Genomic DNA, 115343 nt, shown 5'->3' with positions numbered 1-115343 from the left:
AAGATCAGACAAGGAAGGCGTTTCGCTAACAGCTTGATTAAGTTGTTGTCGTTCTTCTTTAAGTTCCGCTAGTTGAGCAAAAGGACTCGATAGAGGTTGAGGGGGTGTCGCTTCGGAAATGGTTGGCGTTTTCTCTGTCACCGAATAGGTTTCTGGAATGTCAATTTCTTCCTCTTCATCATCCCAAAGATCTTCGAGTTTCTCCGGCTCAGCTTCCTCTGTCAAGGGTTCACTGTCATCAAAAATGCTGCCTAGGGTACTGGCCGTAATAAAGAAATAGATTCTACCCTGTTCTGGTAATTCTTGATAATTAGCCCCGTATTCTTGAGCTTTTCTGGCGAGAAACCGCTTGGCACTCCCGGCACTTAAATCGGCTTTGAGGGATAAATCTAGGGGTGTGATACGTCCTTGATTCTGTTGTAGCAATTGATTGAAGATGGGATTCATCCTTGTACACCATTGCTGCCATTGATAATTGTCGATCAGTTTCCAGACAACAATTAAGGCAACAAATCCCAGTATCCACATCCAAGCTTTATAGAGTAGTACAATGACTCCTGCTAAGGGAAGGATGAAGATGAGAAAGGCGGCCGGATTACCATTGAATGCTTTTCCAGTCATAATTTCTGGTGTTCAATAGGATTGATTGGTAAAACTGATGTCATTATGCACCTAAGTTTCACCTATATAGAAATCGATTTTCAAAGAACTATATATTATCAGTATTTGAGCCACTTTCATCTTAAAAACGTCTGGTCATTTGCACCCCGTACAAAATTCCTAGGAAAACGGATATAATCATCAATACTAAAATCACCCCCCCAGGGATAAAGCCTAAGATGCCTAAACCTCTCAAAATATACAGGATGAGAGTGATGAGACAGGAAACAAGCAAGGCAAGGGTGACAGGCGATCTGGGGAAACGGGTTGATTTACTCATTTAACTCTCATTTATAATTCATTTCTCAACAATTCTAGGACTTTTTGCCAAGCATCTTTCGCTGCTTCTCCATGATAACTGGCCCGTTTATCGCAGAAAAATCCATGGCCTGCCCCTGGATATTTAAAAATACGATGGGGAATATTATTCTGTTTTAAAGCTGATTCAATCATGTTTACTTGTTCAACAGGAATACTCCTATCTTCCATGCCAAAAAAGCCATACAAAGTTCCTTTAATATCTGGGGTACAATCTACTGTTGCTTTTCCCTCTTCCCCTGGCATCCAATTAGCAATTCCTGCTCCATAAAATGAGGCTGTTGCTTTAATCTCTTTGAGAGTGGAAACAAGATAAACTACATGGCCCCCAAAGCAAAATCCGATTGTTCCTAGACCTGTTTTTTTCACTTGGGGTAAGGTGTAAAGATAGTCAATGGTTGCTTGAATATCGGATAATAATTCTGAGGCTTTGGTTTGATTTTTATAGACTCTGCCAATTTCAATTGATTCTGGGGTGTAACCTGTTTCAAAACCAGGGGCTTGACGCTGATAAATAGCGGGGGTAATGGCTACATATCCCTGCTTAGCTAATCGTCTCGTTATGTCTCGAATATGCTCGTTAACGCCAAAAATTTCTTGAATAACAATGACTCCAGGAAATAGTCCTTCTGCTTCTGGTATTGCTAAGTAACTATCAATTTCTAAGTGACCATTTTGAATAGAAACTTGTTGGGTTTTAATCTCTAATTCTGTCATATTTTCTACTTAATAGATAATCTTGATGTGCCAATTATTAACGTAAAATAAACAGATACATTTCAGGAAGACTAATTTGTTTAGAAACCAATTTCAGGACTTTAAATACTGATGAGCTTTTCATTGGTTTGCCCACTTTATCGGCAAAGATAAGCCCTGATCTTTTTTGATAATATCCATTAAGATAGACGGTTAAATAGGGCTTTAATGTAGACAGAATGGGAACACATTTCGGTTTACCAAATTCTGACTGATTAATGATAATTTGATCATCTTTGATGTCACTCACTTTGAGGGACAAAATATCACTAATTCTTGAAGATGTAAAATAGGCTAAGGCAACAATGGTTCGATACTTAAGGGGTAGGATGCCCAGAAATTCTTCTAAGAGGGAAAATTGATCTAAGGATTCTGGAGGGGTGTAAGTCAGGTTGAGCATAGTTATGGGTGTGGGATGAGGAGGAAGAATCTAAAAAAAATCTTAATATGCTTCCATCCTAACAAAGAATTCCTAAAAAATAACAAAATTGTATAGAAGACAACCAAACTTTGACCTAGACAGGAATCTAGGGGATCTGGTATCCTCTAGAGGAAGACTCAGGATTGTCTTAGGGAAGAATGGATTTACATTTATTGCTTAATTCTATCCATTGCTCAAGCTCAAGTTCTTCTGCACGGACTTGAGAGTTGAGGTTTAATTGTGTTAGTAAGTCTATCAAGTGATCCCCATCAATAAGACTTTTCAGATTATTGCGTAACATTTTTCTACGACTCGAAAATCCTACTTTAATTAGAGTTTCTAACTGTTTAGGATTAAGAGCAGGATTTTTGAGAATTCTGGGACGCAAAGCAATGACAGCAGAGTCCACTTTTGGGGGGGGAGAAAAAGCTTTACTGGGAACATCACAAATATAATTACATTGGGCTAAATACTGCATTCTGACTGATAATGCACCATAATCTTTGTTTGCTGGTGCTGCGATAATTCTTTGGGCAACTTCTTTTTGAACCAATAAAACAATTAATTCATAAGCTGGAATTTGGGGATGGGAAATTGTGCCTAATAATTTCTCTAAAATGGGGCTTGTAATATTGTAAGGTATATTGGCAACGACTTTATTAAGCGGTAAAAATTTAGGAAAATCTTGGGCTTGAGTTTCAATATCTAACTTCAGAATATCCCCCTGTAATAATAAAAAATTGTCAATGTTTCCCAAGCTTTTTACTAAACCTTTACATAAATCTCTATCTAGTTCAACCGCAATTAAAGATTGAACAATAGGTAAGAGACGACGGGTCAAAATACCTGTGCCTGGGCCAATTTCTAAGATGCGATCGCTCTCTTTTAGTTGGGCGGCCGTTATAATCTGTTCTAAGGCTTGTTCGCTGCGTAACCAATGTTGAGCAAAACGTTTACGAGGTTGAGGCATAATTGATAACTTAAAACTAATTTAAAATTCAAGCTCAAAACCATCTATAATACTTCTGAACAATCAGAATATTTTATTCCTCTACTAACTAACTTCTAATTTTATGATAACATCTCCTCAATCTGAGAAACTTAATTTTACCACAAAACTGGCTTATGGTGCTGGAGATTTTGGACCAGCAATTACGGCTAATATCCTAGTATTTTATTTACTTTTTTTCTTTACAGATGTAGCAGGTTTGCCTGCTGGTTTAGCGGGAAGTGTGCTGATGATTGGGAAAATTTCTGATGCGATTAATGATCCGATTATTGGCATTTTAAGTGATCGTACTCGTTCTCGTTGGGGTCGTCGTCTTCCTTGGATTTTAGCAGGAATAGTTCCCTTTGCTTTCTTGTATTGTTTACAATGGATAATCCCTCATTTTAGTGATGATATTAATACTAACCAATGGAGCTTATTTGCTTATTATGTATTGATTGGTATTTTATTTAATATTACCTATACTACGGTTAATTTACCTTATACAGCCTTAACCCCTGAATTGACTCAAGATTATAATGAGCGAACAAGTTTAAATAGTTTTCGGTTTTCGTTTTCTATTGGGGGAAGTATTTTATCGTTAATTCTCTATATCTTAGCGTCTATTGCCTATCCTAATGATGCTCAAACCAGATTCTTTGTGCTGGGATTAAGTTGCTCTATTTTGGCAATTATAGCCTTGTTATGGTGCAGCTTAAGAATTCAAGAAAGGGGAGCTAATCCTATTCTGAATTTAGCTAATAAAAAGCAATTAGGCAACATCTTAACCTTGCTTGGTATCTTAGGAATTATGTACGGAATTTTGAGAATTATCCCTGGCATTTCACCCCTAATTGGTGGTCACAGTAGGTTAGATTATCTCAGCTTTTTTGCCTTGTTAGCAAGTTTATTGATTTTGGGTTTTGGACTAAGTTTAGTATTTAGTAAAACAGAAGAACATTTAGTTAATAAAGAAGCACAACAAGAAAACAAAATAGCACAAACAATAACGTCTTTATCATTTCCTCAACAGCTAAAAATCGTTTTTAATAATCGTCCTTTTCTCTTTGTAATCGGTATTTATTTATGTTCTTGGTTAGCAGTTCAGTTAACAGCTTCGATTCTTGTTTACTTTGTGGTTAGTTATATGAGGTTAGGAGAAGATACATCAGGTTTTGTCGCTTTAGCTGTCCAAGGAACTGCTTTAGTAATGTTGTTTTTTTGGCAAGCAGTGAGTAAAAAACTCGATAAAAAAATTGTCTATTTTATGGGAATGGGAGTTTGGATAATTGCCCAAATTGGATTATTTAGTTTACAACCTGGACAAGTTACTTTAATGTTTATTTTAGCAATTATGGCAGGTTTTGGGGTATCGGTTGCTTATCTAATTCCTTGGTCAATGGTTCCCGATGTCATTGAATTAGATGAATTAGAAACGGGACAAAGAAGAGAAGGGGTTTTCTATGCGTTTATGGTGCTTTTACAAAAGTTTGGGTTAGCATTAGGATTATTCTTAGTAGGTGTGGTTTTAGAAGCAGCAGGATTTATTGCAAGAGTCCCTGGTGAAGATATTCCTATTCAACCGGAAAGTGCTTTATTAGCAATTCGGATTGCCGTAGCTCCCCTTCCTGCTATCATTTTAATTATCGGTTTAGTTTTGGCTTATTTTTACCCTATTACCCGCGAAGTTCATGCAGAAATTCGCTTAAAATTGAGAGAAAGACAGGAACAGAATAGTTAAAATTGGAGAGAATTCATTAGCCAAAGTTACTATAAACAGTAAAAAACCTCAGCATCACTGAGGTTCAATGGGAGAAATCCGATTTTATCAAGCAAGAGATGAAAATATTAGCTAATAACAGCAGAAACGATAACTAAGCTGGTAATGAAGAATGCAGCGATTGCTCCTTGGACTAAGTAACGACGTTGTTGGTAAGGAGCAGGATACTCAGCGTAGTAAGCTTTGGGTTCTACTGCGTAGGCGTTGGTGAGTCCGTTATCGATTTGGGTGGTGTACATCGGTTTTGACCTCCGGTGTGTCTCTATGTATATTAATGTAACAAATACATTTAGTTTTGTAAAGATGGCTTGACAAATTTATTTTTATACGATCCATTAAGTCCGCTTATCTTTAGTTCTCAGGGAAGACTCAGAGAGCATTAGGGGCAGTCTCAGGGGAGGTGATTATGTTATAGATGGGGAACAAGTTCCACTTATTTCCACTTCATCCCTGGAAAGGGAACGGTTAAAACCATGAATATACCTGAGTTTTGGGACTGACATCACCCCTGAAGACCCAATATAGTAAAGGTAACAAGAAGAACAGAGGTCACGAAAATGTTTAACACCACCACCACCAACAACACCACTATCGTCCGCAACTACATTATTCTTGCTGCTACCGTTATGTTTGCTTCCATGGGCTTAACCGACACATTTTTGGCCCCTACCCGTGCTGGACAACAAAACCGCCTCGATAACTATGGACAAGTTGTCAGTGCTGGAATCGTTGCTTATTCACAAAAGCTTGGTCGTTAAACTCTCTGGGTTCGGCCCTTTTCTCTTGTTCTTGCCCTGTCAAAAGACAGGGTTTTTTTTATGGGCTTTAAGGTTATATAAGTAGTCGGACATAAATAAACAGCCTCCTATGCTATGTTACTGTTTATAAATCAAACGTAAATACTATAGTTAATTCGTTAATCAAGAATGAACTGGACACCTGAAGCTGAAGCAAGACTCAAAGAAATTCCTTTTTTTGTCCGTCCCGCAGCCCGCAAGAAGATTGAAAAGTTTGCTGCGGAGGCAGGTCATAATCAAATTACCGTAGAAGTTCACGAACAAGCAAAAGCCAAGTTTGGCAGTAAGTAGAGACTGTGACAATTATTAAAGTGTCCTCTCTCCCTCCCATTAAACAATTATTGGTGTATAGTTGTATATAAGTTGATACCGAAAAGGTATCGTAATGGTGTGAGTGAGTAAGTAGAAAAGCATTTGGGGTCGAAACACGGCAAGACTCCCAGGTGCTTTTCTCATTGAAGAATGTTTTTCGTAAGCACTAGAGATATCAACAAAATGCTGAGGAAAATTAACCCAAATAAAATAAAGGTGGTTTTCTGCGATCGCTGCCATATTTCAGCATAACCCAATTGATGATTCTGAATCAAGATAAAAGCAGGTGGACTAAAAATAAATGGCAGAATACGATTCAATCCTAGTCTAATAAAAAAGTTGATATTCCACAATTGACGACGGAAAGGATCTTGATTATACTGCCAAGGAAAAGCTGTTTGACATAACCTTATTAAAGCAAAAATATCTGGCGATCGCTTAGACTCATACAAGGGTAATGCTTGGGTTAAGTCATCATTAGTTTGAGATAAGATATCATGGAAAATAAAAACATCTTCTAAAGCAGAATTAACCCCTTGTCCAATATCTGGGGGAAAACAATGTATAGCATCTCCTAATAAAATAATTCCGGTCTTATTTTCTTCATTTAACCAATAGCAACCCTCACAATATTGGGGAATGGGAAAACATCCCCCCTCACTTTTAGCAAATCTTTCTGCTTCTTGGGGATCAATAATTTTATTAATAGGTAACTGGGGAAATGCTTGCTCAAAAAATTGATAAAGTTGGTCACTATTTTTGATGTCCCAAAGTTGATGATGGGGACGAGTAATTAAATTAGCAGTGCGAGGTGTATCAGGATTTTTTAGGGGAAGTATCCCCAAGGAAATCGATTTATCTTGTCCTTTAAAGGTTCCCCGAATAACATAAGCTTGCTCACAAATTGCCCGATCTTCATTATCATCTGATAGGGGAAAATTTGGGGGTAAGGTCAACACTTTATATCTTAACCTTGAACTGGGAGAAGGAAATTCTTTCATCTTAAATCTATCAGATAGTGTTGAATTTTCTTGGTTTAAAGTCATTCTCACCATAGAATTAAATCCATCACAACCCACTAATAAAGATGGTTTAAATGTCAAGATTTTACCTTCTTGATCTTGAGCAATTATTTCTAAGTTCTCATCAATATTGTTTTTAATTTCAATACATTTTGTAGCAAATAATACGGTAATTTTATCTAACCAATGATGTTGAATTTCTTGATAAAGCAAATTAACAAAATCTCGTCTTTGCAACCAATAAGCTGTTTTTCGTTTCGGATCAACAATAGGCAATTTAACAGTTTTTCTTTTACTATTTGCTTCTATTTTTGTCAAGTAAAAATCCGTACTCGCAACACTAATTCTTGCTAATTTATCAGTAATTCCTAAAAGATCTGTGAACTTTTGACCTCTTCCATCGATCATATAATTAAAAGATTTATCGGGTTCATAATAGTCAGCACTGGGACGTTTTTCAATCACTGTAATGTTATCCCAACCTCGTTTCGCTAACATCAAAGCTGTGGAAAGTCCTGCGGGGCCACCTCCAATAATTACACTATCTTTAAATTTTGTTATTGCTTGGTTTGTTGTTGCTGATTTCATGATTTAACTAGCTAAAAATTGAGCAATTTTTTGGATAATAAATAAACTAGAGATTGAGTTCCCTTCTGCATCTAGGGCAGGACTATAACAAGCGATCGCCCCTTCTTCTGGTACTAAGGATAATATAGCACCACTGACCCCTGATTTGGTAGGAAATCCCACTTTTTTGGCAAAGGTGTCTGATGCTTCATAGAGTCCACAGGTAGTCATAATTTCCCTCACAATCAAACAATTTTCTTGAGAGAGAGAAGAGGGGCAATTTACTAATAATAAACCCAAACGAGCTAAATCAATAATGGTTCCCGAAAGACAACAAATGTGATTATAAGTATCTAAGGTAATTTCAGGCTCATTTATTTGGTTTTGTTTGACTAATTCTTGCAGAATTGATTGATTACGAATATTGGGTAAAGATTGAACAGAATTTAACATGAATTCATCTAAAAATAAATTACAATTAGCCTGTTTATTTAACCATTTTTGTAAATTTTGACAGCGAGTTTTACCATCTTTTCCAAGCAATAAAGAAGCTAGGGTGATGGCCCCACTATTAATCATCGGATTTCTAGGAAAACCTTGATCTATCTGTAATTGTTCAAGAGAATTAAAGGGATAATTAGAGGGGTCACGGCCAACCTTATTAAAAATAAATTCTTTTCCCAATTGGGAGAGTAAATAGAATAATAAAAAAGGCTTGATAATACTCATCAAAGGGAAAGTTTTATCAATGTCTCCCTGTGCATTAATTTGATGATTGATAGGGAGAATACAAACCGCTAATAAATTGGGAGGCGTTTGCTGCAATAAAGGGATATAATTAGGGAGTTTACCTTTATTTGCTGCTTGAGATGCTTCAGTTAACCAGTGTGATAATTGTTGAGAATTTAAGTTAGTTAGTAATTGGCCCATTCTCTTTTTTCAATAGGAATTCAACCTACAAAATACACCAAATCTTATAAAATAAAACTAGATCACTTATCTTTATAAACTATTGTGACTCAAGACTCTTCAAATCTTTGGCCCGAGGTACTACAACAACTGCTTAACCAACAGTCCTTATCCCAACCCCAAGCCTCTCAACTGATGCAAGGATGGTTAGAAGAAGCCATTCCTCCTGTGCTATCTGGGGCTATTTTAGCAGCAATTCAAGCCAAAGGAGTATCTGCTAACGAATTAGCGGGAATGGCTCAAGTCTTGCAAAAACAGTCTATACCAGAAACTCCTATTAATCATAGTCAACCCGTCATTGACACCTGTGGAACCGGAGGAGACGGAGCCTCTACCTTTAATATATCAACTGCCGTCGCCTTTGTCGCTGCTGCTGCCGGGGTAAAAGTCGCCAAACATGGCAACCGTTCCGCATCTAGTAAAGTTGGCTCAGCCGATGTGTTAGAATATTTAGGAGTCAAACTATCAGCAACTCCCGAAAAGGTAGCAGATGCTTTAAAAGAAGTTGGTATTACCTTTTTATTTGCTCCTGGTTGGCATCCGGCGATGAAGCACGTGGCCCCCTTAAGAAAAACCTTAAAAATTCGCACTATTTTTAATTTATTAGGCCCTTTAGTTAACCCATTGCGTCCCACTGGCCAAATTATTGGGGTTTATTCTCCTCAGTTTTTAAGTCCTATGGCCCAAGCTTTAAATCAATTAGGAATTCCCCAAGCAATGGTATTATATGGACGGGAAAAATTAGATGAAGCAGGGTTAGGAGATGCTACAGATTTAGCCTTATTAAAAGATGGCAAAGTGAGATTAGGTGAAATTAACCCTTCACTATTAGGATTAACTGCCGCACCTCTAACCGCTTTAAAAGGCGGAAATGTCGAAGAAAATGCCACAATTCTTACTAATGTTTTACAAGGAAAAGGCACTCAAGCACAAGAAGATGCAGTGGCTTTAAATGCGTCTTTGGCATTGCAAGTGGGAAATTATATCTCTTGGGAAGACCATAAAAAAGGTGTTGAAACTGCCAAGGAAATTCTCAAAAGTGGGGCAGCTTGGGCAAAATTAACCAGCTTAGTTAGATTTTTGAATGATTAATTTATCAAAAGATTGTAGGGAGATTTCGTAGGGATTTAACACTGTTAAATCCTTTTATTTACATCTCATTCAAGTCTATCATATCAAATATAATAATATCAGGACATAACACTGTTATGTCCCTAGGCAATGGGTAGATTCAGAATAATTCTAACAACTAAGGTTTAGTTTGTACCAATAAAGACCGTTTTTCACCCCGATAAACTGGAACAATATTGGCGATTAACCCTTGTTTTTGTAAAGCTTGAATCCGTTGTTGAGCTTGCTGAGAATTTTGGAACATTCCCGCATGAATAACCCCTTCACTTTGGCGAATAAATGCCATCGGTTCAATCACTTTAACTTGAGACAATAATAAGTCTTGATTACCGACAACTTCAACCCGATAAAAACTAGGTTTTTCATCAGATTGAGAAGTTTGGGGAACAGGTTGAATAGTAGTTGAAACAGGTTCCACATTTAAAACAGTAGGAAGGGTTTCAGTTTCAGTTTCAGAAATATTCTCAGCAGGAAGGGTTTGGGGTGCTTGAAAAGTATATTCTCGTATTGGTTGGGACGCTTTCGGCGCAACTGGAATGACTTCAACCGGCGTAATTACCTCATTTTTGGGCGCAACCGGAACTCTTTCAACCGAAGCAGGAGTAACATTTTTGGGCAGGGGAGGGGGAGGTAAAGGGCGGCCAGTCAAACTTTGGGCGTAACCAACAGAAGCAGAACCCATTATTAAAACCAAGCTAGACGCACAACCTAAACAAGTTGAAAATTTTCTTAAGCTTCCTGGGAACAAGGCTTGGCCACCAGGAGTCAAGTTAATTAAGGCACGGATTTGAGTAAGAATCATCACAATTAGACCTTTGTTAAACATCCTCACACCTTCGACATCAGGAATTTTCCCCTGAGTCGTCAGGTCGATTACACACTTACGCACTATTGTAATATTGAAAATGTTAGCCTAGGGAGAGTAAACGGTTAATTTTTTGCTTTTTAAGAAACCTTTAACAATGAACAAGGTCGTCGTTGGTTTGTCCGGTGGGGTTGATAGTTCCGTCGCTGCTGCGAGTTTACACCATCAAGGTTGTGAAGTAATTGGGTTAACCCTTTGGTTGATGAAAGGGAAAGGACAATGCTGCTCCGAGGGAATGGTAGATGCGGCGTTTATTTGCGAACAATTGGGCATTCCTCATCATATTGTGGATACTAGAGACTTATTTCAAGCCAATATTATTGATTATTTGGTGTCAGGGTATGAGTCGGGTATTACCCCCCTGCCTTGTTCTCAGTGTAATAGTGCGGTCAAATTCGGCCCCATGTTAGCTTATGCTAAACAAGAGTTAAACTGCGATCGCATTGCTACGGGTCATTATGCTCGTATTCGCTATGATGATCAGACACAACGTTATCAATTATTAAGGGCAGTTGATCGCAATAAAGATCAATCCTATTTTTTATACGATCTTTCTCAAGATATTTTAGCCGGAACGCTCTTTCCTTTAGGGGAACAAACCAAGGAAGAAACCCGACGCATTGCCGCAGAATTTGAGCTTAAAACTGCCAGTAAACCGGAAAGCCAAGATTTATGTCTCATTGAAGCTCACGGCTCTATGGCGGCGTTTCTTGACCAATATATTAACCAAAAAGAGGGGGATATTGTTGACCTTGATGGTAAAGTATTAGGGAAACACCAAGGCATTCATCATTACACCATTGGCCAACGGAAGGGGTTAGGAGTTGCGGCCCCAGAGCCTTTGTATGTGGTAAAACTAGATGCGGTGATGAATCGGGTTATTGTGGGAAACCGTGCTAATGCTGGTCGTTCTGATTGTACTGTAGGGCGAATGAATTGGGTGTCTATGGTTGAACCTGTTTCCCCTATTCAAGTACAGGTACAAGTGCGTTATCGTTCCCCTGCGGTTTCTGTAACAGTAATTCCCATTGAAGATCATCGCCTAAAATTAGTGTTTGATGAGCCTCAATTTGGTATTACTCCAGGCCAAGCAGCCGTATTATATGATGGGGAAATTGTACTTGGTGGCGGCATTATTGAACAAGTTAAAAATTAGAAATTGTTGGGGCAACATTAAATATTGTCGGGGCAACATTAAACATTTTCAGGACGCAAGCATTGCGCCCCTACTGCTTAACAGAAGGGGCAATAATCATCATTTGATCGCCGCTTCCGCTTTCATAAATGACTAAAATAGGGGAAAGTAAGCTGTAAGGTGGGCATTGCCCACCCTACGTTTAACATCCAAAATCGTTATATTCTCGCCATGCCCAACCTTTGAATATCCGATTCTGAAAAATGAAAATTTCCCTATTCTCTGTTAATGCTGAGGCTAAAGCTTGGTATGATGAATAAAACTGAGGCATTACGACAAGCAAAACTAAATTACAAAGATAATCATCCCGTTTTTTGGTCGCCTTTTATCTTAATCGGAAGCGGAAAATGAACGTAAATACTAATGAACCATTATTATTGGCACACAGTGAACATTTTCATCAGGAAAACAAGTCAAACCATACAGAGAGTCAAGAGTCTCACCAAGAAAAAATAAAGACAGTAAACCCTGGTCAAAATTTAACCAAACAGGCCCCATCTTCTCCCATTGTTATTAAAATGGACGCTCAAAGTCAAGCCCAAACTAATAATATTTGGGGAGTTGGGGAAGTTATTTTTGTCCTATTAGTAATCTCCCCCTTACTGTTATCTTCCTTGAAAAAAATCATTCATCGCTGAACAATTTTAGTCGGTGGCCCACTCTTGCGAAGGAATTAAATCACCAATACAATCTCTAAGTAAGAAATCATGTCTTTCTAACTCCATTTCAATGCAAGACCATTCCCCGGAAGGTAGGTATTGACAAAGGGTATAAATTCGCTGTTTGCGATCAACTTTCCCTTGTTGCACTAGCTGACGAGCCTCTTCTTGAATGTCTTCGATAGAATAGCGTGTCATTTGAAGCATGATTCAGTCTCTCCTTAGTCTAAACTCAATAACAGTAAAATCTTTTGGTTAAAATCTCGATTAAATTAGCTTTTCAAGGTGGTTAAGTTAATAAACATGAAAATCTAGTAGATTTGTTTAACCAACTCTAACTTAGGATTAAGTTTAGATTCCCCTATTTATATTGTAGCCATTGTAACATTTTTTTATTTCCAGAAAGATTAAAACTTAATAAAGAGTGGGTTAAATCAGCTTAATGTAAAGCTTCTCGAAAAATAATTAAATCTTATTACCCAAATTTATCAATAATTAGGCTAATTGGTTATAATCATAGTCTTCTTTGGAGAAAAATAAGATGACTTCCCTGCCTGAAGACGCGCTTGAGTATCATCGTTCGGGTCGCCCTGGTAAAATAGAAGTTAATGCGACAAAAGCATTCATTACCCAGCGTGATCTCTCCTTAGCTTATACCCCTGGAGTAGCAGAACCCTGTCGTCAAATTTATCAAGATCCAGAACGTGCCTATGATTATACCATAAAGGGAAATTTAGTGGCAGTTGCAACCAATGGAACGGCGGTTTTAGGGTTAGGAAATATTGGCCCCTTAGCTGGAAAACCCGTAATGGAGGGGAAAGCTGTCCTTTTTAAACGCTTTGCTGATATTGATGTTTTTGACTTAGAAATTAACGCAACTGATCCCGATCAATTTATTGCTACAATTAAAAGTTTAGAGCCAACTTTTGGTGGTATTAATTTAGAAGATATTAAAGCACCGGATAGCTTTTATATTGAAGAAACATTGAAAAAAAAGATGAAAATCCCGGTATTTCATGACGATCAACATGGAACCGCAATTATTACGGGTGCAGCGTTATTAAATGCCTTAAAAGTTGCTGAAAAACCGATTGAAACTGTTAAAATTGTCTACTGTGGGGCCGGTGCCGCTGCGATCGCCTGTGCCAAACTTCATGTCAGATTAGGAATTAATCCGAAAAATTTGATTATGTGTGACAGAAAAGGGGTAATTTATGAGGGTAGAAAAGAAGATATGAACCCCTATAAAGCCTTATTTGCCTCTCAAACTGAAGCCAGAACTCTTGAAGATGCACTAGAGGGAGCAGATGTGTTTATTGGACTCTCAGTAAAAGGTGCGTTATCAGTTTCCATGTTGCAGTCAATGGCTAAAAATCCCATTGTTTTCGCCTTAGCCAATCCCGATCCTGAAATTGAATATAATACAGCAATTAATGCTCGTCCTGATGTCATTTTAGCGACAGGAAGATCAGATTATCCTAACCAAGTTAATAATGTTTTAGGCTTTCCCTTTATCTTTCGGGGTGCTTTAGATGTACGGGCCACAGATATTAATGAAGCCATGAAAATTGCGGCAGTTAATGCTTTGGTTAAGCTATCTCAAGAGGAGATTCCCCATACAGTTTTACGCGCTTATGGACTAGAAACTATTTCTTTTGGACGACATTACTTAATTCCTAAACCCTTTGATCATCGGGTATTATTTTGGGTTGCTCCTGCGGTTGCACAAGCCGCAATAGAGACAGGAGTTGCAAAAAAAATGATTAACTTAAATACTTATCAAGAGTCCCTAGAGCAGCGAATGGGGATGTCAAGAGAAATTATTCGTCATAGTATTCAAAAGGCAAAAATAAACCCTAAACGTATTGTTTTTCCTGAAGGCGATCATCCTAAAATTTTGAGTGCTTGTCAAATTTTAATTGAAGAAGGTATTGCCCATCCCATTTTAATTGGTTCTCAAACAAAAATCCAGCAAACAATTGCGGAATTAGGCTTAAATTTACCAGATATCCTAATTATTGATCCGGCCACATCTCCCAACTTAGAAGCTTATACCCAAGAGTTATTTAAACTGCGTCAACGCAAAGGAATAACCCTAAACCAAGCGAAACAAAGCATTTTAAATCACAATATTTTTAGTTTATTAATGGTGCATTTAGGGGACGCAGATGGGTTTGTTGCGGGGGTGAGTCAAGCTTATCCTGACACCATTCGTTCCGCATTACAAATTATTGGCACAAAACCGGATGTAACTCACGCTTCTGGGGTGTATTTAATGTTATTTAAACATCATGTTTATTTCTTTGCAGATACAACCGTAAATATTGAACCTTCAGCCGAAATTCTAGCCGATATTGCCATTGAAAGTGCAACCTTAGCAAAAAGATTAGATATTATTCCTCGCATTGCCATGCTTTCTTTTGCTAACTTTGGCAGTGTGAAACATCCCCTTTGCGATCGCGTTAGAGAAGCAGTTAAATTAGTAAAAACGAGACAACCTGATTTAATAATTGATGGAGAAATGCAAGCAGATACGGCTGTTAATCCTATTTTAGTCAAAGAACATTATCCTTTTAGTGAAATTAAAGGAAATGCTAATATTCTCATTTTTCCTGATTTACAATCGGGAAATATTGCTTATAAATTACTCCATGAATTAGGAGGTGCAGAAGCCCTTGGTCCTATTTTAATGGGAATGAGAAAATCTGTCCATATTCTGCAAAGAGGGTGTCAAATTAATACCATTGTTAATATGGCAGCAATTGCTGTTTTAGATGCTCAAGAATTAAATACTTATTAAGTGATAAATTAACATGAAAATCAACAATCTGTAGGGGTAATTCATGAATTACCCCTAGACAAAAAACGATTCATAAATAGATTGCATAACCCCCAATTAATTGACAAATTTAGCTAATTTAAACAATGTTTCTGGACTATCATCATGAGACACTCCAATACGAGGAATTCTCATTTTATTAGGCATAAAAAGGAAGTTTCTTAGTTTACTATTATAACCATATCCTGATAAATAATATTTTGCTGTTTCGGTTTCCACTTGTTCATCTAACTGATTATAGGGGTAAGCAAAATGAATGGCAATTGTATCATTTTGGGGTAAATCTGCTGTACAATTTTGCAGGATTTTTTGTGACTCTATTAATTCTGTCGTTAATACTTTATTATCTAACCCTTTTAAAGTTCGATGGGTTAAACCATGAGATTGAATATCATAAAATCCTTGATTTATTCCTTCTCTAAGATCATCACAATTCAGATATTTAACTTTACCTCTTGATTCTGATTCTTCCATAAATTTAGGATTAATAAATAAGACAACTTTTAGAGAAACATTGTGTTTTTTTTCTAGCTTTTCTAATAAAGGAATGAGATAAACATTCAAACTTTTATAACCATCATCAAAAGTCAATAGAATTGGCTTATTATTCTGTTTTTCCGAGGGAATAGGTTGAGATTTTATGATAAAATAATCATAGAGTTCTTGGGAAGATAAAAACCAGTAATTATCTTGAATTAGCTTTTCTAAGAAAGTTTCGAGGTCTTGTATGGTATAATCTAAATAGTTAGCCCGTGAAGGCCATTTTTTAGGTTGTTCTCGATCAATTATTCCATGCAAAGCAAAGACAGGAACTTGAAAAGTTACTTGCTGAATAATAATCAAACTAATGAGAATAACAATTACTACTATTAAGACACCTTGAATAAGATACTTTCGACCGTTAAGTAACTTCATTTTATTTCCAATCAATTTTAGTATTTGGTCGTCATGAAATGTATACTAAGTTCTTAGTAAAGGCTTTAGCCTTTTATTTAATCCAACGATTAATAATAGGTTGTAATTTAATTTCTACCAAATAAGAAAGACCAAAAATCAAGATAATCTTTAAGAGATAATCTAGCCATATATTGGGAAGATAGGGAGATAAATTTAATTGAGTTAAGATAGGGTAATGGAAGATATACAGTCCATAGGAAATGGGGGCAACCTTAATGAATAATCCGAAAGTAGTATCAAAATAACGGAGTTTATATTGATACCAAATCAACCCAATTACTATCGCAATAAAGGCGATAAAAAAATGTCTAAAATTGAGAAAAGGATAATAACCAAGCCTAATTTGACTCACAAACATTACTGGAGTAAAACTAATAATAGACATCAAAAACAAACAAATTAGAATTGGTTTAATTGTCCGAAAAGTAAACCGTTTCGTTCTTATATAAACTTCTGCTGCCTCTAAACCACACCACCAAATAATAAAATAAGCTAAATATAAAGAAATGGGATTCGGATATATAATATAGATAAAATAGGAGATAAAAGAAACACCAAAAACCCAATAAATGCGATGGGGAAGTTTAAAAAAAGCCGTCTTAAACAAAATAAAAAATAACATATAAAACCACCACTCATAAGATAAACTCCAGAGGGGATAGTTAGCTAAAAATGGCTTAACAATAATTCCTGGTTTAGCAGAAAAATCCTGCAACATGAATAAATTTCCTAGGAGTTGATTCCAAGAAAACTCCCGCAAAAATTTTTGATTTAAAATTGCCAGGGTACAAGAGAGAATAAGGGCAACTAAAAAGGGAAAATAAATGCGTCGAAACCGTCTAATAAAATAGTAACTAAAACTCATATCTGGTTTTCGATAAACCGAGATATAAATGACAAAACCACTGAGGAGAAAAAACAAAATAACGGCTTCCTGTCCAAAGGAAAAAAAGAGAGTTTTAATCTTTTCTGGAATAAAGTTACTTGTATGAGAAATATGATATATAATTACATATATAGCAGCAAAACCACGAATATCGTCTAGTTTTTTAAGATGAGTTTTTGGGGTTGATATCGGTTGATTCACTTTTGTCTATGCTAAAAATAAATAATTTATAAAATAATTATAAACGATCTGGGGCAATAATTACTTGACTTAAGGTAAATAATTTTCATTCAGTAAATCTTCTAATTAATAATTATTAATTATTAATTAATAGGTGAAATTCATAATGAATCAGGTGGGCAATGCCCACCCTACGGATAATTATTGGTTAAGTGTGATCGGTGGTATTTCCGATTGAGAAATACGAGTATTGACAATTGATGATTGTAAAATCGGGGTACTTGTTACCGAATCATTCGCTAAAGTAAACAGAGGATTAGATAAAATTCCCGCTAAAGTTGTGGCAATAACTGACAAAACTAATCCTACTTGTAAAGGACGCATTCCGGGTAAATTCCAGCGAATTTCAGGATAGTTTTTCACAGCATCAGACATCTCATGAGGTTCTTTAACCACCATCATTTTTACCACCCGAATATAGTAGTAAATCGACACCACACTGGTGACTAAAGCTAATAAAACCAGCCCATAAAGTTCCGCTTGCCAACCGGCCCAAAATAGATAAATTTTACCGAAAAATCCAGCAAGGGGAGGGATACCACCCAAAGAAAGTAAACAGAGACTTAAACCCAAAGTTAACAGAGGATCTTTTTGATAAAGTCCTGCATACTCACTAATTTGATCCGTTCCTGTTCGTAAAGAAAAGAGAATAACTCCGGCAAATGCGCCCAAGTTCATGAACAGGTAAATTAACAAATAGAACACCATGCTAGAGTATCCCGCATCTGTTCCAGCCGTTAAGCCAATCATCACAAACCCTGCTTGGCCAATGGAAGAATAGGCCAACATCCGCTTCATACTGGTTTGGGCCAAAGCCACCACATTACCCAGTACCATACTCAGGATAGCCAAAGCAGTGAAGATCAGATGCCATTCATCCACAATAGACGCAAAGGCAGTCACTAACAAACGAATGGCCAGAGCAAACCCGGCTGCTTTTGATCCCACCGAAAGAAAGGCCACCACAGGGGTAGGGGAACCTTCATAGACATCCGGTGTCCATTGGTGGAAAGGAACCGCCGAAATTTTGAAAGCAATACCAGCAATGACAAATACTAAGGAGATCGCCAGCCCTAAAGATTTTACCCCGTCAGCAGTGACCAGGTTAGCAGAAATCTCACTCAGGATAGTTTCTCCTCCAGATAACCCATAAAGCAAAGAGGTTCCATAGAGGAAAATAGCGGAACTAGAAGCCCCAATTAAGAGATATTTTAAAGCCGCTTCATTGGAACGGGGGTCACGCTTCATATATCCTGTCATTAAGTATGAGGAGATACTTAACATTTCCAAGGAGATGAAGATCATCACTAATTCGTTGGCCCCACAGAGGAACATGGCCCCCAAGGTGGCCGTTAACAGAATGGCGATGAATTCTGCTAGAGATGTCCCCGTTTGTTCGACGTAACGGACAGACATCAAGATAGTGACAAGGGTAGATAAGGCCACAATGGCCCGAAAAACGATACTGAGGTTATCCCCATTAAAAGACCCTAGGAACCCGATAGTAGAAGGGGTGTCCCAAGCGGTGTAAAGGGCGAAAAGTGCAGCGAGTAAACCAGCGATCCCAGCATAGGGTAGCCAAGTTCTGGTATTTCGTCCCCCAATGAGATCGGCAATGAGAATGAACATTAGGGTGATGATAACAATTCCTTCGGGCAGAATTGTCCCTGCATTCAATTGACTGGCAATGTTACTAGAAAAATCCATAGAGTTTTAGAAACAGAGTTTTCGCAAAAAAGACACCATTACGTTAAGCATAAGAGACGGCATCTAGGTTTGATGCGATCAGCGTCCTCTTGAATGATAATAGACAGATGTAAATTCTCGCTAGTTTTTAAGATGGCGATCGCAGTTCAGTAGGGGCGAAGGGCCTTTGATCCCTACCCCCTTACAGATCAATAAATTAATTTACTCAGATAACACCACAATTTCCCCAATCATTCCCGCTTCTTTATGACCAGGAATTGAACAATGAAGTTCATATTTTCCTGGTTTCATAGGAACTAAATTCCATTGTGCTTCTGCTAATGGCTTTAATTCTAATTCATGAATTGCTCCTTTTATTTCCACATTTCCCGCTTTAACATTTTGTGTCCAACTCGCATCAGCAAAGTCTTTTGAAGTAAAATAATGTTTAGTAGGACTGGGATTATCTAACAAAATCCTATACTTTTTACCTGGGGCAAATTCTAAATGATTCGGCACAAAAATCAACTCTCCCGCCGTATTTCCTAAACTGACTTTTACTTCCCTTATATCCGTTGCTGCTAATGTATCAGAAACATTCATGAGACAACACATCAGCAAAATACTAAAGACAAAGCTACAAAATTGTTGAAAGTGTTTCAATATTTTCATGATTTTTTACCTAATTACAAATATTTTTCTAAAATCAGAGCTAATTTTTCTCTGGCTTCCGAAGGTATCTTATCTAAAGGAGTCAGAATGGCATATTTTAAAGCTGAATGAGCCTCGGAAATAGGCGATTTTTCCTTTAAGCGTTTGACTGTTTCTAAGATGACCTTTTGAGCATTAATAGCATTACAATGTAAATTATCAATAATCATTTCTACAGTGACATGATCATGATCCGGATGCCAACAATCATAATCCGTAACTAAGGCTAACGTTGCATAAGCAATTTCTGCTTCTCTGGCTAATTTTGCTTCTGGTAAATTGGTCATCCCAATAATTGAAGCATCCCAACTCCGATACAAATTAGACTCAGCAATAGTCGAAAAAGCTGGCCCTTCCATACAAACATAAGTTCCCCCTTTATGTAAAGCAATCTCTGGTAAATTCAAACTTTCCACTGCCTCAGCTAAAATGGCACTTAATTGGTGACAAACCGGATGACCAAAACTAATATGAGCGACAATTCCCTGCCCAAAAAAAGTCGAAATGCGCTGACGAGTGCGATCAATAAATTGATCAGGAATTACCATATCTAAGGGTTTAACTTCTGCTTTCAGAGAACCCACCGCAGAAGCAGAAATAATGTATTCAACCCCTAATTGTTTCATCCCGTAAATATTAGCCCGATAAGGCAATTCGGAGGGAATTAAATGATGATTACGGCCATGACGGGCCAAAAACGCCACCGGAACCCCGGCTAATTTACCTACAATATAAGCATCGGAAGGCTTACCAAAGGGAGTATCAACCTGAACTTCTTGGACATCTGTGAGAGCATCCATTTGATATAAACCACTGCCCCCAATAATGCCAATTTTTGCCTGAATCATAATTTTTGGAAAGTTTATGGTGTTAGTTACTATTTTGACACTTTTTGTCTAAGGACGTTCCAACGCTTCTGCTAAGGATTTTCCTTTTCTAAATTTTGATAACAAAATAGCAGCTTCTGCCCTAGTAACGGGGCGTTTTGGGCCATAAATTCGGGTACTACCATATACTCGTTCAAAATTTCTGCCCCCTGCGGCATTGCCCAAGTCAAAAGCGATATATTTTAAATACTGTTCACTCATTTGTTCCACATCAGTAAACCCTTTTGTTTTACTGATATATTGAAGCAGTGTATCAGCATCACGACGATCAAACCCTTTAGAATCTAATTGACTTTTGAGGGCAATCATTTGTTCTCTGGTTAATAACTCATTCGGTTTAAAGGTTCTATCGTCAAACCCCACGACAAACCCTGCCTCATAAGCCGATTGAATATAGATAAAATAGCGATTAGAAGGTGCAACATCAAGAAAAGCAGAGGGTGTGCCGCGACTGAGGCGAATGGGCGTTTTATGTAACTGATTATAAGCTTTGACTAGCCAAGCCACAAATTGACCACGAGTAATCGGTTCTAGAGGACGAAATGTGTTGCTATCCGTTTCAATCACGCTTAATTGCGCTAACTGTAGAATTTCTGTAGCCCCTTCAATTTCACCCACATCCGTAAACCCACTAAAAGCTAACCATAAATTAGCCTCATTAGGTTGGGATAAATGGAGTTTGAATGGAGGAGTTTGAGCAAAAATTTCCCTTGGTAAGTTAGGACTGATCACAATAGCCATTAAGCTTAAATAACAACAAGTTTGAGAAAGTTTTAAGGGTTTCATTAATCTAAAATTCAACTGGAACATCTATCGTTATAACTATATATAGCACGATGCTTTAAATGGTGTTTAGGTACTTATGAATACTAAATCTCAACTTAAGAGCGATCATTGTATGATTCCCGTCCTGAAATCCCCTAAAGATTATCAAGTCTTTCGCATTAGTCCCCAGGATACCAATCGTTTAGCCATTGTTTTTGATTCAACCATCGCCGATAATTCGTTAACTGTCTGTGTAGAAATTTTTGATCCAGGGGGAAGAACTCCTACCCATCGTCATCATTTTGCCGTAGAAATGTTTTTTATTCTCAAAGGAGAAGGATTAGCGGTTTGTGATGGTAAAGATATTCCCCTTCAGGCGGGAGATAGTCTTTTAGTGCGTCCCACAGGCATTCATGAAATTAGAAATATAGGAGACAGTCGTTTATATGCCCTTTGTTTTATGGTACCCAATGAAGATTTTTCCGAATTAATTTGCCGTGGACTAGCAGAAAAATTAGATGCTGAGGATTTAAGGGTTTTGCAAGGACTGAAGGAGTAAAGGGGTTAAGGTTTGCTAATATCAATACCAAGTTCCGTTTAAGATAAAAATGACCGGAAACAGGGAAGGTAGAACTTGAATGAGAAGGTAACAGCAATTCAATCCAATTCTCGCAGTGAGTTACGTCAATTGGTGCGTGACCAACTACACCTATTATTAGAACAGGGAAACCTAGAAGGGGCCAAAGCCCTTTTAGTGCCTGTGCAACCCGTAGACATCGCTGATGCCATCGAAAGACTACCCCAGTCCATGCAAGTCATCGCCTTTCGTCTGTTAATCAAAGAAGAAGCGATCGCCGTTTATGAATATTTAGAGTCTACGGTTCAACAAGCATTAATCGAACAGTTTAAACAACAAGAAGTGCGAGAAATCGTTGATCAGATGTCCCCTGATGATCGGGCCCGTCTGTTTGATGAATTACCCGCTAAGGTAGTGCGTCGTTTACTCGAACAACTCAGTCCTGAAGAACGGCAAACAACAGCCTTATTATTAGGCTATGAAGAGGATACGGCGGGGCGCATTATGACCCCAGAGTATATCTCCCTCAAAGAAACCTTTACCGTGGCCCAAACCTTAGAAAGAATTCGCACCTTATCCACCACCTCAGAAGTTATTTATTATCTCTATGTCACCGACAACTCTCGACATCTGAGTGGTATTGTCTCTTTGAAAGATTTGGTCTTATCTTCCCCAGAAACGACTTTAGGAGAGATTATGACCCGCGATCTCGTCTATGTCAATACCGACGACGATCAAGAAGAAGTAGCAAGAATTATTCAACGTTACGATTTATTAGCGGTTCCCGTCGTTGATCGGGAACAACGACTGGTGGGAGTAGTCACAGTGGATGATGTGATTGATATTTTGCAAGAAGAGGCCACTGAAGACATTTATGCCTTGGGAGGGGTACAGTCTGATGGGGATAACTACTTTCAAACCGATTTATTCACCGTAGCCCGTAAACGGGTCATGTGGTTATTAATTTTACTGCTCACCAATACCGTTACGGGAACTATTATTAAATCTCAAGTGGGTTTATTAGAGCAAATGGCCATTTTAACGGCGTTTATCCCTCTTCTAACAGGAACAGGAGGTAATGTGGGGGCCCAGTCTTCCACCGTCGTCATTCGGGGGCTAAATACGGATGATATGCGAGATCTCGGTGCGGGGCAAGTTGTCCTACGAGAACTGGGAGCAGGAGCCATATTAGGCTTAATTCTGGGGTCATTAGCGACAGTTTGGGCCTATGGTTTACAAGGTAATTGGTTAGTCTCCATTTCCGTAGGGATTAGTTTAGTGGCGATCGCTATTTTGGCCTCCGTGGCCGGCTCAGCTTTACCTTTCCTGTTTCGGGCTTTAGGCCTCGATCCGGCCCTGATGTCAGCCCCCTTTATTACCACCGCAGTCGATGTGATCGGTGTGTTAATTTATTTTTCCATCGCCAGATTTATGTTAGGGCTTTGAGATCATGAATGCTAAACAATTTCACTGGTTAGAGATTGCGGAATTTGTCGCCCTCGGTGCGTCAGTGATTAGTCTATTGGTGGCGATCGCTGTTGATAATTTCCTCTTTCCCCTAATCTTTGTCACCTTAGCCGTAATTTTGAACAGTTTCAACCGACTGCGATCGCAATATCTCAACCGCAAAGGACTGTCCTCCACTAAAAAACAACTACAACATCTATTTCAACAAATTCAAGAATTAATAACGGCCATTCCTCAACCTACTCCCCCCCCTCCACCAACCCCCACGAAAGATACGGATAGTCGAGCGATCGCCCGACTGAAAGATAACTTAATTAGTGTGGAACAATCTCTCAATGGTGTGGTTCAATATCTCAACAGCCAAGGACTACCAGAACGTATAGAACAACTGGAAAAATCCTACAATAAGTTAGCCCAAGAAATGCGGGATCTGCTCAATCAATTAGAAATTTCTCCCCAGGAAACCCCCATCATCCCTCCTGATGAGCCACCTCCACCCCCCCAAGAATCGGCTGCTAGTCTGGATTTTCTGCAACCTTCCACCAAATTACCCATTGTTGCCTCTACCCGCGAAGTTTCCCCCTCTCCAGTTATTCCAGAGTGGCACTGTCTTTACACCTTAACGGAGCATAGGGATGCTGTAGCCTCCCTTTCTATGAGTTCTGATGGGAAATGGTTGGCCAGTGGTAGCTGGGATCAAACCCTCCGCCTCTGGGATCTCAGTAAGGGAACTCTCAAAACTGAGGTTACAGCCCATTCTCAGGGATTACTCGCTGTCGTATTTATCGGCGATGAAGGGAACGGATATCATATTGCGACAGGAAGCTTTGATCAAACCATCAAATTCTGGTTATTCGATCAAGATGCTTTGACGCTGAACTTAGGGACGACCTTAACCCAGCATACGGGGTCAGTTCACTCTCTCGCTCTTTCTGATCAACCTTTGTTGTTAGTCAGTGGCAGTTATGACCAAACCGTTAAACAGTGGGAACTGCCTGGGGGCCAAATGCACTGTAGTTCCTATGATCCTTTGGGGGCCATTTATGCTTTGGCGGTTTATGGCCCCCAAAGCTTAATTGCTAGTGCGGGAGGAGATGGCCGAGTGACTCTCTGGCAATTAGAGAATGGGGAACAAATTGGCTTTTTGGCAGGAAATGTCTCTTCTGTGGAATCTTTGGCTATTAGTAAGGATGGCCAAACCTTAGCGGCCGGTTGTGTAGATGGCAGTATTAAAATTTGGCAACTTGACCCCTCCCGTTTTGGTGCGGGTCGTCCTTTGCAACCTGTACGGGTTCTCCATGGTCATAGTGGCCAAGTGAAGGCTTTATTGTTTAGTGAACAAGAACAGATTTTGTTTAGTGGTGGGGCCGATGGTTATTTAAAAATTTGGCATCCCTCCCGTCGAGAGGCGATCGCTTCTTTGACCATGGGTGATCCGTCCCAACCCCGTCACACAGCAATTCTTTCTTTGGCCTTTGACGAAGAACGTCAATTATTGGTGGCAGGCAGTGCTGATGGCATGATGAAATTTTGGCAGCAAGTTTCTGATTAATAAAAATCGATTTCTCAATTTTTTTGGGAACATAACCCTAAACCTTAACGACTAGGTGAGAAAGTTATCTAAAAACCGATACACTCCCTTTAACTTTCTGCTGAAAGTAATACAGTTCGAGTGTACCAAAAAAAACAGGGAAGAAAAAACAGCGAATCTCTGAGATATTTTTTCCCCTCAACCCCTTAAAATAAGAAGATAAAAATAGCCACAAGGCCTTTAACTTCTTTAATCAAAGAAAACGCTTTGCAAACCAGTGAGATTGTCAAGATGATTTTGAAAAAGCTGAGAGATTGGGTCGGTAGTGAAGACTTATTAGAAACAGAAGATGATTCTGACTATGATTCTCGCTATGAGGAGATTTATAGTAACTTAGAGTCCGACACAGAAGGACAAACCCCGATGCCAATGCCTGAAGAAGCTGAACAGCGTCCTTGGCGTAAACCAATGGGATCAAATTTCGGTACAGAACCAACGATGGGAACTAATAAAAATAATGTGATTAGTATGCACGGCATCGCCAATAGTATTGCAGAAGTCGTCGTGGTGGAACCCCACTCCTTTGACGAAATGCCTCAAGTTATTCAAACTCTACGGGAACGCAAATCAGTGGTTCTCAACCTCAATGTGATGGAACCTGATGAAGCACAACGAGCCGTCGATTTCGTCGCCGGTGGAACCTACGCCATCGATGGTCATCAAGAACGCATTGGAGAAAGCATCTTCCTCTTTACTCCCAACTGTGTCAAGGTGAGTACCCTTTCCGGTATTGTTCATGATGTTCCTGATGTTTCTCCTACTCATTCCCGTTCCTCAACTCCTACTCCTAGCTGGGGTGCGGATGTTAACCGTCTCGTTCAATAGTATTTACATTTGAAATGTAAACAGTAACATTCATTGGAAAGTTTGTGTCTATTCGACTAGGTATCATTGGAGGCGGGGTGATGGCAGAAGCAATCATCACCCGCCTTTTGGCCGCTAATATTTATCCTGCTAATACGGTACTGGTGAGCGAACCTCAACCACAGCGACGAGGGTTTTTGAGCCAAACTTATGCTGTCCAAGTTACGACGAATAATCAAGAAACTTTAGAAGCTTCAGAGGCTTTATTATTAGCCATTAAGCCCCAAGTATTAGATAAGGTAACAGCCCCATTAAAGTTAGAAAATAAGCCAGATTCTCCCCTAATTCTCTCAATTTTAGCAGGGGTAACGTTGGCGCGTCTAGAAGCGGCTTTTCCTGGCTTTCCTGTCCTTCGTGTCATGCCTAATACTCCCGCAACCGTAGGGGCCGGAATGACGGCGATCGCACCAGGGAAAAATATTGATCCCTCTCACCTGAGTTTAGCAACTGCCATCTTCAGCGCGGTGGGGGAAGTGGTGGAAGTGCCAGAGTCCATGATGGATGGAGTGACAGGGTTATCGGGGTCAGGGCCGGCTTTTGTGGCCTTAATGATCGAAGCTTTGGCTGATGGAGGTGTAGCCGCGGGTTTACCAAGGGCGATCGCGGCTAAATTAGCCTTACAAACGGTGTTAGGAACGGCTAAATTAATCCATGAGACGGGGTTACATCCGGCCCAACTGAAGGATAATGTTACCAGTCCAGGGGGAACTACCATTGCGGGTGTCGGCAAGTTAGAAGAAAAGGGGTTTCGTTCGGCATTAATAGAAGCAGTAAAAGCGGCTTATCTGCGATCGCAAGAATTGGGAAAATAAGTATAGTATCTTTTTTATCCTTTGAGCAGAAGCGGTGCAGAGGTACAAGGGAAGGGTGACTACTCTCACCAATAGATCTCATCTCAACTTTTGAGATAAAACAAGTTAAAATGAAAACGGTTAAATCTCTTGAGGTTTCACTCTGGCCAAAGTCTTGTGATTCTTCTTGATATTATGATCCTGTGGTGGCGAAAACACAGTAAAAACAGCTATGGCATAGTACGCTTAATATAGGCCAACCCTGACTCCCCAAATCAGATATCTTAATCTTGAGGGATCAGACACCATCAAATCATCCATCCGTTCATTCGATAGCGAATTATAGCTTCAATGTTCACTAAACAAGTCACAGATTCCAAAGTCTATCAGTGGTTTAATGATCGTCTTGAAATCCAAGCGATTTCCGACGACATTGCCAGTAAATACGTTCCTCCCCATGTCAACATCTTCTACTGTCTGGGTGGCATTACTCTAGTTTGTTTTGTCATTCAGTTTGCGACTGGATTTGCCATGACATTCTACTATAAACCAACGGTAGCAGAAGCCTTTACCTCTGTTCAATACATCATGAATGAGGTTAACTTCGGTTGGTTGATTCGTTCTATTCATCGCTGGTCTGCCAGTATGATGGTATTAATGATGATTCTCCACGTTTTCCGTGTGTACTTGACGGGTGGCTTCAAAAAGCCCCGTGAGTTAACTTGGATGACTGGGGTTATCTTAGCCGTGATCACTGTTTCTTTCGGTGTAACTGGATACTCCTTACCTTGGGATCAAGTAGGTTATTGGGCTGTTAAAATCGTCTCTGGTGTCCCAGCTGCCATTCCCGTTGTTGGTGATCAAATGGTAGAACTGCTTAGAGGGGGTCAAAGTGTAGGACAAGCCACCCTGACTCGTTTCTACAGTTTACATACCTTTGTTTTCCCCTGGCTGATTGCCGTGTTTATGTTGGCCCACTTTTTAATGATTCGCAAACAAGGGATTTCTGGACCCTTGTAAAGTTTGTTAAGGGTGATTAGTGAACAGTTAATTATCGCTAAACTTTAGATAATTGAACACTAATCACCCATATTCAGATAAAAATCCTGCTGATCCATTTTTTCGATAAGGAGAAATCTATCCTATGGCAACTGAGAAAAAGCCAGATCTAAGTGATCCTAAACTGCGTGCCAAGTTGGCCCAGGGAATGGGTCATAATTATTATGGGGAACCTGCTTGGCCCAATGACCTGCTCTATGTTTTCCCCATTGTTATTTTAGGTACCATTGGGTTAGTAACAGGTTTAGCGGTTCTTGACCCTGCCTTAATTGGTGAACCCGCTGATCCCTTTGCCACTCCCTTAGAGATTTTACCTGAGTGGTATTTATATCCCGTTTTCCAAATTTTACGGATTCTTCCCAACAAACTTTTAGGAATTGCTTGTCAAGCGGCAGTTCCCCTCGGTTTAATGTTGATTCCTTTCATTGAAAGTGTCAACAAGTTTCAAAACCCTTTCCGTCGTCCCATTGCAACTGCTGTTTTCCTCTTGGGAACGGTTGTTACCTTATGGTTGGGTGCGGGTGCGACTTTCCCTATTGACAAGTCTTTGACTTTGGGACTGTTCTAAACAAAACTGAGCTTGAGCTTTTATTTGATGCCTGTGGTTGTTTCTCATCCTGTTGTTTAGGGAAAGAGCGATCGCTGGCACTTATGAACTACCCCGACTTTTTTTGAGAAGTCGGGGTTTCTAAATTCCCCAAACTCCCATGATTTTGTCGAGACTTTTGTCGCTTCATTTCCCCTTAAAATATAACCAATAGACTTGTTTTTTAGAATTATTAATCCAGAAAAACCAAGGTTTAGAAGAATCAACAAAATGCACAATATTTGCATTTTTCAAGAAATTTGTATCATTTTTATTACTCAATAGGACAAATGGCCCTTTATAGGTTAAAGTCAGAGAGGAACATTTTACTTATGATTTAGGACTAACCCTGAAAAGGAGAACCAAAATAAGATGCTAACACTGAAAATTGTCGTTTATATCGTTGTCGCTTTCTTCATCTCCCTGTTTGTCTTTGGCTTTCTTTCGAGCGACCCCACCCGTAACCCCGGCCGGAAGGACTTCGAGTAAGCCCGAATTAAGGTTGTGTTAACTTAGGTGAGTAAGACGATAGGGGCGAGATATGGCTCGTCCCGATCCTTCATCTGCTAAGTCACGCTGCAGGTAGCCACTAAACCTTTGAGCTTGATGTTTATCTAAAAGATGCCCCCATTCGTTCCACCACCTAATCCACCGGCTCAGATTCAACCCGTCGTTGCAAACCCCCAAGGGCAACCCCTAGAAGCCCTGATTCAAAGGCATTCACCCATTGTGTCCCCGATAAAATCAGGGACAAGTGGCTCCTTGTTGGCCAACCAAGTCCCTGATCTCCTCAGCCCTACCCCGCCACAGGTAGTTGAGTTTTATTTATCCGATCCCCAAGACATTCCCACTCCGTCTCTCTCTCCAACACTTCCCCCCACAGAGGGAGCAGCGAATGTATTAGGCAATCCGATTTCAGTGGGGGAGTCCGCCTCAGCACCAAGTTCTAAGCCTAGCCCCATCTTAATTCCCTGGACACAGGAATCTTCACAACCAATCCCCCAAATCAGTGAAACCCAGTCTGCTCAACAGTCTTACGCTCGTCGTTTGGTAATTCAACAACGGGGAGAATCCCCCAAAGAATTTCGGTTACCAACGCCGTCCTCACGAGAGAACAAAACACCCAATTCCCTGAGTCAGCGGCAATTTGAGATATTTCCAGAATTGACCCCAAAAACTAATCCAGGAGCCGCCTCAGAGACTACAGTTGGGGTCGTAGAATTGATTAGCGATCGCCAAGAATATGACTCAGAAAGGGAAGTCGTCTATGCAGAAGGCAACGTGGTGATGCGCTTTGCCAATGGGGTGTTATTGGCTGATCGGCTTTGGATAAATCTTCCCGATCAATTTGCCGTGGCCGAGGGCAATGTGGTTTTAGATCGGGGGGATCAAACCTTACGGGGAGAAAGGTTTGAATATTATTTTGTGCAAGATAGCGGCGTAATTTTTAATGCCAATGGAGAAATTTATCAACCGACCACCGGACGAGACTTTGCCCCCACTTTACCCAGCGCAGCTGACAACGCCTTAATTCCCAATCAAACTTTAAACGAGCGACTGGCTGTCAATCAACCACTACAACGCATTACGACTGCGGAAGGGATTAAATATTCCTTTGGCTTGGCCTTTGGGGCAGAAAATGCTCAAGGCATTAGCGGCAATACAGGGCAAGGTAGTGGGGGACAAATTAACCGTATTCGCTTTGAAGCAGAAAGGATGGAATTTGATGCCGATGGTTGGCGTGCCACTAATGCCCGTTTAAGTAATGATCCCTTTTCGCCTCCAGAAGTGGAAATCAGGGCCGAAACCGCCACTTATCGTAATATTGCTCCCTTGGTTGATGAGGTAAAACTCACGAACTCACGAGTTGTTCTCGATCAAAAGACCTCTTTTCCCACTCAAGATCGACTAATTATTGATCAACGCGATCGCCAACCGGGTGTCATTGGTTTTGGTTACGATGATTTTGATCGAGGGGGATTTTTTGTCGAACGGGGCTTTAATGTGATTGACACCGATTTCGTCCGGTGGCAAGTTACCCCTCAATATTATCTGCAAAAAGGGGTATTCCCTGACAGTTTAACCACTGATGACCCCAATAGCGACTTATATCTTGAAAATGAAGATGATATTGATGCGATTAGTCCGCCTACCTTTGGGTTTACCACTGAGTTTAACGCCAACTTTGATGCGCGAACCAGTTTATTTGCTCGCACTTCTTTAACCAGTCTGGAATTCAGCGATATTGAAGATCGCCTGCGAACGAAAACCTTTGTGCAGCATCGTATTGGGGACTTGGCTAGACCCCATGATCTACGATTTGAGTACAATTATCGTGAGCGTTTGTTTAATGGTTCGCTGGGCTTCCAAACAGTTCGCAGTAGTGCGGGTTTAATTGTGGTTTCTCCCCAAATACTCTTGGATACATCAGGACTACAATTAAGTTATCAAGGCTCGATTCAGAGCGTCAATGCAGATACTGATCGCGCGAGTTTATTGGGAAGCTATTCAGAAGATAATCGTGTCACCTTAATGCGTTTTCAAGGGGCAGCATCCCTCAATCGCCCGTTTTTGCTCTGGTATGGAGAAGCTCTCCCCCCAACGCCTGAAGAGGGATTAAAATACAGCCCAACCCCTGTTCTTCCCTTTTTGGTACTCTCTACCGGGGTGACAGGAGTCACCAGTCTCTATGGCAATGGGGACTCTCAACCTTCCCTATCGGGAACGATTGGACTATCAGGACAGATTGGCCATTTTTCCCGTCCTTTCCTCGATTACACTGGGTTTAATCTCAGTTTTAGCCAGGCCTTGCGTGGCGATCCTTCCCCGTTTTTGTTTGATCGTTATGCCGATCTAAAAACCTTAACTTGGGGATTAACACAACAGTTATATGGGCCAGTGCGCTTTGGGGTACAAAGTGCCTATAATATTGATACTGATGAAGAAATCAACACTGATTTATTTTTGGAATACAGTCGCCGCACCTATAGCATTCTCCTCCGCTATAACACGGTTTTAAAAGTCGGTTCCCTTAGTCTACGGATTAGTGACTTTAACTGGGGTGGTAATCCTGGGCCATTTGATGGTACGGGGATTCGTCCTGTTATTCAAGGGGTTCCTCGGTAAAACTGTTAATTTTCCACTAAACTATGAATATCTAATAAAACCTCCCCAGCCATTAATCGTTTAGCCGCATCGAGTAATACTTCTTCAATATAGGGCTTAACAAAATAACCTTTTGCCCCACGCTCTGCGGCGATACGTTGCATTTTCTGGGCCCCACGGGAAGTAATCATAGCGATGGGAATGGCCGAAAGTTTAGAATCTTCCTTGAGACGAGATAACAACTCTAAACCAGTCATCCTAGGCATTTCAATATCACAGAGAATCAACTGACAAAACAAACCACCGCGCAGTTTTTCCCAAGCTTCTTGACCATCCCGCGCCTGTTCTATTTGATACCCCGCTTTTGTAAAGCTCATCGAGAGCATTTCCCGCACCATTACCGAATCATCGATGATTAACACCACATTATGATTAACATCTGATGGAGTTGAGGATTGGGGACTGGATGACTTAGATTGTTGTTTAACCACAGGTAAGGATTTCACTTTGGTTTTTTTGCTGCTGCCAGTTAGCAAAATTTCGCCGTTTAACATCCGTTGGGCGGCATCTAAGAGGGTTTGGTCGGGACAAGGTTTGGTAAAGTAAGCCGTTGCCCCAAGTTTGGCCGCGACTTTGCGGTGACGATCTGCCCCACGGGATGTTAACAGTGCTACGGGTAAGGCTGAGAGGGTTGGGTCTTTTTGCATCTGGGACAAGAGTTCTAAACCATTCATTCTCGGCATTTCAATATCACAGAACACAAGTTCACAGGGCAGCCCAGAGCGCAGTTTTTCCCAAGCTTCCTGACCATCTCTGGCCTGTTCCACCCGATAACCTGATTTACTAAAGCTCAAAGACAGCAGTTCACGAACTGTAATTGAGTCATCCACAATCAGCACCGTCGGTTCACTGCGATCGCCAGTAAAGGTATCAAAAGCACTAGAATTTTTCTTCCACAAACTACTATTGCCGTCGGTGCGGAGCCGTCCTTGAGCAATTTCAATCAATTCTAAAACATCCCCAATCGGCATAATGGTTCCATCCCCTAAAACCGTTGCTCCCGCAATGCCAGAAGGTTTAGGAATGGGGCCTTCAATTTGTTTGATCACAATTTCTTGCTCCCCAATCACCTGATCCACTTGAATCGCCAATAAATTACCAGCCCCCCGTAAAATAACTAAGGAAATCGTATCATCCTCATTCTTACCCGCGTAAACATTACCACGACTGAGTTGACGATTATAGGAAAGAAGATCCCCTAGGGAATAGACAGGCAGTTGTTGATTGTTCCAATAAACGGATTTTTGCCCAGTTTCATCGGTGATTAAATCATGGGGTAAATAATCTTTCATATCTTCAACCCCGTCCATGGGAAACGCCATCCGAGCGCGGTTGCTGACACAACAGAGAGCTTTACAAATACTCAAGGTCAGAGGTAAACGAATGATGAAGGTGGTTCCTTTGCCTCGAACCGAATCAATGGTAACAGAACCGCGAATATCGCTTAAACTGGTTCGCACCACATCTAACCCGACTCCACGACCCGCAAAATCATCGGCTTGATCACGGGTGCTAAAACCAGGATGAAATAGAAAGTCATAAATTTCCGTTTCTGTCAGGATAGTCGCTTCTTCTGGGGTGATAAGATCCTTTTCAATGGCCTTCATTTTCACCCGTTCTGCATCGATACCCCCCCCATCATCAGCCACAGTAATCACGGTTTGGTTCCCTTGGAGAAAAGCCCGCAAATGAATCTTGCCTTCGGGGGATTTCCCTTGTTTTTGTCGCTCGGCGGGGTCTTCAATACCGTGGGTAATGGCATTATTGACCAAATGAGTCATGGGGTCATAAAGCTGTTCGAGAATCATTTTATCAATGAGAACATCTCGGCCTTCTACTTGCAATTTCGCCTTTTTATGTAACTTCATAGAGATTTCTCGGATCGCACGGGGCAAGCGATCGGCGGTTTGGGCAAAGGGAACCATCCGAGATTTGGTCATCCCTTCTTGTAACTGGGTGGTAACTTGCCGTAAACTGCGGGCCACCTGTTCTGTCTCATCGACGAGAAATTGAATATCTGAGGAAGATTCTCGCACTCGGACGATCAATTCAATCATTTCTTGAGAGAGTAAATGGAAACCCGTAAAGCGGTCCATTTCCAACGCATCTAAATCCTGATCTTCTCCCTTTTCTGCCCCAGAGGTGTTGTAGTCTCTACTATTGTTCCCTGGACTATAACCCCCCATTCCCCCACGATTTTGATTGCGACTAGCTAATAATGCGCCTTCGAGAAGGGTGCGTTCGTATAAATCTTGCATCCGCCCACCGACATCACTAAGGTTCTGTACCTGGTTGAGTAGATTATCTAAAAATTGTCGTAACCTTTCTTGATCCTGTTCTAAACGATTCCGTTTGACCACCAATTCCCCGATCAAATTACTCAGGTTATCCAGTTGTTTGACGGGAACCCGCATATTTTGTTCAAAGACTTTGGTTTTGGTGCTGCGTGGTCGCGTTGAGGGCCGTTGTCCTTTGGTGGGAGAGAGGGTGGGGGAGCCGCCCATGGTTCGATCAGCTTCTTTCAGCAGGGCCTCTAAGTCTTTAAACTCATCATCTCCCTCTAGATCATCATCGACATCCACCAGAGTTATTGCTGGGGGCGTGACGGTTGGGGCGACGGGGTGAGCTTCGGCGATCATTGGGGGGGCTTCAATGAGGGCAACTAATTCAGCGGCACTGGCTTCGTCGAGGCAGTCTTGACTCGGATCAATAGGGGGTTGGTCTAATAGAAATTCTAGGGTTTCTAGGGCGGGGTAAAAGTCGGAAATCGCCCTCAATGATACGGTTACAGAGGAAGTAACTTTTGCTTCTTCGTGATCTTGTCCCCCTAATAAGTCTTTAAGTTCTCCTAAGCCGCTATCTTCTCCTAAATCTTCAAAAGCAGAAGTTAAATCCTCAAATAATGAACTATCAGCTTCTTCGACTTCCTGACGATCTTCCTCCCATTGACGGGAAGCTTTTTCTAGGAGACTAGAAATTTCGTCTTCTTCTGGTTTTGAGGCTTGATCCCAAGTTTGAGACTCTCCTTCCCAAGTAAAATCATGGCTGAACAGGTTATTAATTTCATCCTCTGATGGCAGGGATGACAAGGTAACTCGACTTGGGGTTTCGTCTTCTAATGGTTCTGATTCTTCCTGATCAAACAAACTCGCCAATTCGTCGAGATCCCCATTGGACTCGAATGGACTTAATTCTTGGCCTAAGTCATCTAAGAGTTGGGAAATGTCGCTATCAAAGGAGTGATCGGCGAATGTGTCTGGGTTTGAATAACGGCTGGTCATGTCTTCGTCCTATCAGGTTGGGGATCTAGCCTCTTACAGTCAGAGTACCCAGTTTCCTCTCAAAAACTATAAGATGACCCGAAGATTTTTTTGAGTGGTTTAATTTTCCACACGATAACCAAATTCAGCTAAGCGCAGGTTTGACTGTCGCCATTTGGGTTCTACTTTGACAAACAGTTTTAAATAGACTTCCCCGGCAATTAATTTTTGAATTTGTTCTCTGGCTGCTGTGCCGATCGCTTTCAGCATACTGCCTTGTTGGCCAATGATGATGCCTTTTTGGGAACTTCTTTCTACGTTAATGGCCGCAAATACTCTGGTAATACTGGGGGTTTCTTCCACTTGTTCAATAACGACGGCAACGGAATGGGGAACTTCTTGTCGCGTTAGCTGCAAGATTTGCTCTCTGATTAGTTCTCCCATAATAAATCGTTCGGGTTGGTCAGTAACGAGGTCTGGGGGATAATAATAAGGGCCGGGATCTAATTTTTCAATTAGGGTATTTTGTAAGCTTTCTAAGCCCTCTCCTGTTAAGGCTGAAAATTTGATAATCGGCCAATTATATTTTCCAATTAGATTGCCATAACTTTCGTCTAAGGATTGATATTCTGAGGGTTGTTGATCGCTTTTATTGAGTCCTAAAATAACCGGATTTTTACTGTTTTCTAAGAGTTCTATGATATAGCGATCGCCACCACCTGAAGGGACAGAACTATCTACGACTAAGAGAATGACATCGACGGAATTAATCGCAGCTTGAGCATTTTTGACAATAATTTTCCCTAGGGTATGGTGGGGTTTATGAATACCTGGGGTATCCACAAAAATGATCTGGGCTTCTTCGGTGGTTAAAATGCCTCGCAAACGGTTACGAGTGGTTTGTGCAACGGGGGAGGTAATGGCAATTTTTTGCCCTACCAAGTGATTCATCAGGGTTGATTTTCCTACGTTGGGACGACCGATAATTCCTACAAACCCTGATTTAAACCCATCGGGTGCTATGGGAATAATAGGCAATACAAGTTGATTAATGTCATCGGTCATTGTTAAATAAGGTTAAAGGTGTATAATCAACAGTTTACCAAATTTTTTGATTACTGATTTTTTGGGTTGTTAAATCTTTATGTTTTTGAGGGTTCACGGTCAATTATTTATTGTTCTTCTCCAAAGTCTATATAAGTATAGCCCGTTTGTCGATCTGTTAAATAGTTTTTATATTTAAGATATAAGTCTAAGCCTGGTATTTCCTGGTTAAAATCTTTCGGTTGTCTATAATTTTCTGGAGGATATTCTTCTCTAATTTTGCTAACTGCTTGATAAAATGGATGCCATTGACGCAAGACTTCAATTAATTTTTCAAATTGAATGTAAGCCTGTTGATGTCTATTTTCTAAAGCGAGATATTGAATGATTCTTGCATAGGTATCTGGGCTGCTTTTTTTGCCAGTAATGTTGATCATTTTTCCTGATTCTTCAAACATATCATAGTGAACCATTACTAAACAAGTTAATACTTTTAAATTCATCAGATCTTGTTCTTTTAGGTTACTAATAATTTCTGATGTGGATTGTAAAATCGAGAATTCTTTTAATTGTTTTTGAGTAAATAAAGAAAAGAGTCGTAAACTAAAATCATTCTTACATAGACTGTCTAACTCTTGAGCATAAACTTGTAAATTATGTTTACCTTCATCTGTCTTTATCTGGGGAATAATCGCTGTTAATTTTTGCTTTATGTTACTTTGAAAAACTTCTGGATCTTCATATTTTTTGAGTTCTTGGTAAACATGATCATAAAACTCTTTTTGTTTTATTCCTTGACACATTAATTCAATTTGATCCATAATAACGTAGCTTTTTTGGGCTTTTAATGCCGATTTTAGACACTCAATACTCTGGTTTAATCCTTCGTATTCTTGTCGATTATATTGAACACAAAATTTGATTTTGGCAAACAACAAAAATTCTTGTTTACTAAATTTATCTTGTTCAATAGCTTTGAGAGATTTTGCTAATATTTTTGCATCTACTAAGGCGCGGTTATGGAGAAAAATTGCTGTTTGTGAAACTTTTAGTTTGGCTAATCCTAAGAATTCCATTATCTGCTCTGATAAACCATTTTCTCCTAACAATAATTGATGAATTATATCTTTTTTTTGAATTAAAATAATGCCAGAAACTAAGGTTAAAATACCAATAGAAATAGGGGAAAATATCAAAGTACCGATAGATGATGATTCATGATTAAAATTCAAATTTGAAGAGGGAAATAGTCCCAATATTTTCTGGGTTGAATCAGGAATACTAACCCTTGTTTTATCAAGGGTTAATTCTGATCTTTCAGCATCTATTTTTTTGATAATATCATTAGATTCCCAAAGATTTAAAGTGTCTGATTCTTCTTCTTCAATCAATCCTTGATAACGATCTTTCAGATTTTTATTGATGGGTTCAGCTATCTCCTTGGGTGATAAATTAATCTCTTTTTTGTCTATGGTTTGTTCCGATTTTTTCACCATAACTAAATAATTTTGTGTTTGAGGACTTTTTTGATTACTATTAATTATGTGTGAATATTCATTAAGTTTCTGTGATAAGGATCACAACCCATTTTGATCATCAACACATAAGAAAATAGTCAGATGATCAATTACCATGTTTGATAAGGATTTTTGGCTAGATTAACATTATAGTATCTTAAATCATGGGTCACTTCTTCCCCAACCCAACTGGGTAAAAAGATGTCTTGATTTTCATTATTTAATTCAACTTCTGCTAAGATTAATCCTTCATTTTCTCCTTTAAATTCATCTATTTCCCAGACTAAATTATCAAGAGATATTTTATATCTTATCTTTTCAATTAAGGGACGGTTACACAAAGTATCTAACATGATTTTAGCATCGTCTAAAGGAATCGGATATTCAAATTCATTTCTGCTAATTCCTTCAGTTTTACTTTTAATGGTAAGATAAGCATCTTCTCCAATAACTCTGATGCGAACAGTTGTTATTTTATCTAGGGTTAAAATATAACCCTGCCGATAAACTTTTCCTGGTGCTAAAGAACGCCAATTATCATTTTTAACCAGGAATTTTCTTTCAATTTCAATCGCCATAAGGATTAAGTATAATTAATAAGTTATTGACTTTTTGTAAGACTTAAGATATACCAAATTAAGAGCAATTATAGTCCTTCATTGAGATCATAAGTAGCTGTTCAAAAATCAACGAATGTTTACACCGAGAATAATTAAGGACTTAAGCCCTCACTACAAACTTTTTTATTGTAGCTTATAATTATGACCACTGACTTAACAATGTTTGCGAATTTTAAAAATTTAGTGATCAAGACTTCGGACATTAATATTAATCTAATTAAGGGGGGAAAAGGCTACCCAATTTTATTATTACATGGTTATCCTCAAACTCATGCAATGTGGCATAAAATAGCCCCAAAATTAGCTGATAATTTTACAGTTATTGCTCCTGACTTACGAGGATATGGCGATAGTGATAAACCCCAAGGAACAGTTAATCACGATAATTATTCTAAAAGAATTATGGCAAAAGACCAAGTAGAAGTAATGACTCAGTTAGGGTATCATAAATTTTATTTAGTGGGTCATGATCGGGGTGCTAGAGTTGCTCATCGTTTAACCCTAGATTATCCTGATAAAGTCAAGAAATTAGTCTTATTAGATATTGCTCCCACTTATGAAATGTACACCCAAACTGATCAAGAATTTGCGACAGCTTATTATCATTGGTTTTTCTTGATCCAACCTTTTCCTTTTCCCGAAACCTTAATCAATCAAAATTCCGACTATTTTTTAACCCATTGTTTACACAGTTGGGGGAAAAATAAATCTGCTTTTACTGAAGAAGTCATGGAGGAATATTTAAGATGTTTTCGCGATCCTCAAACTATTCATGGGACTTGTGAAGATTATCGCGCAGCAGCAACCATTGATTTAGAACATGATCAATCAGATATTAATAAAAAAATTGAATGTCCTGTCTTAGTATTATGGGGAAAAAAAGGAGTAATTGAAAAAAAATATGATGTCAGAGAAAGTTGGCAAAAAAGAGGGATTAATGTACAAGGAAAAGCCATTAATTGTGGGCATTTTTTACCAGAAGAAGCTCCCGAAGAAACTTGTCAAGGGATCAAAGAGTTTTTATTGTCGTAGGGGCGAACATCTGTTCGCTCCTACTAGGGTTATTCAGTGAGATCTATCACATCAAAAGGGTGACTCCTATTATTGCGTAATCGCGTTTAATCAAGAAAAATATAGTATGAACAAACGCAAAGGCACATTTCCCCCTGTTTCCACTTAAACCTGATTACAAGAAATCACCTAAAGCGAAGACTCTGCCGACAAATTCAATTATCTTTAAGGTCAGACTAATGTTAAAAAAAGTCAAAGCTATTTATTGCGATGGTACATTTATTCCTCAAGATCCTTGTTATTTACCCGAAAATGCAGAAGTAGAATTGACCATACAAGTTGCTTCTGGTTATGCTCATACAGTAGTAGATCGAGAAACCCGCAAAGAAATTCTCGAAGCACTTTTGCATCGGATGCGTCAAACCTCAATGATGGCCAATGCTCACCGTGTCACCATTTCAGAATAACTGAATATTAGTTTAAGGATACAGTGCGCCACAGAAAGGAACAAAAGGTTCCCTGTGTCCCATCTAACTAAATACGACTGTCATTATAAATTTTTCCGTCTCTAATTATCTGCTCTTGATCTCAAATTTGATCATCGAGCAGCTTTTCATTTGGGGAATTGCCCCGATAATTCGTTAAAATCAAAGGCAGAGCAATTATTGTTCATCACTCATTTACCATAAACAACCGGCCAATGGAGATTAAAGCTGTTCAATCTGGTTATTACGGAGACGCTAACTATCGCACTCCCCCCCCAGATCTAGAGTCTTTACTACTGAAAGAGCGTATCATTTATCTAGGCTTGCCATTATTTTCCTCTGACGAAATCAAGCAGCAAGTGGGTATTGATGTGACTCAACTGATTATCGCTCAATTGCTGTATTTGCAATTTGATGACCCCGATAAACCCATTTTCTTCTATATCAACTCAACAGGGACATCTTGGCATACTGGAGATGCGATCGGCTTTGAAACGGAAGCCTTTGCCATCTGTGATACCATGAATTATGTTAAACCGCCGATCCATACGATCTGTATTGGTCAGGCCATGGGAACAGCCGCAATGATTCTTTCTGCGGGGACAAAAGGTTGTCGGGCCAGTCTTCCCCATGCTAACATTGTCCTCAATCAAAACCGTTCAGGAGCGCGAGGCCAAGCGACGGATATTCAAATTCGGGCCAAAGAGGTATTGAAAAATAAGCATACCATGTTGGAAATTTTGTCAAGAAATACGGGACAACCCGTGGAAAAAATTGCCAAAGATACTGATCGCACCTTCTATTTAACCCCTCAACAAGCAAAAGAATATGGGTTAATTGATCGCATCTTAGAAAGTACCAAAGAACTGCCTAAACCCCTAACTGCTGTTAGTTAATTGCTGTTTACCCCTATATTGAATTAAACTCATGCCTATTGGTGTTCCTAGTGTTCCTTATCGTCTTCCTGGTAGTCAATACGAACGATGGATTGATATCTATACTCGTTTAGGCCAGGAACGGATTATTTTTCTTGGTCAAGAAGTCACCGATGGTATTGCCAATCGGATTGTCGCTCTTTTGTTATACCTTGATTCTGAAGATCCTGGTAAACCGATTTATTTATATATAAACTCCCCTGGGGGTTCAGTAACGGCTGGTATGGCGATTTATGATACCATGCAATATATTAAGTCGGATGTGATCACCATTTGTGTTGGTTTGGCTGCTTCTATGGGGTCATTTTTATTGGCCGCAGGAACTCCAGGAAAACGCTTGGCCCTTCCTCATGCGCGGATCATGATTCACCAACCGATGGGGGGAACGGGAAGACGACAAGCGACAGACATTGAAATTGAAGCTAATGAAATTCTGCGTATTCGTAGTGAACTCAACCAGATTTTAGCAGATAAGTGCGGACAATCTGTAGAAAAGATTGACAAAGATACGGATCGGGATTACTTTATGTCTGCGGAAGAAGCACAAGAATATGGTCTTATTGATAAGGTAATTGAAGACCGCACTCTTTCTTTATCTTAACAAATTGGTCACGGTTGTATTGATTAAATCCCCCGCGATATTATGAATTGTGGGGGTACTTTTTGAGCATAATTACCAATTTTTAAAAGTAATAAACTCCCCTTTTTTCAACTCAAAAAAAGAATTTTTCCAACTCAAGAAAAGTATCTGAAAAATGAGGTATGCTAATTATATCATTAGGAAGATAAATTTGTTGAGAGCGATAGTTATATTTTTCATTTGCTGCTTGATAGGGTTGATTGTAGGTTTCTAACTGATTATCTATCAGATTAAATAGCCAAAAATCATTAATTCCTGCTTCAGCATAAAGAGATAACTTAACTTCTCGATCAAATCTTAAGGTAGAGTCAGCAATTTCAATAATGAGTAAAATATCTTCTACTTGAGGATGGGATGATAAATAATTATCCTCTTTTTTCCGGGCAATTACAACATCGGGTTCCGGTTGACTATTAGGGGGAATAATAATCGGTTCTTGTCCTCTTATATTAGCCTTTCCTCGCAATAAAATATATAATTCTTCTAACAATAAAGCATTACAGACTGAATGAAAAGTTCTTTTCGCTGCCATTGTAATGATGTCTCCCCGAATTAATTCTACCCGTTCCTCTGATTCAAAAAATCCTAATTCAGTAAGACGGTTATATTCTTCGAGGGTAAATTGTTTGCGAGTAACTGTAAGCATTACAAACTAAGTTTTTAGCCAGATAAACCTACTGAAATCATAACATTTCTCACGGTATAGAAAGATTTTTTGCTTAAGATGCTATTGAATCATATTAAAAAACGTATCATCGATATCATAGCCAAATAATTGAGCCATAGATTTTAAACGAAATTGAGCCGGAATTTCTTGTTGTTTTAGCCAGTCAGCAAGAATAAATAATTTGTGCATAACAAAGATTTCTAAGGCTTCAGGGTTGTATTGAATACCTTCAACACGGCTAAATTGATGAGGGACTAACATTGCTGTATATCGGGCTAATTCTCCCCCTTTCCAGTCTAAAAGAAAAGGCAGCCAAGGATAAACACTATCGAGACGTACAAACCAGAGACGAATTTCAGGAATTTCTGAGAGTTCCCTGGGATCGCTAGGATCACGAGGATAATGAATTTCAAAGCTTAGGGTTTGTTCCTGAGTAGCGATCGCCCCTTCCCTTAACAATGTTTCCACGATAGAAGTGACAGGGGTAACATCTAAACGAGTCAGATGATCTAGTTGAATGGCGATCGTTTGAGTCATGGAATCTTTAACCTAACAGCATTTATCCTATTGTCTCAGAAATCAGGGATTTAAGTAAACCTACTCATTATTCATTCCTGGAGTTATCCCTCACTATTTTCTTTTATTAAAATCTTAGTTTTTGAAGCCCAAAAATGTTATAATTGTCCTGCTTTTCTTATTAAATTTTAGTTTTTAATCAAAAGAATTACGTCTATTTATCATAGTTAAACGGTGATATAATCGATAATTAAGCTGATCCCCATTGCTCAGCAAATATTAAACAAATAATAAGCAGGGGTTAGCAAGTGACTAAAAAATAGCTTAAAATAAAAGAAGAGACAAGACAGCAATCTCTAATCTGTTAGTAGATTGTGATCAGATAGGTAAGAACTAGAATTTCTCCTACAACCGGATTCTAGTTTGAAATTGCTTGTAAGACTTATTAAGGGATTTGGTCGAGTAACATGACCAAAATTAACTGAAGTGATTTCTCTATAATTTGTTTAATAATTACCCGCTAAAAAAGGAATGAAAATATCATGGATGGACTATTAGCTGATGCCAGTACCCGACTAGAACAAGCCTTAAAATATGTTTCAATTTCTGAAGATGCTAGTGAAAGATTAAAACACCCTAAAACCAGCTTAAGCGTTTCTATTCCCGTGCGAATGGATGACGGCTCTTTACGCATTTTTCAAGGGTATCGAGTGCGCTATGATGATACCAGAGGGCCAGGCAAAGGTGGGGTACGTTATCATCCTAATGTCACCATGGATGAAGTACAATCTTTAGCATTTTGGATGACCTTTAAATGTGCCTTATTAAATTTACCCTTTGGTGGAGCAAAAGGCGGTATTACTCTGAATCCCAAGGAATTATCTAAACAAGAATTAGAACGATTAAGTCGGGGTTATATTGAAGCGATCGCCGACTTTATTGGCCCTGATATTGATATCCTTGCCCCTGATGTTTATACCAATGCGATGATCATGGGTTGGATGATGGATCAATATAGTATTATCCAACGCAAAATTAGTCCTGGGGTAGTAACAGGAAAACCCGAAACAATGGGCGGTAGTCAAGGACGAGATACCGCCACAGGAACGGGAGCTTTTTGTGTACTTCAGTCCATTCTTCCCAAGTTTGACCTGATTCCTGAAAAGACCACAGTAGCAGTTCAAGGATTTGGTAAAGCGGGGGCTGTCATTGCAGAATTGTTGGCAAAAGTTGGCTATAAAATTGTGGCTGTCAGTGATTCTAAAGGAGGAATTTATGCGGAAAAAGGACTCGATATTTTGAGTATTCGTCAGTATAAAAAAGAACATCGGGGTATTGCGGCCATTTATTGTGAAGATACGGTGTGTAATATTGGTGAACATCAAAGCATTACCAATGAGGAATTATTAACCCTAGATGTGGATGTTTTAATTCCCGCAGCTTTAGAAAACCAAATTACCGACCAAAATGCCAATGATGTCAAGGCAAAATACATTTTTGAAGTGGCAAATGGCCCTATTACATCAGCAGCAGACGACATTTTAAATAAAAAAGGAATTTATGTATTTCCTGATATTTTAGTCAATGCTGGAGGGGTAACAGTTAGTTATTTTGAATGGGTACAAAACCGCAGTGGTTTGTATTGGACAAAGACGGAAGTTCATGAAAGAATGAAAGAGAAAATGGTGACGGAAGCAGAAAAAGTTTGGTCAATTTCCCAAGAATTTGATGTTTCTATGCGGACAGCGGCCTATATTCATGCGTTAAACCGTTTAGGAGAAGCTTTAGATGCGAAAGGAACCAGGGATTATTATGTTAATGGGTTAGGACATTAAGGTTCTTTTGACATACTCCACTCGTCTTTAGCAAGTGGAGTATGTCAAACCTAATCTATCCCACGATAGAGATCGGCGATCGCCAACTCAAGATTGATACTTTGCAGGATGACGAGATCATCGCCGTCATAAATGGTTGTTTCCCAAACCCCCATGGAAGTAAGACGACGGCATTCTACACGCTGACTTTCTTGGGTAATTAACACATATTCTTCTAAAGTTTCAAGCTGTTGATAATCCTTAAATTTTTCCCCTTGGTCAAAAGCTGCTGTACTGGGGGAAAGGACTTCGGCGATCAGTTTCGGGTAGCGTTTAAGATAACGATCAGTGCGATCGCGGGGGTCACAGGTCACAAAAGCATCGGGATAGTAATAAAATTCATCCTTATAGTTAACTTTCACATTGCCAGAGTGAAACCGACAGTCTGTAGAGTCGCCGAAATGATCATCAATGACTTTGAGAAAGTTAAAGGCAATGCGATCATGGTTATCCGTACCGCCAGCCATTGCATAGACTAAACCCCGTCGATATTCATGACGAATCTGACTCTGGCGTTCGATATCGAGATAGTCTTGGGGGCTGATGTCGTGTGGAACAGCGATCATGATATCTAGGGGAAAACTTGCTTTTATTGTAACTTAAACACTTGCTCCCGTATCAAGCATTGCAACAACTTCGACTTCTTTTCCTCGATACTTCAAGGACAAAGGAAGTTGAGGAAGCGCATCAGGTACACCAAAGCGATCAACTTTTTCTGAACCCTTAAGGTCTGAGATTATTCTATCCTTAATAAGATTTCCTAATCTGTATCATCGCTATACAATAAAAAAACTAAACTTACATTAAGCATTCTAAAACCTAGAAAAACCCATAATATTCCTAAAAAAAGTTAAAAAAGACGGAAATAGCCCCTTGACAAAATCGGGGGGGGTGATATCTTTTAAATGCCTTTATTTGCTCCCTGTGAGGAGTTTTTTAGTCATTAGGTAGTTCAGTCATGTTGATAACTAACAAATTAATTAAAGCCTTTGCTTCCGGTCTCACCACCATCGGCATTACTGCCGTTGTTGGTACTGTTAACGCTCCCTCCGCTTCAGCAGCACAAATGACTTGTTTTGAAGGTTCGGTCATGGAGGGAGAAGAACTTGGCAGTTTGTTTTGTGGTGACAAGTTCTTCTCAAATTTTTTTATCAGCGATCCCTCTGACGAAGGTACTGATATAGTGTCGTTGAAGACTGACGGTTCTCAGTGGGATTTCTTCTTTCAGTTTAATCCTGATTTGGTCGCAGTGGACACCCCAGTAGGCACACCTTTTCGGATATCCTACGATGTTGATATTGATCCCACTAATAATAATTTTTTTGATCTGATGAGCTTGGATGTAACGACAACTACTCCTCCCGGTGTTACGGTAGTCAAGGACATCATTGATTCTAATACGCTACAGGTTCTTGCAACTTTAACTTCTGTGGGTGGAAGTCAGCCTAATGCAGTCAGCATTTTGCCTTTTCATACCAAGAATATTTCAGTTGAATATACCATCACCATTACTGGAGACGGTGCCTTAGACAGCGTGGGTAATGGCCTTACCCAACAACAAGTACCCGAACCCAGCACCCTTTTAGGCTTAGGTGTATTAGGCTTAGGTGGATTGGTTAGCCGCAAGCGCAAAAGCTAAAACCCATGGCTCTCTTGGATTCCGTGTATAGAATCTATCATCATGATACATTCTATAATCTCTCTAAAGCCTGAAAAGCTTGCTCTATCTGACTATGCCTAGATGGGGAGACAAGATAGACCCACGAAACTCAGGAGAGCCAACCCATTTAAGGTAATTGTAGGGAATATTTGCGTGTGAGGAAGTTGAATCGCCTTCCTTAATCATCTGAAAATTGGGTTTGAAACCCCGTCCTTGTAGGACGGCTTTATATGGTAGAATGAATATGGTCACTGACCCACCCGCGACGATGGATTCAGATAGCCTAACGAGCGAAGCCCAGTTTGACTGGCGGCGCAGACAAATCGGTAGACCGGGAAAAGAGGACAGGGCAATGGGCAGTCCACCCCTAGAATCAAAACACACAAGAATTCTCTTGTTTGAGATTTCGACACATAAGAACCGCAGGGCTTGCGGGGATAGTCTGTGGAGCGAACATAAGACCAGAAAACTCCTTGAGGGTGGAGGCTGTTGCTATGAAGCAGAAACCTAAATCGTGAGGTTTGGGAATCCCCGCACTTTTAGGGCGGGGATGATGTCAAATCGTTCCTTTCACCGTCTCATTAACAATATATGTAATGACAGAAAACTTAAATCATGCGTAAGCTTTTTTCAGCTTTATTACTTACTGCCTTAATAACTACACCTGCAATGTTTTCAACGCCAGCCTTGAGTGAAATCCGTAAAGAACGGGTACAATTTCAATCAGGAACATCAGGAACAACTATTCAAGGCAAAATCAAAGGTGAGCAGATTGTCGATTACCTGATTAATGCTAAAGCAGGACAATTAATGACAGTTAGCCTAAATACTAATAATGGGGGAAACTCCTTTAATATTTTTGCCCCTGGAAAAGTGCCAGGCAATGATGGGGCAATGTTCATCGGCGAGACTAATAACAATCAATTTAAAGGTACCCTTCCCGCCTCTGGGGATTACTTAATAAGGGTTGCCCTAATACGAAGTGCAGCGCGACGCAACGAAGTAGCAAACTACAAACTACAAATCAATATTGCAGGTAATACTACCAGTGATGCTAAAGTTCCGGGGACAAATTTTCACGCTACGGGCAATATTCCCTGTTCCATGGGGAATGGACAACCGACGGGATCTTGTCCTTTTGGCGTGACTCGTAAAGGCAATGGTAATGCTGATGTAACGGTAAAAAAACCGGATGGACGAAGCCGCGTGATTTTCTTTGAAAATGGTAAAGCGATTAGTGCTGATGTCAGTCAAGCCGATCCCGGCGAGTTTAGGGCATCTAAAGAAGGGGATCTCTCCATTATTCGTATTGGCAACGAGCGTTACGAAATTCCTGATGCGGTTGTTTTTGGGGGGTGATTTTCAGACTCTTTGATATAAGTCTAATTGACAATTAAGTTAACCAAATTCTTAATTAATCCCTCAGCTTTCATGGGAATAATCTCTTTACCATGAAGCATTTCTTGGGTGAGGGTATGATGAATTAAGGTTCCCACAAAAATATGGGCAATGACTTCAGGATCATCAATGTTTAGTTCAGAATGTTCTTCAAGATAGTTTTTGAGAATAGCGATCGCAGGTTGAGCGACAGTCTGTAAAAATAATTGAGATAATTCAGGATGTTTCTCTGATTCGGCAATAATAAGACGAACAAAGCAAAGATGCTCAGGATCATGAATTTCTTGAAGAATGCGTTGTGCTAATTGGGTTAACACTGCTTGAGGTTCTCCCATTAAAGGTTGGGACCAAACTAAGCGAAATTTTTGACAAGCAACGTATTTAATTAAGGCCGTAAATAATCCTTCTTTATCGCAAAAATAACTATATAGGGTTTGTTTGGAAACCCCAGCAGTTTTGGCAACTTTATCCATACTTGTACCAGCGTAACCATTATTTAAAAACTCTGGTAAAGCTCCTCGCAAAATTTGTTCTGCTTTTTCAGTGAGTCGAATTGTGGGGGGTTTTAGGATCATCATTATCAGGTAATTCTATGAAACAAATTAGTCTTATTCAAACTGTACCGTCTATTCTAATCCATTGCACACCCATCGATAGAGAATTGCCAATGATTTGTGGTCAGGCGATCGCTGATTTGTTGTTCCCAAGTTGATAAGACTTGTTGAAATTGAGGATAATGTAAATCGCCCCGCCAAAGGATCAAAGCATCTTCTCCCGTTTGTTGATAATAGCCTTTACGTCGTCCAGCAATTTTGAAGCCAAATTTTTGATACAAAGTCAGGGCCGCTTGATTAGAAACGCGAACTTCTAGGGTAGCGCGTTCTAGTTGACGTTTCACCGCATCTCGGAGTAATCCATAAAGGAGTAGTTGTCCTAACCCTTGTCCTTGATAATCGGGATGAACCATTAATAAGGTAATATGAGCTTCTTCTAAAATTGCCCAAAAACAGCCACAACCAATCACTGATTTCTGGGGCCCCAATGATAGCAATAAAAAATGACTATTAGGACTAGCCAACTCTCGTTTATAACCATCTATTGTCCAGAGTCCCCCCAAACAGCAATTATCTAGGGCGACAATTTCGCCTAATTGTTCTAACTGAGGAGGATGGAGATTAAGCTGTGACATAGATAAGTAAGTTTGACATTTATTAGCCTATCATTTTCCCCTGGCCCTTGACGAGTTGTTGACAATTTTGGTGTAATAATAAATCACCTGCTACTCTTACCACTTTGATGGTCAATGAAGATTTGGGTAATTTAAGGATTATTTTCGTCCAATCTTATTAACATATTTTGATGACAATTCCAATTATGAAAAACCGATTGAAACCATTTTCTAACATTTTTTGTCACAATACTACCTATAGTCAAGTGCCTCGATTGTAGAGACACCTTATGTGAGGAATGGAATCAATGAAATCTTTGCTTTATGTCCTAAAAACCCTACTACAGATCAATGGTGTGATCGCTGTGTTAGCATTTCTGACCATATTTGCTATGCGTCAGCAAAAGTCGGCAATTGTTGCCACCAGTCCTGAAAGCGCAAAAGGGTTTCACCGTAACATCCAAGATATCCCTTCGGATTATCAACAGCAAATCGAAACTAATCGACAACAAATTGAAGCCCTAAAAGCTGAAAAAGACCAGCAAATCAAGGCTTTGCAAGCACAGTTAGCCACTTACCAAACCCCAAAGGATTTGACCCGATCAGTCAGTCATGCCCCGTCCCCCCAGATTTCTGTGCCTAAAATTGCCAAGACAGCACCAGAAAGTGCAAGAGCAAAGAGTCAAACAACGGATCAAAATAATTCTGCTCAGAGAACTCAATCCCCGTCAAATCCTATCATCCATCCCTCAGTAGCAGTACAGCGTAAAGCAACCCCTAAGCTTGCCAGACAAGTCAACCCTTCTGTTGAGTCATCAAACGCAGCCAATCATGCTTTACAAGAAACAAACCAGACTCTAGCCATGGTTAGTGTCCCGATTTTTGAAGAACCAAATAAGCAGCCCCTTAATTCTGTTCGACAAGAACAACCATTAACTTTGGTAGAGCAAAGCAAACAAAGGCCCATTCAATCAGTAAAAGTTGCTCAATTGGTGGTTACTCCCACAGCAACAACCCCCTTAAAAGCGTCCATTCCCTTAGCCAACGACCTAGCTGCGGGTTTAATTGTTGCCCAACGAGAAAAACAAATCAATTATCGCACCAGAACCTATAAGAAAGTTCAGACAGCGATTCGCTCTCTGCGTAAAGGCAGCAGTTCCAGTTTAGAAGATGCGGCCAATCAGGCCCAGATTGAAGCGTCAGTCTTAAAACAAGTGGCAGAATGGGGGCGGGAACGTCCTGGTCGTTTTGAAAGCACTACCGTGAGTCTGGCCGATTCTGAATCAACTATGACTGATTAGTTTGTCAAGATTCCCTAAAAAGATCAAAGTTTGATCTAAGTTAACCATTATCGACCCTTACCATCATGAAAATCTTACTGGTAGAAGACGACGAAAATATCGCCATTCCTATTGCGGAAGATCTTGATGATCGCAACTATGTGGTAGAAGTCGCCCATGATGGACAATCCGCCTGGGAATTGCTGGATGTTTTCGATTACGACCTCATCTTGTTAGATGTCATGTTGCCTAAGATCGATGGAATAGCTTTGTGTCGGCAGTTGCGTTCGAGTGGCTGTAAAACCCCCATTTTGATGCTAACGGCCAGGGACACCATTAACGACAGGGTAAAAGGGCTTGATGCAGGTGCTGATGATTATTTAGTTAAGCCCTTTGATCTTGAAGAACTTTCTGCACGCATTCGGGCCTTACTTCGCCGAGGAGAAGCGAATTTACTGCCTATTTTGGTCTGGGGTGAGCTTTCTGTTGATCCGAGTACCTGTGAAGTCTCTTATCAGGGCGAAATGTTAAATCTGAGTCCTAAAGAATATCGTCTGTTGGAATTTTTCTTGCGCCATCCTCGCCGTATGTTTAGCCGCGCTCAAATTCTTGATCATCTGTGGTCAATGGATCAGCTACCGGAAGAAGCAACGGTTAAAGCTCATATTAGTAGTTTACGTCAAAAGCTCAAAGCAGCTGGCATGACATCAGATATCATTGAGACGGTTTATGGTTTAGGATATCGCCTCAAAGAGTCTCCTTAGTCAGTTTACCTATGGTTACGTTCCTCATAGATGAGGGTGATAACGGATGTTTCAAAATTTGCGTGTTCGTCTTCTTCTATCATATCTGATAGTTATGGAAGCCATACTCATTCTTTTTAGTGGTGGTATTTATTTTTTGTTCAGTCGCAGTCTTTCTCGGCAACTGGATAATAAATTAATGACTCTCGCTGAAGTTGTTGCTCCCACATTTAGTCAAGTTAAACATCAAGGGACTCAATATTTTACTCAATTAGGTAACGATAATCTTTTTAATTCCAAAACCCAAGCGATTGAATGGTTTGATAGTGAGAAACGTCGTTTAGGAAGTCATGGCAATTTGGTGGTTCCTTTTGAACCACAACCTGGCTTACTGACCCTATATTCTTCTAAACGGTCTTCTTCATCCCGAATTCGGACAATTACCCTATCAGTGTCTTTAAATTCTTCTAATTTTCAGCAATCTTCTTTAAAGGGTTATATTCGTATTAGTCAATCTTTAACGGAATTAGAAGCTGAAAAAAATCAACTATTATTAAATTTAGTAATTGCAACTTTAGCAACATTAGGATTAGTCACCTTGGGGGGGTTTTGGCTGACAGAAAATGCAGTTAAACCCATTGAAAAAAGCGTCCAACAACAGAAACAATTTACCGCCGATGCCTCTCATGAATTACGGGGGCCTTTGACAGCCATTAAAGCTTCTATTGACATTATGAGTCGTCATCCTGAACGTCTTCATGATAAAGATCTGAGAAAAGTAGGGGCGATCGCTAGTGCAACGGAGCAGATGATTCACTTAGTAGAAGATTTACTATTTTTAGCGCGGACTGATACCCCAAATCTCCAATCTAACCCTAAATGGACTCAAATTATGCTGAATAATTTACTTCAAGATTTAGTTGATTTACTCGAACCTTTAGCCCAAGAAAAGAAAATTACCTTAGACTATCAAGATTTAGATAAAGTTTGGGTAATGGGGAATGAAGGACAACTGAAACGTCTCTTTTCTAATCTTATTTATAATGCCCTTAATTATACCCCGGCTGAAGGGTTTGTGATGATTCGTCTTTTACAAAATAATCGTTGGGCTAAAGTGTCTGTAAAAGACACGGGAATTGGTATTCACTCAAAAGATTTACCCCATATTTTTGATCGTTTTTGGCGAGCAGATAAAGTTCGTCATCGCAGTGGAGGGACGGGTTTAGGTTTATCTATTGCTCAGTCGATCGCTCATTATCATCGGGGTAAAATTACCGTTGAAAGTCAGATAGGAATAGGTTCTTATTTTGAGGTAATTATTCCAATACTTGAGATAAAAAAATCTTACTAATTTTGAAAATTATGATGGATTTTAGCAAATTCTAACGCTTCTTTTACGGTTGATATTTTTCCTTCAATTCGAGCAATTGAAATTTCAGTTAATAGCTTGCCTAGTTGGGGACTGGGTTTCATATTTAAGTGTTTAATTAAATCATGTCCGGTGACTAATGGTGAAGGATGAGCAACTTGATCTTGTGGATCTAGATAACGCTTAATTAAACCCAAAAGATTATCAATATTGAGATTTAAAGCCATTGCTAAAACAGCTAAAACTGAAAAACTATCCCCAATTTCTAAAAAGAAAAAGTAGAGTTGTCTCAGAGCAATTTCTCCTTGATTTGTCTTTAACCAAGGTAATAATTTAACAACATTGACAACAGTTTTTATGTCATTTCGAGAATATTTTAAATTGAGTAATTCTGCTTCTGCTTGCTCAGGAAAATGAGAGACTAAACTCGCCAATTTTGCCCGTTGAATAATGGGACTACCATAAATATTTGATTGAGTTTTTAAATCTAAAAAGTTCTTAAATTCTTCTGCTTGCAAATGACTCTCTAAGAATTTAATTGTTTGATCGATTTTTTCTAATCGCTCATAATTATCTTCATTTATCATTGAGAACCAATATTTTAATAAGCCATCTTTGCCAATCTCAGTTAACCAATAACTCCCTCTTGGGTTGAGCAATAAATAATTTAATTCAGCTTGAACTCGCTCAGCAGCTACATGATTAATTAAACTCCCTAAATCTCGAATTGTTTCCCTGGTTTTGGGTTCAATGGTAAAATTTAATTGGGCAGCTTGTCGATAAGCTCTTAATAATCTTAAGGGATCATCTTGGAGATTTTTTCGTGAGATCATTCTTAAGGTTTTGCTCTGTAAATCCTTTAATCCTTCTAAGGGATCTAGCAATTTTTGTTGATGGAAATTGTAGGCGATCGCATTAATAGTAAAATCTCGTCGCTGTAAATCCTTTTCTACACTTTCTCCTTCTTGTTGAGCAAAATCAACGGTTCCCTCTTTAAAAACTACTCTGGCAATATTTCTGGTAGCATCTAAAACCACAAAACCTGCATGGTAGTGGTTGGCGATTTTTCGAGCAGTTTCTATAGCTGACTGGGGTAAAACAAAGTCTAAATCTAAATAATCTCGTTGACAGTTAAGCAAAGCATCTCGTACCGCACCCCCGACTAAACAAGCTGCTGAGGGTAATAAATCTAAACAAAAAGGTAAAGTCTGTACTGATAAATTGAAAATGGGATTTTGTTCAGTCATCTACAATGAAAAATAAACCATAAAATATGGGCAAAATTTCTTAACTTGAGTTAGATTAAAAAGTATAAAGATGGATTGAGGACAAACGTATGTGTATTTGTATCAATTGCCACTACGTTGATCGTTGTACAACTTACAATGCAGTTGAAGAACAGCACCAACAACCCCATTTAACCAATAGTCCCACCTTTGAACCAACAGAACCCACCATCAATGTGAATATTCGCCCAAAAGATGATTATATCGAAATGGAGTGGGATGTGGTTGGTTGTGAAAGCTTTTTAGAGGAAAGGGGTAAATGGATTAAATTACGCCCTGGTGAAGCTGTTCCTACTTAATCAGCTAAATATTGACGACTCCCACCGTTACAGCGACGAGAGGAGCTTAACGGGGGATTCTCGAAGGACGTTAATCCTTACTGGCTGTCTCAAGCAGACCCTAGACACTTGCTCAAAACTGAGTTTGTGCTTACTTTTAAGACCGATTCCCAAACTTCCATTACAATCTGTGTTTTAGTATTATGGGGATGTCTGTTGAGTATTGACAAAACCTCCTTTGATCCCAAGAGCAGGTTTCCTAAGTTTGATAGGGGATCTTGATCGGCGACAAGGTAGTACAGAAGCCCAACAACCCCCATCTAAGGGTTTAAAATAAATTACATCATTGACTTGTTTTTTAATTAAAGCTTGATTAGGAAAAGGTGAAGGTAGTAAAAAATTAGGTTTGTTTAATCCGATGATCATCATACTACCCAGAAATATCCCCAAAATCCCCAAAAATTTCCACTTTTTCTTAGACTTGCTTAACTTGATTAGCTTATCATTTTTTAGAATAAATTGTCTTTTTAAAAATATAGCTAATAATAAAGCTGGCAATATTAATAAATAGCCTAAACCAAAACGAATTAAAGGACCTTGAAGGAAAATAAACATTATACCTAATACCCCTAAACCAGATACCCAAATTCCCCCTTTCAAAGAGGGTTTCCATAACATCTTCGACAAACAAATCAAACAACCCAAACTAAGGACAGCAAGAATCATCATTACTAGATTAAGTAAACGGGCAGTTATCCATTGAGTTATCAACCATAACACGGGATTTTCCCCTGCAGATGGTTGTCCAAACCAATTCTCTAAATTACTAGTTTCTGCGGCAAAATTTTGAGTCTCTTCTAGAGATTGTGACCAAGGAACATCAAGACATAATAAAGAAGAAGGATAAAGGGGACAGCCGGATGTCCACAAACCGACTAAAATCATAGGAAGCAATAATATAACAACAACCAGAATCCCTTCTATTAGTCGCCCCATAGATTTTCTTTCGTACCATCCATAGAAAATTCCTGTGATAAATAACAAAGGTAATGCTGATAACTTAATAGTTACGGCACCAACCCCTAATAACAAGGGAAGAAAAGATAGTTGTTGCTTGAGAATTGAAGGTTTAATGACAATCACGGAGGAATCTCTTGTTAGCAATATTGCCCATGCTGTCATTCCAATGGATAAAGCAATGGGCCAGTCTGGTGATAGAGAAACCAGGATGGATTGCATTTCTTGAGATGAAGCGAGATACAGTAACAGTAGAGAATTAAAGCTAATGGCAAACCCATCACACAAATGAGCTTTTCTTCTGATGCCTCGCCAGAAACTCAAATATAGATGACCTAGCATTACTAAAAACAGAAAACTGTTTGCTACAGCACCCGCCCGAAATGCTACAATACTTCCATTAAAGGGTGCAATAAAAGCAAACCAAGATGAAGTGATCCCTAAATTTTTTAAAATTAAAACAAGTCCCGGAACAACGCCAAACTCGGATAACCAGCGCATCGCTGAATAATGATAGGCACCTGATTCTGACCAAGTGACTTGTGTTGTGGTCAACAAGGCAACTCCCCAAGTCAGGGTTAAGATTGGTAAGAGAAAATTTAAGGAGAGTCTTGACTTTAAAGTTATGATTTCTTGGCGCACAGTGGGTGAGAGAAGACACAAAAAGCTGCAACTAAGAATGATGATCATTCCTGTGGGAAAGGATAGGGGCATGATTAGGGCTGTGGCTAGAAAGAGATTCGCCAGAAAAATGACTCCTAACCAGACCGCTATAATGACTCGATCTCCAATACGCTTTAATCCTTGGGAAAAACAGATTTGTAGGATCAATATACCTAGGAGATAACTACTAAAACCCAAGAATACCCAAATTAATAAAAAATAAATCATTAGAGTTTATTTGAAAGTTAATTAATATCAAGTCTAAATGAATAGACAAGATTCATCAATTAAGCGAAACCCCAATCAAGAAAAAGAAAAGAAAAAAGTAAAGCAAAGAAGAGAAAAAATATAATCGGTAACTAAACCGATATTTCTAAACAATTACTTTTTTGGCAATTGATCGTTTTGAGGAAGAAACTGTGTTTTTTTTCTGGTTCTCCGTCACAAAATCCTCATGGTAAGAACGTTCCGTATTGACATTCCACAGGTCATGGTTTGCACCCATAATGTTTTCTGCGGCTAAGAGTGCTGATAGCATGGAATGATCCTGATTATTATAGCGGTGCATTCCATTACGTCCAGCAGTTTGTAAATTCTCGAAAGAATCTACATAGTCTTGCAACACCTGTAAATGTTGCTTATATTCGCCGTCATACACAGGATAGGCTTTCTTTTGGCGAATGACTGTGCCATCTTCTACTTTGCGAATGTCATCTACTAAGCCTAGATTGACAATCTCTTCACTAGCGAGTCGAATCAAATCTTGATTGTCCATTTCCCATAAATCATCCCCTTCACTACAGAAATATTCCATTCCTAAACAAGTCTTATTGTTGTCAGGAACCATGGCCGGACTCCAATTTTTAAAGTTCTGAATGCGGCCAACTTTGAATTTTGGACTGTGGATATAAATCCAATTGTCAGGAAATAGCTGTTCTTGGTTGATAACAATGGGAACAATTAAGAAATCCCGATATTTCAGACTACGGGCAGCCTTAAGAACATAATCTGGGGGTAAAGGATCTAAACGATGCATCAAGGCCGTCACAGGCATGGTATTAATGAACTGATCTCCCTTGATTTCAAAGGTTTCATCCCCTTTTTTGGCAATAATACGGGTAATACGCTTTCCTTCTCGCTCAACTCTGACGACTTCCGTATTTAATAAGACAGGAGAACCTTGAGCATCTAATTTCTCTTGAAATCGTTCCCACATCATCCCCGGCCCCAAAAGAGGATAATCAAACTCTTTAATGAGGGTTTTCGTGTCATTACTACCAAAAAAGGCATTGATCACGGCTTTTTTCAGGGATAATCCCTTAATTCTCTGTGCTGCCCAATCTGCCCTAATTTGAGTACAAGGAATGCCCCAAACTTTTTCGGTATAACTTTTGAAGAATGTTTGATATAAACGTTCGCCAAAACGGTTTGTTACCCATTGTTCAAAATTATCTTCTACGGGTAGGGGACGAACTTTCGCTTTAAAATAACTATACAGAATTAATAAACTCTGCAGAATTCCTAAATTACTTACGGCATTAAGGGGTTCTAAAGGATAACTAAAAAATTTGCCTTTGTAATAGATACGAGATAAACGGGGAACCTTGATGAATTCATCTCCTAATACTTCTTTCCAGAGATGTTGTACTTGGGGAACTTTCGTGAAAAAGCGGTGGCCGCCAATATCGAAGCGATAGTCTTTGTAGGTTTCAGTCCGAGAAATTCCTCCAACGCGATCACCTTTTTCTAAAACCACAGAGTGTAACCCATGTTTGGTTAATTGATAAGCAGCCGTTAACCCAGCAGGCCCCCCACCAATAACAACCGTTAAGGGAAAATTATTATGGTGATGAGTGTGATGATTATTGGTAGTAGTTGCTTGCATGAATAATGGACTCCTTTTCTTGATAAATTGGTTAAATTTAAACGGTTATTAAGCCTGACGAGACAAGGTTGGGTGATCGCCTTTCAGCCGATACTTCGCTGTGCCAATGGCAAAGGCTAACCCACTATAGAAGTAATAAAGCCAATGCCAAGGGAGGGTCTGTAAAGTGAAGAGTAAACCCCGTTTTTTCAGAAAAAATTGATACACTGGCCAATTAAGTATAATTAGTCCTAGTATGAGTAACCCTCCGAATAACAATAGGGTCGGAAACCAAAAACTCGCCACAGCCGTTATTAAAAGTAGATAAATAAAAATAACACTGAGACGACTAGACAATTGCAAGTTTAAATCATTGACAAAATTGCGATCGCGGTGAATCAATTCTGTCCAAGGCAAAGCCCGATAGAAGAAATCGGCCCGTAGTAGTGAGTAGGGTGTCCAATGCTTAAGATGTTTGACATAGATGTTTTTACACAAGCGAATCCGGTAGCCTTTAGCCTTGAGACGATAGCCTAACTCAATATCTTCAATACAAGGACGGCGATAACTTTCGTCAAATCCTCCCATTTCCCCAAAAATATCCCGTCTAATCCCACCACAGGCCCCCCAAAATGTAGAGGCTTCTTCAGAACCGATTTGATGGTTGTAATGGTGAAATAGATTTTTATACTGAGAGAGAAAATTAGATGCTCCTGGTTGATCATCATAAGATCCCATTAATGCAGCCAAATCTGGGTCATTTTGAAAAACAGTAACAATTTTTTCAAGGGTATCGGGATGAATAGTGACATCAGCGTCCATAAAAAATAAAATGTCCCCTTTCGCTATTTCAGCCCCTCGATTTCTCGCTCTAGCTGGCCCTTGATTTGTTTTTAGCTGTAGAACTTTTGCCCCAAAATCTTCGGCAACTTGATAAGATTCACTATCATCTCCGTCCACGACAACGATTACCTCAGCAGGGGACAGTAAACTTTTTGACAAACTTGCTAGGCAATTAGAAAAAGCTTTGCCTCCTTTATAAACAGGGATAATCACAGAAATGGATAAGAGTGAGAAGTTGTTATCAACCATTGATTGACTTTTCGTCTCCTAATTGGCTTTATTTACAAAATTATATATTTGTTTCCTGTTTATTATGTTGTTGCAATGTATAACTTATGTATAACTTATGTATAACTTATGTATAACTTCCTAAAACCCATCCTTTAGGCACACATAAATCAATAAAATAAACATGGATAAAAGGTAGAAGACTTGAATCCCTTTGGAGAAACTAAAAAAGATGACTGGCCAGAAAAGAGGTAAAACCCTTTCAAGGAAAGGGTTTCATGGATGTGGCTGTTTTTCACGTTGCAATACCCCAAGCAGAAGCAGTCTCTGTTCCTTTATCCGTAGCTTGATGAAGCCAATAACTTGTCCACGTCATGGGACTTAACATTAGACATAAAGTTTCTCGTGTTAAAGGGGATAGAGAAGAAAAAGCTATATCATGGCAGAGGATTGTTACGGGATTAATAAAAGTTGCCGTCTTGTGACAGGGCAAATCAACTAAAGCTTTGAGTTCATCGAAAGTATAACCTCGTCTAACATGACCCCATTCTTGCATAACATCTTGAGCAGTGGGACACCAATCTTTCATAAAGTTATAGTAAGGAAATCGCCAATTTTCATTGGGGGTACTGATTAAGATAAATCCCTTGGGTTTTAAGACTCGTTTTGCTTCAGAAATAGCTTTTTCATGATCGGGAATATGTTCAAGAACATCAAACATTGTTATTGCATCAAAGGATTCATTTTCAAAAGGTAATTGGGTAGCATCTCCACAAACAAAATTGATATTTTTCTTTTGATTACAAGGGGCATTAGCAAAGTCGGGATTAACATCTAAATTGCTGATTTCTGCCTGGGGATACAGCAGAGACGTTAACCCGCTTTGTCCACCGCCAACTTCTAGAATCTTCTGAAAAGGTTGATCGGGGGAAATTCGATAAATTGCCCGCATTTTTTCTCGATAAAAAAATCCTTGAGTGAATGGATGGGGGAAGGGATTGTGGCTGAGAAATTCTGATAAGGAAGATTTATAAATTGTCATATTGATTTTGGATGTGAGTTCATTAAGTGAATAAAGCTTATTATTTTATTGATTTTATTTTTGATAACGATGACGTAAATAATAAAAAAGTCCTGCGATACATCCCAAAACTTCAGAAAGTAAGGTTTTTTGTTTCAAACCAAATCCATAAAAGAATCCTGCCATTAGAACCCCTAAATAATGTTTCGGTAAATCAACAAAAACTCGATACAGATTCCCTTTATGATGATAATGCTCATATTGAATCAGTAAAGCTGTGACATGACCTTTCATATAAGCATACATTTGCTGGTTTAAATCAGTCATTTCTCGACGATGATAGTGAAAAACAACGGCAGTGGGTTCATAAAGACAAATTCCCCCTTCCGCAAGGATACGATACCACATTTCAGAATCTTCACTACATCCTGATGCCCCTGCTCCTAATCTCTCATCAAAATTGCCAACTTTGTCCAAAATTTGTCGCCGAAACGCCATATTTGCCCCTGCACCAATGCGCCAAACGGGAACGCCCCAAGGGAGATTATAGTCAAAAAAGCCATGATCAAAGGTTTTTGGGCGATATCCCCAGCCAAAACTGCCTAATTCGACTTCAAATATCTGTTGAGACTCGGTTTCTAATTCAGCAGGTAGCACTTGTCCTGTAACCGCCATTAGGTTAGGATCACTAAAGGTTTGTCCTAAGCGGAATATCCAATCAGGATGCACTACCACATCATCATCAGTAAAGGCAATAATCTCCCCAGTCGCCTGACGAATTCCCGTATTACGAGCAATACTTAACCCTTTTCGGGGTTCATGGATATAGCGCATTCCCCACAATTCAGTCATTTGTTTAACTTTATCAGAGGAAATTGAAGCATTATCAACAATAATTATTTCTTTAGGAAAATGGGACAGTTTTTGCAGGGATTCTAAGCATCTTGTTAAGGATTCAGGACGATTACGGGTACAAATAATTAAGGAAATGTTTTTATTAAAAGGTTTTGTATCAATTTCTGCGATTTTTTGCTCTAATTCTGCTAAAGATTTTTCTAGCTTAACCAATGTTGTCCAATCTACGGATTCCGTTTTACAGGATAAGAGATAGGAATCATTGAAGGAAACAAGGGATTCTCGGAAACCATTAGGAAAGAGATAATAGCCGATAGTAGGCGTAATTGCTTGAATAGCCAAGTTAACAATAGCTATTGCTGATAGGGGTAATTGTTCGGCGAGAATTGCTTGATGCCCAAGGGGAATGGTTTTCCACCAAAAAACGAGGTAAATTTTTTCGGCTTCTGATACCGTCGAAATCGCTGAAATTCCCTGACTTAAATCAATTTGTAAAATTTTCCAAGGAAGAACCATAATATAATTAGTATTTTTTCGTAAAACCTTAATTTAACTAACTTTAGCGCATCCTAGTAAAGCTTGTCGTTCTTGAGGATTTAACCAAAAGAGTTGCCAGAGACCTAGCCACCACCCCTTGAGGAAACTACCGTAAAGACTCACTTCCGTCAAGGATTTTCCCCATCTTAGGTTGTGTAACGTCCAAGTTATTAATTTTAATCCCTCTCGTATCCCATAAGCGATTGAAGTCATTAACCAAAGGGGATAGGATTTTCCCCAGAGCAGAGAATCGCCGAATAATTTACTACCACCTAATCCAATATTCATTTTATGCAAATAATCTAGAGAAATCCGATATTCAGGGATAAGATGCTGTAATTGACAAGCTGGATTGTACCATAGGTCATATTTTGAGGCTAATCTTAGCCCTATTTCTACGTCTCCGCCAGAAATCAGCTTTTTACCGACTCTATCAGCTAATAACTGTTTATCTATCCATCCCACATCTTCTAACGCAGTGCGACGGATAACCATTCCCGCACCAACAATACAGGGTACTGTCTGCACTTCCTCCCCGTGATTTTGTTCAGCATAGCAGTATCCAAACTTGATAATTTCATCAGAAGGTTGAATTTGCCAGTCTAATATCACTTTTCCCCCAAATCCTCCACATTTAGGCTGAGATTTAGCAAAAATCGCCGCTTGTTCTACCCAATCAGGAGCAAGAAGACAGTCATCATCAACAAACGCAATCCACTCTCCTGATGTATTTTTTACGCCACACAATCGCGCTGGTGTTAGTCCTTGAATCAGTTCTATTACCATTCTTAAAGTAAATTTTGCTGTTTTTTGATATTTTTCGACAATTTCAACCGTTTCGTCGGTGCAGTTATTATTAACAACGAGAACCCCCCATTTAATCTTAGGGGAAACCACTTGTTCTCTGATCGCCCCTAAAACTCGATCCAGCAAAAGGGCATTGTTATAAGTACAAATAACTAAATCCAGCGATAGGTTTTCCATTGAAGCAAAGTCACTAAATATCAAGATAAATGCTTAAAAATCAATAAATCTTGTGATCCCACCCAGTTTTTGGGTGTACCAGACCATAATCCCTGTATAGGCTCTTGTTCTAAGATTAATCCTGCTTTTTGGGCAAATGTTTCAATCATATTTAAGCGATAAGCCGTCATGGTTTCAGGATTGCTCACATCAGCGATCGCAAAATCTGTGCCATAATCTTGATAAGAATGATCAAAATTAAAGACAGGACGAGCAAAACCAAGGGGTCTAGGCTGTTGGGGCTTATAATAGTCTAATAAGAAAAAACTAAATAAACAACGGCCATTAGGCTTTAAAACCCGCGCCGATTCCTTAAAATAGTTTTCGGTGACATCAGGTAAAGTATGGGTAAAAACCGAAGAGGCAAAAATGATATCAAAAGAATTTTCGGTATAGGGAAAGGAATAGGAACTAGGGGCAATTTTACCCGAAGGATTATAAAAAGTATTGGCGATATCAGCTAATTGAAAGCGAAAATGAGGATAAACAGGGGTAAAATTCTGATGGAGAAACTGAATTTTATTCCCACAGATATCAAAACCATCATAAGAGCCGTCTGAGGACAGAATATATCGTAAAGGAAAGGCAATACGACCTAAGCCACAACCAATTTCTAAAACGTGACTATCAGACTGAATTTGTCCATAAATCCGCAGTAACAGACTCCATTCTTCCGCCCAACGAAACCATTCCTCTAAGACATCAATCCCTTCTTCTTGCATCAAGGCTAAAGGGGGAATCAAAGTCGGTTCATAAGCAACCCAAGGCTTATTAAAGGGATTAGGCATTAAGCTTGATTTAATCTGCTTAAGTTGGTCTTTTTGTCTAGATGTCAGCTTTTTTGATAGTTTTTTAAATAAAGCATTCATGTTGATTTAGCTGAAATTTTTTAAATTACACGGGTAAGGAGTAATCGGTTGTTGATTGCCGTATTTTAGCACTTCTCTGCTGTGAGCGTTCATAAGAGCCAAATAATCCTTGAATTCCCCCCCACAATTCCGCCAAAATCATCTCAGGGGGTAAAATTTGACGACCTAATAGACTTTTAAGTAGTTGTAAGCATTGTTCTTGAAACCACCATTTGATTAAAGCGATAAATTTACCTTGTTGAGAAGGATCATTTTGATAAGATTTAACCACAAAAGCCATAAATCCTAAGCCCCAACTCCAATATTGACGGCGTAGTTTTTTCATTTCTCGGCGATGTTGATGATAAATAAGGTAAGAGGGTTCATAAATGAGGGGATATCCTGCCCGAATTACCCGATAAAAGATGTCTAAATCCCCTCCCCCCGGTAAAGGAGATCCCGTATCTAAGGCTTCGTCAAAGCCCCCTAATTCGAGCAATAACGCCCGTTTAAACGCCATATTACAACCTGCCCCAAAAATTCCTGCTCCACAGGGATAAAGGGGATTTTTGTCTAAAACCTGTCCATAACGGATTTTTTTGAATCCTCTCCCAAATCCGCCGCGACGCTCAAATAATATTTGTGCAGGGGTTTCTAATTCAAAGGGTAACACCATCCCCGTAAATGCTCCGGCATCAGGATTTTCTGTCCATGCTTCAATGAGTCCCAGTAACCATTGGGTATCTACAACAATATCATCATCTAAAAATGCCAGTATATCCCCTTTTGCTTCTTTAATTGCACGATTACGGGCAAAATCCAACCCAACGTTTAATTCCCGTACATAACGCACGTCTGGGAAAGTCGAGACTAATTTTTGGGTTTGATCATCACTAGGGGCATTATCAATGATTAAAATCTCAAAATATCCTAAATTATCAGGCTTTTTCAGGTTTTGTAAGGAATTTAAACAACGAGCAACATTATCAGGGCGATCTTTGGTACACATTGCGACGGTTAAACTCGGAAATTCCATAAACTTAGATTTTTGGCTTAAATCTTCTTGTATTTTGGCTTTTAAAAGGTTTTCTGCCATTTCTCGACTTAACATCTCCTGTAAATCTTCTGGGTTTAATAGCGAATTTGGCGATAATTCCTGCATAATAAACCCAATCGGGCGATCTTGGCAGCGAATCACCAGTGCGACCCCTGTTTCGTCTGCGGAGGTTTGAATATTGGGTAAGGGTTGGGTAACTTCTAGTTGAATAATTGAGTAAGACATAAGAGAATCACAAAAAGATACTACATTTTCTTGATATTAACCGCAATGCGATACAGATCGGCAAATAAACCATCATTCGCCAATAATTGCTTCAAATTGCCTTTTTCAACCAGTTTACCCTCATCTAAGACGATAATTTGATCTGCCTGTTGTATTGTTGAAAGACGATGAGCAATCACAATCACCGTCCGATTCTGTCCTAATGTCTCTAGGGTTTCTTGAATCATTTGCTCAGAAATGGTGTCTAGGGCGTTTGTTGCTTCATCTAGAATTAAAATTGCTGGATCTCTTATAATAGCTCTAGCTAAGGCAATTCTTTGTCGTTGTCCTCCTGAAAGTCTAACACCGCGATCGCCAACTTTACTATCATATCCTTGCGCCATTTTAGAGATAAACTCATGAGCGTGAGCTTGCTTGGCAGCATCGATGATTTCTGCTTCTGTTGCCTCCAAACGTCCATAAGCAATGTTTTCTCCTATGGTCGCACTAAAAATATGAACATCTTGACTAACAATAGCAATATGCGATCGCCAATCAGCTATGTTTAACTGATTTAATGGGGCATGATCGATTAAGATTTCTCCTTCTGTCACCTCATAAAAACGACAAATTAAGTGAATTAAAGTAGATTTACCTGCACCAGATGTACCGACAAAAGCGGTGGTTTTGCCTTTAGGGATATGAAGGGAAATATTTTCTAAAGCGGGTTTTTCGTGAGGGGAATAACGAAAAGTAACGGATTCTAAGGTGATACCTGATTCTAATTCTTGAAAGGGGATTGAACCTGACAGTATATAGGATTTATTATGGCGTTCTAAAAAGGAGATAACATCATCAATCGAATAGCTTAACGTAAGAAGAGCTACTCGACTACTATCCAATTGTTGAATTTGCGGTTGCAGACGATATAAAATGAAGAGAAAAGTTAATAAAGACGGGAGAGCAGTGCGATCATGAATTAAGGCAATAACCAGAATTCCTAAAACCAAAAAAGCAGAAAAAACTTCATATAATGGATTAACAATATTGCTAATTAAATCTAATTTTAAAAAGCGATCTCTCACTTGCTTTGAAGCTTGATTAAACCGTTTTTGTTCATAGTTTTCCCTAGCAAAAGCACGAATGGTTTTCATTCCGGTAAAACCTTCATACATCCGAATTCCCAATTGGGAATTAGCCTCGACAGCTAATTCACTAAAAGCACTTGATTGACGGGTAACCCAACGAGTAAGCAGTGAAGTTAAAAAGAGAATAAAAGTAACCAGTAAAGTAAGTCGCCAAGAGATTAAAAAGAGTAAAATAATATAAACAAGGGCAGTGCAAAGATTAATACTCAATTTCACTAAAATTCCTAGGGCATCATTAGTTCGCCATGTTTCCGTCGCCAATGTATTGAGAAGCCTACCTGATTCTTGAGTATCTAAAAAGCGATAACTTACCGTTAAGAGTTGATGAAAAATATCAGAGCGTAACCGATGACTAATACGAGAATTTAACCAAGACAAAAGGGATAAATTAGCATAAACCAACGCATTTTTAATCAAAATACAAAAACCAATAATCAAAGGAATATAAATAATTCTTTGTGATACCGTAAAAGAACTAAAAAAATTATTAAGCCATTGAATTAAGGTATTTTGAGAAGTGAGATGATTTTCTTGAGTATCTAAACTTTGTAAAAAAGGAATAATTAAAGTAATTCCAATTCCTTCTGATAGGGAAGATAGAATTCCTAAAGTCAAAATAGCGGGAATTGACCAAGGATGGTAATTAAATAAAGGAATTAATTTTTTAATAGATTTGATTTCTTTCATTGATTTTTATTAAAAATTCGCTATTTATTTGCTCTGGCATAAAACATGACTAGAGAATGAAAAATATTTTCTACCCCTAACATTAATTGTAACTTGAGTTTTTGCTGTTCTGGCGTTTTGGCAGTGAAAGTCTGTTGCTGTTGCTGAAGTTTATCACTTTGATCTGAATCAGCATACCTCTGATTAAAAAAACTTGACATTAGTAACAAATATAGTCCGGGTCGAATAAAAGGGGTAAAAGGTTCTGCTTTAATCGCTTCTTTTAACCAATATAATGTCGAAGAATAATCTTTTACAAAAGAACTTTGATGAGCAAAATACATATATAAATTACTTTTAGATAAACGATAGAAAAACCCAGGAATTTCTCTATGATGAACTTGGACTTTTTCCATAATTAAAGCATGGGATCTTGCCATTGTTTCATAATTACGGGACATACTTTCGGGTAATTTCCGATATCCCACTAAAAACTCTTTAACCACTTTAATCTGATAGGATTCAGCAATTTTTAAATAGAAATCCCAATCTTCACATCCTTGGGCATTTTGTTGTTTTAAAGACCGATTATATCCCCCTAATGATTGAACAATAGAACGGCGTATCATCGAACAACTTGCATTGCCTAAAAAATTGTGACTCACTAGGGTAGGGTAAACAGAACCTTCAATTTCTGTTGCTCGAAATGCCCCTGTCAATCTATCATTTTCATCAATATCTACTGACCAAGAATAAACTAATCCGACTTGATTGCCCCCTGATATCATAGCTTTAACCTGTTTTTCAATATTCTGAGGATACCAAATATCATCGGCATCAATCGGTGCAATAAATTCTCCTGTTGCCGTTTCAATTCCTAAATTTCTCGCCGCCGCTACTCCTGCGTTAATTTGATATAAGTATTTAATACGTTCATCTTTTTTTATAAATAAATCAACCTGTGTTTTTGTGCCATCTTGCGAACCATCATCTATAACGATAATTTCAAGGTTTTGATAGGTTTGATTAACAACAGACTGAAGCGTTTTTACAATAAACTCTTCAGCATTATAAGCAGGAATAATGACAGATACTAAGGGGTTATTGCTAGGATTCATTAGATTTCTGATAGAATTAGAATTTAAGAATAAATGCTCACTAAAGATATAATATTCTAACACGTTTCTGACAGAGCAAAAAACTGTTGTAATTGTTGTCCAACTGCTTCTACAGAAAACGCAGTTTTAACTCGCTGGCGAGCGCATTGTCCCCATTTTGGCCATAAAAGTGGATTATCTAATAAATATTCTATTGCTTGCCCTAAAGCGGTTGAATTTTCTCTGGGAACTATCCTTCCCCCTGACGCTTCTCCTCTCACTAAGATATCCGCTATACCAGGAACATCCGTAGCGACAATCGGTAAACCCACTGCCATTGCTTCTAGTGGCGCAACGGGAAACCCCTCATGACGGGATGGCAAGCAGTAAATATCTGAAGCTGAGAGATAATCGGCCATTTTCTGACGATCTAAGATAAATTGGTCAATCCAGATAATATTTGACAATTTTCTTTCTGCGATCGCTTCTCTTAACCACTGACCATCATTCCCCATTCCAATGAGTAATAAATAGCAATTAGGGTAATTTTGGGAAATTTTTGACCATACTTCCAGAAGGATATCTAATCCCTTACGATAGCGTTCAATTCGTCCATGATAAACCACTACAGGACTATTAGACCCTATCCCTAAATCAAGGCGCGTTTGGTCACGATTGCCTTTTTCCCAGTCTTTTAGGTCTAAAGGGTTGAAAATCTGAGCGATTTTATGATCAGGAATATGATACTGTTTTTTTACTCGTTCAATCTCTGTCTGAGAAGCAACGATTAAACCTGCACAATGACGGAGCGTATGGGGACGAATCCACCCTTCAATTTGCCAAATTTGAAAATTTCCCCCTTGAAAACTCGCAAAAACAGGAATTTTTAGCAACTTTCCCAATAACGTACAAGTATCAAAGCGAGGATATTCATATTCTTGACAGATAATGCCTTGACATTTTTCCTGTTTAAGACAGTGTACCAGTTGGTTGAAAGGGGTGGCAAGATAGGGGGATAATTGCCGTAAAATGGCATAGAAGCGATAATGAAGTCTAGGAATTGTGCCAAATGTCTCTTTAACAGAAGAACCATAAGCATAGGTCATCCGATGACGAAAGTGTCGATAAATATTACCAACAGGTAAGAGATAAATAATTGCGCCAGTAGGAGGATGAAGTCGGCGTATCGGTTCAGTCACTTCAACAGAAATACAGATTAAAATGCTTTGAATCCCGACGCATTTTAAGGCTTCAATATAACCAAATAACCAACCCCCTGTCATTTCAGTACAGAAGGTTTCAAGAGAAATATTGATACTGTCTAAGTAATCTTCGATGACGTTTCCCCAAGGGACAAGGGCAAGGGTTTGAACGCGAGTTTTGTCCATATTTATCTTCCTGTTAAATCTCCATGACGCTTGAGATGCCATTGCCAAGCATGAGTCATAATGGTTTTAAGGTTGGGGTATTGGGGTTGCCATCCAAGTATTTGTGAGGCTTTTTGGCTGCTACTGACTAAAATAGCCGGATCTCCCGCTCTGCGATCACTTTTTTCAACTTTAATAGTTTTGCCTGTGACTTCACGAGCAATATCAATCACTTCCTTGACAGAAAATCCTTCTCCATTTCCTAAATTGAAAATTTCACTCTCACCTCCATTCAGTAAATATTTCAATCCCAATAAATGGGCCTGCGCTAAATCTAGGACATGAATATAGTCTCTAACACAAGTGCCATCTTGGGTTGGATAATCACTACCAAAAATTGAAATCGATGATCGTTTTCCTAAAGCGGTATAAAAAACTAAGGGAATTAAGTGAGGTTCGGGTTGGTGGTCTTCCCCTAATTCTCCATTCGGATCAGCCCCTGCGGCATTAAAAAAGCGAAAACAGACATATTTTAGCCCATAGGCTCGATCAAAATCTGCCAATATCTGTTCAACCATTTTTTTACTCGCACCGTAGGGATTAATCGGATTTTGCGGATGACTTTCGTTGATAGGAAGTTCTTGTGGTATCCCATAGGTTGCACAAGTCGAAGAAAAAACAAATTTATCGACCTCCGACTTTTTCATGGCCTCTAAAATAGTTAACGTTCCCCCTACATTGTTATTGTAGTATTTTGCGGGATTTTCGGTAGATTCTCCCACATAGGCATCGGCCGCAAAATGAATGACTGCATCAATGCTGTGATCTCTTAAAATTTGTTCTAATAGTTTAGAATCACGAATATCTCCCTTAATTAAAGGAACTTTTAACACATTCTTGACAATATCCTCATGACCGTTACTTAGATTATCAAGAATAATCACCTCATATCCGTAGTGGGTTAATTGTTGTACCGTATGAGAGCCTAGATATCCCGCCCCCCCAGTCACTAATATTTTTGTTACATTTAACATTAGCTTAAGTCAATTCTAAAATACAGAAATCGAATAAATAGCTTGCTCATATTCATTTTAACGTGACTGTGAGATCTAGAACTCTTGAACCCCCAGAAGACTTAATGTTACTATAATAAACGAGAGATAGAAATCGTCAAGGAGAAAAACGACTAAAGTTTTAGGAGTTTTGCCTCGTACAAAATTACTATGATTTAGTAACGAATTTCCGTCGTTTGCGAAATTTAGCGATCGCTAATAAAGCATCTAAAAACCAGAGTGAGCCAGAATTTTGTATCTCTTGATGCTTTTTGATTTGACTGCATATTTCTGGTTTTCTGTCAATGCGAAACTCCTAAGTTTCATCAACGTCGTGTTTCTCGTAAAAAGAAAGACTCAACCAACCGTAAAAAAGCCATTAATCAACTTGGACGTAAACACCTCAAAATAAGTAGGCAACGTGAAGAACACGCTAAGAGACTTGCCCGTTGCGTAATCCAATCTAACGATTTGGTAGCTCTGAAGGGATTTTGTCTAATTCTTCAGTTTCTGCTTGATTCAATGTAAGCATTAGACTCTTAATTGTTGCAGCAATGGGAACTGCTGTAATTAACCCGATAAAGTCTCCCAAAGTCGCCCCTACCATAACGGAAAATAAAATAACAATGGGATTAAGTCCGGTTAATTTTCCTAACAAACGAGGAGGTAAGGTATTCTCAATGATTTGATCCAATAAAAGCACAACCACTAAAACCCTTAATCCTGTCCAAAAATCTGCTAATAACAAGATAAAACTAATACCTAATATGGTAACAACTGCCCCAAATGGTATAAATCCAGCGATGCCAATGGCTAAGCCAAATAGTAAGGGAAAGGGGGCTTTTAAGATGAATAAAGTAGGAATCATCGTCACAGTTAAGACAGTTGCTAATATTAATTGATTAAGAATATAACTATTGAAATTGCGATAAAGGGTTTTTTGAATCATTACTCCCAGGTTAGGAGAAAACCAAGATTGGAGGCAGTTTCTTAACAGTGAATTACCATAGGATAGAAAAAAGATAGTTAAGACAAAAATAAAGAAAATATTTAGGATATTACCAATTGTTCCAAAAATAAAATCAGGAATTCCTTCAAGAAAACCTTGTAGTTGATTTTGGAAGTTTTCACTTAAGTTCGTAAAAATCCTATCATTGTCAACAATTTTGCTATTGTTAGTCCAATTACTTAAACTATCGGCTTTGAGAGTAGCGGATTGAATCCAATCTGGCAATATATGCACTAATTCAGAAAATCGAATCACAATAGCGGGTACAAGTATAATAGCGATTAAGGCAAAAATCACAATAAAGCTTAAAAAGACCATTAAAATTGAATTGCCTCGACTTAAATTTAATCGCCTGTTTAGAAAATGAATGGGATGATTAAGCAATAATGCAAAAAATCCAGCAATAATAAAAGAAGAAAAAATTCCTTGAAAAGCATTAAAAACAAAAACAAAAACCCAAACGTTCAGGACAACCAAAGGAAATACTAAGGCAATAAAAAAACACCCAGGAATATTAAAACGATTTGCGTATTTTTCTAACATTTTTGTTTAATCTCCATTTTGTGCAAAAACAAAAAAATCTATACTAAGAAAATAGTGGAAAATTTTTAACCCATGTATAACACTATTAGCTATTATTATCAATGTTGTAGGGCTTAACCAAGGTTGACCCCTAGAGGAAAAGCTTTGTCTGGATTCATTGACACTTCTCCTTGATATAAGTCAAGATATATATAACGTAAACCTTTGTAAAGCTTGGGCTAAATGTCAGTAGAGCTTCTATCACTAGACAACATTCAAGAAATCGCCCATCAATACGGCTACTGGGCAGTGTTTATTGGCATTGCCTTAGAAAATACCGGAATTCCTATTCCTGGGGAAACTATCACCATTGTCGGCGGGTTTCTGGCAGGAAGCGGAGAATTAGGTTATTGGCTGGTTTTAGGAACTGCGATCGCTGGTGCTGTCATCGGTGATAATTTTGGTTATTGGATCGGAAGATTCGGGGGTTGGGAATTTTTAGTTAAGGTAGGCAGTCTATTTAAAATTTCTCCACGACAACTCGAAGATGTTAAGGAACAGTTTAGTAAAAATGCGGCTAGAGCCGTATTTTTTGGGCGTTTCGTCGCTTTATTAAGAATTTTTGCGGGGCCGATGGCTGGTATTGCTCAAATGCCCTATGCTCAGTTTTTATTGTGCAATTTAGGCGGGGCAACGGTTTGGGCTTCAATTATGGTAACGCTTTCTTTTTTTGTGGGACGAATAGTTCCCTTACATCAATTAATTCACTGGATAGCTCAATTTAGCGTATTAGCTCTTATTTTAGTGATTGGGTGGGTTGGGGTAACAATTTGGTTGGAGTCTCGTAAACCTAGGTTAGAGGGGAAAGATTAAAATTAAATTTGAGTCATTAATGAGACATTTTTCTTTTACAATGAACGAAATAGAACCACTTTTATTTTTATGCCTCGACCCTCAGCCAAGCAACCATCAACCCCCTCATCCCCTACTACTTTAGCTCCTTCTTCTTTTCATCTACGTCGTCAAGTTCTCGAAGAAGAACATGAATGGCTGCTCAAACAAATTAAACGTAAACGCAATGAACTAAAAAAATTTCTTGACCAAATGCGTTCTATTGCAACAGAAATTTTTCAGAGAGGAAACCCTCTCTATCAACAACTTATCGAACTTGACACGGAAATTCATGGTCTGTTTGATGAGATTTTAACAGGGCGAAAATTAGGGAAAAAAAGTCAAAAAGATATCATCAGCGTATATCATTCCCTGCAATTCATGGGAGTCCTCAGCCCCAAATTTGATGATGATGACGATGATGATGTTTTCAATGATTCATCAGAAGATAACTTTAATGATGAGCAAGCAGAAAACTTCTTTAACCAAAACTCCCATCAAGAACAGTCTGAGGAAACTGATAGAGAAAACCCGATTAAATCTTCAGCATCTCGACACATTCGACAAACTTTTATCAAATTAGCTTCCCTGTTTCACCCTGATAGGGTTACAGACAGCGAAACCCAAATGCACCATAATGAGATTATGAAGGAGGTTAACCGCGCTTATCAAGAAGGTGATCTCGCTCGACTCCTGGAAATTGAACGACAACATCATCTTGCTGAGGATATTGATATTAATAACGCCACAAGTAGTGAGATAGAAAGGCAATGTCAACAAAGAGAAAGAGATAACCAACTCCTCAAAACTCAATACGAAACCCTCAAAGAAGAACTGAGAATTGCTCGAAATACCCCTGAAGGGGAAATGGTGAAAGACTATCGTGCTTGTCAAAAAGAAGGGCTTGATGCTGTTGGTGAAATGCTATCAGAAATGGAAGCTCAAGTCAAAACTGTTGAAGAAATACGTGATTTTGTACGGAATTTTCGGGATAAAAAAATAACGATTAAAGACTTTTTAAAAGGGCCAACTTCCCTGACTCCGAAAACCAAAGAAGATCCTGAAGAAATGCTCGAAATGTTGTTGGAAGAATTACTGGGTTTGAGAATTTAAATAACCCTCCCCTGTTGTGCCACTAACTATTTCTGCAAAGGAAAATTTAATCTTTCTCGTTGCTGAAAATATAAGTTAGCCACTTCTCTCGCTAAGTTACGAATACGACCAATATAACGGGTTCTTTCCGCAACTGCAATTACACCTCTAGCATCCAATAAATTAAAGGAATGGGAGCATTTTAAGACATAATCCAAACTGGGTAATACTAACCCCCTGTCAATTAATTGTTTGGCTTCTTGTTCGTATAAACTAAACAATTTAAACAGTAAATCTGGATCAGAAGCTTCAAAATTGTAGGTACATTGTTCTACTTCACTTTGTAGGAAAATATCCCCATAATTGATCTTGTCATTCCATTGTATCTTGGTCATGGCTTCTACCCCTTGCAGATACATGGCTAACCGTTCTAACCCATAGGTTATTTCAATAGAAACAGGACGACAATCAATACCTCCACATTGTTGAAAATAAGTAAATTGGGTAATTTCCATGCCATCTAACCACACTTCCCAACCCACACCCCAAGCACCTAAAGTCGGGGACTCCCAGTTATCTTCCACAAAGCGAATATCATGATCTTCGGGTTTAATTCCTAATGCTCTGAGGGAGTCTAAATAGATTTCTTGAATATTATTAGGTGAGGGTTTAATTAAGACTTGATATTGAAAATAATGTTGAAAACGGTTAGGATTTTCTCCATAACGGCCATCCGTAGGACGACGACAGGGTTCTACATAGGCCACCGACCAAGGTTCCGGGCCAATCGCTCTGAGGAAGGTATGGGGACTCATGGTTCCTGCCCCTTTTTCGGTATCATAGGGTTGGGCAATTAAACAGCCGCGATCGCTCCAAAATTCGTGTAATTTGGCAATTATTTCCTGAAAATTAATTGACACTGTTTAACCTTCCTTCCCCAAATGACTGCGATACAATATTAACTTACTATTCTACCGAAATTAGGCTTGATTATCACCTTAATTCTAGAATTATTTAATTTTAAGTCAGTATACCAATAAAAATAAAGTTTCACCAAAGCTTTGAGGGGGAGCGTCAATTCTTGAACTAATCTAAAAGGTAGACCCAAAAATTAATAACAGAACTTCATGAAAATTTTCAGCCGACTCAGCATTCAATCAAAAATAATGTTGATGCTACTTGCCGTCAGCATCGCCTCTATTTTAGTGATTAGTTATGTCGGTTATACCAGTGGGAAAGAAGCCTTACTTAATAATATTTATTATCAAATGACGGAGATAAGGAACTCTAGGGCCAGACAAGTTCAATCCTACTTTAATTATGTCAGAAATCAAGCAATTACTTTAGCAGAAGATCCGACAGTTGTTGATGCAATGGGTTCGTTTCGTGATACGTTTAATCAATTAGAAGAGCAAGAAATTCCTTCAGATTGGATTTCTGAACTTTGGCTTTTTTATGAAAAAGAATTTATCCCTAGACTCAAAGTTAATGTTGATGGTATTCCCTCTGTAATTACCTATTTTCCGAAAAAAGCAGCGACTCGTTATCTTCAATATCATTATATTGCAAATAATCCTTATCCTGTAGAGGATAAAAGTTATTTAAACAAGGCAAAAGATGGCAGTGAGTATAGCACAATTCATGAAAAATACCATGTTTTTTTTCGAGATATTGCTACTCGTTTTAACTACAATAACTTAGCACTTGTTGATAGTAAAACAGGAAATATTGTCTATACTGTTAACAAAGGAACCGGATTTGCTACCAGTTTACATGATGGCCCTTATGCTTATAGTGGAGCAGCAAACCTATTAGAAACCCTACAAAATAATCGAGAGAGAGGTGCTTTTGAAATGGTTGATTTTGCTCCTTTTCGTCCTAATTATGCTCAACCGGTTGCTTTTATTGGGAGTCCAATTTTCCAACAATCCAATTTAATTGGTATTCTTTTATTGCAATTACCTGTTGATGAAATCAATCGGATTATGACAGGTAATTATCAATGGAAAAAAGACGGACTTGGCCAAACAGGGGAAACGATTTTAGTGGGATTAGATTATTTAATGCGTTCTCAATCTCGGTTTTTAGTTGAAGACCCCGATAATTATTTTTCAGAACTCAATAAACAGCGTATTCCTGATAAAATCATTCAAAAAATTCGTGCCAACAATAGCCCAATTTTACTACAAGAAATTCGGAGTGATTCGATTAAACGAGCCATTAATGGGCAAGAAGGACTGGCTATTTTAAATGATTATCGAGGTATTCCTTCTTTAATTTCCTATGCCCCTTTAAAATTAGCTGACCGCTTAGATTGGGTTATTATTGCTAAAATTTATGTCAGTGAAGCTTTTGCTCCCATACAACTTTTTGGTAAAAGAGTATTAGTAACAACCGCAATTTTAGTTCCTTTAGTTACTCTTTTATCTCTCTTTCTTTCCCGTCGTTTAGTGATACCAATTTATCGATTAATTTCGGGGGCAAAAAAAATTACATCAGGGGCTACTAATGTTGTTGTTGATGTGCCATCAGATGATGAATTTTGTCACTTAGCACAAGCTTTTAATAAAATGGCTAGAACCATTGATGAAGAAAAAGAAGCCCTAGAAAAACAAATCAGAAAGAATGATTCTCTCTTATTAAAAACTTTGCCAGCACCCATTGTTAAACGTCTTAAACGAGGAGAACAGAAGATTGCTGATAAATTTCCTCATGTTACGGTTCTTTCCGCTAATATTGTCGGATTTGATGAACAATGCGATCTGATGACTGCCGAAGAAGCTGTGGGCCTTTTAAATGATATTGTTAGTGCTTTTGATGATGCAGCAGAAAGACATGATGTCGAAAAAATTAGTACCGTAGGCACTTCTTATTTAGCGGCCAGTGGCTTATTTTTACCACGTTTAGATCGAGATAAAGGGGCTATAGAATTAGCTTTAGAAATGCTAAGAATTGTCCGAGGGTTTAGTCAAGAAAGTCACCTAGATTTTGAAATTCGTATTGGTATTTATTCAGGGACAGTGATTGGAGGATTGTTAGGTAAGACTAAATTAATTTATAATTTGTTGGGAAACACTGCTAAAATTGCGCGATTTTTAATGATTGTTAATTCAGTGGAGGGAAAACCTAATTCTATTTTAGTGAGTCAAAATGTCTATGAACCTTTACAAGATTTCTACAAGTTTTCTAGCATGGGAGAAATTGAAATTCCAGAACAAGGTAAATTGGCTGTTTGGTTATTAAGAGATGGTGGCAGCAAAAAATAAATAAGTTAATATTTTTAACCTATCTTCAATCATAATACTTCCGCTTCATCTAACATTTTCCAAACAGTTTGTAAAAGTTCATCTAATCCAGTTCTCGTCACGGCTGAAATAGTAAAAATCGGAGAATCACTTAACTTTTGTAGTTCTTTTATCATTAATTCCAGAGTTTCTTGATCTGCCGCATCAATTTTATTAAAAGCAAGAATTTGCGGGCGATCGCTTAATCCCCGGCCATAGGCTTTTAACTCTTGTTGAATCACTTGATAATCTTTAATGGGATCATCCGAAGTAATATCAACTAAATGCAATAATAGGCGAGTTCGTTCAATATGTCGTAAAAATTCATGACCTAATCCTATCCCTTCGTGGGCCCCTTCAATTAACCCAGGAATATCAGCAAAAACCGTTCCATCTCCCGTCGGTTTTCTCACAACACCCAAGTTAGGAATTAAAGTAGTAAATGGATAATCTGCAATCTTAGGACGAGCAGAGGAAAGAGAAGAAATTAAGGTGGATTTTCCCGCATTAGGTAAACCAATAATTCCCACTTCAGCTAACAATTTCAACTCTAATCTGAGGTTTCTATGTTCCCCTTCCAAACCGGGTAAAGCATATTCTGGGGCGCGGTTTTGGTTACTTAAAAAGTATTTATTTCCTAGTCCCCCTTTTCCTCCTTGGGCCACACAAAGAATCTGTCCATTTTCAATCAAATCCCCTAATATTTCATCGGTTTCTAGATCATAGATTACCGTACCACAAGGAACCTCAATAATAATATCTTTACCCATGGCTCCCGTACGATTATTGGGGCCGCCACGTTGGCCATTATCTGCTTTAAAAAGACGCGCATAACGGAAGTCTAAGAGGGTTTGCAGGTTGTTTACGGCTTTTAAAATTACTGAGCCACCTTTTCCCCCATTTCCCCCCGCAGGACCCCCCGCAGGGACATATTTTTCCCGTCGGAAGGCGACTATACCATCTCCTCCTTTACCAGCTTCTACTTCAATTTCAGCGCGATCAATAAACTGCATTCTAATTCTTCTAACTTCTCAATGGGTATAACATTATATTAGAGTTTGCTCTCAAATAGCGATCGCTAGTATATTATGAGGTTTCTTCTTTAATCACGGCTAAATCATCTTGATATTTCCTAGTTTGAATTTGCTGATTAATTGACGATGCTTTTCAATCTCAGCGATCGCGTCTTCAAAAGGTATCTCCTCCTCATCTAATAACATAGCATTATCATAGGCTCGAATCGCGTCTAATTCTTCTAGTTGTTCCAAAAGATTCTGATATTCTTTGATGTCTAATACAACAGCAACCCGTTTACCTTGAGCATCTGTAATATACTTTTCTTTGGCCAATGGAGGAATATCAGAATAGTCAATAATTGGGGAGCGATCGCCGATGAAAAATAAAGCGATCGCCCCTCAAAAAAAATTAAGTATATTCCGAAATATCCTCCTCACAGTCATCTACTAGATAAGATAAAGCGCGGAATCTTAACCCGACTAATTGTTCATAAAGGGGGTTTAATTTACATAAAGGGGGAATATGAACAATTTTATGGCCGAATAATTTAATATCTCGCTCAAAAGGACATTGAGGGGGAACCATTTTACAGATAAAACGGGCCAAACGGGGATCATGAATATCCATCCCATCTAACCAGTCTTTGAGAGGATGTAAAAGATCGGGATGAGGATGAGGGGGACTGATTAAACCACTGGTTTGACCTAGTGCTAAGGCTTCAGAATGTTCTTCTAGGGGTTCACAAAGGGTGTGTTCTAAACTTTCTAAAGCCTCGACTTTTAATCCTAATGCTTCACTAAATTCATGTAATAGTTTCCCTTCCGGGGCAGAATAAATCCCATCGGCGATCGCTACCAAAACAGCCGTTCTTAAGAAGTTTTCTCCGATTTTGGGGTCATGCCCTAAAGCCTCAGCTAGTTCTTCAGGGGTAATAGATTGGAATAGGACGGATTCTTGGTCATCAAGGGCTAAGTCTTGGGTTAATTCAGCAATTAATTGTTGTTCTTGGGGGTCATAGTCCCCGTCGCACCAAGCAATGGTCAGTAAACCTCGTAACCACGCGGAAATTTGCTCGGTTGTATAGGCGTATTGTGTAACACTAGCCATAATTGTCTTAATATCAAACGCTTCGGGTGAGATGGGGAGACGATTGGTTTTTGTCCCCCTACTCTTGATCTTAGCTTTTCTCTGCCGCTAATCGAAATAATTCACAAGTTACAAGCTTGTGTTATTTCATTGAACAATTACCGGAATTCCAGTTTTAACTAATTCATACAAGGCTTTAACATCTCGATTTCTCATGCGAACGCATCCATGAGACACCGCTTGACCCATGACGTGTTCTCCAGGGGTTCCATGAAACCCGATGTAATTTTTGCCATTTGTCCAGAAACCAATCCAGCGTTCCCCTAAAGGACTATTGGGCCCTGGTGCGCTTACTCTGCCATTCCAGGGGTTTTTCCATTTCGGGTTCTCAATCATCTGCATGACGGTAAAGTTACCTTTGGGGGTTTCCCATCCTTTTTTACCGATCGCCACAGGATAACTGGCTAAAACCTTATTCTCTTGATAGGCATAAACGCGACGTTCTTTTAAGTTAAGGACAAGACGGGTGGCTAAAACTTTGTCGGTTTCAGGAGGTGTGGCCATGGCCTCTGGTTGACTAGCAGGGGCAGTCATTTCTGGGGTCACTTCATCGGCGATCGCCTGTAGCTGCATTCCTGAAATCGGTAATAGTAAACTCCCGCCAATGAGTGTCAGTCCCAGTAATAAACGATTTAAAGACATTGTTCTGAAATCCCAATACAAATCGTGAATAATTGTACAATTTAGTGAGGAGTAAGTTAAGTAGGTACAAAAACTTAAGTACCTAAGGACATTGTAGTGATTGTAGTGGCAGTTTTAAAGGCTTCTCTCTAAAATTAGCACTCTTTTAATAGTTGCCTATAACGCTCTTATTCTTGAGATGGTGTAGAAACCGCAATAATACCTAACACATTGAATCCTTGATCACTTAAAACTTTCGCCGCTTCTTTGGCGGTTGTTCCTGTGGTATAAATATCATCAATTAACAGAATTGGCTTTGATAAAGGATGATTTTGTAGGGACTTTCCTAATGAAAATGCTTGCTTAATGTTAGCTTTTCGTTGTTCTGGTGTCAACCCAAACATGGCTTCTGTTTGACGAATTCGCATTAAACCTTTAGTTTTTAAGGGATAGTTGGTGATTTGACAGAATCCCTTGGCTATCATTTCTGATTGATTAAATCCCCTTGCTTTTTCCTTCGTTAAATGCAAGGGAATGGGAATAATTGTCGGTGTTTTCTGGGTTTTTATTAAACTATATTTTTGCCAACTTTCTCCGAGCCAAAATCCCAAAAATTCTCCTATTTGGGGCTTCTTATCATATTTTAAAGCCGCGATCGCCTGTTTTAATTTGCCGTCATATTTACCCCAAGCAAATAAGGGAAATTCTCCCTGCCACAATTGTTTAGAATGTTTTAATTGACAGCTTTTTAATTGTCGTTGACAATCATAACAAATTTCTTCCTCTGTGGAACGTTGACACAGGGGACAATTCTCTTTAAGAAAGATCGATAAAATATTCTTTAACATAATTATTTGTTTGTAAATCCTGGTACATTTAATTATTAACTATTCTCAATTATTTTTACTTGTTGACAAAATTCAGCAAAACAAAATTGATTGAGTCTATTTGTCAAGACTTGCTAACGAAACAGAGCAGACTCTCATAAAATCGTAAAATGAGCTTTCTATAAGGGTTGTAAGTATTTTATCCCTGAATCAAGCTCAGATTTTATTGGGCTTTGGGAAAAAAATTCCAAAAATTATCAGGAATTATTAGCAATAGTGCTACAATACGTCAGACAATATCGAGAATGACACGCAATCAAGTGTCAAGGAGTGGGACAAAGTTAACCGTGAGTAAATTATCGAGACGACTATTCCTGAGTGGAAGTACGGCGACAGCAGTTATTGGTATGAGTCAACTAATGACAAGCTGTGGACAAAAAAACAGCAATAACACCCCGGCCCCTAGTCCAAGTGCATCAGTGACAGGAGTGACAGGGGAGTTAAACCTTTATTCTTCCCGTCACTACAACACAGATACAGCGTTGTATGAAGGGTTTACCAAAGAGACAGGGGTTAAAGTTAATCTGGTGGAAGGGAGTGCGGATGAACTGATCGAACGAATCCAAAGCGAAGGAGAAAATACCCAAGCGGATCTTTTAATCACCGTTGACGTAGCCAAGTTGTGGCGGGCCCAAGAAGCAGGTATTTTTGTCCCCATCACCTCTCCTATTTTAGAGCAAAAAATTCCCCCATCCTTGCGTGATCCCCAAGGATATTGGTTTGGGTTTACCAAACGGGCGCGGGTGATCATGTATAACAAAGAAAAGGTGAAACCGGAAGAATTATCGACTTATGGGGCGTTAGCTGATCCTAAATGGAAAGGGAAGATAGTGATGCGCCCTTCTAGTAATACTTATAACCAATCCTTAGTAGCATCGTTAATTCAAGCCAATGGGGAAGCCAAAACGGAAGAATGGTGTCGGGGTTTCGTGGCGAATTTTGCCCGCCCTCCCCAGGGTAATGACATGAAACAAATTGAAGATGTGGCCGCAGGAGTAGGGGATCTAACTTTGGCCAATACTTACTATTTAACCCGTTTTGCCAAGTCAGAAGAACCAGCGAAAAAAGAAGTTTTTGCCAAAATTGGGGTCTTCTTCCCCAACCAAGACGGTAGAGGGGCCCACGTTAATATTAGTGGGGCCGGGGTAATTAAAAATGCGCCCCACAAAGAAAATGCGGTTAAATTCTTGGAATATTTAACCAGTGACACGGCCCAAGAATTCTTTGCGAAGGGCAATGATGAATATCCGGTTGTGGCAGGAGTCCCCCTTGATCCGGTTTTAGCCAGTTTCGGCACATTTAAAGCCGATGAGACGGATATAGCTGCTTTTGGACCTAATTTAGCGGCTGCGGTCAAAATTATGGATCGGGCGGGGTGGAAGTAGGGAGAGGGAGAAAGGGGAGGAAATTTGACCTTTTACCTCTTGTCTTTTGCTTTTTACTTTTTATCTCAACTATCCTTTTAGCTTGATTAAAGAGTGTGAGTAAGTAAGTTTGATGATGTTAACGATGCGATCGCTGTTTCAAGTCCCCAGTTTGATTTTAGGAATCATGATGTTGATTTCGACCGGTTCTGAAGCTGTCCCTTTATCGAACTCAGGTGATCGAAATTCTCAACTAAAACAGTCTCGTGATGGCTTTTTGAACTCTGGGAGGCCAAATCAAGAGTCAATGTCTCAAATGATCAATGTTTCAGAGTTACAAAATACGACCCCTACTCAATTCTTGCCAAGGCCGGATCGAAATTCTCAACTAAAACAGTCCCGTGATGGTGTTTTGAACCCCACCCGTCAAAATAGGGGATCGATGTCTCAAGTAACCAATGTTTCGGAATTACAAGATATTGCCCCGACTGAGTGGGCCTATGAAGCATTACGGGGTTTAGTAGAAAGGTATGGTTGTGTTGTGGGCTATCCTGATCGCACCTTTCGAGGGAACCGCGCTTTATCCCGTCATGAATTTGCGGCTGGTTTAAACGCCTGTCTTAATACCATAGAACGACTTTTACAGGAAAATGTTGCCGTATTGCGAGAAGACATTGACAAGTTGAAACGGTTAGCCAAGGAATTTGAGGGAGAATTGATGGCTTTAGGGGCCAGAGTGGGCAATTTAGAGGAAAGGACAGCCTATCTTGAAGATCATCAATTTTCTACCACAACTATCCTTACAGGTGAGATAGTTGTGGGGTTAACGGGTATTACCAATGGGGAGAAAAATGAGGGGACTGAAGATATTCCCAGAGTGAATAACCTGGGGTATCGGGGACGACTGGAATTAAATACTAGCTTTGATGGGGATGATTCACTCTATGTCCGTCTCGCAACAGGGACGGTACCCTCCTATTCTGCCATTGCGGGGACGTTCGAAGGGGATTTTGGCTTTTCACAACCTGATGATAGTGATTTAGCCGTAGAACTGATTATTTATGAGTTTGCCTTGGCGGAAAACTTGCGGATGTTTGTTGAACCCGTGGGCGGTGCGTTTGATGACTTTACCCCTACGATCAACTTCCTTGATGGTGATGGGGCTGCGGGGGCGTTATCAGCCTTTGGGACTCGCAATCCTCTTTATTATATGGCTGAAGGGCCAGGAATTGGCTTTAAAGGAACTCTGTTTGAAGTCTTTCAATGGAGTGCAGGTTATTTAGCGACAGATGGTAACAGTCCCGACTTAGGAGAAGGGATGTTTAATGGCCCTTATGGTGCGATCGGTCAAATTAGTTATCAACCTAGTGATAGTTTTGAGGTGGCGTTTACTTATGTGCATGGGTATAACAATCTTGACACAGGAACGGGCAGTCGTCGCTCTAATTTTCAAACCTTTATTGAAGAAGATTTTGAAACAGATGTTAACACGGTTAATAACTCTTATGGGATGGAATTTTCTTGGCGTATTGCCCCTAAATTTATCTTCGGTGGTTGGGCCGGTTTTACTACCTCTAGAACTCAAAATGCTATTAACATTGTGAGACAATTGACCATTGATGAAATGCCAACGCAAGATTTACCAAGGGGAGATATCCCAATGGAGGAAATGCCAACGGAAGAAATTTTTACTGAAACAATGCCAACTGAGGAATTATTTACCATTGAAAAGGGGAATATAGATGTTTGGAATTGGGCGGTAACTTTAGGCTTTCCTGATGCTTTTGTAGAAGGAGACACGGCGGCTATTATTATTGGGATGCAGCCTTGGGTTTCTAAGTCTACACTTGCTTTACCTGATGGGTTACGAAATAATGATCGAGATAGTTCTTATCATATTGAGGCTTTTTATCAATATCCCATTAATGACAACATCTCAATTACCCCTGGCATTATTGTAATTACTTCCCCTGATTATGATGACAAAAATGATGCTTTAGTTATTGGGACAATTCGTACCACATTTAGTTTCTAAACCTTGGTAATTCTAGGAGATATATAACTGATGAATTCTTCTTAATTAAATCACAATTTACACAGAAAATTAGACCCTAGGGATAATTCATGAATTATCCCTAGGAGCAAAAACAGTTCCCAAGACAATCTGACAATTAATTTATCAATCACTGTATTTTTTTACTTGACAAATGATGCAACAAACCAGAACAAGTTATCTGCGAGAACTCCCCATAGGAGCGAAGGGTTATATTGTTGGATATGACAAAATTTTTAGGGGTTATCAAGGCAAATTATTGTCTATGGGGTTAACCCCAGGAACAGAATTTATTTTAGTCAGACAAGCGTCAATTGATTGGCCGATGATGATTGAAGTTAAAGGTAATTTACTTAAATTACAAAAACCAGAAGCTGATGCTTTATGTATTGAAGAAAATGAATCTTAATCGAAGGTTAAATTATGTCACAATTTTCAACAAATTCGCCACTTAATAGTTGGAATCGTCGCCAATTTATTCAAGGTTCACTCACATTGTTAGGATTAGGTTTAGCAGGAGGAACCATAGGTTTACGTCATCTGATTTCTCGCAGTAATTATGGGGTAAAAATTCCTGATATTACTCAAGATGATAACCAAATCCTTGATAATCCTTTTAATCCTATGATGATTTTAAGGGAGTTTGATTATGGGACTATTAAACGAGAAAATGGGCGAGTTATTCGAGAGTTTAAAGTGGTAGCTAACAGCAGTTTATTACATCTCAATGGTAACATTTCTTTTGTTAGTTGGAATCTCAATAATCGTGTTCCTGGCCCGACTTTAAGAGCAAGAGAAGGGGATAAAGTTAGGATTATTTTTGAGAATGAAGATGGCCATTCCCATAGTTTACATTTTCATGGCAATCATCCTTCAGAAATGGACGGCGTTAAACCTATTCGTCACGGTAAAACTGCTGTCTATGAGTTTGAAGCAAAACCATTCGGAGTGCATCTTTATCATTGTCATGTTGCCCCCGTAACTCGTCATATCAGTAAGGGTTTATATGGAATGTTTATTGTCGATCCACCTCAACCTCGTCTCCCCGCAGATGAGATGGTTATGGTATTAGGTGGTTATGATATTAATAATGCTCGTAAAAATGATTTATATGCTTTTAATGGCATTCCTAATTATTATAGAGATCATCCCATTTCTATCTACAAAAATCAGTTGATTAGGCTCTATATTCTCAATATGATTGAGTTTGATTCTGTCGCAACTTTTCATATTCATGGCAATATGTTCAAAGTTTATCGTACCGGGAGGAGTTTAACCCCTGATGAGGAAACAGATATGATTACAATGGGAACTGCCGAACGCCATATTTTAGAGTTTTCCTATGACTATCCTGGAACATTTATGTTTCATCCTCATCAAGATACTATGGCAGAATATGGATGCTTAGGAATTTTTAATGTTCTAGATACTTAACTGATTTACAATAACAATAAGTTTGAATTAATGACTAATAAGGAGCATCAAATATGATTAATTTTCGTTATCTATCTTCCCTACTTTTAGTTCCCTTTGCTATGACGATAACCAGTTGTAGTCAACCCGAACAAACTCAAGAGACTACCCAACATTCTCATCAAGAAATGACCAAAACTGAAGCCAAAGATACCGATCAAGAATATTTAACTACATTAGGGTTAATGAAAGGTCATTTGCTCATTGCGAAACAATTAATCGACCAAGGAAAATATGCAGAAGCAGAACCCCATATTGGTCATCCTGTAGAAGAATTATATGGGGATATTGAGGGACAATTAACTAAACGCAAGGTAGCGGATTTTAAAGGAACCTTAAATCAACTAAATGATGGTATAAAAACTAATCCAAAATCTGATAAAATTAAAGGACAATATGATAGCTCAATAGCGGCAATTGATCAGGCGATCTCAGCAGTTCCTGCGGATAAATTACAATCTCCTGAAACAATTTTACTTGTGATTAATGGGCTATTAAAGACAGCAAATGCTGAATATGAAGCAGCGATCGCTAATGGTAAAATTGTCGAAGTAATTGAATATCAGGACTCTATGGGATTTATGCTTTATGCAGAACAATTATATCAATCAATTGCTGAAGCCATGAGTCAAAAATATCCTGAGAAAAATGAAGTCATTACTACTACATTACAAAAATTAAAGACAGCATGGCCTTCTGTCAATGCACCAGAAACCCCTGTCATGGCTCCTGAACAAGTATCCGAATTAGTGACAAAAATCAACGAAAGTGGTAAAATTTAGACTTAGTTTAGGATAATCTGTTACCTTAACCTTACTTGATTAACACAGCTAAGATAAAGCCATAAATCGAGTTTGTAGTCAAATCTCGCGCCCCTAAAAATAGGCTATTGAGATTTAACTACAGACTGGTATTTGAAAGCCTCAAATTAGCTGTGTTATTTCGTTCTGAACTATAAATTATTCTCCCAATTTAACAACTACCATCATCTTTATGGGGTGTGGGTGCTATCGTAGAAATATTGCCTTTTATTACACCATTAATGGCGATCAAAGGGTCAGTTTCAGTGGTAATATAAAGAGTGATGCCGCGACGACTCAAACGTTCAGTTAAACCCTCTCCAGCCTCTCCTGTAATTAAAATACTATGATCCAAAGGATGAGGTGTGATATCATCATCATGCAGATCATGAAAAGTGGGTTGAGTGTCAGGAATTTCTAACTTTTCAATCAGGGTTGGTTGGGTTTCTTGACTCGCTTCATATACCAAAAATTTCCTGGCGCGGCCAGTTTTTCCGGTAATTGTTTGGAAATCTTGACTAACTAGAGCGAATTTCATAGCTAACTTACCTAATTCTCGTTCCGAAATATTAGCATAAGTGTATTCTTAAGTTTCTTGATATTTCTTGTTAAAAAATGCCAATGGGGAAGCTAGACTTCTGCTAAACTTCCCCCGCTCTGGCAACAATATATAGTTGTTGTTGACATTAAGCTTGCGTTAGACCAATTTCATTAGCTAAACGAATGTGCATTGAACCAGCGCGATCAAATTGTTTTTGTTGACGACGCAACATCAACCAGCGAGACTTTTGTTTAACATTGCCTTCAGTAGTAGGGTTATTGTCGTATTTAACACCCCGCCAAGTCAAATTAACCTTCGGTTGGTGTGCAACCGATGTATTTTGATTACGGAACCGCCAATCAAGTTCTTGACTATTGATATCGATGGGAGAAAATTCTACCCTAGGGGGATTGTATTCGTATTCGACACCACGATAATTAAGTTTCATCGTTCTTGCCTCCGAGTAATGGACTGTGATGGTGATCGGTAGGCGCGTTCCTTCGGGAAAGTTCCCTACTTCCGTCCTTCAACCTCCCAGACAGGAAAACTTGAAAGATGAACGATTTAGTTTCTGTATCTATTGTTACCGTTTTATCGATAAATGTCAAGGAAATATAACTTAAGATGTTTGCTGATAAATTTTGGGAGAATTAACAAGCCCTTAAAAATAATTAAGAAAAGATTTAATCGGGATTTTTGGGGTATAAAATGGCAAAATTGGGCAAAATGATCGAAAAATTTACCCAACCACTTCTAGCCAAGATTTCAATGAGATCCCCGACTCTGATAGACTTTTGACTGACGGTTAAAAGACCACGCCAGGGAAATAAGATAAGCAGATAGGGAGGATATACCTTGGAAAGCACACTGGGTTTAGAAATTATCGAAGTTGTCGAACAAGCGGCGATCGCCTCGGCAAAATGGATGGGTAAAGGCGAAAAAAATACCGCTGATCATGTTGCGGTAGAAGCCATGCGCGAAAGAATGAATAAAATTCATATGCGTGGTCGTATCGTCATTGGAGAAGGGGAACGGGATGAAGCTCCCATGCTCTATATTGGCGAAGAAGTAGGAATTTGCACCCGTGAAGATGCTCATGCCTACTGTAACCCTGATGAATTAGTAGAAATTGACATCGCCGTTGACCCCTGCGAAGGTACCAACTTAGTCGCTTACGGACAAAACGGTTCCATGGCAGTTCTGGCCATCTCCGAAAAAGGTGGTTTATTTGCGGCTCCTGACTTCTACATGAGAAAGTTAGCGGCTCCCCCGGCTGCCAAAGGTCATGTTGATATTAACAAATCTGCTACCGAAAACCTGAAAATTTTAGGGGAATGCCTAGAACGGGATGTGGCAGAATTAGTGGTGGTGGTGATGGATCGTCCCCGTCACAAAGAATTAATCCAAGAAATTCGTCAAGCTGGGGCCAGAGTGCGCCTCATCAGTGATGGTGACGTTTCTGCTGCCATCTCTTGTGGATTTGCCGGAACCAACATTCACGCCTTAATGGGTATTGGTGCTGCTCCTGAAGGAGTCATCTCTGCTGCTGCTATGCGTTGCTTAGGCGGTCACTTCCAAGGACAATTAATCTATGATCCCGAAGTGGTCAAAACAGGTTTAATTGGGGAAAGCCGAGAAGGAAACCTGGCCCGTCTTACCGAAATGGGCATCACCGACCCCGATCGCGTTTACAGTGACGATGAATTAGCCAATGGGGAAACCGTATTATTTGCGGCTTGTGGTATTACCCCTGGAACCTTAATGGAAGGGGTGCGCTTCTTCCATGGCGGAGCCAGAACCCAGAGTTTGGTTATCTCCAGTCAGTCCAAAACTGCTCGTTTTGTGGATACCATTCACATCCAGGAACAGCCTAAGTATATCAACCTGAAATAAGGCTTTCACCATCAGCAAATCTTGGCCGGGGCGAATGGCCTTCACCCTGACATTACACCTTAATGATTCAGGGGAAAATCCTGATCTCTTAAGGTTTTGGCTCAACAGATGATTTAGAATTAGGGATGTGAGACTAGGGATAACCATTAGCTAGTCTTAATACTCCCTTTTTTAGTTCTTTTTTTTAAGTTTTATAAAGTTTGTTTTCAAAGTATTTGTGATTGGGGCAAGTTGGGTCTAAATTGCAAAAATTAGAGACAGTAGCACTTATTCCATTTGTCCATTTTTTCGAGCAACGCAAGATTAAACCCTTGTAGGAGAACCTATGAACATTGCAGTGGTGGGCCTAAGCCATAAAACCGCCCCAGTTGAAGTCCGAGAAAAATTGAGTATCCAAGAGGCGAGACTTGAAGAAGCTTTAGCCCATTTACGGGGTTATCCCCATATTGAAGAAGTGGCTATTATTAGCACTTGTAATCGTTTAGAGATTTACGCCGTCGTCAGCGATACGGAAAAAGGGGTAGTAGAAATTACCCAATTTCTCTCGGAAACGGGACATATTTCTTTAAATTATCTGCGACGCTATTTATTTACTCTCCTCCATCAAGACGCGGTACGTCATCTGATGCGGGTGTCTGCTGGTTTGGAAAGTTTAGTTTTAGGAGAAGGGCAAATTCTCGCCCAGGTTAAAACTACCCACAAATTAGGCCAAAAATATAAAGGGATCGGACGACTCCTAGATCGCCTCTTTAAACAGGCTATTACTGCCGGGAAAAGAGTACGGAGTGAGACGAATATTGGAACGGGTGCCGTTTCTATTAGTTCTGCGGCAGTAGAATTAGCACAAACGAAAGTTGAGGGGTTTGCTACCCGCAATATTAGTATTATTGGGGCAGGAAAAATGGCCCGCCTCTTGGTACAACATCTCTTGGCCAAGGGCGCAACTTCTATCACCATTGTTAACCGTTCTCAACGTCGTGCTGAGGAATTAGCCAGTCAGTTTCCCCAAGCACAGCTACATTTAGCCACCCTTCAAGACATGATGACCGTGGTGGCTACCTCTCACCTCCTTTTTACCAGTACAGGGGCGACAGAACCCATTTTACACCGGGAAAACCTTAGCGGGGTTGTATCTGTGGAACAGGGGTTAATGTTGTTTGATATTTCTGTTCCTCGTAATGTGGCAACAGATGTTAAAGACATGGATACGGTGCAGGCATATAATGTGGATGATTTAAAGGCAGTTGTAGCCCAAAATCATGCCACTCGTCGTCAAATGGCCCAAGAAGCGGAAGGGTTATTAGAGGAGGAAGTGGAAGCCTTTGAATTGTGGTGGCGTTCCCTAGAAACGGTTCCGACGATTAGTTGTTTACGGACGAAGGTAGAAAGTATCCGGGAACAGGAATTAGAAAAGGCCTTATCTCGCTTAGGAACAGAGTTTGCTGAGAAACATCAAGAGGTAATTGAAGCCTTAACCAGAGGTATTGTGAATAAGATTCTTCATGAACCAATGGTACAATTACGAGCGCAACAGGATATTGAAGCGCGACAGCGATGTTTACAATCTCTACAAATGTTGTTTGATCTTGATATTGAAGAACAATTTGGTTAATTAGTACAAGTAGGGGTAATTCATCAATTACCCCTACAGAGAGTCAAAAAAGATAATCTAACAAATAATCTCCCCCAAACCTAACCACATCCGTACAAGGAAGTCCTGTCATATCTTTAACAGTTTCTATGGCATTTTGTGCCGCAGTTGTGTCTAAATGAAAAGTATTAAGGGCGATCGCTTTCACTTTAACTTTATCTGTCGCACCCGCAACACTAGCAACACTGTCATAAAGTGATATTACTTCTGGTAAGGGGGGAATAGCAACATGAGAATCTTGTCTAATGTGGGTTTGTCCGGCTCGATGGACTAATATTAATCCTGTAGGTTGACTGCCTCTAATTAAGGGTAAGGTAGCGGTTGAACCTGGATGCAATAAAGAACCCTGTCCTTCTATCCACAACACATCATAGTCATTTCCTGCTTCTAATACCATCTTTTCCACGGCCCCGGCCGCAAAATCCACGCGAATTGCATCTAGGGCAATACCTTCCCCAGAAATCATGATTCCTCCCTGTCCCGTTCCCAGGAATTTAGACTTAATTCCCTGTTTTTGGGCAGCAGCATGGCATTCTAAGCTAGTAGACATTTTTCCAACGGACATATCAGTACCAACGGTTAAAATGCGATGACAAGCAAGCGATCGCGCTTTAGCTAACCCGATACCTAACCCCGATGGTTCTTTGCGAATATCCCAGATCCATTGTTGAGGTTGTAAACTATCAAAATAGGGCTTTAAAGGGGTATGTAACCCATTGGCAACGGATAACCCTGTGGTAACTCCCTGTTTGACTTCTTCTAGCCAAGCATCGGGTAAAATCCCCCCAGAAGGCGCAATCCCGATTAATAATACATCAGGATCATAAGCTAAGGCTGCTTGTACACTGGAGACAATAGGAATATCTTTGGGGATACCTGCTACCTCTTTTAAGGATTCACCCGCACATTGTGCATCAATGACAGCAACTATTGAAGCTTGTCCGTAACGTAAATAAGCTAATCCTGTTTTCCCATGAGTGCCTTTGATTCCTTCATGAAGTAAGATAGCGACGCGATGATTAGCTGTCAAATGCACAATAGTTTACTCCTTATCTAGTTTTTAGATAAAAATTACTGATTTTTTCTTAATTTATATCTCAAGTTTATTGTAATATTTATCTCAGATAACTTAGGTAAATATTAATGTTCTTTTTAGGAAAAATTTTTTGATTTTTTTCATTTAACTAAGCTCAAGCGTGGCATAAATAACTGAGAGAGGAGCCTCAATATCTAAACTTTCAATATGAGCGATCACCTCTAAATTCTCGTATGTTTCTAACAGCCATAAATTATTAGCTGTACGTCGAAAACATTCCACTAAATATTGTTGAGAACTGACTAAGATATATTCTTGTAAACTGGGAATAGTGCGATAAAGTTGGAATTTTTGACCCCGATCAAATTTTTCAGTTGATTCTGATAAAACTTCAACAATAACTTTTGGAAAATCAATTTCATAAGCGTTTGGATCATTATTATCATCGTTAATGATTTACCTGATTCTCAACTTCAGGAAGTTTTGCGTTTTTTGAATGATTTATCAATTCAGACACTAGAATCTGAAGAAGGTAAGATAAATCAGTCTGACGGCGACAATGATCCTTTATCTAAGTTTATTGGGGCGGTTTTTCATGGTTCTTTGGCTAAAAATATTGATCAAGAACTTTATGGATAATCAGTTTACACAACAGATTATGTTTTAACAGAATCTTTAAGATTAAAATATATAGATAAACCCTATATTTCCTTCTTCGTTAGAATAAGATTTATTCTTTACCTCAACCCAATTGACAAGATCGGCGGTGCAGTAGGATTATATGTAAAGTTTTATGACAAAAATCAATATTTCTGGTCTTGGCAAGAATATTATAGCGTTTCTCGGACTCATGAGGTACACCTAATATTTCATTCCTGTCAGCAATAAACATTCAGGTTATGGTAGGAGTCAAGGGCTGTTGACCCCTATTTTTGTGATATCCTAATCTTAAAAGGATAGATTTTGGTTATCATTTCCATTGCTCAATTTTACCCCTAATCCTGGTAAATTATTCAACATTAACTTTCCTGCTTGTAAAGTAACACCCTCAAAAGGATCATCAATCAAGTTTAAATGACTATCTAAGTCTAAATAATCAGCATAAGGTGCGAGATGACACATAGCAGTATTCGCTAAACTACTATCAGAATAACAACCATACATAACTTGTAATTTACAAGCTTTAGCTATAGCAATCATTCGCATTACTTCTGTTAATCCTCCGGCCTTCATTAGTTTAATATTAATGCCATGAATATAGGGAGAAAGTTTGATAATATCTTCACTATTAAAACAACTTTCATCGGCAAAAATAGGTAAAGGCGATCGCTCATATAATTGGGGTAAGTTTCCTTCATCTCCCACGTCTAAAGGTTGTTCAATATATTTGACATTTTGAGTTACTAACCAATCACTCATATAAATAGCATCTTTTAAATTCCATCCCCCATTAGCATCAACCGTTAAAGGAATATGAGGACTTTCTTTACGAATTGCCAAAATCATCGCCTTATCTGCTTCTATTCCATCAGGGGAACCCAACTTAATTTTTAATACTTTAGCATCCATAAAATTAAGCCAGTTTCTCACTCTTTCTACGGCTTTTTCGGGGGAACTAATACCAATAGTTACAGAAGTGGGAACAATGGAATTAAGGTTTAATCCCCATAGTTTCCATAAAGGTAAATTAACCTTTTTTCCTAACCAATCATATAAAGCAGTATCAATAGCAGCGCGGAGAGAAGAATTAAGGTTACTTTCAATTAAAATCTTCTCTATTTCTTCCCGATCTAAGGGGCTAAATTTTTCTAAAATAGGAATAATTTGTGTTAACTCTTGTTGTAATATTTCGGAATTTGTGCTAGTTTCTTTAATCACAGAAAAGGGCGAAGATTCTCCCCATCCTTCTATGCCATCTGATTCTATTTTTAACCATAAATTAGTGGTTTGGGCAGTAGTTCCCCGACTAATCGTTAAAGGGAAACGTTTATGAACAGTAAAAGCTTGAATGGTTAGGCGCATTAAAGTAATTAAACCCCATTAAAATTGTCGCTTAGGGTGGGCATTGCCCACCTTACCAGGTTATCTAATTTTTAACTTCTACCATTTCAATAATTCTGTCATCAAGATCCTTGACTAAAAAATTAAGCGGTTTTTTACGACGTACTTTATATTTTAGCCGTCTTGATTCTACTCTTAATAACAGTTCTTCTAAACATTCACTATCAAAACAAACATGGCGTTGACGATTTTTATAACCATGACTTGCCCCTGTAATAATATGTAGTTGAGTATTTTTCTTTAGCTGATACCAAAGCCCCTCTCTTGCACCTAAATTAGTGGTTGCCGTCACCGTTGGGGTGGCAGACATATACAAGGGGTCAATACCTGCTGTGCCTAAAGTTTGTTCATAATTGTAATAGTAATGTAGGGGAACATCAGCCACATTCAATTCCAATAAACCTTCATAAAATTGTCGTGCAACCTCCAAATCTGATACCATGACGGTATAAACTTTCGGCGCACTGGTCAAAAACATCCACATCGCTAACCCGTAGGCTGCCAAAAGCATCACCATGATGCCTTGGGTGGAAAAGATACTATCAATGGGCAAAAACGCCCCCAGGTAAAGAGAAGTAAGGGTTAATTGTGTCACGATAGCCATAGACAACGCACAAACACGAGCTTAACTCGTATTACTTTACTACAAAGGGTACATTCCTAGACTCAAGGAATGCAAAAAAACACAAAGATGTCAAGTTTTATGCTTGAATTTAATCTATTGTTACATATAAGGGCAAAAGATGGCTAGTCTTTTTTAACCAAGATTAGGTTTTTTAAAAAGACTAAGAATAATTCTGTCTAATAAATAATAGTGTCCCTTGCATTGTAACCCAACATTTTGAGCAAAATCTTCCCGTTGTTGGGGAGAATAAAAGCGAATACCTCCAGGAGAAAAAGGAATAGAACGGACATTTCCTAGGGTAGAATCAGCGAGGTAAAATTGTCCTTGGGGACGTAATATTCGACTGACTTCAGAGAAGACTTGTTGTGGGTTGGGATAATGGAGAAAACTAATGGTATTAAAAACAGCATCAAATTGATTATTTGCAAAAGGAAGGGACTCAGCATTTCCTTTAGTGTAAATTAAACGAGGATGATGTTGATTATTTTGACGGGCTTCTTTTAACATTTGAGGTGATAAGTCTACTCCCGTTCCTTGTAAGTCTGGAAATTGGGCAGCTAAACGGTTTAAAAGGCGACCAGTCCCACAGCCTAAATCTAAGACTTGATAGGGATGGGGTAAACTAACATAAGATAGGAGTCTTTTGTGAATTGATTGATAAAAGATGGTCGTGAATAAAACATCATAATTAGGGGCCCAACGGTCAAAAAAAGATGATTTTTGCTCAAAAAATTGTTCGGTCATAAAAATTTTCAAGAGAAATTCTTACTAAAATTAACAACTATATAGGCGGCTATTACCTTATGATGTAAGCACTTAGGCTGTATAAACAGCCTAATAAAAGCTTGGGGTAAGGTTTGTTTATATAGCTTAAACCCAGAAGGGCTTAAGTCTATCATTTTTAATTTTGTACATCCTAGGTTCGGGAAAACTAACCATAATAACGGTTGACGATAGCTTGTAACCCACCTTGATAACCAGAACCCACTGCACTCATGCGCCATTCTCCATCTTTGTTGTAGATTTCTGCCATAATCAAAGCAGTTTCAATAGAGTAATCTTCGCTTAAATCATAGCGCAATACTTCATTTTTTGTTTTGACATCTGTGAGGCGCACAAAGGCATTTTCTACTTGTCCAAAGTTCTGGCCTCTTGCGTCAGCTTCATGAATGGTTACGACAAAAACTAATTTGTGAACCTCAGAAGGTATCTTAGTTAAATTAACTAAAACAACCTCATCATCTCCTTCCCCTGCACCCGTTAAATTATCCCCCATGTGTTCTACTGCATGATGGGAATCAGGACTTTTTTTATTGTTATAAAAAATCAAATGTTCATCAGACAGCAATCTTTCATTTTCTCCTAATAAAAAGACGGAGACATCAATATCAAAGTCTTTGCCTGTGTCAACTTTTTTAACATCCCATCCTAAGCCAACAAAAACAGCTTCTAACCCTGGGGAGGCTTTTTCTAGGGAAATTTTTTGTCCTTTTTTCAGATTAATTGCCATGATAATTTACACCTCTTTAATGTGATTTAATAATAATTGTTAGTCAGGGTCTGCAACCCATTAACAGTAATTCCCTCTCCCACTGCAGCCATTTTCCATTCGTTATTATCTCGGTAGACTTCTGCTAAAATCATCCCCGTTTTTCCTTGATATTCTTCTCCTGATAAACTATATCGCGCAATTTCTTTATTGTTACTTAAATCCACCAAGCGAACAAAGGCGTTCCTCACTTTTCCAAAGTCTTGTTGTCGCTGTATACATTCATAAATATTTACCACAAAAAGAAGCTTAATAATGCGTTCAGGAATCTTAGGTAAATCCACTAAAATTTGCTCGTCATCTCCCGAACCTGCCCCAGTTAAGTTATCCCCTAAATGGGTAATTGCCCCTGATGGATGACGAAGATTCCCAAAGTAAACAATATCGGATTTACTCTCTAGTTTATCATGAGAATCAAGGCATAATAGAGAGGCATCGAGATCAAAATCGGCTGTTTTGAAAATTCCAAATAATCCGCCTCCTTGGGCTACATCCCAACCCAAACCACACATTAAATTGGTTAATCCTGGGGCTTCTTTTTTGAGAGAAATGCGCTGTCCTTTTTTAAGATTAATTGCCATGTTTTTATCCTAGTTATAGTAGCGATTGAGAATGGCTTGTAAACCCCCTTGATAACCGGAACCAATAGCACTCATGCGCCATTCCCCATCTTTTCGATAAATTTCTGTGATAATAAGTGCTGTTTCAATTGAATAGGTTTCAGTTAAATCATAGCGTAGCACTTCTTCTTTGGTTTGCACATCGACTAAGCGCACAAAGGCATTTTCAACTTGTCCAAAGTTCTGTCCTCGTTGGTCAGCTTCATGAATTGTAACGACAAAAACTAATTTTTGAACATCAGCAGGAATCTTGGTAAAATTGACTAAGACAACTTCGTCATCCCCTTCTCCTGCTCCCGTTAAATTGTCCCCCATGTGTTCCACTGAATGGTCAGAATCGGGACTTTTTAAGTTGTTATAAAATATTAAGTGTTCATCAGAAATTAATTTCTCATTTGCTCCTAACATAAACACAGAAACATCTAAATCAAAATCCTTTCCTGTATCAACTTGTTTGACATCCCATCCTAACCCAACAAAGGCAGCTTTTAACCCAGGATGTGCTTTATCTAATGAAATCCGTTGACCTTTATTGAGTGAAATTGCCATAATTTATTTCCTTACAATTCGTAGCTAAGATTGTCTTTTTTTGAGTTTACTAACAAGGGGTGTTTAAGATAGCTAAATATTCAATTGCAGCCTCCAAACGAGAAGAATAACTGCGAGCAAATTCTTCAAACCAAAGGGCTTCATCGGAATATTTATCAAGGTTATCCAACCATTTTTGTGCTTGGCGATTCAATAATTTTTCTTGTTGTTGTTTCCTCTGTTCAGCATAGCGTATTTCTTCTTGATTGTGTTTCGTTACTTGTTGGTTTTGTTGTTCTTTTGTTTGTTGAAATTGCTGTTTTAAATCAACTAAGCTTAGTTCACTTTCTTGAGAAGGCTTAACCTTAGTTTGTTGTTGGAATTGCTGTTTTAAATCAACTAAAGTTTGCTCACTTTCTTGAGAAGGCTTAACCTTAGTTTGTTGTTGGAATTGTTGTTTTAAATTAACTAAAGTTTGCTCACTTTCTTGAGAAGGTCTAACCTTAGTTTGTTGTTGGAATTGTTGTTTTAAATTAACTAAAATTTGCTCACTTTCTTGAGAAGACTTAAGGGTTGGTTTTTGTGGTTCCTTTTGGCTTTGAAACTCAGATTTAAGTTGATTAAGTAAATTGTCTGCTGACTGATGCTCTAAGTCAGATTCTTGAATTGGAGAGCTTCTTTTATTGGTCTGCTCTAATTTAATCTGATGGAGTAGATTGTTAATATTGGTATTTTCCTGAGAAGAATTAATCATTTTTAAGCCTGTTAATTCTAATTTAAACAGTGATAAAGTTTGCTAAAAATTAAGCCTTACACTAATTTTATTACTTGTTATTATGACACAATCAAAGAAGAAAAGCCATAATCTTTAAGTTAGATTTTATCTTCTTAATAATTCTCTCAACAATTCTTTAGAATTAGCAACAAGTCCCTTAATTCATTATTCTCGGATAATGGGGACGACAGGGAGTTCCCCAGGCAACCTGTGCGGTTGGAATATCAGTAAACACACTACTACGGGCCCCAATCACTGCATTAGCCCCAATTTGCACCCCAGGAGCAATAAAACAGTCTGTGGCTACCCAAACACCATTACCAATCTTAATCGGATTAACGATTAATTTAAAGGCTCTATCTTGAACATCATGACTTCCCGTACACAAATAACATTCCTGAGAAATGACGCATTGTGAGCCAATTTCTATCGAATCTAAACTATAAAAAACAACTTCATCCCCTATCCAACTATAATCCCCAATAGTCACCTTCCAAGGATAGGTAAAACGGGCAGTTGGTCGAATCACAACCCCTTTACCAATTACTGCTCCAAAACAGCGCAATAACCAACAACGAAATCCATGGGCATTATGTAAACTTAAGGGGAAAGCGATAGATTGTATAAACCACCAAAGCAGAATATACCAGCTAGGACGACCCCGCTCAAACCAAGACTGATCATATTGACGCAAATCTACCCAGGGGTTAGCATCAAGAATCGGAGAAAACTTTGGATCGGATTCCATTGATTTACCAGGAAAACTTAAGAGCTTAAATTAACAGGTTCAGGTAAGGATTTTGGGGGAGTAGGTTCAGGATCAGTCGAAACATTTAATTGCCCCCCAAAATTGCGTAATTCATAGAGTTTTACCCCAATTTGATATTCATATTGACTGAGTAACCGGCCATAAATATAACCGGCCTGACCATCTAAAAAGCCTAAACGAATAAAATAGAATAAAATAAACCGCAATAAAGGTTTAAAGGGTAATTTGACCCAAATTTTCTTAAGAAACCGCTTTCGTTGAACAGCATCACCAAACAAATTAGAGCCAATCGTGCCGCTGTCATTCTGTCCGGTTAAAATATTATAATATACTCGTGCTTCCCAATTAGAATAACGATTATGTCTTTCTAACCAATGAAAAATATCTCGAAAATCAATATGGAGCATATCTTGTTTTAGATAGCCCACATTACCTTTTAAAATGACGTGTTCGTGAACTTCATTATCTCCTGTGTTGGGAATATCTTCCGTATGAAGATTCTCGTAGCGTCCACATTGATGACGAAAGAGACGTAAATTCCAATCAGGATACTTTCCGCCGTAACGAATCCATTTTCCTAAGAAAAACACCTTACGATTGAGGTAATATCCATTATAATTAGGGTTTTGAATTGCTTCTGCAATCTCGTCCCATAATTCAGGGGTAATGCGTTCATCACAGTCAACAATTAAAATCCAATCATTACGAAAGGGAAGATTTTCTAGGGACCAATTTTTCTTTTTAGGCCAACGTCCGTTAAAGTAGAATTGAACCACAGTTGCGCCGTACTGTTGACAAATTTCAACCGAGCGATCGCTGCTTTGAGAATCTACCACAAAAATTTCATCAGCCCTGGCCACACTGTCTAAACAAGCGGGTAAATTAAGCTGTTCATTTTTAGCAGGAATGAGGACTGAAACGGGTATTTTAGCAGTCATTGTAGACATTCGCACAGAGGGAGTTAAGGGTTAATATGGATGTCAAGCAGTAAAGGACATCATCGACAAGAAAGACAAAACTGGACAGGGTTGCCCACTGCTCCATTATATTAATAAATTGTAATGATTCAGCAAAGAGTTTCTCCTCAACACCTTATTCTAGTCACCGGGGCTGCTCGTTCGGGTAAAAGTGAATGGGCCGAAACCCTCGCTAGAAAGTTGGACAAACCCATTATTTATGTGGCGACGGCCTTAGAAAATCCCGATGATCCCGAATGGCAAACTCGTCTGGAAAATCATCGCCGTCGTCGGCCCCCTGAATGGCAGACCCTTTCTGTGCCTTATGCCCTTGCTGCCACCATTGAGCAAGGGGTTTCCCCTCAGTGTTTATTAATTGATTCTTTGGGAACCTGGGTTGCTAATGGGTTAGAAGCAGATGAGGCCACTTGGCAAGAGACGACCATCCAATTACTTAACAGTGTACAACAAGCATCTGTGGATCTGATTTTTGTGGCGGAAGAAACAGGGTGGGGAGTAGTTCCTGCTTATCCCTTGGGACGACAATTCCGCGATCGCTTGGGTCATTTAACCCGTCAATTAGGAACCTTAGCTGATACAGTTTATTTAGTAGTCGGGGGACACGCCTTAAATTTGAGTGTTTTGGGGCAACCTTTAAAGAAGGTAGGAGCAGAAGGATATTAAAACATCCTGAATTCTCAATGATCAATAATCCACCTATGACAAGGTAAGAGTAAAACTTAGCATGGGATCAGTTGAGTGATCCGGAAAATTTTATGAGTATGGCATCCCAAGAACAAGTTAAAAAATATCTGGCCCATTGGTTTCAATTGGGTAAAGGAGTAAAATTCCCGAAACGACGAGAAACCCTGTGTCCGAAGAAGATTTTTGCCGGAAATAATTATTCCGCAGAATTTGAACAATGTTGGCAAAAAATTCTTTTCACAGATGCTGACTGCTATTTAGAAGGGACACAACAAACCATTCAAGAATTATTAAGTCCCGCTTGGGATATTATCGACTGTCCCAGATGTGATTTACCCATTCCTATGGCCGTTGCTGGTGTCATTGACTCTGTTTGTACCTGTTTTGACTTATCAGGTTGGCCCAACAACGAACTACCATCTCCTAGATTTCCTGTTGACAGTACCAAGCATTTACATCGCTTACGAGAACGACTCAAAGACCAAGAAGACGAAAACTAAGCCAATAAACGTTCTGCTGCATTGGCCAATTCAGTCGCAACACGGGCAGAATAGGGTTTAATTAGCCACCAAATGACCGGAGATAACCACCCTCTCAGGGTCACAGAGTAAGAGATATAAGTACCGCATAGAGTCGATTCTACGTGATAAGTAATCTTTTGTTCCATCCCAGGAATAGTCAACACCCGAAGACTTAATAACTCTCCAGGACGGACATTTTCCACAAACAAACGAATGGGAATAGGGGTTAAACGGGTCACAACTTGATAAATTAATCCCGGTTTAGCAATGAGTCCCAAGGGAACATTGGTTTTGGAGAATAAAGGATGCCAAGAAACATCTGCTAAATCGATCAATTTGTGCCAAAGTACGTCCGCAGGTGCCGTACTCATGGCGCGATATCGCTTATAAAGGGAAAAACTGCATAACAATTTACCTTTAGCAAAAATTAACTTTAACGAAAAATTGAGGATCACAATCTGCCTCCCGCAAGAATGCTCCGGCAAGTTTATTATTGTAAAGGATCGACCATCCCCTGGGGAGTCTTGGAATATTAAGATACATTTTGAAGTCTAGCTTAAAGACTCAAGCAAGCCGTAGATTGATTAAAGAGAACTTTGTGACTGGTCACTGTATGGTTCTATTTACCAGACTTACATCGAGATTATGACCCCTTTAACAACCGATCTTACTACCCCTCAGACCGCTTCTGTCCCCCCTGCTGATGCAAAAACACGGGTGAGTCAGTTTATGAAAACCCTCCAGGATGAAATCTGCAACGGTTTAGAAGCAGCAGATGGAGGTAATAAATTTCAAGAAGATAGTTGGGAACGGGAAGAAGGGGGCGGCGGCCGTTCTCGCGTTCTCAGAGACGGTAATTTGTTAGAACAAGGTGGGGTAAATTTCTCTGAGGTTTGGGGACAAGAATTACCTCCTTCGATTTTAAAACAGCGTCCTGAAGCTGCGGGCCATGGTTTCTATGCGACGGGAACATCTATGGTACTCCATCCCCGTAACCCCTATATTCCCACTGTTCACCTCAATTATCGCTATTTTGAAGCGGGGCCGGTTTGGTGGTTTGGGGGAGGTATTGATTTAACTCCCTATTACCCCTTTGCTGAAGATGCGGCCCATTTTCATCAAACCCTCAAGCAAGCTTGTGACAAACATCATCCTCAGTATTATCCTGTATTTAAACCTTGGTGTGATGAATATTTCTATCTGAAACATCGTCAAGAAATGCGTGGGGTTGGCGGTATTTTCTTTGATTATCAAGATGGTAATGACCCCTTATATCGTGGCCCTCATCCTGATCAAGAAGCTGCTATCTATAGTAATCAACTTCCGGCTTCAGAACCCCGTACTTGGGAAGATTTATTTGCCTTTGTTAATGACTGTGGACGGTCATTTTTACCGGCCTATCTTCCTATTGTTGAAAAACGCCGTAATCTTGAATATGGAGACAGAGAACGTCAATTTCAATTATATCGACGGGGCCGTTATGTTGAGTTTAATTTAGTATACGATCGCGGTACTATTTTTGGCTTACAAACTAATGGACGCACTGAGTCAATTTTAATGTCTTTACCTCCCTTAGTTCGTTGGGAATACAGTTATTCTCCTGAACCCAATACCCCAGAATCTGAATTATATGAGGTATTCTTAAAACCGCAAGATTGGGCAAATTGGCAAGCTTAAACGTAGGGTGGGCATTGCCCACCTTATCTCAATAAAACTTAATTTTTAACTATAACAATCCTAAATCATTTTTCTCAGAATAAATATTCTATAACTGATTGCGGAAATCTTTCCATTAATATTGGTAAAATAGGACAAGGAATTTTAGCTTGTAAATTTACTGTTCCATCTCCTTTAAAAACACTCCAACGAAAAGGCCCTTGCTTGGCCGCAGACATCCACAAAAGACGTTTTGCTCTGGTCATTGCGACATAAAGAAGACGAAATTCTTCTGCTTTTTTTAGTTGTTGTGCTTCTTCCCATGCGTCTAAAGCTTGGGGAATATTCGGGGTTTCTTCTGGGTTAATATATTGACTATGAACAGCAGCACGAATTTGAGCGCGAGACACTTCTGCTAAGGTAAAATTCCCTAAAAATTGAGAGGAAACGGGAACCCAAGGTTTACCAGGTAAAACATCTTCATGAAGGAAGGGAAGAAAGACATAATCCCAATCTAATCCTTTGGATTTGTGCATCGTAATAATTGTAACTTGATTGGCCCTTGTATAGCGATCATCATTATCTTCTTCCACTCCTTCAAACTGTTCTGAATTAACAATATTTGTGAGAGTATTAATAATGTTTCTTAGGGAATTTTTGCCGATTAATTCTTGAGCAATTCTCTCAGAAAGTTTTTGGACTGTGGCTAATTCTGCCCCTGTATATTTTAAGGTCATTCCTAAAAAGGGAATCACTTGATAATCGGGCAATTCTAATTTTGCTTGTAGTAGATTACAACAGTATTTACGAGCTTCTAAAACTTGTTTTTTTTGTTCGGGAATTAGGGGCGTAGGATAAAGAAAATTTTCGGGATAAGTAGATAAAGCATTCAAATCTTGGGCAGCAATTAAACCCCGTTTTTCTAAAATTTCTAAAGCACTTTTTAAATAATCGGGAGAATGGGGGCGATCAATAAATTGCAGTAACTTTAAAATTTCTTGGGGAATTTGTGAAAATCTTTCTGATTCTCCCACTTCATAAACCCTAATATTATGGGATTTTGGCAGTTCTTTTAAACTTTCTGCGATGAAACGACCTTGACGGTTTTCTCTGACTAAAATAGCCGCATTATGCTCAGGATTTTTGCTTAATAATTCGATGACTCTTTGACGAATTAATTCAACAGTGTGATAAATATCATCCGGTTGATAAAGTTCTAATCCTTCTCCAACTGGATCAGGATTTGCATCAGGTTGAGGATCATTTTCATCGACAGGATCTATATTTTGTAAACGAAAAGGAATAACCTCTTTTTTTTCTTCTTGAGTTCTTTCTTCTAAACGCTTTTCTTTGAGTTTTGAGGCTTCAATTTCCCATTGTTTATTAACCCATTGTAATACAAAATTAGCCGCCTCAATAATAATCAGACTACTACGCCCTGCTTGGTTCATAACCGCCAATTTATCTTGGTTTTTGCAGGTTTCACAGAACCAATTAAAATAGACAGGATCAGCAGGGGTAAAGGTTGAATTAATCGCCTGATTAGGATCACCTACCCGAATTAAATTAGGTTCATTATTTAAGTTGTTTTCCTGAGCAGCTAAAATCGAAACTAATCGTTCTTGTAAGGGACTAGAATCCTGTGCTTCATCTTCAAAAACAGCAAAGACTTGTTGTTGCCACATTTGACGAATCTGGGTATTATCTAAGACATTTAACGCCCCCAAAATCATGTCATCATAATCAATAAAATCCAGCGATCGCATGACAATTTGATATTGTTCATATAACCCCGCAGCAATAGCTAAAATGTCATAATTATCTGGGGTAAAATGACTTAATTTCCACACTTGTTCCGCCGTCAGTCCTGAACTTTTAGCCTCTCGAATAATGGTATGGGCAAGCTGGGGTAAAACTTCTGTTCTTAACACAGATTGACGGCGTAATCTTTCCGTTTCTTCTCCATCAAATTCAAACCCTTCTAATAAGATTTGATAGCGACGAGGATTAAGATTAATCCACTTTTCGACACAAGTTCTAATTACCCGATGACTTGGGGTAGGAATAATAACCGTTGATGTCTCTAAATTGAGTTGAGATAAGTCAGAATGACGACTGGCAATATTGAGGGCTAAACCGTGTAAAGTTTGTACCATAAACCCCGTTTGGGGGCGTTTTAATTCTTTGAGACGTTCCTTGATTTTGGCTTTAATTCCTGCTGCTGCGGAACGGGTATAAGTAACAATAATTAACTGTTTTCTGGGATGAAGTTGATAACGTGCGATCGCCATAGCAGCAGCGACAGAAAGACTATGGGATTTTCCCGCCCCAGGTACCGCAGAAACCGCCACTTTACCCCCTTCCCAGTCAGCTAATTGTTGTTGTCCAGGACGTAAATTATCTCGCAGTTTCTTCAGTTGATAATCTTCTTCCGTTATTATTTGATCGTTCAAGGTAATCGTTATTGAAGGGTCAAGATTAGTTCTTTTAGTGTAGCGAACAAAAGTGTAGGGTGGGCAATGCCCACCCTACTTTTACTTATAACCATCTACTTAAAACGCATTGGAAATAGGTTTTAGTATATTATGCTGCCATTTCTTCCTCCATTGTCTCAATCTTTTCCAAATGACGGCTGTTTTTTGGGGGAATGGGAAGATTTTGTCCTACATGAAAATCTTGCTGTACCTTATGAGTCAGACGGGGAGAAATTTGACGGACAATTTGAGTTAATAAGCGATCGCCCGTTTTTTGAATCATCGATAAAGGTAGCTTCTGAATAAATTTGGGAAATTGAACCGCCACATCCATTTCTAACTGCCATTCAACTTTGGTAATTTTTTCCGGTAGTTGAGCAATATTGTGTTTTTTAAAGGCTTTTTCTAACTCAAACTGTCTGAAGTCAGAGGGAATTTCTCTAATTATCATAGATGCTTGATAATCCACTTCATAGCCTAAATTGGGTTCATCAGGAATAGGAATACTGTGCATCAAATAAACCCCATTTTCTGGGGGTTCCAAGACAACGGCCATTTTAGGTTCAAGGTCATAACCAAAAGAACCAAATCGTCCCACCGTTAAAATATAACCGTTATTGCCAATGGCTTGGGTTTTCATCGGGGCAGCACAACGACAAAACCAACCCTGATGAGCATTGAGATAGTCGGCCACCGTTGAAGCATCGCTGTACATCTCCATATATCCCATAAACCGGGTTTGAAAATGAACCGGAGTCCCTTCGAGTTGTTCCGAACTGTTTTTCCCTGAGATCTGCTCTAAAGACTCATCAGAAAGGTCATTTGGATAATTATTGAGCCATTGACACTGCATAACGATTCCCTGAAAGTTTAGTTTACGGTTGACTGTGGGTGTGATAGTAGGTGGATCAAACTCCTGAACGCTGACGGAAGTAATATAACTTTATACAATAAAGAAATGTTACATTATCGATTCTAAATCAACTATCAGGAGTGTGACGATGAAGGCATTGGTCGCAGGAGCCACAGGAGAAACGGGAAGGCGCATTGTACAGGAATTAGTTAAGCGTCAGATTCCTGTCAAGGCCTTAGTCCGTGATCTAGACTTAGGGAAACAAATTTTGCCCCCGGAAGCGGAGTTAGTGGTGGGTGATGTTCTTAACTCCGACAGTCTCACAAAGGCGATCGCAGACTGCACTGTTTTACTCTGTGCTACTGGTGCCAGGCCGAGTCTTAATCCTAGCGGCCCCTATCAGGTGGACTATGAAGGTACAAAAAACTTGGTCAACGTCGCTAAAACGCAAGGAATTGAACAGTTTGTGTTAGTTTCTTCTCTCTGTGTTTCTCAATTTTTTCATCCCTTAAATCTTTTTTGGTTGGTTTTATTTTGGAAAAAACAGGCAGAAACTTACCTTCAAAACAGTGGCTTAAATTACACAATTGTCCGACCTGGTGGCCTTAAGAATCAAGATAACTCAGAGCCGATTTTGATGTCATCCGAGGATACGCTGTTTGAGGGCAGTATTCCTCGACAAAAAGTGGCCCAGGTTTGCGTAGATTCTCTATTTAATTCAGAGGCTCATAAGCAAATTCTGGAAATTGTTACGAAATCTGAAGCCGTTAAGGGTTAAGAATAATCAATCATTAAGTTGTTTGAGGGTTGGTGTTATTTATCCGTAATTTTTGGGAACCCTAAGTTTGTCAAAGTTAAAAATTATAGGGTTCCTCATCTCTAATGATAGATAGCGAAAATAATCCAGATTTAGATCAGCGAGAAAAAATACTGTTTGAAAAGGAACAAGAATTGCGCTTGCGAGAGTTAGAAATGGAAATTTTTCGAGAAAGTCAAGCGCAAGAACCACCCCTTTATCAAACCCAAAAAAATGAGCCAACGGCCAAAAAAGGAAAAGCTTGGCCAAGAAAAATAATCCTAATTGCCAAGTGTTTTGTCCTAATGGTAACGGTTTTTGTCGCCATTAGAATTGCCTCTTGGTTAGCTTTGGGGATCATGATTGGGGCTATTTCTTGGGCTTCTTATAAGCTCTTTATAGAAGGCGATAACTCCGCCAAATAAAGATTATTTTTGTTCTTATTCATTGATTAGGCTTTTTTTATGACGACTCACACTGAAACAACTATTTTACTCCAAGATCTCGAACGGGTTAGTCAGGTTCGTTCTAAGATTTCTTCTCATTTAACTCAAATTGCCGATACCTTAGAAAAAGGGGAATCTCTCGGAGAAAATCTATCAGGTAAATTAGAACTTCATCGAGATATTGAAGATCTCAGTAAAGTCAGTAAAAATTTACGGGAATGTGTGTTCCGTCTGTTAGTTTTAGGAGATATGAAGCGGGGAAAAAGTACCTTTTTAAATGCGTTAATTGGGGAAAATTTATTGCCAAGTGATGTTAATCCTTGTACCGCTTTATTAACTATTGTTCGCTATGGAAAAGAGAAGCAGGTAACAGTTTACTTTAATGATGGAACATCCCCCCAAAAGATTGATTATAAGACCTTTAAAGACCGTTATACCATCGATCCCTCAGAAGCAAAACAATTAGAAAGGGAAAAAAAACAAGCCTTTCCCACTGTAGATTATGCGGTGGTTGAATATCCCTTACCCTTATTAGAAAAAGGGATTGAAATTGTCGATAGTCCTGGACTTAATGATACAGAAGCCCGCAATGAATTATCTTTAGGATATATTAATAATTGTCATGCCATTTTGTTTGTGATGAGAGCTTCTCAACCTTGTACCTTAGGAGAGCGTCGTTATCTCGAAAATTATATTAAAGATCGAGGGTTAAGTATTTTCTTTTTAATTAATGCTTGGGATCAAGTTAAGGAAAGTTTAATTGATCCAGATGACCCCGACGAGTTAGCCGAAGCTGAGGGAAAATTAAGAAAAGTTTTTCATGCTAACCTCGCAGAATATTGTCAGATTGATGGTTATAATCTCTATGATGAGCGAGTCTTTGAAATTTCCGCTTTAACTGCCTTAAGACAACGTTTAAAAAATCCTGATGCTCCCCTTAAAGATACGGGATTTTCTGCTTTTTTAATGGCTCTTAATACTTTTTTGACGAAAGAAAGAGCGATCGCTGAATTTCGACAAGCATTAACCTTAGCAAGACAAGCATCTAGTCATGTGAGGGAAGCGGTTGAACGTCGTATTCCCCTATTACAAAAAGATGTGGAAGAATTAAAAATACAAATTAATTCAGTCGAACCTGAATTTAAAATTTTGAATCAAATTCAGGAGCAATTTAAAGGAGAAATTAGAGAAATTAGAGATGAAAAAGCCAGAATTATTGCTGATTCTTTTCGTGACTATGTATTGAATCTAGGAAATACCTTTGAGTCTGATTTTACCCATTATCAACCTAACCTAAATTTCCTTGATTTCTTATCCAGTGGAAAACGAGAAGCCTTTGAACAAGAATTAAGACAAGCCTTTGAAAAATATATTAGTGATCGGATAGCTGATTGGAGTAAAACGGCTGAAAAAGAAATGGATTCTGCTTTTTTACAACTTTCTAACATTGCCACAAGTTACGGCGATTCTTATACCAAAGTTACGGATAGAATTACAGAAAAATTAACAGGAACTACCTTACCAAATATCTCTGATTCTTCTCAAGGTGATCACTCACCTAGTTGGGCAAAATGGGCGGCAGGAATCTTTTCTTTAGCGAGAGGAAATATTGCAGGAGTGGCCATGGCCGGTGCAGGTTTTGATTGGAAAAACATCATTCTTAACTTTATTACTGTATTCGGTGTAGGTGCAATTATTACTGCCTTAACTGGGATAATTTTAGGGCCAATTAGTTTAGCTTTCTTAGGGTTTGGCGTGGGAATGTTACAAGCAGATCAAGCTCGTAAAGAATTAGTAAAAGTGGCTAAGAAAGAGTTAATTAAACATTTACCTAAAATTGCTCAAGAACAGTCTCCAAGGGTGTATGATGCAATTAAAGAGTGTTTTGATGGCTATGAAAAACAGATTACTGAAAGGATGAATGATGACATTCAATCTCGCAAGTCTGAGTTAGACAATTTAGTCAAACAAAAGGAATCCCATGAAATTAATCAAGAAAAGGAAATCGAAAGATTGACACAATTAGAACAAGAAGTTAAGGGCGAATCTCAAAGTATTGAGATAGTTTATCAAAACTTTTTAACAACGGTTTCTTAGTGATAATAAACGTAAGGTGGGCAATGCCCACCCTACAGGATTATGAGTAATAAAAATGGAACAATCTAAAAATTTTCTACAAGTTAGTAATGCCTTTAAAAAAGCCCTGGATATTTTAGAGATTGAAGAAACTTCTCAGCTAAAAAAAGATATTATATCTTTGTGTAATTATCTAGAAAATCCCACATTTCGTATCGCTGTTTTTGGCCCATTTAATTATGGAAAATCCACCTTACTGAATGCTTTATTAGGGAATAAAACTTTACCCATTGATTTAATTCCTACTACGGGAGCAGCAATTTATGTTAAATATGGGGAAAAATTATCAACAAAAATAACCTTAATAGATGGCACAATAATCTGTGAAGAAGGTACAGACATTCTCAAAAAATATGCCATTCTTAATGATCAAAGATATATGAGGGATGATGTAAAGTCTGTTGAGGTTTATTGTGAGCATCCCTTATTAAAAATGGGGGTAGAATTTATAGATTTACCTGGAACAAATGATCGAGAAGAACAAGATAATTTAGTCAAAGATAAACTATTAACAGCAGATTTAATCATTCAAGTGGTTGATGGTCGTAAATTAATGACATTAGGAGAAAGAGAAAATTTTAGAGATTGGTTACTAAATAGAGGAATTAATAGTGTTGTTTTAGTTGTTAATTTTCTCAATTTATTAGAGTCTGAAGACCAAAAAGAAGTGTATCATCGTCTTCGTTTTGTGGCTGAAAATTTTCGCGTAAATTTGCCCCCTGGAATCAGTAATTTATATCGCGTTGATGCTTTACCTGCTTTAAGAGCAAGATTAAAAGGAGATAATTCTGCTGCACAAACTACGGGATTATCAATTTTTGAATCAGCTTTACAAAGTATTGTCACAACTCAAAAAGAAAGTTTATCTTTCCGCATTTCTCGTCTTGTAGAAATTCGTAATCAACTAAAGATCATAACGGAAGATAAACAACAAATATTTACTAAAAAATTAGAGAAAGAGCAGCAAAAAATAGAGATTCAAAAAAAAGCTATCAAAATTATTAAACAAGGATTTCAACGTAGTCTATCTGAGTTTGAAAGTTGGCTATATTTACCCAAAATATTAACTAATTATCAAACAGAAATGTCCCTCGCTTTAGAAAAAAGAAACTTTAAACAGTGGCACCAGAATGAGTTTGAAAGCAAGATTTTAGCTTATAAAACTATGATTATGGAATGGGTTGATAAAGCCTGTGAATTTTTTGAACACCAACCCTTAAACCCTTTAATAATTAGTTTTCCTGAAATGCCAAAAATGTCACCACCAGCAATAGAAAAGGTACAAAAAAAATCTATAGATATTGATGATATTGCTGCCGTTGGTGTCCCCACAGGAATTGGTTGGGTATTAGGTGGGCCAGTGGGGGCAGCAGTTTTAGGGGGTGCAAGTTATTTATTGAATAAAACAACAACTAAAACAGAACAAAAAGAATCTCAACAGAATTCTCATGATAAAATAAGTTATAATGAAATAGCAAAAGAGTATTTAACTCGTTTTAGTGAACAAGCATTTTTAAGCTTACGTCAATATGAACAGCAAGCAGAAAAAATTATGATCTTGACTGAAAATAAAGAATCTGTAGAAATGACTCAACTGTCTCATCAATTACAATTATTAAATGATGTTTTGGCTATGCTTGATCAACCATATTTTAATAGTGAAAAATAAAATTTTATGCAGATAAAACGACAAAATACTAGCATTATTGTGGATGATAACGCCATGAGAATCTACATGGCCAGTCCTGATAATACGGGTCAATATCCAGGGATTTTATTCTATTCAGATATCTATCAATTAGGTACTCCAATTACCAGATTAGCGGATCATTTAGCGGGATATGGATATGTAGTAGCTGTCCCTGAAATTTACCATCGTTTATTACCAATAGGAACAGTTATTGAACCTAATGATTTAGGACGAATTCAAGGGAATGAAGCAGCTAGAAAAACTGCATTATCAGAGTTTGATCAAGATGCTAATGCTGTGATTGATTTTCTCAGTCAACAGGAAAATGTTATCTCTGAAAAAATTGGAACGATGGGCTTTTGTATTGGGGGACATTTGGCATTTCGGGCGGCATTTAATCCTGAAATAAAAGCAAGTGTCTGTGTTTATCCCACCGGAATTCATAATGGTAAATTGGGACGAGAAAAAGCAAATTCTTTAGCAAAAATGAGTGAAATTAAAGGGCAAGTTCTATTGATTTTTGGCACAGAAGACCCCCATGTTCCCGAAGAAGGAAGACAATTAATTATAGAGTCTCTCAAACAAACTAATGTCTCTCATCAAGTGATAACCTATAAAGCGAATCATACCTTTATGAGAGATGATGGTTATCGATTTGATCCGGTAGCAACAGATTTAGCTTGGGGAGAAATTACTAAGTTTTTGCAATCGATTTTTTCAAGAGATTGAAAATTAGGGGAGTTATCAGGTTTTGTGGTATTAAACTCCCCTTTTGTTAAGCTACGAAATCACTGTTCGAGAGAGACGGAACGCCCAAAATGCTAAAACCCCTGCTACCACAATAACAATGAATGAAATAGCAAAGGGAATGCTTGAGGTTCCTACAATTGCTGGCCAGTGAAAGAGGATTCTGATTAGGTGAAACAAGCCAATTAAGGCAAAAATTACACCAGATAGCATTAAATACCATTTTTCGTTCATGGTTCTTACCTCTCATTAATTTAGGTTTCGGAGAAAGAACACCCTAGTTCAATTATAGCAATTAATAATCATAGCAAAAGACAATAAGGAATTAAAACTTATAACTATCAATTGAAACTACAAACGGCGATGAATTTTTGGTGATGAATAAATTCGCTATAGTCAGCTAAGTTGTCTAAACCTATAAAGTTGAGGAAGATTTCAGTTAATAACCAGAAAAGAAGAGATAAGAGCAGCTTTTTCCATTTAATTTGTTTAGTTTGCATTGGTTTATCCTCTGAGTTTGTCTTGTCTTTTGCTTCTACTGACTAATAGATGTCACTCAAGGGAAGTTATGCGGAATTGCTCAACAAGTGTTAAGTTATTTCCTTAAATATCGTTCAATTAATAAAATAGCGACAATATCATCAACGGGACGAGGGGGAACCCGCATTCCTTTAGGAATTAAGCTTGTTAACCCTTTGGGGGGATACATTTCCCAGTAGCGATCGCGGGCTTCTAGGGTACTGTTGCGTTCATCTACCATAATAATCGGAATAGAGGGTAAAAATTCCTGTTCTAATTGTTTTTTCCAATGTTTAGATGTGGTTTGATTACCCATAACTAATAATTCAATGGGAAACTGTTGAGATAGAGAATTTAGAGTTGTCATCGCTTGGTTAGATTCAACAACTTCATGATAATAAAGTTTCCCTTGATTATCGGTTACTGCTATCCCACATTTATCGCGGCCAGGATCAAATCCTAAGATTATTGATAATTTTTCCTTGTTCATGGTTCACTTTCAGTTTCAAACATAATTTCATCATTCTTAATGGCAATTAATCTTATTTTTAGAGGGCCGAGGGTCTTGGTATCCTCAATAGTAACTGCTTTTAGTTCATCTAATCCTTCCTCAGATTGTTTGATTCTTTCAATAAAATCAATAACAGTTTTTAAGCGACCATCTCCTACTTGAATATTACCAATGACTCCTGCACGACGAGCGCGAAATTGAGTTGCAGCTAACAATAAATCAAGTCTTTTTTGCACATTTTCTTCCGTTAATGCTAAAGAATCTATGGAAACAGTGGCAATAGTTTCTCCTTCACTAAAAATCTTTTGATTGAGAACAACATCAGCAAAGACACGCACTTCTTTTTCCCCTTTAACATAATTACCCGCCGAAATAATTCTCACAACATATTCTTTACCATCTTGTAATTGGTTAATCAATTGTTCTACTTGTGCTTGGGTAATTTGGACTACTCTTTCATCGGGTTTAATTTCCTCTTTTCCTACTAATTGAATCGCCGTTCTATTGGCTTGTCTGAGGAGTTCATCAACCACTTGATTACCTGCTTTGGGGACGACAATACGCACTGCACCAATGGCTAAAACTTGACCACGAACAATGGCAATTTGTCTTTCTCTTAAATCTTGATAATTTTGATAATATTGTTCTAAGATTTCTACTTGTTTTTGTAAATAAGCGGATTCTCTTTCTAACTGTTCTAATTGAGATTCTCTATTTTTGAGGACAATATCTTTTTGATTAATAGCTTGATCAAGTTCAACAATTTTAGTATCTCGGTTATCAATTTCTGTTTGGAGGGTACTTTGTTGCTTCTCTAAACTTTGGAGACGGGTTTCTAAATTTTTGAGGCGGGTTTGTCGTTCATTTAAAATGCGGGTTTGGGAAGCAATTTGAGACTTTCCTTGTTTGAGTGCTTCATCTCGTTTGCGGACTTCTACTTGTAAGCTTTTAATTTCTTGATCGAGTTCAATTTTATTTTGTTGTAGGGCTTGTTTTTCCTTAAGCAAAGTTGTAATATCTGTCCGTAATTTTAGGGCTTGATCTGAAACAGATTTGAGTTGTTTTCTCGCTTTTGCAAAATTTTGGTTAGTTGAGTTTAATTTTTTTTGGACAGTATTTTGTTCCGTTTTTGCTTGTTGTAATTTTTGTTGAATATCCTTTTTATCAATGGCAAACCGTTCTAAATCAGCTTTAGCAACCCGTAATTGTTTTTGAATTTCATCGAGTTCAAATAATCCTTCTCTGAGAGATTTACTAAAGGTTAATAAAATCCCAAAGGTAGAAGCGGCGATCAGGGTTCCGGTTAAGACAGTAACAACAATCGCCGTTTGTTTCGGACGAAGATTACCAATGGTTAGTCGAGCTTTGCCAACTTTGGTGCCTAAGCGATCGCCCAATGCCGCGATTAAGCCTCCTAAGATTAAAACGGCCGCAATTAGGATATAAGCACTGGTCATTCGCTTTTAACATTGAGAAGAATGTTAGGTAAATTGCTGACTAAGGACAACAGGATTATGAACGGTGATTTTTTTCTTATGAATAGAAATCATTTCTTCCTGACGTAAATCTCCCAACAAACGAGTGACAGTCACACGGGTAGATCCAATGGCCTCAGCGATCGCTTGATGAGACAATTTTAAGTCAATACGAATCCCTTCAGGAGTCGGTACACCAAAGTCCCGACATAAAATTAACAGAAAACTGACCAAACGGGAACCCATATCACGGTGAGCGAGGGTTTCAATCATCATTTCTGTTTGTAAAATCCGAGAAGACAGCCCCTGAAGCATCAAAATCGATAAATCTGGATTATTTTTTAGGGCCTGCTCTACTTGTTCAATGGGGGCAGACAATAATTCTACCGGGGTAAAGGCCACTGCATGATAAAAGCGATCTGAGCGTTGGCCGGTAATTAGGGAAAGTACCCCAAAAACACTATTTTCTCTCAATAAGGCCACGGTAATTTCTTCCCCTGCTTCGTAGACACGGGAGAGTTTGACCGCACCTTTAAGCAAAAAGTAAACTCTCTCGGCGGGATCACCAGGGAAAAAGATCGTTTTCCCCCGTTCAAAGGGTTCTACGACAGGGGGATAGGGGCCGCCACCAATGCGGCGAAAAACGGCTGCTAGAGGTTTATCCTGTGGTACAGATATTTCCATCACACTTTAATATAACACCGGAAAAATAAGGGGTTTGAAAACACCAAGGGGTGATATGGCAGAAGTCGTAGGGACGCAAGGCCTTGCGCCCGTACAGAAGTCAGAAGTAAAACCTTTATAGTTAATGGTTTTAAAACCTGTATATGGTACCTCATCCAACTGCACACCGCTATAAGTTCATGATAGAAACAACACTTTAACGTATCTTCAAGGGTTTTTGCTACGTTTTGCTTCACAATGTTCCTATTGGGATAATAGATCCCTCGTTATGTCAATGATTATAGCCACCCATCTTCCATAATGGGGGCGTAATGCTTAGAAAACTTGTCCAATTGTCCAGAAGACTATGTTAGATTTAACCGGAAAGAACGCGCTCGTTACAGGAATTGCCAATAATCGCTCGATCGCTTGGGGAATTGCTCAACAACTCCATAAAGCGGGGGCTAACCTCGGTGTTACCTATTTACCCGATGAAAAAGGACGTTTTGAAAAGAAAGTCAGAGATGTGGTTGAACCCCTTAACCCCTCGATTTTTGTGCCTTGTAATGTCCAAGATGAGGCCCAGGTGGCTGAAACTTTCCAAGCAGTGGCCGATACTTGGGGAAAGTTAGATATTTTAATCCATTGTTTGGCTTTTGCAGATAAGGAAGGGTTAGGGGGCGACTTTAGTGGAGTTTCCCGTGAAGCTTTTAGTCAGTCTCTGGAAATTAGTACCTTTTCTTTGGCTAATATGGCTAAATATGCTAAACCTTTGATGAGCTCAGGGGGCAGTATTGTCACTTTGACTTATGTAGGGGGCGTAAAGGTCATCCCTAATTATAATTTGATGGGAGTGGCTAAAGCGGGTTTAGAGATGAGTGTGCGCTATTTAGCGGCGGAATTAGGCCCTAATAATATTCGGGTGAATGGTATTTCTGCGGGCCCTATTCGTACTTTAGCTTCTTCTGCGGTAGGGGGCATTTTAGATATGATGCGTCATGTGGAAAATGTGGCCCCTTTGAAACGCACGGTAACTCAATTAGAAGTAGGAAATACCGCCGCTTTTTTGTGTAGTGAATTGGCTAGTGGGATCACTGGACAAATCATTTATGTGGATGCAGGTTACGAAATTATGGGAATGTAAAAGCCTTGATTTTTATGTAGGGGCAAAGGGAATTTTGCCCCTACAGATAATTAATAATAATTAAACGATTGGTTGGGGTTTATGCGCTACTGCCCAAAGGTCTAAATTTTTGCTCTCTACCTTAACGTTTTCAAATCCACAATTAATGAACTTCTGTTGCAGGGTGGCCACAGTAAAACCTGTTCTATGAGCCATAAAATAGTTACCACGGGCAATAGATGCCCCAAACCCAAAGCAAATATCTAGGGCAGAAATTGGCCCCGCAGGAGACTGATAAATGGGTTCTTCTAATTTTCCTTGGGCAATGTAAGCGGCGGCTTTTTGTAAGTCTGGCATGGTAGCTAACACAAACCCCCCTGGTTTCAATATGCGTAAAAATTCTTTAAAAGCAATCGGAACTTCATGGGCATAGAGATGTTCTATATTGTGGGATGTCCAGATCGCATCAACGGCATTATCGGGAATTTGGGGCATAGAAATAATATTAGCAATAAGATCAGGTTGTACCGCCGGGTTGAGATCTACTCGTAATTCTTTCCATTCTTGGCCGTGAAAGGTTGAATGCAGTTTTTCGATTCTTTTTGGCCCACAACCGACATGGAGAACATATTTATAGTTGGGATCAAAGGTGATAATGGAATTTTGTAATTGGTTCATAGTTGTTTATTTAAAGGTTTTTGGGTTTTGGTTAAAATATCCTGTAGGGGCGAATTGCGTTCGCCCTTATCCAATATAATGGGAATCAGCGCAATTTGGGCCCAAATTGCGCCCCTACGGTTTCGGGTTAAAATATCTGTCGGCTCAACCGCGTTCGCCCTTATCCAATATAATGGGAATCAGCGCAATTTGGGCCCACGCGATGCGCCCCTAGGTTTCGGGTTAAAATATCTGTCGGCTCAACCGCGTTCGCCCTTATCCAATATAATGGGAATCAGCGCAATTTGGGCCCACGCGATGCGCCCCTAGGTTTCGGGTTAAAATATCTGTCGGCTCAACCGCGTTCGCCCTTATCCAATATAATGGGAATCAGCGCAATTTGGGCCCACGCGATGCGCCCCTAGGTTTCGGGTTAAAATATCTGTCGGCTCAACC

114 protein-coding genes, 1 pseudogene and 1 riboswitch (1 of these 116 running past the window's edge) are annotated in these 115343 nt (G+C 38.9%); of the genes and pseudogenes, 49 read left to right on the top strand and 66 right to left on the bottom strand.

What is annotated here, in order from left to right:
* The 5 genes from VB715_RS15010 to rsmA form a co-directional block, all read right to left on the bottom strand.
* Positions 1–621, bottom strand: partial view of a hypothetical protein gene (locus VB715_RS15010; protein WP_323302027.1) — the 5' portion only. It extends 297 nt beyond the left edge of the window; only the first 621 of its 918 coding nucleotides appear in the window; its start codon is at positions 619–621; the stop codon falls past the left edge of the window.
* A gap of 121 nt (positions 622–742) precedes the next feature.
* Positions 743–940, bottom strand: coding sequence for a hypothetical protein (locus VB715_RS15005; protein WP_323302026.1), 198 nt, complete (start codon positions 938–940; stop codon positions 743–745).
* Between the two features lie 11 nt (positions 941–951).
* The gene (locus VB715_RS15000; protein ID WP_323302025.1) at positions 952–1695 is read right to left on the bottom strand and encodes a dienelactone hydrolase family protein; all 744 of its coding nucleotides are present in this window, start codon (positions 1693–1695) and stop codon (positions 952–954) included.
* A gap of 37 nt (positions 1696–1732) precedes the next feature.
* Complete coding sequence (locus VB715_RS14995; protein ID WP_323302024.1) at positions 1733–2134, bottom strand: tyrosine-type recombinase/integrase; 402 nt, start codon at positions 2132–2134, stop codon at positions 1733–1735.
* A 169-nt stretch (positions 2135–2303) separates the two neighbouring features.
* A complete protein-coding gene (rsmA, locus tag VB715_RS14990) occupies positions 2304–3125 on the bottom strand; it encodes a 16S rRNA (adenine(1518)-N(6)/adenine(1519)-N(6))-dimethyltransferase RsmA (protein WP_323302023.1) in 822 nt (273 codons plus the stop codon).
* Positions 3126–3228: 103 nt separating this feature from the next.
* Between rsmA and VB715_RS14985 the strand changes: the two genes are divergently transcribed.
* Positions 3229–4884 (top strand): MFS transporter, encoded by a 1656-nt coding sequence (locus tag VB715_RS14985; RefSeq protein ID WP_323302022.1) that lies wholly within the window; start codon positions 3229–3231, stop codon positions 4882–4884.
* A 107-nt stretch (positions 4885–4991) separates the two neighbouring features.
* On the opposite strand, the gene psb34 is transcribed toward VB715_RS14985, so the two are convergent.
* Positions 4992–5162: a photosystem II assembly protein Psb34 gene (gene psb34, locus VB715_RS14980; RefSeq protein WP_323302021.1), complete on the bottom strand. Its 171-nt coding sequence runs from the start codon at positions 5160–5162 to the stop codon at positions 4992–4994.
* Positions 5163–5480: 318 nt separating this feature from the next.
* On the opposite strand from psb34, the gene VB715_RS14975 reads away from it, so the two are divergent.
* Both VB715_RS14975 and VB715_RS14970 read left to right on the top strand, forming a co-directional pair.
* Positions 5481–5681 (top strand): hypothetical protein, encoded by a 201-nt coding sequence (locus VB715_RS14975; RefSeq protein ID WP_323302020.1) that lies wholly within the window; start codon positions 5481–5483, stop codon positions 5679–5681.
* Between the two features lie 168 nt (positions 5682–5849).
* On the top strand, positions 5850–6011 hold the full coding sequence (locus VB715_RS14970; protein WP_323302019.1) for a PCP reductase family protein: 162 nt from the start codon (positions 5850–5852) through the stop codon (positions 6009–6011).
* Between the two features lie 161 nt (positions 6012–6172).
* Here the strand turns inward: VB715_RS14970 and VB715_RS14965 are convergent, their stop codons facing one another.
* Positions 6173–7642 (bottom strand): NAD(P)/FAD-dependent oxidoreductase, encoded by a 1470-nt coding sequence (locus tag VB715_RS14965; protein ID WP_323302018.1) that lies wholly within the window; start codon positions 7640–7642, stop codon positions 6173–6175.
* Positions 7643–7645: 3 nt separating this feature from the next.
* Positions 7646–8551: a glutaminase gene (locus tag VB715_RS14960; RefSeq protein WP_323302017.1), complete on the bottom strand. Its 906-nt coding sequence runs from the start codon at positions 8549–8551 to the stop codon at positions 7646–7648.
* A gap of 84 nt (positions 8552–8635) precedes the next feature.
* On the opposite strand from VB715_RS14960, the gene trpD reads away from it, so the two are divergent.
* Positions 8636–9682, top strand: coding sequence for an anthranilate phosphoribosyltransferase (gene trpD / locus VB715_RS14955; RefSeq protein WP_323302016.1), 1047 nt, complete (start codon positions 8636–8638; stop codon positions 9680–9682).
* A gap of 157 nt (positions 9683–9839) precedes the next feature.
* Here the strand turns inward: trpD and VB715_RS14950 are convergent, their stop codons facing one another.
* The gene (locus VB715_RS14950; protein ID WP_323302015.1) at positions 9840–10610 is read right to left on the bottom strand and encodes a hypothetical protein; all 771 of its coding nucleotides are present in this window, start codon (positions 10608–10610) and stop codon (positions 9840–9842) included.
* Positions 10611–10683: 73 nt separating this feature from the next.
* Between VB715_RS14950 and mnmA the strand changes: the two genes are divergently transcribed.
* Complete coding sequence (mnmA, locus tag VB715_RS14945; RefSeq protein WP_323302014.1) at positions 10684–11742, top strand: tRNA 2-thiouridine(34) synthase MnmA; 1059 nt, start codon at positions 10684–10686, stop codon at positions 11740–11742.
* A 386-nt stretch (positions 11743–12128) separates the two neighbouring features.
* The gene (locus VB715_RS14940; protein WP_323302013.1) at positions 12129–12419 is read left to right on the top strand and encodes a hypothetical protein; all 291 of its coding nucleotides are present in this window, start codon (positions 12129–12131) and stop codon (positions 12417–12419) included.
* 6 nt (positions 12420–12425) lie between these two features.
* On the opposite strand, the gene VB715_RS14935 is transcribed toward VB715_RS14940, so the two are convergent.
* The gene (locus tag VB715_RS14935) at positions 12426–12638 is read right to left on the bottom strand and encodes a DUF4327 family protein (protein ID WP_416336942.1); all 213 of its coding nucleotides are present in this window, start codon (positions 12636–12638) and stop codon (positions 12426–12428) included.
* 343 nt (positions 12639–12981) lie between these two features.
* On the opposite strand from VB715_RS14935, the gene VB715_RS14930 reads away from it, so the two are divergent.
* Complete coding sequence (locus tag VB715_RS14930) at positions 12982–15240, top strand: NADP-dependent malic enzyme (protein WP_323302011.1); 2259 nt, start codon at positions 12982–12984, stop codon at positions 15238–15240.
* A gap of 96 nt (positions 15241–15336) precedes the next feature.
* Here VB715_RS14930 and VB715_RS14925 read toward each other — a convergent pair whose 3' ends face one another.
* From VB715_RS14925 to VB715_RS14900, 6 genes are all read right to left on the bottom strand, one after another.
* Positions 15337–16194, bottom strand: coding sequence for a polysaccharide deacetylase family protein (locus VB715_RS14925; protein ID WP_323302010.1), 858 nt, complete (start codon positions 16192–16194; stop codon positions 15337–15339).
* A 73-nt stretch (positions 16195–16267) separates the two neighbouring features.
* Positions 16268–17323: an acyltransferase gene (locus VB715_RS14920; RefSeq protein ID WP_323302009.1), complete on the bottom strand. Its 1056-nt coding sequence runs from the start codon at positions 17321–17323 to the stop codon at positions 16268–16270.
* A 180-nt stretch (positions 17324–17503) separates the two neighbouring features.
* Entirely contained in the window at positions 17504–19069 is a 1566-nt protein-coding gene (locus VB715_RS14915; RefSeq protein WP_323302008.1) for an NAD(P)H-quinone oxidoreductase subunit N, read from the bottom strand.
* A gap of 201 nt (positions 19070–19270) precedes the next feature.
* Positions 19271–19720 (bottom strand): plastocyanin/azurin family copper-binding protein, encoded by a 450-nt coding sequence (locus VB715_RS14910; RefSeq protein ID WP_323302007.1) that lies wholly within the window; start codon positions 19718–19720, stop codon positions 19271–19273.
* 14 nt (positions 19721–19734) lie between these two features.
* Positions 19735–20607, bottom strand: a complete 873-nt coding sequence (locus VB715_RS14905; protein WP_323302006.1) for an S-methyl-5'-thioadenosine phosphorylase — start codon at positions 20605–20607, stop codon at positions 19735–19737.
* A 48-nt stretch (positions 20608–20655) separates the two neighbouring features.
* On the bottom strand, positions 20656–21432 hold the full coding sequence (locus VB715_RS14900; RefSeq protein ID WP_323302005.1) for an S-layer homology domain-containing protein: 777 nt from the start codon (positions 21430–21432) through the stop codon (positions 20656–20658).
* A 76-nt stretch (positions 21433–21508) separates the two neighbouring features.
* On the opposite strand from VB715_RS14900, the gene VB715_RS14895 reads away from it, so the two are divergent.
* The 9 genes from VB715_RS14895 (at position 21509) to VB715_RS14855 (ending at position 31472) form a co-directional block, all read left to right on the top strand.
* Positions 21509–21970, top strand: a complete 462-nt coding sequence (locus VB715_RS14895; RefSeq protein ID WP_323302004.1) for a cupin domain-containing protein — start codon at positions 21509–21511, stop codon at positions 21968–21970.
* A gap of 75 nt (positions 21971–22045) precedes the next feature.
* Positions 22046–23434 carry a magnesium transporter gene (mgtE, locus tag VB715_RS14890; protein WP_323302003.1) on the top strand — a complete coding sequence of 463 codons (1389 nt, stop codon included), beginning with the start codon at positions 22046–22048 and terminating at the stop codon, positions 23432–23434.
* Positions 23435–23438: 4 nt separating this feature from the next.
* Positions 23439–25007 (top strand): WD40 repeat domain-containing protein, encoded by a 1569-nt coding sequence (locus VB715_RS14885; RefSeq protein WP_323302002.1) that lies wholly within the window; start codon positions 23439–23441, stop codon positions 25005–25007.
* A gap of 270 nt (positions 25008–25277) precedes the next feature.
* On the top strand, positions 25278–25871 hold the full coding sequence (locus VB715_RS14880) for a cell division protein SepF (protein ID WP_323302001.1): 594 nt from the start codon (positions 25278–25280) through the stop codon (positions 25869–25871).
* A gap of 44 nt (positions 25872–25915) precedes the next feature.
* Positions 25916–26722, top strand: a complete 807-nt coding sequence (gene proC, locus VB715_RS14875; RefSeq protein ID WP_323302000.1) for a pyrroline-5-carboxylate reductase — start codon at positions 25916–25918, stop codon at positions 26720–26722.
* A 330-nt stretch (positions 26723–27052) separates the two neighbouring features.
* Positions 27053–27721 carry a cytochrome b6 gene (gene petB, locus VB715_RS14870; RefSeq protein WP_323301999.1) on the top strand — a complete coding sequence of 223 codons (669 nt, stop codon included), beginning with the start codon at positions 27053–27055 and terminating at the stop codon, positions 27719–27721.
* A 124-nt stretch (positions 27722–27845) separates the two neighbouring features.
* Positions 27846–28328, top strand: a complete 483-nt coding sequence (gene petD / locus VB715_RS14865) for a cytochrome b6-f complex subunit IV (protein ID WP_323301998.1) — start codon at positions 27846–27848, stop codon at positions 28326–28328.
* Between the two features lie 390 nt (positions 28329–28718).
* Positions 28719–28835: a photosystem II reaction center protein I gene (locus tag VB715_RS14860; protein ID WP_323292610.1), complete on the top strand. Its 117-nt coding sequence runs from the start codon at positions 28719–28721 to the stop codon at positions 28833–28835.
* A gap of 132 nt (positions 28836–28967) precedes the next feature.
* On the top strand, positions 28968–31472 hold the full coding sequence (locus VB715_RS14855) for a DUF3769 domain-containing protein (protein ID WP_323301997.1): 2505 nt from the start codon (positions 28968–28970) through the stop codon (positions 31470–31472).
* A 5-nt stretch (positions 31473–31477) separates the two neighbouring features.
* Here VB715_RS14855 and VB715_RS14850 read toward each other — a convergent pair whose 3' ends face one another.
* From VB715_RS14850 to VB715_RS14835, 4 genes are all read right to left on the bottom strand, one after another.
* Complete coding sequence (locus VB715_RS14850) at positions 31478–34792, bottom strand: hybrid sensor histidine kinase/response regulator (RefSeq protein WP_323301996.1); 3315 nt, start codon at positions 34790–34792, stop codon at positions 31478–31480.
* 99 nt (positions 34793–34891) lie between these two features.
* Positions 34892–35836 (bottom strand): GTPase Era, encoded by a 945-nt coding sequence (gene era / locus VB715_RS14845; protein ID WP_323301995.1) that lies wholly within the window; start codon positions 35834–35836, stop codon positions 34892–34894.
* A gap of 107 nt (positions 35837–35943) precedes the next feature.
* Complete coding sequence (locus VB715_RS14840; protein ID WP_323301994.1) at positions 35944–37311, bottom strand: hypothetical protein; 1368 nt, start codon at positions 37309–37311, stop codon at positions 35944–35946.
* A gap of 131 nt (positions 37312–37442) precedes the next feature.
* Positions 37443–37910, bottom strand: a complete 468-nt coding sequence (locus VB715_RS14835; protein ID WP_323301993.1) for a CYTH domain-containing protein — start codon at positions 37908–37910, stop codon at positions 37443–37445.
* 201 nt (positions 37911–38111) lie between these two features.
* On the opposite strand from VB715_RS14835, the gene VB715_RS14830 reads away from it, so the two are divergent.
* From VB715_RS14830 to VB715_RS14815, 4 genes are all read left to right on the top strand, one after another.
* Entirely contained in the window at positions 38112–38984 is an 873-nt protein-coding gene (locus tag VB715_RS14830; RefSeq protein WP_323302087.1) for an alpha/beta hydrolase, read from the top strand.
* 218 nt (positions 38985–39202) lie between these two features.
* Positions 39203–39430 carry an antitoxin family protein gene (locus VB715_RS14825; RefSeq protein WP_323301992.1) on the top strand — a complete coding sequence of 76 codons (228 nt, stop codon included), beginning with the start codon at positions 39203–39205 and terminating at the stop codon, positions 39428–39430.
* A gap of 233 nt (positions 39431–39663) precedes the next feature.
* A complete protein-coding gene (locus VB715_RS14820) occupies positions 39664–40344 on the top strand; it encodes an ATP-dependent Clp protease proteolytic subunit (RefSeq protein ID WP_323301991.1) in 681 nt (226 codons plus the stop codon).
* A 31-nt stretch (positions 40345–40375) separates the two neighbouring features.
* Positions 40376–40984 (top strand): ATP-dependent Clp protease proteolytic subunit, encoded by a 609-nt coding sequence (locus VB715_RS14815; protein ID WP_323301990.1) that lies wholly within the window; start codon positions 40376–40378, stop codon positions 40982–40984.
* Positions 40985–41096: 112 nt separating this feature from the next.
* Here the strand turns inward: VB715_RS14815 and VB715_RS14810 are convergent, their stop codons facing one another.
* Entirely contained in the window at positions 41097–41669 is a 573-nt protein-coding gene (locus VB715_RS14810) for a Uma2 family endonuclease (RefSeq protein WP_323301989.1), read from the bottom strand.
* A gap of 81 nt (positions 41670–41750) precedes the next feature.
* Positions 41751–42227 (bottom strand): CRR6 family NdhI maturation factor, encoded by a 477-nt coding sequence (locus VB715_RS14805; RefSeq protein WP_323301988.1) that lies wholly within the window; start codon positions 42225–42227, stop codon positions 41751–41753.
* A 521-nt stretch (positions 42228–42748) separates the two neighbouring features.
* Here VB715_RS14805 and VB715_RS14800 point away from each other — a divergent pair.
* On the top strand, positions 42749–44041 hold the full coding sequence (locus VB715_RS14800) for a Glu/Leu/Phe/Val dehydrogenase (protein ID WP_323301987.1): 1293 nt from the start codon (positions 42749–42751) through the stop codon (positions 44039–44041).
* A 50-nt stretch (positions 44042–44091) separates the two neighbouring features.
* On the opposite strand, the gene VB715_RS14795 is transcribed toward VB715_RS14800, so the two are convergent.
* Positions 44092–44646 (bottom strand): Uma2 family endonuclease, encoded by a 555-nt coding sequence (locus tag VB715_RS14795; RefSeq protein ID WP_323301986.1) that lies wholly within the window; start codon positions 44644–44646, stop codon positions 44092–44094.
* A 392-nt stretch (positions 44647–45038) separates the two neighbouring features.
* On the opposite strand from VB715_RS14795, the gene VB715_RS14790 reads away from it, so the two are divergent.
* Both VB715_RS14790 and VB715_RS14785 read left to right on the top strand, forming a co-directional pair.
* Positions 45039–45719 (top strand): PEP-CTERM sorting domain-containing protein, encoded by a 681-nt coding sequence (locus VB715_RS14790; protein ID WP_323301985.1) that lies wholly within the window; start codon positions 45039–45041, stop codon positions 45717–45719.
* A 636-nt stretch (positions 45720–46355) separates the two neighbouring features.
* Positions 46356–47099, top strand: a complete 744-nt coding sequence (locus VB715_RS14785; RefSeq protein WP_323301984.1) for a hypothetical protein — start codon at positions 46356–46358, stop codon at positions 47097–47099.
* A 23-nt stretch (positions 47100–47122) separates the two neighbouring features.
* Here VB715_RS14785 and VB715_RS14780 read toward each other — a convergent pair whose 3' ends face one another.
* A complete protein-coding gene (locus tag VB715_RS14780) occupies positions 47123–47716 on the bottom strand; it encodes a TetR/AcrR family transcriptional regulator (protein WP_323301983.1) in 594 nt (197 codons plus the stop codon).
* A 53-nt stretch (positions 47717–47769) separates the two neighbouring features.
* Entirely contained in the window at positions 47770–48327 is a 558-nt protein-coding gene (gene rimI / locus VB715_RS14775; RefSeq protein WP_323301982.1) for a ribosomal protein S18-alanine N-acetyltransferase, read from the bottom strand.
* A gap of 287 nt (positions 48328–48614) precedes the next feature.
* Here rimI and VB715_RS14770 point away from each other — a divergent pair, with 287 nt between their 5' ends.
* The 3 genes from VB715_RS14770 to VB715_RS14760 all read left to right on the top strand — a co-directional run bounded on the left by VB715_RS14770 (position 48615) and on the right by VB715_RS14760 (position 51680).
* Positions 48615–49607 carry a hypothetical protein gene (locus VB715_RS14770; protein WP_323301981.1) on the top strand — a complete coding sequence of 331 codons (993 nt, stop codon included), beginning with the start codon at positions 48615–48617 and terminating at the stop codon, positions 49605–49607.
* 65 nt (positions 49608–49672) lie between these two features.
* A complete protein-coding gene (locus VB715_RS14765) occupies positions 49673–50350 on the top strand; it encodes a response regulator transcription factor (RefSeq protein WP_323301980.1) in 678 nt (225 codons plus the stop codon).
* Positions 50351–50444: 94 nt separating this feature from the next.
* Positions 50445–51680, top strand: coding sequence for a HAMP domain-containing sensor histidine kinase (locus VB715_RS14760; protein WP_323301979.1), 1236 nt, complete (start codon positions 50445–50447; stop codon positions 51678–51680).
* Here the strand turns inward: VB715_RS14760 and VB715_RS14755 are convergent.
* Entirely contained in the window at positions 51677–52945 is a 1269-nt protein-coding gene (locus tag VB715_RS14755; RefSeq protein WP_323301978.1) for a CCA tRNA nucleotidyltransferase, read from the bottom strand. The genes VB715_RS14760 and VB715_RS14755 overlap by 4 nt on opposite strands.
* Positions 52946–53034: 89 nt before the next feature.
* Here VB715_RS14755 and VB715_RS14750 point away from each other — a divergent pair, with 89 nt between their 5' ends.
* Positions 53035–53283 (top strand): Ycf34 family protein, encoded by a 249-nt coding sequence (locus tag VB715_RS14750; RefSeq protein ID WP_323301977.1) that lies wholly within the window; start codon positions 53035–53037, stop codon positions 53281–53283.
* 180 nt (positions 53284–53463) lie between these two features.
* On the opposite strand, the gene VB715_RS14745 is transcribed toward VB715_RS14750, so the two are convergent.
* From VB715_RS14745 to galE, 12 genes are all read right to left on the bottom strand, one after another.
* Positions 53464–55170 (bottom strand): LIC_10190 family membrane protein, encoded by a 1707-nt coding sequence (locus VB715_RS14745; RefSeq protein WP_323301976.1) that lies wholly within the window; start codon positions 55168–55170, stop codon positions 53464–53466.
* Positions 55171–55315: 145 nt separating this feature from the next.
* A complete protein-coding gene (locus VB715_RS14735; protein WP_323301975.1) occupies positions 55316–56827 on the bottom strand; it encodes an NAD(P)/FAD-dependent oxidoreductase in 1512 nt (503 codons plus the stop codon).
* A gap of 48 nt (positions 56828–56875) precedes the next feature.
* The gene (locus VB715_RS14730) at positions 56876–57898 is read right to left on the bottom strand and encodes a glycosyltransferase family 2 protein (RefSeq protein WP_323301974.1); all 1023 of its coding nucleotides are present in this window, start codon (positions 57896–57898) and stop codon (positions 56876–56878) included.
* Between the two features lie 274 nt (positions 57899–58172).
* Positions 58173–58919 (bottom strand): class I SAM-dependent methyltransferase, encoded by a 747-nt coding sequence (locus tag VB715_RS14725; protein ID WP_323301973.1) that lies wholly within the window; start codon positions 58917–58919, stop codon positions 58173–58175.
* Between the two features lie 54 nt (positions 58920–58973).
* Positions 58974–60269, bottom strand: coding sequence for a glycosyltransferase family 2 protein (locus VB715_RS14720; protein WP_323301972.1), 1296 nt, complete (start codon positions 60267–60269; stop codon positions 58974–58976).
* Between the two features lie 33 nt (positions 60270–60302).
* Positions 60303–61274: a glycosyltransferase gene (locus VB715_RS14715; protein ID WP_323301971.1), complete on the bottom strand. Its 972-nt coding sequence runs from the start codon at positions 61272–61274 to the stop codon at positions 60303–60305.
* 20 nt (positions 61275–61294) lie between these two features.
* The gene (locus tag VB715_RS14710; RefSeq protein WP_323301970.1) at positions 61295–62101 is read right to left on the bottom strand and encodes a class I SAM-dependent methyltransferase; all 807 of its coding nucleotides are present in this window, start codon (positions 62099–62101) and stop codon (positions 61295–61297) included.
* Positions 62102–62207: 106 nt separating this feature from the next.
* Entirely contained in the window at positions 62208–63443 is a 1236-nt protein-coding gene (locus VB715_RS14705) for a glycosyltransferase family 2 protein (RefSeq protein WP_323301969.1), read from the bottom strand.
* A gap of 20 nt (positions 63444–63463) precedes the next feature.
* A complete protein-coding gene (locus VB715_RS14700) occupies positions 63464–65257 on the bottom strand; it encodes an ABC transporter ATP-binding protein (RefSeq protein WP_323301968.1) in 1794 nt (597 codons plus the stop codon).
* A gap of 20 nt (positions 65258–65277) precedes the next feature.
* On the bottom strand, positions 65278–66354 hold the full coding sequence (locus VB715_RS14695; protein WP_323301967.1) for a glycosyltransferase family 2 protein: 1077 nt from the start codon (positions 66352–66354) through the stop codon (positions 65278–65280).
* Between the two features lie 56 nt (positions 66355–66410).
* On the bottom strand, positions 66411–67721 hold the full coding sequence (locus VB715_RS14690; RefSeq protein ID WP_323301966.1) for a glycosyltransferase family 4 protein: 1311 nt from the start codon (positions 67719–67721) through the stop codon (positions 66411–66413).
* 2 nt (positions 67722–67723) lie between these two features.
* Positions 67724–68734, bottom strand: coding sequence for a UDP-glucose 4-epimerase GalE (gene galE, locus VB715_RS14685; RefSeq protein WP_323301965.1), 1011 nt, complete (start codon positions 68732–68734; stop codon positions 67724–67726).
* A gap of 336 nt (positions 68735–69070) precedes the next feature.
* Here galE and VB715_RS14680 point away from each other — a divergent pair.
* A pseudogene (locus tag VB715_RS14680) lies at positions 69071–69232 on the top strand (transposase); the annotation flags it as partial.
* On the opposite strand, the gene VB715_RS14675 reads toward VB715_RS14680, so the two are convergent.
* Positions 69216–70304 carry an AI-2E family transporter gene (locus VB715_RS14675; RefSeq protein WP_323301964.1) on the bottom strand — a complete coding sequence of 363 codons (1089 nt, stop codon included), beginning with the start codon at positions 70302–70304 and terminating at the stop codon, positions 69216–69218. The pseudogene VB715_RS14680 and the gene VB715_RS14675 overlap by 17 nt on opposite strands.
* Before the next feature lie 222 nt (positions 70305–70526).
* On the opposite strand from VB715_RS14675, the gene VB715_RS14670 reads away from it, so the two are divergent.
* Complete coding sequence (locus VB715_RS14670) at positions 70527–71156, top strand: DedA family protein (protein ID WP_323301963.1); 630 nt, start codon at positions 70527–70529, stop codon at positions 71154–71156.
* Positions 71157–71225: 69 nt separating this feature from the next.
* Positions 71226–72287 (top strand): molecular chaperone DnaJ, encoded by a 1062-nt coding sequence (locus VB715_RS14665; protein ID WP_323301962.1) that lies wholly within the window; start codon positions 71226–71228, stop codon positions 72285–72287.
* Positions 72288–72313: 26 nt separating this feature from the next.
* Here the strand turns inward: VB715_RS14665 and glyQ are convergent, their stop codons facing one another.
* Positions 72314–73186, bottom strand: a complete 873-nt coding sequence (glyQ, locus tag VB715_RS14660; protein WP_323301961.1) for a glycine--tRNA ligase subunit alpha — start codon at positions 73184–73186, stop codon at positions 72314–72316.
* 246 nt (positions 73187–73432) lie between these two features.
* Here glyQ and VB715_RS14655 point away from each other — a divergent pair, with 246 nt between their 5' ends.
* Positions 73433–75532 (top strand): adenylate/guanylate cyclase domain-containing protein, encoded by a 2100-nt coding sequence (locus VB715_RS14655; protein ID WP_323301960.1) that lies wholly within the window; start codon positions 73433–73435, stop codon positions 75530–75532.
* 29 nt (positions 75533–75561) lie between these two features.
* Here VB715_RS14655 and obgE read toward each other — a convergent pair whose 3' ends face one another.
* The 5 genes from obgE to VB715_RS14630 form a co-directional block, all read right to left on the bottom strand.
* Positions 75562–76563 carry a GTPase ObgE gene (gene obgE / locus VB715_RS14650; RefSeq protein WP_323301959.1) on the bottom strand — a complete coding sequence of 334 codons (1002 nt, stop codon included), beginning with the start codon at positions 76561–76563 and terminating at the stop codon, positions 75562–75564.
* 99 nt (positions 76564–76662) lie between these two features.
* On the bottom strand, positions 76663–76899 hold the full coding sequence (locus VB715_RS14645) for a hypothetical protein (RefSeq protein ID WP_323301958.1): 237 nt from the start codon (positions 76897–76899) through the stop codon (positions 76663–76665).
* A 76-nt stretch (positions 76900–76975) separates the two neighbouring features.
* Positions 76976–77674, bottom strand: coding sequence for a Mo-dependent nitrogenase C-terminal domain-containing protein (locus VB715_RS14640; RefSeq protein ID WP_323301957.1), 699 nt, complete (start codon positions 77672–77674; stop codon positions 76976–76978).
* Positions 77675–77800: 126 nt separating this feature from the next.
* Entirely contained in the window at positions 77801–78355 is a 555-nt protein-coding gene (locus tag VB715_RS14635) for a L,D-transpeptidase (RefSeq protein WP_416336939.1), read from the bottom strand.
* Positions 78356–78522: 167 nt separating this feature from the next.
* A complete protein-coding gene (locus VB715_RS14630) occupies positions 78523–79182 on the bottom strand; it encodes a ComF family protein (protein WP_323301956.1) in 660 nt (219 codons plus the stop codon).
* A gap of 284 nt (positions 79183–79466) precedes the next feature.
* On the opposite strand from VB715_RS14630, the gene VB715_RS14625 reads away from it, so the two are divergent.
* The 5 genes from VB715_RS14625 (at position 79467) to VB715_RS14605 (ending at position 84893) form a co-directional block, all read left to right on the top strand.
* The gene (locus VB715_RS14625; RefSeq protein WP_323301955.1) at positions 79467–80606 is read left to right on the top strand and encodes a Fe(3+) ABC transporter substrate-binding protein; all 1140 of its coding nucleotides are present in this window, start codon (positions 79467–79469) and stop codon (positions 80604–80606) included.
* A gap of 115 nt (positions 80607–80721) precedes the next feature.
* Complete coding sequence (locus VB715_RS14620) at positions 80722–82620, top strand: iron uptake porin (RefSeq protein ID WP_323302084.1); 1899 nt, start codon at positions 80722–80724, stop codon at positions 82618–82620.
* 172 nt (positions 82621–82792) lie between these two features.
* Positions 82793–83047: a FeoA family protein gene (locus VB715_RS14615; RefSeq protein ID WP_323301954.1), complete on the top strand. Its 255-nt coding sequence runs from the start codon at positions 82793–82795 to the stop codon at positions 83045–83047.
* 14 nt (positions 83048–83061) lie between these two features.
* Entirely contained in the window at positions 83062–84072 is a 1011-nt protein-coding gene (locus VB715_RS14610) for a multicopper oxidase domain-containing protein (RefSeq protein ID WP_323301953.1), read from the top strand.
* 53 nt (positions 84073–84125) lie between these two features.
* A complete protein-coding gene (locus VB715_RS14605; RefSeq protein ID WP_323301952.1) occupies positions 84126–84893 on the top strand; it encodes a hypothetical protein in 768 nt (255 codons plus the stop codon).
* 190 nt (positions 84894–85083) lie between these two features.
* Here the strand turns inward: VB715_RS14605 and VB715_RS14600 are convergent, their stop codons facing one another.
* Positions 85084–85449, bottom strand: coding sequence for a nitrogen fixation protein (locus VB715_RS14600; protein WP_323301951.1), 366 nt, complete (start codon positions 85447–85449; stop codon positions 85084–85086).
* 148 nt (positions 85450–85597) lie between these two features.
* A complete protein-coding gene (locus VB715_RS14595; RefSeq protein ID WP_323301950.1) occupies positions 85598–85900 on the bottom strand; it encodes a DUF4278 domain-containing protein in 303 nt (100 codons plus the stop codon).
* A 41-nt stretch (positions 85901–85941) separates the two neighbouring features.
* Positions 85942–86016, bottom strand: a riboswitch (Glutamine riboswitch).
* 291 nt (positions 86017–86307) lie between these two features.
* Between VB715_RS14595 and glpX the strand changes: the two genes are divergently transcribed.
* Both glpX and VB715_RS14585 read left to right on the top strand, forming a co-directional pair.
* The gene (gene glpX, locus VB715_RS14590; protein ID WP_323301949.1) at positions 86308–87345 is read left to right on the top strand and encodes a class II fructose-bisphosphatase; all 1038 of its coding nucleotides are present in this window, start codon (positions 86308–86310) and stop codon (positions 87343–87345) included.
* Positions 87346–87670: 325 nt separating this feature from the next.
* A complete protein-coding gene (locus VB715_RS14585; protein WP_323301948.1) occupies positions 87671–88957 on the top strand; it encodes a glutamyl-tRNA reductase in 1287 nt (428 codons plus the stop codon).
* Between the two features lie 43 nt (positions 88958–89000).
* Here the strand turns inward: VB715_RS14585 and VB715_RS14580 are convergent, their stop codons facing one another.
* Entirely contained in the window at positions 89001–90032 is a 1032-nt protein-coding gene (locus VB715_RS14580) for a DUF1611 domain-containing protein (RefSeq protein ID WP_323301947.1), read from the bottom strand.
* A 144-nt stretch (positions 90033–90176) separates the two neighbouring features.
* Positions 90177–90449, bottom strand: a complete 273-nt coding sequence (locus VB715_RS14575) for a Uma2 family endonuclease (RefSeq protein WP_323302083.1) — start codon at positions 90447–90449, stop codon at positions 90177–90179.
* A gap of 75 nt (positions 90450–90524) precedes the next feature.
* On the opposite strand from VB715_RS14575, the gene VB715_RS14570 reads away from it, so the two are divergent.
* The gene (locus VB715_RS14570) at positions 90525–90671 is read left to right on the top strand and encodes a hypothetical protein (RefSeq protein ID WP_323301946.1); all 147 of its coding nucleotides are present in this window, start codon (positions 90525–90527) and stop codon (positions 90669–90671) included.
* Positions 90672–90980: 309 nt separating this feature from the next.
* Here the strand turns inward: VB715_RS14570 and VB715_RS14565 are convergent, their stop codons facing one another.
* From VB715_RS14565 to VB715_RS14525, 9 genes are all read right to left on the bottom strand, one after another.
* Entirely contained in the window at positions 90981–92054 is a 1074-nt protein-coding gene (locus VB715_RS14565) for a dipeptide epimerase (RefSeq protein WP_323301945.1), read from the bottom strand.
* A 64-nt stretch (positions 92055–92118) separates the two neighbouring features.
* Positions 92119–92697 (bottom strand): glyoxalase-like domain protein, encoded by a 579-nt coding sequence (locus VB715_RS14560; protein WP_323301944.1) that lies wholly within the window; start codon positions 92695–92697, stop codon positions 92119–92121.
* A gap of 153 nt (positions 92698–92850) precedes the next feature.
* Complete coding sequence (locus VB715_RS14555) at positions 92851–93462, bottom strand: class I SAM-dependent methyltransferase (RefSeq protein ID WP_323301943.1); 612 nt, start codon at positions 93460–93462, stop codon at positions 92851–92853.
* 187 nt (positions 93463–93649) lie between these two features.
* Positions 93650–94228 carry a TerD family protein gene (locus VB715_RS14550; RefSeq protein ID WP_323301942.1) on the bottom strand — a complete coding sequence of 193 codons (579 nt, stop codon included), beginning with the start codon at positions 94226–94228 and terminating at the stop codon, positions 93650–93652.
* Positions 94229–94254: 26 nt separating this feature from the next.
* Complete coding sequence (locus tag VB715_RS14545; RefSeq protein ID WP_323301941.1) at positions 94255–94848, bottom strand: TerD family protein; 594 nt, start codon at positions 94846–94848, stop codon at positions 94255–94257.
* A gap of 9 nt (positions 94849–94857) precedes the next feature.
* A complete protein-coding gene (locus VB715_RS14540) occupies positions 94858–95436 on the bottom strand; it encodes a TerD family protein (protein WP_323301940.1) in 579 nt (192 codons plus the stop codon).
* A 49-nt stretch (positions 95437–95485) separates the two neighbouring features.
* The gene (locus VB715_RS14535) at positions 95486–96169 is read right to left on the bottom strand and encodes a salt stress protein, Slr1339 family (protein WP_323301939.1); all 684 of its coding nucleotides are present in this window, start codon (positions 96167–96169) and stop codon (positions 95486–95488) included.
* Between the two features lie 178 nt (positions 96170–96347).
* Entirely contained in the window at positions 96348–96938 is a 591-nt protein-coding gene (gene hpsU, locus VB715_RS14530; RefSeq protein WP_323301938.1) for a hormogonium polysaccharide biosynthesis acetyltransferase HpsU, read from the bottom strand.
* 17 nt (positions 96939–96955) lie between these two features.
* On the bottom strand, positions 96956–97906 hold the full coding sequence (locus tag VB715_RS14525; protein ID WP_323301937.1) for a glycosyltransferase family 2 protein: 951 nt from the start codon (positions 97904–97906) through the stop codon (positions 96956–96958).
* A gap of 114 nt (positions 97907–98020) precedes the next feature.
* Between VB715_RS14525 and cobU the strand changes: the two genes are divergently transcribed.
* The gene (gene cobU / locus VB715_RS14520) at positions 98021–98599 is read left to right on the top strand and encodes a bifunctional adenosylcobinamide kinase/adenosylcobinamide-phosphate guanylyltransferase (RefSeq protein WP_323301936.1); all 579 of its coding nucleotides are present in this window, start codon (positions 98021–98023) and stop codon (positions 98597–98599) included.
* A 92-nt stretch (positions 98600–98691) separates the two neighbouring features.
* On the top strand, positions 98692–99120 hold the full coding sequence (locus VB715_RS14515; RefSeq protein WP_323301935.1) for a hypothetical protein: 429 nt from the start codon (positions 98692–98694) through the stop codon (positions 99118–99120).
* Here VB715_RS14515 and VB715_RS14510 read toward each other — a convergent pair.
* Positions 99117–99596: an SRPBCC family protein gene (locus tag VB715_RS14510; RefSeq protein ID WP_323301934.1), complete on the bottom strand. Its 480-nt coding sequence runs from the start codon at positions 99594–99596 to the stop codon at positions 99117–99119. The two genes, VB715_RS14515 and VB715_RS14510, sit on opposite strands and share 4 nt — an antisense overlap.
* A gap of 190 nt (positions 99597–99786) precedes the next feature.
* Between VB715_RS14510 and hemF the strand changes: the two genes are divergently transcribed.
* On the top strand, positions 99787–100818 hold the full coding sequence (gene hemF, locus VB715_RS14505) for an oxygen-dependent coproporphyrinogen oxidase (RefSeq protein WP_323301933.1): 1032 nt from the start codon (positions 99787–99789) through the stop codon (positions 100816–100818).
* Positions 100819–100892: 74 nt separating this feature from the next.
* On the opposite strand, the gene VB715_RS14500 is transcribed toward hemF, so the two are convergent.
* Complete coding sequence (locus VB715_RS14500; protein WP_323301932.1) at positions 100893–103250, bottom strand: ATP-dependent helicase; 2358 nt, start codon at positions 103248–103250, stop codon at positions 100893–100895.
* 130 nt (positions 103251–103380) lie between these two features.
* Complete coding sequence (locus tag VB715_RS14495) at positions 103381–104124, bottom strand: DUF1997 domain-containing protein (RefSeq protein WP_323301931.1); 744 nt, start codon at positions 104122–104124, stop codon at positions 103381–103383.
* Between the two features lie 148 nt (positions 104125–104272).
* On the opposite strand from VB715_RS14495, the gene VB715_RS14490 reads away from it, so the two are divergent.
* From VB715_RS14490 to VB715_RS14470, 5 genes are all read left to right on the top strand, one after another.
* Positions 104273–104902, top strand: a complete 630-nt coding sequence (locus VB715_RS14490) for an SDR family oxidoreductase (RefSeq protein ID WP_323301930.1) — start codon at positions 104273–104275, stop codon at positions 104900–104902.
* A 104-nt stretch (positions 104903–105006) separates the two neighbouring features.
* Complete coding sequence (locus tag VB715_RS14485) at positions 105007–105345, top strand: hypothetical protein (RefSeq protein ID WP_323301929.1); 339 nt, start codon at positions 105007–105009, stop codon at positions 105343–105345.
* A gap of 39 nt (positions 105346–105384) precedes the next feature.
* Positions 105385–107463, top strand: coding sequence for a dynamin family protein (locus tag VB715_RS14480; protein WP_323301928.1), 2079 nt, complete (start codon positions 105385–105387; stop codon positions 107461–107463).
* A gap of 55 nt (positions 107464–107518) precedes the next feature.
* The gene (locus tag VB715_RS14475) at positions 107519–109171 is read left to right on the top strand and encodes a dynamin family protein (protein WP_323301927.1); all 1653 of its coding nucleotides are present in this window, start codon (positions 107519–107521) and stop codon (positions 109169–109171) included.
* Between the two features lie 6 nt (positions 109172–109177).
* Positions 109178–109921, top strand: coding sequence for a dienelactone hydrolase family protein (locus VB715_RS14470; protein ID WP_323301926.1), 744 nt, complete (start codon positions 109178–109180; stop codon positions 109919–109921).
* 51 nt (positions 109922–109972) lie between these two features.
* On the opposite strand, the gene VB715_RS14465 is transcribed toward VB715_RS14470, so the two are convergent.
* The 4 genes from VB715_RS14465 to ntcA form a co-directional block, all read right to left on the bottom strand.
* Positions 109973–110173 (bottom strand): hypothetical protein, encoded by a 201-nt coding sequence (locus tag VB715_RS14465; RefSeq protein WP_323301925.1) that lies wholly within the window; start codon positions 110171–110173, stop codon positions 109973–109975.
* 361 nt (positions 110174–110534) lie between these two features.
* Positions 110535–110948 carry a pre-16S rRNA-processing nuclease YqgF gene (locus VB715_RS14460; protein ID WP_323301924.1) on the bottom strand — a complete coding sequence of 138 codons (414 nt, stop codon included), beginning with the start codon at positions 110946–110948 and terminating at the stop codon, positions 110535–110537.
* Positions 110945–112426, bottom strand: a complete 1482-nt coding sequence (locus VB715_RS14455; protein WP_323301923.1) for a DUF3084 domain-containing protein — start codon at positions 112424–112426, stop codon at positions 110945–110947. The genes VB715_RS14460 and VB715_RS14455 overlap by 4 nt, the downstream gene beginning before the upstream one ends.
* 24 nt (positions 112427–112450) lie before the next feature.
* Positions 112451–113128, bottom strand: coding sequence for a global nitrogen regulator NtcA (gene ntcA / locus VB715_RS14450; RefSeq protein ID WP_323301922.1), 678 nt, complete (start codon positions 113126–113128; stop codon positions 112451–112453).
* 346 nt (positions 113129–113474) lie between these two features.
* On the opposite strand from ntcA, the gene fabI reads away from it, so the two are divergent.
* The gene (gene fabI, locus VB715_RS14445) at positions 113475–114251 is read left to right on the top strand and encodes an enoyl-ACP reductase FabI (protein ID WP_323301921.1); all 777 of its coding nucleotides are present in this window, start codon (positions 113475–113477) and stop codon (positions 114249–114251) included.
* A 60-nt stretch (positions 114252–114311) separates the two neighbouring features.
* Here fabI and VB715_RS14440 read toward each other — a convergent pair whose 3' ends face one another.
* Complete coding sequence (locus VB715_RS14440) at positions 114312–114908, bottom strand: class I SAM-dependent methyltransferase (RefSeq protein ID WP_323301920.1); 597 nt, start codon at positions 114906–114908, stop codon at positions 114312–114314.
* Between the two features lie 78 nt (positions 114909–114986).
* Here VB715_RS14440 and VB715_RS14435 point away from each other — a divergent pair, with 78 nt between their 5' ends.
* Positions 114987–115217 carry a hypothetical protein gene (locus VB715_RS14435; protein ID WP_323301919.1) on the top strand — a complete coding sequence of 77 codons (231 nt, stop codon included), beginning with the start codon at positions 114987–114989 and terminating at the stop codon, positions 115215–115217.
* Positions 115218–115343 lie beyond the last annotated feature (126 nt).

Source organism: Crocosphaera sp. UHCC 0190 (genome assembly GCF_034932065.1).
Lineage (GTDB): Bacteria > Cyanobacteriota > Cyanobacteriia > Cyanobacteriales > Microcystaceae > UHCC-0190.
The sequence above is the reverse complement of the archived record's forward strand: the minus strand, read 5'-3'. Positions and strand labels throughout refer to the sequence as shown.

Coding starts and splice junctions, on each gene's coding strand:
- VB715_RS15005 (WP_323302026.1), bottom strand. CDS start 940: ATGAGTAAATCAACCCGTTTCCCCAGATCGCCTGTCACCCTTGCCTTG.
- VB715_RS15000 (WP_323302025.1), bottom strand. CDS start 1,695: ATGACAGAATTAGAGATTAAAACCCAACAAGTTTCTATTCAAAATGGT.
- VB715_RS14995 (WP_323302024.1), bottom strand. CDS start 2,134: ATGCTCAACCTGACTTACACCCCTCCAGAATCCTTAGATCAATTTTCC.
- rsmA (WP_323302023.1), bottom strand. CDS start 3,125: ATGCCTCAACCTCGTAAACGTTTTGCTCAACATTGGTTACGCAGCGAA.
- VB715_RS14985 (WP_323302022.1), top strand. CDS start 3,229: ATGATAACATCTCCTCAATCTGAGAAACTTAATTTTACCACAAAACTG.
- psb34 (WP_323302021.1), bottom strand. CDS start 5,162: ATGTACACCACCCAAATCGATAACGGACTCACCAACGCCTACGCAGTA.
- VB715_RS14975 (WP_323302020.1), top strand. CDS start 5,481: ATGTTTAACACCACCACCACCAACAACACCACTATCGTCCGCAACTAC.
- VB715_RS14970 (WP_323302019.1), top strand. CDS start 5,850: ATGAACTGGACACCTGAAGCTGAAGCAAGACTCAAAGAAATTCCTTTT.
- VB715_RS14965 (WP_323302018.1), bottom strand. CDS start 7,642: ATGAAATCAGCAACAACAAACCAAGCAATAACAAAATTTAAAGATAGT.
- VB715_RS14960 (WP_323302017.1), bottom strand. CDS start 8,551: ATGGGCCAATTACTAACTAACTTAAATTCTCAACAATTATCACACTGG.
- mnmA (WP_323302014.1), top strand. CDS start 10,684: ATGAACAAGGTCGTCGTTGGTTTGTCCGGTGGGGTTGATAGTTCCGTC.
- VB715_RS14940 (WP_323302013.1), top strand. CDS start 12,129: ATGAACGTAAATACTAATGAACCATTATTATTGGCACACAGTGAACAT.
- VB715_RS14935 (WP_416336942.1), bottom strand. CDS start 12,638: ATGACACGCTATTCTATCGAAGACATTCAAGAAGAGGCTCGTCAGCTA.
- VB715_RS14930 (WP_323302011.1), top strand. CDS start 12,982: ATGACTTCCCTGCCTGAAGACGCGCTTGAGTATCATCGTTCGGGTCGC.
- VB715_RS14925 (WP_323302010.1), bottom strand. CDS start 16,194: ATGAAGTTACTTAACGGTCGAAAGTATCTTATTCAAGGTGTCTTAATA.
- VB715_RS14915 (WP_323302008.1), bottom strand. CDS start 19,069: ATGGATTTTTCTAGTAACATTGCCAGTCAATTGAATGCAGGGACAATT.
- VB715_RS14910 (WP_323302007.1), bottom strand. CDS start 19,720: ATGAAAATATTGAAACACTTTCAACAATTTTGTAGCTTTGTCTTTAGT.
- VB715_RS14905 (WP_323302006.1), bottom strand. CDS start 20,607: ATGATTCAGGCAAAAATTGGCATTATTGGGGGCAGTGGTTTATATCAA.
- VB715_RS14900 (WP_323302005.1), bottom strand. CDS start 21,432: ATGAAACCCTTAAAACTTTCTCAAACTTGTTGTTATTTAAGCTTAATG.
- VB715_RS14895 (WP_323302004.1), top strand. CDS start 21,509: ATGAATACTAAATCTCAACTTAAGAGCGATCATTGTATGATTCCCGTC.
- VB715_RS14885 (WP_323302002.1), top strand. CDS start 23,439: ATGAATGCTAAACAATTTCACTGGTTAGAGATTGCGGAATTTGTCGCC.
- VB715_RS14880 (WP_323302001.1), top strand. CDS start 25,278: ATGATTTTGAAAAAGCTGAGAGATTGGGTCGGTAGTGAAGACTTATTA.
- petB (WP_323301999.1), top strand. CDS start 27,053: ATGTTCACTAAACAAGTCACAGATTCCAAAGTCTATCAGTGGTTTAAT.
- petD (WP_323301998.1), top strand. CDS start 27,846: ATGGCAACTGAGAAAAAGCCAGATCTAAGTGATCCTAAACTGCGTGCC.
- VB715_RS14860 (WP_323292610.1), top strand. CDS start 28,719: ATGCTAACACTGAAAATTGTCGTTTATATCGTTGTCGCTTTCTTCATC.
- VB715_RS14855 (WP_323301997.1), top strand. CDS start 28,968: ATGCCCCCATTCGTTCCACCACCTAATCCACCGGCTCAGATTCAACCC.
- VB715_RS14850 (WP_323301996.1), bottom strand. CDS start 34,792: ATGACCAGCCGTTATTCAAACCCAGACACATTCGCCGATCACTCCTTT.
- era (WP_323301995.1), bottom strand. CDS start 35,836: ATGACCGATGACATTAATCAACTTGTATTGCCTATTATTCCCATAGCA.
- VB715_RS14840 (WP_323301994.1), bottom strand. CDS start 37,311: ATGGTGAAAAAATCGGAACAAACCATAGACAAAAAAGAGATTAATTTA.
- VB715_RS14835 (WP_323301993.1), bottom strand. CDS start 37,910: ATGGCGATTGAAATTGAAAGAAAATTCCTGGTTAAAAATGATAATTGG.
- VB715_RS14830 (WP_323302087.1), top strand. CDS start 38,112: ATGTTTGCGAATTTTAAAAATTTAGTGATCAAGACTTCGGACATTAAT.
- VB715_RS14825 (WP_323301992.1), top strand. CDS start 39,203: ATGTTAAAAAAAGTCAAAGCTATTTATTGCGATGGTACATTTATTCCT.
- VB715_RS14820 (WP_323301991.1), top strand. CDS start 39,664: ATGGAGATTAAAGCTGTTCAATCTGGTTATTACGGAGACGCTAACTAT.
- VB715_RS14815 (WP_323301990.1), top strand. CDS start 40,376: ATGCCTATTGGTGTTCCTAGTGTTCCTTATCGTCTTCCTGGTAGTCAA.
- VB715_RS14810 (WP_323301989.1), bottom strand. CDS start 41,669: ATGCTTACAGTTACTCGCAAACAATTTACCCTCGAAGAATATAACCGT.
- VB715_RS14805 (WP_323301988.1), bottom strand. CDS start 42,227: ATGACTCAAACGATCGCCATTCAACTAGATCATCTGACTCGTTTAGAT.
- VB715_RS14800 (WP_323301987.1), top strand. CDS start 42,749: ATGGATGGACTATTAGCTGATGCCAGTACCCGACTAGAACAAGCCTTA.
- VB715_RS14795 (WP_323301986.1), bottom strand. CDS start 44,646: ATGATCGCTGTTCCACACGACATCAGCCCCCAAGACTATCTCGATATC.
- VB715_RS14790 (WP_323301985.1), top strand. CDS start 45,039: ATGTTGATAACTAACAAATTAATTAAAGCCTTTGCTTCCGGTCTCACC.
- VB715_RS14785 (WP_323301984.1), top strand. CDS start 46,356: ATGCGTAAGCTTTTTTCAGCTTTATTACTTACTGCCTTAATAACTACA.
- VB715_RS14780 (WP_323301983.1), bottom strand. CDS start 47,716: ATGATGATCCTAAAACCCCCCACAATTCGACTCACTGAAAAAGCAGAA.
- rimI (WP_323301982.1), bottom strand. CDS start 48,327: ATGTCACAGCTTAATCTCCATCCTCCTCAGTTAGAACAATTAGGCGAA.
- VB715_RS14770 (WP_323301981.1), top strand. CDS start 48,615: ATGAAATCTTTGCTTTATGTCCTAAAAACCCTACTACAGATCAATGGT.
- VB715_RS14765 (WP_323301980.1), top strand. CDS start 49,673: ATGAAAATCTTACTGGTAGAAGACGACGAAAATATCGCCATTCCTATT.
- VB715_RS14760 (WP_323301979.1), top strand. CDS start 50,445: ATGGAAGCCATACTCATTCTTTTTAGTGGTGGTATTTATTTTTTGTTC.
- VB715_RS14755 (WP_323301978.1), bottom strand. CDS start 52,945: ATGACTGAACAAAATCCCATTTTCAATTTATCAGTACAGACTTTACCT.
- VB715_RS14750 (WP_323301977.1), top strand. CDS start 53,035: ATGTGTATTTGTATCAATTGCCACTACGTTGATCGTTGTACAACTTAC.
- VB715_RS14745 (WP_323301976.1), bottom strand. CDS start 55,170: ATGATTTATTTTTTATTAATTTGGGTATTCTTGGGTTTTAGTAGTTAT.
- VB715_RS14735 (WP_323301975.1), bottom strand. CDS start 56,827: ATGCAAGCAACTACTACCAATAATCATCACACTCATCACCATAATAAT.
- VB715_RS14730 (WP_323301974.1), bottom strand. CDS start 57,898: ATGGTTGATAACAACTTCTCACTCTTATCCATTTCTGTGATTATCCCT.
- VB715_RS14725 (WP_323301973.1), bottom strand. CDS start 58,919: ATGACAATTTATAAATCTTCCTTATCAGAATTTCTCAGCCACAATCCC.
- VB715_RS14720 (WP_323301972.1), bottom strand. CDS start 60,269: ATGGTTCTTCCTTGGAAAATTTTACAAATTGATTTAAGTCAGGGAATT.
- VB715_RS14715 (WP_323301971.1), bottom strand. CDS start 61,274: ATGGAAAACCTATCGCTGGATTTAGTTATTTGTACTTATAACAATGCC.
- VB715_RS14710 (WP_323301970.1), bottom strand. CDS start 62,101: ATGCCTAATCCCTTTAATAAGCCTTGGGTTGCTTATGAACCGACTTTG.
- VB715_RS14705 (WP_323301969.1), bottom strand. CDS start 63,443: ATGTCTTACTCAATTATTCAACTAGAAGTTACCCAACCCTTACCCAAT.
- VB715_RS14700 (WP_323301968.1), bottom strand. CDS start 65,257: ATGAAAGAAATCAAATCTATTAAAAAATTAATTCCTTTATTTAATTAC.
- VB715_RS14695 (WP_323301967.1), bottom strand. CDS start 66,354: ATGAATCCTAGCAATAACCCCTTAGTATCTGTCATTATTCCTGCTTAT.
- VB715_RS14690 (WP_323301966.1), bottom strand. CDS start 67,721: ATGGACAAAACTCGCGTTCAAACCCTTGCCCTTGTCCCTTGGGGAAAC.
- galE (WP_323301965.1), bottom strand. CDS start 68,734: ATGTTAAATGTAACAAAAATATTAGTGACTGGGGGGGCGGGATATCTA.
- VB715_RS14675 (WP_323301964.1), bottom strand. CDS start 70,304: ATGTTAGAAAAATACGCAAATCGTTTTAATATTCCTGGGTGTTTTTTT.
- VB715_RS14670 (WP_323301963.1), top strand. CDS start 70,527: ATGTCAGTAGAGCTTCTATCACTAGACAACATTCAAGAAATCGCCCAT.
- VB715_RS14665 (WP_323301962.1), top strand. CDS start 71,226: ATGCCTCGACCCTCAGCCAAGCAACCATCAACCCCCTCATCCCCTACT.
- VB715_RS14655 (WP_323301960.1), top strand. CDS start 73,433: ATGTTGATGCTACTTGCCGTCAGCATCGCCTCTATTTTAGTGATTAGT.
- obgE (WP_323301959.1), bottom strand. CDS start 76,563: ATGCAGTTTATTGATCGCGCTGAAATTGAAGTAGAAGCTGGTAAAGGA.
- VB715_RS14640 (WP_323301957.1), bottom strand. CDS start 77,674: ATGGCTAGTGTTACACAATACGCCTATACAACCGAGCAAATTTCCGCG.
- VB715_RS14635 (WP_416336939.1), bottom strand. CDS start 78,355: ATGTCTTTAAATCGTTTATTACTGGGACTGACACTCATTGGCGGGAGT.
- VB715_RS14630 (WP_323301956.1), bottom strand. CDS start 79,182: ATGTTAAAGAATATTTTATCGATCTTTCTTAAAGAGAATTGTCCCCTG.
- VB715_RS14625 (WP_323301955.1), top strand. CDS start 79,467: ATGACACGCAATCAAGTGTCAAGGAGTGGGACAAAGTTAACCGTGAGT.
- VB715_RS14620 (WP_323302084.1), top strand. CDS start 80,722: ATGTTAACGATGCGATCGCTGTTTCAAGTCCCCAGTTTGATTTTAGGA.
- VB715_RS14615 (WP_323301954.1), top strand. CDS start 82,793: ATGATGCAACAAACCAGAACAAGTTATCTGCGAGAACTCCCCATAGGA.
- VB715_RS14610 (WP_323301953.1), top strand. CDS start 83,062: ATGTCACAATTTTCAACAAATTCGCCACTTAATAGTTGGAATCGTCGC.
- VB715_RS14605 (WP_323301952.1), top strand. CDS start 84,126: ATGATTAATTTTCGTTATCTATCTTCCCTACTTTTAGTTCCCTTTGCT.
- VB715_RS14600 (WP_323301951.1), bottom strand. CDS start 85,449: ATGAAATTCGCTCTAGTTAGTCAAGATTTCCAAACAATTACCGGAAAA.
- VB715_RS14595 (WP_323301950.1), bottom strand. CDS start 85,900: ATGAAACTTAATTATCGTGGTGTCGAATACGAATACAATCCCCCTAGG.
- VB715_RS14585 (WP_323301948.1), top strand. CDS start 87,671: ATGAACATTGCAGTGGTGGGCCTAAGCCATAAAACCGCCCCAGTTGAA.
- VB715_RS14565 (WP_323301945.1), bottom strand. CDS start 92,054: ATGCGCCTAACCATTCAAGCTTTTACTGTTCATAAACGTTTCCCTTTA.
- VB715_RS14560 (WP_323301944.1), bottom strand. CDS start 92,697: ATGGCTATCGTGACACAATTAACCCTTACTTCTCTTTACCTGGGGGCG.
- VB715_RS14555 (WP_323301943.1), bottom strand. CDS start 93,462: ATGACCGAACAATTTTTTGAGCAAAAATCATCTTTTTTTGACCGTTGG.
- VB715_RS14550 (WP_323301942.1), bottom strand. CDS start 94,228: ATGGCAATTAATCTGAAAAAAGGACAAAAAATTTCCCTAGAAAAAGCC.
- VB715_RS14545 (WP_323301941.1), bottom strand. CDS start 94,848: ATGGCAATTAATCTTAAAAAAGGACAGCGCATTTCTCTCAAAAAAGAA.
- VB715_RS14540 (WP_323301940.1), bottom strand. CDS start 95,436: ATGGCAATTTCACTCAATAAAGGTCAACGGATTTCATTAGATAAAGCA.
- VB715_RS14535 (WP_323301939.1), bottom strand. CDS start 96,169: ATGATTAATTCTTCTCAGGAAAATACCAATATTAACAATCTACTCCAT.
- hpsU (WP_323301938.1), bottom strand. CDS start 96,938: ATGGAATCCGATCCAAAGTTTTCTCCGATTCTTGATGCTAACCCCTGG.
- VB715_RS14525 (WP_323301937.1), bottom strand. CDS start 97,906: ATGTCTACAATGACTGCTAAAATACCCGTTTCAGTCCTCATTCCTGCT.
- cobU (WP_323301936.1), top strand. CDS start 98,021: ATGATTCAGCAAAGAGTTTCTCCTCAACACCTTATTCTAGTCACCGGG.
- VB715_RS14515 (WP_323301935.1), top strand. CDS start 98,692: ATGAGTATGGCATCCCAAGAACAAGTTAAAAAATATCTGGCCCATTGG.
- hemF (WP_323301933.1), top strand. CDS start 99,787: ATGACCCCTTTAACAACCGATCTTACTACCCCTCAGACCGCTTCTGTC.
- VB715_RS14495 (WP_323301931.1), bottom strand. CDS start 104,124: ATGCAGTGTCAATGGCTCAATAATTATCCAAATGACCTTTCTGATGAG.
- VB715_RS14490 (WP_323301930.1), top strand. CDS start 104,273: ATGAAGGCATTGGTCGCAGGAGCCACAGGAGAAACGGGAAGGCGCATT.
- VB715_RS14485 (WP_323301929.1), top strand. CDS start 105,007: ATGATAGATAGCGAAAATAATCCAGATTTAGATCAGCGAGAAAAAATA.
- VB715_RS14480 (WP_323301928.1), top strand. CDS start 105,385: ATGACGACTCACACTGAAACAACTATTTTACTCCAAGATCTCGAACGG.
- VB715_RS14475 (WP_323301927.1), top strand. CDS start 107,519: ATGGAACAATCTAAAAATTTTCTACAAGTTAGTAATGCCTTTAAAAAA.
- VB715_RS14470 (WP_323301926.1), top strand. CDS start 109,178: ATGCAGATAAAACGACAAAATACTAGCATTATTGTGGATGATAACGCC.
- VB715_RS14465 (WP_323301925.1), bottom strand. CDS start 110,173: ATGAACGAAAAATGGTATTTAATGCTATCTGGTGTAATTTTTGCCTTA.
- VB715_RS14460 (WP_323301924.1), bottom strand. CDS start 110,948: ATGAACAAGGAAAAATTATCAATAATCTTAGGATTTGATCCTGGCCGC.
- VB715_RS14455 (WP_323301923.1), bottom strand. CDS start 112,426: ATGACCAGTGCTTATATCCTAATTGCGGCCGTTTTAATCTTAGGAGGC.
- ntcA (WP_323301922.1), bottom strand. CDS start 113,128: ATGGAAATATCTGTACCACAGGATAAACCTCTAGCAGCCGTTTTTCGC.
- fabI (WP_323301921.1), top strand. CDS start 113,475: ATGTTAGATTTAACCGGAAAGAACGCGCTCGTTACAGGAATTGCCAAT.
- VB715_RS14440 (WP_323301920.1), bottom strand. CDS start 114,908: ATGAACCAATTACAAAATTCCATTATCACCTTTGATCCCAACTATAAA.
- VB715_RS14435 (WP_323301919.1), top strand. CDS start 114,987: ATGGGAATCAGCGCAATTTGGGCCCAAATTGCGCCCCTACGGTTTCGG.